The organism is Kribbella sp. NPDC051718, assembly GCF_040681515.1.
GTDB lineage: Bacteria > Actinomycetota > Actinomycetes > Propionibacteriales > Kribbellaceae > Kribbella.
On sequence record NZ_JBFAYZ010000010.1, the window covers coordinates 1 to 115,343 of the forward strand.

The window sequence follows — 115,343 nt, forward strand, 5'->3', positions numbered from 1 at the left end:
TCGGCACGCTGTTGAGTTCTCAAGAATCGGACGCACACCGCGCTTTACTCTTTCAAGTTCAGCTCCGGGGCAACCCGCCAAACATTACTGTTTCGGTCAGCGCCAGTCAAATCGGCGCTTTTCGATCCAGTCACCCGGCAAGACTCAGCGGCTGAAGTCCGCACTAGGCGTGCTTCAGCTCCTGGGATCCTGCTGGGAGTTCGAAGCGACCGGCCGCTTTCGCGTCCCGCACTCGCTCCGACAAAGAGAACAATACACGCCCTGGAGAGTGCTTTTGACCAGGGGTACCGACCCCCGCTGTTCACCAGGACGACTTGGTGATCCCCGGCAGCTCGCCGCGGTGCGCCATCGTGCGGAACCGGACCCGCGAGATGCCCGCCTTGCGCAGGAATCCGCGCGGCCGGCCGTCGGCCACATCGCGGTTGCGAACCCGGATCGGGCTCGCGTCCCGCGGCAGCTTCTGCAGCTTGAGCTGCGCGGCGCCGCGCTCGTCGAAGCCCGACGCCGGGTCCGCGATGATCCGCTTCAGCTCCGCGCGGCGCTCGGCGTACAGGGCGACCGTGCGCTTGCGCTGCTCGTTCTTCGCGATCTTGCTGGTCTTCGCCACCCGCTCCTACCGCTCTTCGCGGAAGTCGACGTGCTGGCGGACCTTCGGGTCGTACTTGCGGATCACGAGCCGGTCGGGGTCGTTCCGCCGGTTCTTCCGGGTGACGTAGGTCGTCCCGGTGCCCGCCGTGCTCCGCAGCTTGATGATCGGGCGGACGTCGTTGTGCTTGGCCATCGAACCCTTCCTTCCGGGCGCCTCCCGGCGCCGTTGACCTCTGTAGCGTTGAACACCCACCACCGGGGCTGACATTCCCGTTGGCAGGAGTGTACGTTGTACTGGTTATCATTTTCAATAACCATCGAGGGGTGCCATGAGCCGTCTGCCGATCACCCTCCTGACGGGCATCGACGAGTCCGTACGCGGTTCCGTCGCCGCCGACCTACTGTCCGTAGCCGGTCAGATCGTCCTGGTCGAGTACGACGTGAGCGGTCTCGCCGGCGGATCCGTCCTACGGATCGCCCGTACCGCGGGAGGCGTGATCGACCGCGAGGTCATCCGGATGGGCCACCCGTGCGTGTCGTGCGCGATGCGCGGCTCTCTGGTCCCTCTCCTGGTGAGCATCGCCGCCACCGAGAAGTACAGCGGCGCGATCGTCTCCGTCCCTGGCGCCGGCGACACCCAGGCTCTGGCCGAGGAGATCGCCCGGGATGCCGGCGACGAGCTCCGCGTGGATGCGGTACTGACGGTCCTCGACACAGGCAGCTTCGCCAAGGACGTGAGTGGTGAGGACCTGATCCACGATCGCGGCATCCCGACGGCGGCTGAGGACGGCCGGGCGATCGCGGAGGTGCTGGTCCGGCAGGTCGAGTACTCGAACGCCGTCATCCTGAGTCAGCCCGACGAGGTGGTCGAAGGCCTGGCCAACGCGCTGAACCCGCAAGCGCAGGTCCGGCCCGCGACCTCGGCGTCGGAGCTGTTCGGAGTACGGCTGCATGATCCGGATGCGGCGGAGGCCTGGGTCGAGCCCGGGTCGATCAGTGCTCCCCTGCAGACAGGCGAGCGGGTGCAGACGCTGGTGTGGCAGTCGGACCGGCCGTTCCATCCGGAGCGGCTGTACGACGTGCTGGAGGATCTGGTCGCCGGCTCGGTCCGCGGCAAGGGGACCGTCTGGCTCGCGTCGCAGCCGCACGCGCGACTCGGGTGGGACAGCTTCGGTACGAACATCGCGCTCGGCGTCCTCGGTCCGTGGCTCGCCGATCTCCCGGTGGAGCGCTGGTCGGAGGTCGGCCAGACCCACCAGGCCCGGTCGGCGCTCGAGTGGCACCCCGAGCACGGCGACCGCGCGTCGTACCTGTCGATCACCGGAATCGATCTGGACCGGCGGGAATTAGCCCGGGTCCTCGATGGTTGTGTCCTTCGTGCGGGTGAGTCAGCAGACCAGCTGACCGATCCGTTCGCCCCTTACCTGGAAGGAAGTAGCGCAGCATGAAGAAGGACATTCACCCCGATTACCGCCGGGTCGTCTTCCGGGACAAGTCCGGCAACTTCAGCTTCCTGACCGGCTCGACCCGCGAGAGCAACGAGACCATCGAGTGGCACGACGGGAACACCTACCCGGTCGTCGACGTCGAGATCTCGTCCGCCAGCCACCCGTTCTACACGGGCCAGCAGCGCGTGATGGACACCCAGGGCCGCGTCGAGAAGTTCAAGAAGCGCTACGGCAAGGCCTGACCAACCCCCTTTCCCCCAGCCCGTCGATCCAGGTGGATCGACGGGCTGTTTCGTTCTCCCGACCGGCCCAGACGTCTCGGATCTCAGACAGATGCTGCTCGGCGGTACTACGTGCGCTGGGTCACAGGACTCACACTGGGCGGGTGGAGCCGGTGGAGATTGTCGGGGCGGGATTGTCGCCGCTTGATGCGGTCGCGCTGGGGCAGCGCCGGACCTTCGTGCGGCTGGGGGACGACGCCCGCAAGCGGATGGCCGCGTCTGCCGAGGCGGTAGCTGAGATTGCGTTGCATCAGCCGGTTTACGGGCGGACGACCGGGGTCGGAGCGAACCGGGATGTACTGACCTCGGATCCGGAGCATGGGGCTCGGCTGCTGGCGTCGCACTCGACGACTGGAACTACGTCGTACCCGAAGGACGTGGTGCGGCTCGGGCTGTTGATCCGGGTCAATCAGCTGGCGTCGGGTGGGTCGGGGCTGCAGCCCGAGGTCGCGGACGCGATCGTCGGGTTGCTGAACGATGACGAGCTGCCCGATCTCCATCGCGGTGGCGCGATCGGTACTGGAGATCTCGGCGCGCTGGCGGAGCTCGGGCTAGCGCTCGGCGATGTCATCGACGGGACGAGTGCGCTCCCGCTGCTGTCCAGCAATGCGGTCACGCTTGCGGAGTGCTGTCTGGCATTCGTCGAGGCGGCGACGCTGATCAACGTCGTACCGCTGGTCGGTGGGCTCTCGCATGTCGCGCTGCGCGGCAATGCCGAGGTGTACGACGAACGCGTCCACGCAGCCCGTCCGCAACCCGGCCAGGTCCGCGTGGCCCGTCGCATGCGCGGACTCCTCGACGAGCTGCCGATCCCGCCGGCCCGGGTGCAGGACCCGTTCGGCCTGCGCGCGTTCGCCCAGGTGCTCGGCCCGGCCGTCGACCATGTCGATGCCTTGGGCAACGCCCTCGCGATCGACATCAACGCCTCCGCGGAGAACCCGCTGGTGGCCGGCGACACCGTGCTCCACAACGGAAACTGGCATGCGATGCCGATCGCGCTGGCCCTCGACTCGCTCCGGCTCAGCCTGCACTCCGTGGCCACTCTGTCCACGTCCCGCGTCGCGAACCTGGTCGACCCCGACTTCACCGGCCTGAGCCGCTTCCTGGCCAGCGGCGCTGAGGCGAGCTCGGGCGTGATGATGATCGAGTACGTCGCCCACGACGCGCTCGCCTCCGTCCGGTCGACGGCCCAGCCGGCCACGCTCGGCACGGCGACCCTCTCCCGGGGCGCCGAGCACCACGCGAGCTTCGCACCGCAGGCCGCAGTACTGACCTGGCAGCTCCTGGATGCACTCCGGGATGTGTTGGCATGCGAGCTGGTGACCGCCGTACGGGCCGCGCGCCTGGCTGGGATACATCCGGAGAAGCTGGCGCCGGCCGCGATCGGGCCTTGGCTGGCCGATGCGCTGGCCGCGCTTCCCGACGTACTGACCGACCGCTCCCTGCGCGACGACCTGGAGATCGCCCGGGGCCTGCTGACCCAGTGGGGCGACCGCCAGGTCGAACACCCTGCCGAGGCGGGTTAGAGCCGCCCGTTGGCCTTCAGGGTGCGGAGGGCCGCGACCGTCACGATGCCGCGGTATTCGAGGGTTGCGGCGACGCCCGGCGGTTCCCAGGTGATCGCCCAGCCGCCGTCTTCCTGCTGGTCGGCGATCAGCCGGTCGAGATGACCCTCGATCTGCTCGTCGGTGAAGAGCTGCCGCCAGAAGCTGTCCGGACTCGGCGCGAAATGGAGAGGCGTCACGCCGTACTCCGGATCGGCGGCGTCGGCCCGGTAGAACCCGAGCTTCGGCAACCAGTCGCGCACTGCCGCGACGTCGGGTGCCGACGTGTGTTCGAGGTACTCCAACGACTCGTGCATCCCGTGCGCGTCCTCCGGGAAACCCTTGGCCAACTCGCTCGCACACCAGGCGGCGGCCTGATCCCGCCATGGGTGCTCGAAGCCCATCGTCTGCAGCCGCCCGACCAGCCCGGCGGTCGGGTTGAGCCCGGGGACATAGGTCCACTCGGACATGTGCTCGGCTCGCGGATATCCCTCGATCGCCGGGGTGGCCAGCGAGACGGCACCATCGTCAGTCGCCACCGACTGCAGCCAGTCGCAGGCTCGGCGTACCAGGTCGTCATCGCGGACGCCCGCGGCGAGCAGTACGTCGAAGGCCGTCTCCACATCGAGCCCGGTGCTGTCCGGACACCGCTTGTCGGGCTCCAGGCCGTGCCCGAACCCGCCATCCGCGTTCTGGTAGCCGCGCAGCGCGTCGACCACCCCGCCCGGATCAGCCCCTTCGAACACCGTCGCGAACAACCGCCGCTCCACCAACCGCGCATCCCGCCGGACAAACTCCCGTGCCGCCTCGAAAATCTCCATGCCCTCACCCTGCCCGATCCTCCACCGCACGTCTTGAACGAATCGGACACATCTATCCAGCACCCGTCACTCCGCATGGCCTGGGATCCTCGGCCGAAGCCGTCGAGTTCCGGTGCGACGACATTCCGGTGGACAAAGGTCACTACGTCACCCAGGAAGACCTCGAAGCCGCTCGCAAGAATTAACCAGCCCCCGCATGGGCATGATCAGCGCCGTGACCGACGATCTGTACGCCGACGTGGCCGATGAAACCCTTGTTCGTCCCGATGGGCGCACAGTCGCCTGGACGAGAACCGGAAGCGGGACGCCGGTGCTGCGCCTCCCCGGTACGCCTGGGTCGCGCTGGAGCATCCGGGCTGATCGAGGGCTCTGGAACGAACGTGGGCTGCAGGTGATCACCACCGAGCGGCCGGGGTTCGGGGACTCGAGTCGGCTCGCCGGGCGGAAGTACCGGGAGCACTCGGACGACTTGGCGGCGATCCTGGATCACCTCGGGCTCGACCGGGTCTACCTGACCGGCGGCAGTGGTGGTGGACCGCACGTTCTGGCGTTCGCGGCGCATCACCCGGACCGAGTGACTGCAGCGACGATCACTGTGGGCTTTCCGCAGTTGGACGACGACGAGTACGACCAGATGATTCCGTTCAACGCCAAAGCCTTCCGGGCCGCCCGGGACGGGGACGAGGCGACGCTGCGAGAGTTGCTCGCCGGTGCCTACGAGGTGGTCAAGACGGCACCGCTGGCCCCGCTGGACGCCGCGATGGCGACCGCGCCGGCGTCCGACCTCGCCGTGATGAGCGACCCGGCCTGGCGGGCCGGACAGGAGCGCGCGACGGTGGCCGCGTTCGCCCAGGGGATGGACGGCTGGTACGACGAGATGCTGGCGATGGGCGGTGAGTGGACCGACATCGACCTGACCGAGATCAAGACCAGCCTGACCTGGTGGCACGGCCCGACCGACCGCAACTGCCCTTACGCGGCGGCCGAACGGCTCGTGAACAAGTTGCCGATGGCAACACTGAAGACGCTCGGCGCCGGCCACTTCGAACCGTACCTGCGTGAAGGCGACATCCTGGACGAGCTGCTCAGCCGTTAGAGCCAGCCGCGGTGCTTGAAGGCGCGGTGCAGGCCGACGCCGACCAGGACCATCAGGAGGATGGCAAACGGGTAGCCCAGCCGCCAGTGCAGTTCGGGCAGGTGGGTGAAGTTCATCCCGTAGACCGAGGCGACCAGCGTCGGGGCGAACAGGATGGCGGCCCACGAGGATCCGTTTGACCTCCTCGTTCTGTCGCAGGCTCAGCTCCGAGAGACGCTGGGTCTCCAGCGTTGTCGACGATCGCCATCAGGGCTCGAAGCGATAGCCCATGCCGGGCTCAGTGAGCAGGTGGACCGGGCGCGCCGGGTCGGCTTCGAGCTTTCGGCGGAGCTGGCCCATGTAGAAGCGCAGGTTGCCGCTGGCCGTCTCGTACCCCGGCCCCCAGACCTCGGTGAGCAGCTGCCGCTGGGACATCAACTTGCCGGGGTGCCGGATCAGCACCTCCAGCAGGTGCCACTCGGTCGGCGTCAGCCGGACGTCCTCACCAGACTCCAGCGTCACTCGCTTCGCCGACAGATCCACCTGGGCACCACCGACGGTGACGACCGGCTGGTCCTGCGCGAGATTGCTGCGCCGCAGTACTGCGCGCATCCGCGCCAGCAACTCGTCGATGCCGAACGGCTTGGTCACGTAGTCGTCCGCACCTGCGTCGAGCGCCTCGACCTTGTCCGTACTGTCCGTGCGCCCGGACAGCACCAGGATCGGCGCCTCGGTCCAGCCGCGCAGCCCGCGGATCACGTCGACGCCGTCGAAGTCGGGCAGCCCCAGGTCGAGAATCACCAGGTCAGGCGGGTACTGCGCGGCCACCTTGAGCGCCGCCGTCCCACTGCCCGCGACGTGCACCTCGTACCGCCGGGCCTTCAGGTTGATCTGCAACGCCCGCACGATCTGCGGCTCGTCGTCGACCACCAGGATCCTGGTCACGCCTGTCCCTCCGATGCGGAACGCTCACGGCTGCCCGGTACCGGTGCGTCCGCCGGCTTCAAGGTTGCCACTGGCAACGACACGACCATCGTGAGCCCGCCGCCGGGCGTGTCCTCCGGTTGCAGCGAGCCGTGCATCGCCTCGGCCAGCCCGCGCGCCAGCGCGAGCCCGAGACCGACGCCGGTGGTGTTGTCAGTGTCACCGAGCCGCTGGAACGGCGCGAACACCCGATCCCGCTCCTCGCGCGGAATGCCCGGACCCCGGTCGATCACGCGGATCTCCACGACGTCACCGAGCGAACTCCCGGTCAGCAACGGCGGCCGGCCCGGCGGCGAGTAGCGGACCGCGTTGGCCAGGAGGTTGGCGATGACGCGCTCCAGCAGCGCCGGATCGGCCTCGACCAACGGCAGGGTGTGCGGGATATCGACGGTGATGTCGGCGGCCCGGTCGCCCAACTCGGCCAGCGAGCCCGGCATGATCTCGTCGAGCGCCATCGGCCGGGTGAAGACCGGTAGTACTCCGGCCTGCAACCGGCTCAGGTCGAGCAAGTTGTCCACCAGCCGGGTCAGCCGGTCGAGTGACTCATCGGCCGTCGCGAGCAACTCGTCCCGCTCCTCGTCGGTCCAGTCGACGTCCGAGCTGCGCAGACTGGTAACGGATGCCTTGGCCGAGGCGAGTGGGGAACGCAGGTCGTGGCCGACAGCGCGGAGTAGCGCAGTACGGAGCTTGTCGGCCTCGGCGAGGGGCTTGGCCTCGGCCGCTGCCTCGCTCAGTCGTGCCTTGTCGACCAAAGCCGCTGCGTGGGCCGCGAAGGCGCCGACCAGACGACGCTCGTCGGCCGCCAAGGAGCGGCCTTGCAGGACGAGTACGAGGTCGTCGCGACCGGGGATCTCCGCGTCTCCGTCCTCCGGGCGCCGGCAGGTCGGAGTACCGGCTGAGGCCAGTGGGCGCCAGGTCTCGGTCAGCTCGTCGGTGTCGATGCGTTCCATCAGGCAGGCGCTCGTCATCCCGAACGCCTCGCGGACCCGCTCGAGCAAGGCGGGCAGGGCGGTTTCGCCGCGTAGTACCGAGCCGGCCAGGGTGGCCAGCGTCTCGGACTCGGCTGCCGACCGCGCGGCCTGGCGCGTACGCCGGGCCGCCCGGTCGACCACCGACGAGACGAGCGCCGCGATGAGCACGAAGATGCCCAGCGCGAGCGCATTGTTCGGCTCGGTGATCGTGAAGGAGCGGGTCGGTGGGGTGAAGAACCAGTTCAGCACCAACGTGCCCGCGATCGCGGTCAGCAGGGCCGGCCACAACCCGCCGACCAGAGCGACCACGACGACGGCGAACAGGAAGGCGAGCACATTGCTGGTCAGGTTGAGCCTGTCGTCGCCGATGCTGAACAGGAAGGCGAACAGCGGCGGTAGCACCACCGCGAGCGTGAACCCGTAGATCAGCCGTCGGCGCGACAAGCTGCCGTGCACCCGCGGCAACCGGCCGCGACCCATCTCCGAGTGCGTGACGATGTGTACGTCGATATCGCCCGACTCCCGAATCGCGCTGGATCCGATGCCCGGGCCGGTGAACAGCGCGGTCAACCGGGACCGGCGGCTGCCACCGAGCACGAGTTGGGTGGCGTTCTCAGCACGCGCGAAGGACAGCAACGCGTCGGGGATGTCCTCGCCGACGACCTGGTGATAGGTCCCGCCGAGGCTCTCGACCAGGGCGCGTTGCTGGGCCAGTGCGGTCGGGTTGGCGCCGGTCAGTCCATCGGACCGGGTGATGTGGACGGCAAGGAGGTCCCCGCCGGAGGAGCGGGCGGCGATGCGGGCGGCACGCCGGATCAGGGTCTCGCCTTCGGGTCCGCCGGTGAGCGCGACGACGACCCGCTCGCGCGCCTCCCAGGTGGAGTCGATGTCATGCTGCGAACGGTACTGCTGCAGGCCCGCGTCGACCCGGTCGGCGAGCCAGAGCAACGCGAGTTCGCGCAGGGCGGACAGGTTGCCGACCCGGAAGTAGTTGCCCAGGGCAGCGTCGATCTTGTCCGCCGCGTAGACGTTGCCGTGCGCCATCCGGCGGCGCAGCGCCTCCGGGGTCATGTCGACCAGCTCGATCTGGTCCGCCGCCCGGACCACCCGGTCGGGCACGGTCTCCTGCTGAGGTACGCCGGTGATCTTCTCGACGACGTCGTTGATCGACTCCAGGTGCTGGATGTTGACCGCCGAGATCACGTCGATCCCGGCGGTCAGCAGCGCGTCGATGTCCTCCCAGCGCTTGGCGTTCCGGCTGCCCGGAACGTTGCTGTGGGCAAGCTCGTCGACGATCGCCACCTCCGGCCGGCGGGCCAGCACGGCGTCCAGGTCCATCTCGGTGAAGCTGGCGCCGCGGTAGTCGATGATCTTGCGCGGTACCACCTCGAGGCCGTCGAGCATGGCGGCGGTGTGCTCGCGGCCGTGGGTCTCGACGTACCCGACCACGATGTCCGTGCCGCGCTCGCGCCGGCGCTGCGCCTCGCCCAGCATCTTGTAGGTCTTGCCGACGCCGGGCGCGGCACCCAAGTAGATCCTCAGGTGCCCGCGACCGCTTCTGCTCATCTGTCCATCGTCTCAGTTATCCCAGTGCGACCAGGTCGGCGTTCAGGGTGACCACGTTCACGCTTGGTTCGCCGAGGAAGCCGAGAGTCCGTCCGTGAGTGTTGTCCTTCACCAACTGTTGCACCTTGGCCACGTCGAGCCCACGCTCCCGGGCGACCCGGTTGACCTGCAGCGCGGCGTACGCGGGGCTGATCGCCGGGTCGAGGCCGCTGCCACTGGCGGTCAGCGCGTCCGGCGGCACCTGGGACGGATCGACGTTCTCGAGCTTGGCGACCGCCGCCCGGCGCTCGTCGATCAGCTTGACCAGGTCCGCGTTGTTCGGCCCGTACTGCGAGGCCGCGCTGCCCGCGCCGTCGTACTTGACCGCCGACGGCCGGGTCTGGAACAGCGTCAGATCCTTCGAGTAGTCCTGCCCGATCAGGTCGGAGGCGACGTCCTTGCCGTCGACCTGGACGATCGAGCCGTTCGCGTTGTCGTGGAACAGCGCCTGCGCGGCCCCGGTCATCGCGAGCGGGTAGATCACCCCCAGGCCGAGCGTGAACACCGCGATTGCCCGCGTGGCGACCCCGAACTGACGGAACGTCGCTGGAAGTCTGCTGGACATTGTCTGGATGCCTTTCAGCCGATGCCTGGGATCAGGGAAATCAGCAGGTCGAGAAGTTTGATACCGATGAACGGGCTGATCAGCCCGCCGACGCCGTAGATCAGCAGGTTGCGGCGCAACATCGCCGATGCCGAGGACGGCTTGTACTGGACCCCGCGCAGCGCCAGCGGCACCAGCGCCACGATCACCAGCGCGTTGAACACGATCGCCGACACGATCGCCGACTGCGGCGAGTGCAGCTGCATGATGTTCAGCTTGTCCAGGCCCGGGTAGGCCGCGGCGAACAGGGCCGGCAGGATCGCGAAGTACTTGGCCACGTCGTTCGCGATCGAGAACGTGGTCAGTGAGCCCCGGGTGATCAGCAACTGCTTGCCGATCTCGACGATCTCGATCAGCTTGGTCGGGTTGGAGTCGAGGTCGACCATGTTGCCGGCCTCCTTCGCGGCCGACGTACCGCTGTTCATCGCGACCCCGACATCGGCCTGCGCCAGCGCCGGAGCGTCGTTGGTGCCGTCACCGGTCATCGCGACCAGTCGGCCGCCCTCCTGCTCCTTCTTGATCAGCGCCATCTTGTCCTCGGGCGTCGCCTCGGCCAGGAAGTCGTCGACCCCGGCCTCCTCGGCGATCGCCTTCGCCGTCAGCCGGTTGTCACCGGTGATCATCACGGTCCGGATGCCCATCGCGCGCATCTGGTCGAAGCGCTCGCGCATCCCTTCCTTGACGACGTCCTTGAGGTGGATGACACCCAGCGGGCGGGCCACCCCTTCCTTGGCGATGGCCACGACCAGCGGCGTACCGCCGGACGCGGAGATGCCGTCGACGATCTCGCCGAGCTCGGCCACCACGGTGCCGCCCTGATCGTGGATCCAGGCGGTGATCGCACCGGCCGCGCCCTTGCGGATCTGCCGGCCGTCCACGTCCACGCCGCTCATCCGCGTCTGCGCGGTGAACTCGACGAAGGTCGCGTGCGGCAGCTCACCGGTGTGCCGCTCCCGCAGCTCGTACTTCGTTTTGGCGAGCACCACGATGGAACGGCCCTCAGGCGTCTCGTCGGCCAGGCTGGACAGCTGGGCAGCGTCGGCCAGCTCGGTCTCGCTGACGCCGGCGAGCGGGATGAACTCGGACGCCTGCCGGTTGCCCAGCGTGATCGTTCCGGTCTTGTCGAGCAGCAGCGTGTTCACGTCACCCGCCGCCTCGACTGCACGACCGGACATCGCCAGCACGTTGCGCTGCACCAAGCGGTCCATCCCGGCGATACCGATCGCCGACAGCAGCGCGCCGATGGTGGTCGGGATCAGACAGACCAGCAGGGCGACCAGGACGACGACGCTCAGGTCGATCCCGGCGTACTTCGCGAAGGTCGGCAGCGTCACGGTCGCGATCAGGAACACGATGGTCAGGCTGGCGAGCAGGATGTTCAGCGCGATCTCGTTCGGCGTCTTCTGCCGCGACGCGCCCTCGACCAGCGCGATCATCCGGTCGATGAAGCTCTCACCGGGTTTGGTGGTGATCTTCACGATGATCCGGTCCGACAGCACCTTCGTACCGCCGGTGACCGCGCTCCGGTCGCCGCCGGACTCCCGGATCACGGGAGCCGACTCGCCGGTGATGGCCGATTCGTCGACGCTGGCGACGCCCTCGATCACGTCCCCGTCGCCGGGGATGATCTGGCCGGCCTCGACGACCACGAGGTCACCGAGCTGCAGCTGGGCAGCCGGTACCTCCTGCTCGCTGAGGCGGTCCGCGGACAGCTTGCGGGCGGTCGTCTCGGTCTTCGCCCGGCGCAGGGTGGCTGCCTGGGCCTTGCCGCGTCCTTCGGCGACGGCCTCGGCCAGGTTGGCGAACACCACGGTCAGCCACAGCCAGACCACGATCCACCAGACGAACACGCTGGAGTCGGTGAAGGCGAGGATCGTGGACGCGACCGCGCCCACCTCGACCACGAACATCACCGGGTTCTTCACCATCACCCGCGGATCGAGCTTGCGCAGCGCGTCCGGCAGCGAGGTGAGCAGCATCTTCGGGTCGAACAGGCCCGAAGCGGCCTTCTTGGGAACCGCGTCCGCCTTGGGGGCGGGCGGGCTTACGAGCGTGGTCACAGTCCCTCCGCGAGGGGTCCTAGAGTCAAAGCAGGGAAGTAAGTCAGGCCGGTGACGATCAGGACGACACCGACGAGCATCGTCACGAACAGGGCCTTGTGGGTGGGCAGCGTGCCCTCGTTGACGGGCACCGGCTGCTGCTTGGCGAACGAGCCGGCCAGCGCCAGCACGATCACGATCGGCACGAACCGGCCGAGCAGCATCACCAGCCCGAGAGCCGTGTTGTAGAACGGGATGTTGGCGCTGATCCCGCCGAACGCGCTGCCGTTGTTGTTACCGGCCGAGGTGAACGCGTAGAGCACCTCCGAGAACCCGTGCGGGCTGTCGGTGTTGAAGATCGACGCCCTCGCGGTCACCAGCCCCATCGCGAGCGAGGCGCCCACGAGCACCACGGTCGGCGTGGCCAGGATGTACAGCGAGACGAGCTTCATCTCGCGCGCGGTGATCTTCTTCTTCAGGTACTCCGGGGTGCGGCCGACCATCAGTCCGGCCACGAAGACGGCCAGTACCGCGAGCACGAGCATGCCGTACAAACCGGTTCCGGTACCGCCCGGGCTGACCTCGCCGAGCATCATGTGGAACAGGGTCGTACCGCCACCCAACGGGGTGAACGAGTCGTGCGCGGAGTTGACCGCGCCGGTCGACGTACCGGTGGTCGAGCTGGCGAAGAGGGCCGATGCCCATTCGCCGAAGCGGGTCTCCTTGCCCTCCATCGCGGCTCCGGCCGCTTGCGTCGCAGTACCGGCGCCCCGGTTCTCGAAGAAGGTCGCGGAGAAGGTGAAGGCGGCCCACAGAGTCCCCATCACGCCGAGGATCGCGTAGCCCTGCCGCTTGTCCTTGATCATCAGGCCGAAGGTGCGGGTCAGGCAGACCGGGATCACCAGCAGCAGGAAGATCTCGAACAGGTTGGACAGGCCGTTCGGGTTCTCGAACGGGTGACCGGAGTTGGCGTTGTAGAAGCCACCGCCGTTGGTGCCGAGCTCCTTGATCACCTCCTGGCTCGCCACCGGGCCACCGGGCAGGTGCTGGGCCTGGCCAACGACCGAAGTGACCTCGTGACCGCCGGAGAAGTTCTGGACGACGCCCATCGCGACCAGCGCGAGGGTGCCGATCACAGCGATCGGTAGCAGGACACGGACGACCGTGCGGGTCAGGTCGACCCAGAAGTTGCCCAGCCGGTCCGTCTTCGAGCGGGCGAAACCGCGGATCAGGGCGATCGCCACGGTGATACCGACAGCGGCCGAGAGGAAGTTCTGCACCGCGAGGCCGGCGAACTGGACCAGGTGACCCATCGTCGCCTCGGGCGAGTAGGACTGCCAGTTCGTGTTCGACACGAAGGACGCGGCGGTGTTGAAGGCCAGTCCCGGCTCGACGTTCGGCAGTCCCAGGGAGAGCGGCAGATGCGACTGCAGCCGCTGGAGGAGATACAGGAGAATCAGCCCGACGGCCGAGAAGGCCAGCAGGGACCGTGCGTACACGGCCCAGGTCTGGTCGGCCTTGGAGTCGACCCCCAGCAACTTGTACGTTCCGCGCTCGATCCGGGTGTCCTTGTCGGACGTGTAGACCCGGGCCAGGTAGCCGCCGAGCGGGCGGTACACGGCGGCCAGGAGCGCGACCAGCAGGCCGACCTGGAGCAGGCCGGCGGCAGTGTCGGACATCAGAACCTCTCGGGGAAGATCAGGGCGGCGATCAGGTAGAGGACCAGGGCCGCGGCCACGACGAGGCCGGCGATGTTCTCGGCGCTCACAGCTTCTCCACCCCTCGCAGCGCGAACCAGACGGCCGCGAAAGTCGCTACACACAGGGCGAGGTACAGCACGTCTTTCACGGCTGCCCCCACCTCTCAGCAAAGGTGCTCATGTCTTCACTGAACTGCTTTGTTTGCGCAGTCAGGAGCGTTCTCGCACGTCTCTCACACCCGGCCACCCAGCTCTCACGCGTCTCTCGCATACTTACGCCTGGTACGAGCAGCCCCCGACCAGAGTTAGGGAAGACCGCAGTGACTGAAGTGGACAACCAGGAGTTCTCCGCCACCGGGGAGCAGTTCTTCTCCGAGGAGAGCCGCAAGGCGCTGGCCGAGGCCAGCCGCCAGCTGGCCGAACGCCTGCAGGCCCACACCGAGGCCCTGCTGGCGATGACCGGTGACGAGGACCAGAACACCCTCTACGAGCAGAACGCCGCGCTGGAGGAGCTCGTCGAGGGCTGGAACGACGCCGTCTTCGAGCACACCGGGACCGCGCCCCTGCTACTGGACGACGAGGCCGCCGAGGACGAGGACGACGAAGAGGCCGAGGAGCCCGACCAGGTGATCAGCGTGGTGTCGCGGTTCGACCTGCGGGTGGTCGACCTGGACGCGCTGCTCGAGGCCGGCAAGTCGGCGCAGGAGCGGCACCCGGCCGAGCTCGACGAGTCCGGCGAGCGGGAGCCGGTCGAGACGGCCGAGCAGGCCATCTACGAGATCAGCCGCGAGGTCGGCGAGGCGTGGTTCGAGCTGCCGGGTGTCGACCTGGTCGCCGGGGCGCGCGCGTACGTAGTACCGGAATGGCCGTTCGAGCCGCTGGAGGCCGACGCCGAGGACGTCCTCACCGAGCTGAGCGCCCCCAACGGCACCATCACCCACGCGGAGACCTGGGCCTAGACCTTCAACTCGCCGTCGACAACCGTGACGGCATGGCCGCTGAGCTGCACCCGATCACCGGCCAGCAGGACTCGTACGACCCCGCCTCGGGCGGAAGCCTGGTACCCCACCAGCTCTTCCCGCCCGAGGCGCTTCGCCCAGTACGGCGCCAGGCCGGTATGCGCGCTCCCTGTCACGGGGTCCTCCGGAATCCCGTGCCCCGGCGCGAAGAAGCGCGAGACGAAGTCGTACTCCGCGGCCGGCCCCGTGATGATCATGCCGCGGAAGCCATCTCGCTGCGTCAGCTCCGCCACCGCGGCCGAATCAGGGGTGGCGGACCGTACCGCTTCCTCGTCCGCCAGCACCGCCAGCAGGTCACCCAGCGGTTCGGTGCGATAGGTCTCGACCGCTGTCGCTCCGAGCGCTTCGGCCAATCCGGCCGGTACTTCGATCGCCGCCGGTGGCGAGGCCGGGAAGTCGAGCGTGATCGTCTCGCCCTCGACCGACGCGACCAGGATCCCGCTCAGGCTGCTGAAGCGGACCGGCCCGTCCACCAACCCGTCGGCGGACATCGCGTGCGTGGTCGCCAGCGTCGCGTGGCCGCACATCTTCGCCTCGACCGTGGGCGTGAACCAGCGCAGATCCCAGTCCGCGTCCGGGTCGTCGGGCAGCGGACGCGCGAAGGCGGTCTCGGACAGGTTCACCTCGGCGGCGATCTGCCGCATCCGGCTCTCCTCGGGCCAGGGACCGGCGTCCAGTAGGCACACTCCGGCCGGGTTCCCGGCGAACGGCTGGTCGGTGAACGCGTCGACGATTCTGATCCGCATGGTCCGACGCTAGGCGCGGGCGGCTCGGCGAATCCATAACCAATCGACGAGGAGTGGCCCGTAGGACGGGATCAGGCAGCGGCGACCGCCTCGATTTCGAGGAGCCATTCCTCGGCGTAGATGTCGCAGATGATGATCGTCAGCGCCGGGGCGTGCCCGCCGAGGATCTCTTCGCGGATCTTCGAGTTGAGCGCCCGGTACTGGCGGTCGGACAGGTACGTCGTCACCTTGACCAGGTTGGTGACGCCGAGACCTGCCTCGGCCAGGACGGCGAGGATGTTGCGCCAGACCATCCGGCACTGGTCCTCGAAGGAGTCCGGGATCTTGCCCTGGTCGTCGCCCCAGGGCACCTGGCCGCTGACGAAGACGAGCCGGCCGGCGCCGTCCACCTGGACGCCGTGCGTGTAGTTGCCCGTCGCGGCCGGCAACAGCGCCGGATTGAGCGGCTGGATCGAGAGGTCTGGCATGTGGTGTCCCCCCACGTTTTCGGTTTCGCCATGTCTATCGTGCGAACCGCTGAACCGGCCAGACCTTTCGCTCGTGTGGGTGGTGTTCGACTTCGCCAACCGACAGGAAAGTGTCATGTCGCTTCGCTTCAAGGGACGCCCACTCGCCGCCGCCGCTCTGGTCGGCGGACTGGCTCTGGTCGTTCCCACCGCCGCCAGCGCGCACGAGTCCTACGGTCATGACTCGCGCAACAACCTCGCCCTGCACCAGGTCAACCTGGTGTCCGACGTACCGGGCCAGGCCGCGCTGCTCGATCCCGACCTGGTCAACCCGTGGGGCCTCGCCCTCGGCGCGACCTCACCGCTGTGGGTGTCCAACCAGGGCACCTCGTCGTCGACGCTGTACTCCTCGGCCCCCGGCGCGACCACCGCGACCAAGGTGCCGACGGTCCGCGTCAACGTGCCGGCCCCGACCGGACAGGTCGCCAACGCCACGACCGGTTTCCAGCTGGCTCCTGGTGTGTCAGCCCGGTTCATCTTCTCCACCCTGACCGGCCAGATCGCCGCTTGGGGCCCGCCCGCGACGCCGCTGATCGGCGCCGCCCAGATCAAGGCCACCACTCCGGGTGCTGTCTACACCGGCTTGGCCATCGCGACCGCGACGAAGGGCGACCAGCTGTACGCCGCCGACCTCGCGCAGGGCAAGATCGACGTCTTCGACAACGCCTTCGCCCCGGTCACGCAGCCCGCGTGGGCCTTCAAGGACGCTTCGCTGCCGACGGGCTACAGCCCTTACAACGTGCAGACGCTGAACGGCCGGATCTTCGTCGCGTACGTGAAGGTCGACCCGGTCACCCACCGCCCCGCCAGCGGTAAGGGCCTCGGCATCGTCGACGAGTACTCGGTGGACGGCAGGTTCGTCGACCGGATCGTCTCGCACGACTCGCTGAACGCGCCGTGGGGTCTGGCGATCGCGCCTGCTTCGTGGGGTAAGCAGGCGGGAGCGCTACTGGTCGGCAACTTCGGCGACGGCCGGATCAACGTCGTCGAGGCCAAGAACCACGGGCGTTTCCAGCACAAGGTCGCGAGTCAGGTGCGCGACGCCGCGACCGGCAAGCCGGTGGTCATCCCGGGTCTGTGGGCCCTGACCTCCGGTACGGCGACCACTGGTGGCACTGACGCGATCTGGTTCTCCGCCGGCATCGCGAACGAGACGCACGGGCTGCTCGGCGTACTCCGCAAGTGACACCTGCTGGGTGATCGGGGAAGGGGCTGAGGATGCCAGGGGGATCCTCAGCCCCTTCCCCGTTTCGTCACCCAGAGTGCATGCTGTCTGTGGGAATTCACTGTGGGGGTGACGCGGATGGCGGACGTGTACTGCCGGTGGGAACGCCGGCGCTACCAGGACTCGGAGTTCGAACAGACCGACAACGGAGTGCTGGTGCATGTGGGCAGCAGCCCGCTGCACACGGTCAACGGCCGGCTCCTCGACCCGGGCGAGCTGGAAGCCAGCGACGCCGAACCGAATGAGGAGTAGTCGCCTGCTCCGGCGGCCACCCGGTCTCCCAAGGCCCGCCACCAAGGAAGAGCGCACCGCCTTCTACGCCGCCCGGATCGCCATCGCAACCCGGAAGTACGAGGCGGACCTGGCCGAAGAAGCTGCCGTCGCGACAGCCGCTCGGGCGGAGCTGGCTGCCGTGGCGACTGCAGATCGGGCCGAGCAGGCTGCGGTTCTGGCGGCCGATCGCGCTGAGCAGGCTGCCGTGCTGGCGGCCGATCGTGCTGAGGGCAAGGCCGATCTCGATGCCGATCGTGCGTCGGCCGCAGCCTTCAGCGACGGGATCATCGCGGTCGCCAAGGGCGGGATCGATCGGGCCCGGGCGAGTGCCGAGTTCGTCCAGAAGGGCGCGACGGCGATCTTCGCGCTCTATACGGGTGCGTTGACGCTTGCCTTCTCCGTCACCGACAACCCGTTGCCGGCCCGCGGCATCCTGCCCAGCCTGTTCCTGGGGTTCGCGATCCTGCTGGCAACGGCGTACCTGGCCTTCCTGACCAGGGGAAACAAGGTGAAGGATCCGGCGGACGCCGCGGGCACCCCGCAGGCACAGCTGAATCGCACCCGTACCTTCGTGGAGTGGACCAACACCAGCGTGCTCCACCGGGCGCCGTTGCTGCGTTGCGCTGTCGTTGCCCTGGGCATCGGTGTCGTCTCGTTGCCCGCGCCATTCCTCACGCCACCTTCGCATCAGACCGTCGCGAGCATCGTCTGCGCGGCCGGACAGGAGAAGGATCCGACCACGGGCGTCTGCCTGGCCGCCTGGCCGGCCGTCCCAACCGGTACCGCGGCAGATGCCGCCTTACGGCAGAAGCTCTATGAGGCTCAGCTCGCGGAGGTGACGGCCAGCCGGGCCGCCGCACGCTCCGGCGCGACGGCCGCGCCCGATGACACCGCTTGGGTCGTCGGCGCAGCTGGGGTAGGTCTGCTGCTGATCTTTCTTCCGCTGTTGCTGGCCGCGGTGGGTCTGAAGCGTCCTGGGCGGATGTCCTTCGGCGGTATTCCGATCTCCTTCATCAACGAGTGAGCTTCTTCTCGAACCAGTGGTGGGCATACGGCTCGTCGTTGAAGGCCGGCACTTCGGCGTAGCCGGCGGCCCGGTAGAGCGCGATGGCCTCGGTGAGGTTGCGGTTCGTCTCCAGGCGCAGAGATGGAGCGCCGTGTGCCGCTGCCTGCTTCTCGAGCTCGGTGAGGAGACGACGGCCGAGTCCGAGGCCGCGGACGTCGGGTGATACCCACATGCGCTTCGCCTCGGCCGGTTCGTCGCCGTGGAACTTGAGTGCGCCGCAGCCGACCGGCTCGGAGTGCAGGGTCGCCACCAGGAGCAGCCCGGCCGGCCGGGTGAGTTCGTCGCTGCTGGCCGAGATGGTGCGGGCGTGGTCGAAGCCGGCGTCGAAGCGAGCGGCCAGCTCATCGAAGTACGACTGGAGGCAGTACTTCGCGTCCGGGTGGCGCGGGTCGACGATGCCGACGGTGACCGTCGAGGCGATCAGCAGGCGCTCGACCTCGGCCATCGCGGTGATCAGCCGGGCGCGCTGCGAATCGCTGAGCGGATCGAGGATCGACGCGGCGAGATCGTCGGAGCGCTGGTCGAGAACCGTTCGCTCCTTCAGCCCCTGGGCGGTGAGCCGGGCGGTGCGGACCCGGCCGTCGTCGCCGTTCTGCTCGACCTCGACCAGCCCGTCGTTCTCGAGGATGCGGAGCAGGCGACTCAGGTACCCAGAGTCGAGATCGAGCCGGGACCGCAGCGAGCGCACGTCGCAGCCGTCCAGCCCGATCTCCCAGAGCACCCTGGCCTGACCCAGCGGCCGGTCGCGCGCCATGTAGGTATCACTGAGCGCGCCGATCCGCTGGGTCACGGTGCGGTTGAATCTCCTGACATCGGAAATACTCACTCTCTGACTATAGTCAGAGAAATATCAAATCGATCGGATCCCGCCGCTGATACGGCCGCCACTCCGTCAAATACGGATGCACCAGCCACCGGATCCGCCCGGTCTCCTCCGTCCAGGTCCCCGGCGCCGGCACCCAATCCCGCACCCCGGACCGCAGCACCCCACCGGCCCCCACCACCTGCTCCCGAGCCACCGACCCCTGCACCACCACAAACATCCACCGCCGAGTGGCAGGCGCCATCGCCGTAGGACACCCCGCCTTCACCCGATGATTCAGCACCGCCCCGTACTCCGCCGGCAACTCCATAACGTCAAACCACTCAGCAACCAACGCAATCTCCCAATTGGGTGTCGGCGGGTTCTCGGGCCAGACCGCTGCTGCGCGGTAGCCGTCACGGACGACCTCGCCGACGAGGTGTGGATCCGGGCAGGTCTTGCCGCACGGACAGCCACCGTTGCGAGGTATTGCGAGGGGTGCGATCGGCCAGCCGTTGGCGGCGTAGCGGACTGCGTTCGCGTGGAGCTTGCGGTGGCGGTACCGGTCAAGCACGCTGACCGACTGCGAAGAGGAGTGAGCTGGAGGGGACGAGTTCGGGGTGGCGGTCCGCTAGGCGGGAGCACTCCAGTGCGGTGTCCATCGGTGGGGGCTGCTGGAGTAGGTCGGGGAGCTCGATCTCACCGAAGTACCGGTCGATCGCGACGGTCAGCCAGCCACCGGGGCCGGTCAGCCCGTGGATCGTGACGGATGCCAGGCCGGCGTTGACCAGCTCCGTCCGTAGCTGGGTGGTGGTGTGGTAGACCGTCTCCGCCATCCGCTCGTTGTCCGGACTGAAGCCCGTGTCGAGAATGTCGGTCACCACCTGCTGCCTGGTGAGCAATGTGTTCGCGATCGTCGAGCCGATCAGGTTCGCCGCCCGGTTGATCGCCACCACAGCGATGAACCCACCCGGCCGTACGACCCGGATCGCCTCCCGCAGCGCCAGCCGCCGATCCGACGCCTCGGTCAGGTGATAGATCGGCCCGGCCAGCAACGCCGCGTCGAACTGCTCGTTCTCCCACGGCAGCCGCCGGGCATCCCCTTTGATCGCACTGATCCCGGCCGCCGTCGCCTGCGCCACATGCCGCTCCACCGGGTCGAGCAACTCGACCGAGTACCCCTTCTCCTTCAACCAGCACGCGTGTGCCCCCGGACCACCGCCGATATCCGCCACCTCAGCCGGTGCCTCCGGCAGGTACTGCATCAACAGATGCTGCGTCCGAGCCATCTCGAACCGCCCCCGCCAAGTACTCCGAAGCCGAACCTCCTCGTTGCACTTCTCCGTGTAATGAACATCCACACCAACCTGAGCCTCTGCCGTCATACCAACCACCCTGCAGAGCCCAACCCCCACACAGCAGGCCATTCCCAGGGCAACCCCGGGGCACCTCGGGGCAGATCCCTAACGCCCTCCCATCGTCCACAGCTTCAACCGCCCTGTGGACAACTTGACCAGATCCGGCCATCCACGAATCCCTTATAAACAAGGCCTTCTCAGCTTTGAAAACTGTCGGCGGCCCGGCCTACTGTTGTGCCCATGGAGATCCCGCAGCTACGGCCCGCCTGCCTCCAAGGCGACGACGAACTACTCGTCACCCTGGACACGGTCGACGCTGCCCGCAACACCCTCGACACCTACCACCTCGAACTCCTGGCCGACCTCGAATCCCGCGGCCTCGCCACCGAACTCGGCGCCAAGAACACCATCGAGCTCATCGAGCTCCGCCACCGCCGCGACGCCCGCGATACCCGCCATGACCTCAAATTCCTCAAGAACCTCCCCAAATACCAGGCCGTCACCGCAGCCCTCACCGACGGCGACCCTGACGGCCTGACCCCGGACCTGGCCAAAGTCATCGTCGACACCTTGGAGAAGGCACCCTCGTCGGTGCCCGTCGAAGACCTGCGCGTCGCCGAAGAACAGATGATCGAAGCCGCCCGCTACGTCACCCCCAGCGGCCTACGCGACTTCGGCGCCAAAGTCCTCGCAACCCTGGACACCGACGGCCCCGAACCCGCCGAGGAAGAGGCCTACCGCAACGAATCCCTCCGGATCCGTCGCGCCGACCACGGCATCAAATTCAGCGGCTACCTAGCCGGCGCCAACGCCGAACACTTCAAAACCGCCATCCACGACCTCGCCAAACCCCACCGCACTATCGACGGCGAACTCGACCCCCGCTCCCACGAAAAGCGCCAGGCCGACGCGCTGACCACCATCCTCGACATCGCCACCGGCGCCGACCCAGCAACCGGCACCCCCGGCGTCCCCCACCTGACCGTCACCATCGACTTCACCGACCTCAAAACCCTCACCGCAGCAGCCGCCGGCGAACTCGTCTTCGGCGACAACCTCTCCGCCGCCGCCGTACGACTCCTGGCCTGCGACGCCGCCGTACTACCGATCGTCCTCGGCTCGGACTCTCAGCCGCTCGACGTCGGCACCGAGTACCGCTTCGTCACCCGCCCCATCCGCCGCGCCCTCAACCGCCGCGACAAAGGCTGCGTCATCTGCAAAGCCCCACCCTCCCACTGCCACGCCCACCACCTCATCCACTGGGCCGACGGCGGCCCCACCTCCATCTCCAACCTGGTGCCTGCTTAGTTGGCGTTACTGTGGTTGGCATGACGAGGACTACGGGTGGTCGAGGCGGCAGGGGCGGGAATCTTCAAGCTGGTCTAGCGAAGCGGGCTGTTGATGGCCTGGTGGCGCGTGAGTATCTCCGGGTTTCGCAGGACCGTTCTGGGGAGGCGCGGTCGCCGGAGGAGCAGCATGGCGAGAACGCGGAGGAGGCGGCTGACTTCGGGTTCACGCTGGGGAGGCCGTACCGAGATGACAAACCGGTCGGCGTCGCGGTTCAAGACCCGTGAGCGCGAGGACTTCGACCGGCTGGTCGAGGACTTGGAGGCCGATGAATTCGGGGCTGACGTGCTCATGCTGTGGGAGTCGTCGCGGGGCAGTCGCGAGGTCGGCGAATGGGTGCACCTGATCGACTTGTGCGAGCAGCGGGGAATCCTGATTCACGTAACGACGCACCATCGAACCTACGATCCGTCGAACGGCCGGGACCGTCGAGCGTTGATCGAAGACGCAACGGATTCCGAGTATGAGTCGTGGAAGATTTCTCAGCGGTCGTTGCGATCGGTGGCTGCTGGCGCGAAGGCTGGCAAGCCGCATGGCCGGGTGCCGTTTGGCTATCGTCGTCGCTATGACGAGATGACGCGAAAGTTTGTGACGCAGGAGCCGCACCCGACTGAGGCCCCGATCGTGCGGGAGCTGTTCAAGCGTCTAGAGGCTCGGCACTCTTTGCGGGAGATCGCGGACTACTTCGGCCGTGAGGGATATCGGACGAGGTCGGGGAAGGTGTGGACCGCTGCTCATTTGCGCTCGGTGGCGTTGAATCGTGCCTATGTCGGTGAACGTGTCTTCGAGCGGGGACGCAAGGGCAGGAGCAACGGCGGGGACGTACAGATCATCCCGGCGAAGTGGAAGAAGCTTGTTGACCGAGATCAGTTCTTTGCCGTGCAAGAGATCTTGGCCGACCCGAAGCGCCGAACGTCTCGGCCGGGCCGCGCGGTGCACTTCGTTTCGATGATTGGCCGGTGCGGCAAGTGTGGCGGGAAAATCGCTGCGAGGGTCCGGCGTTACCCAGGGCGCAATGTTGCGGATCGATCCGAGTACACATGCCATACGCGTAGTTGCATGAGGATTGATGAGGCTGAGGTCGATCTCATCGCGGAGCGCGCTATCACGGCCTATGTGAAGCGCAAAGACGTTCACGCTCAGTTCGCCCGCCGTGCGGGTAACTCGGTCGCGCTGAAGGCGGTTCGTGAAGAGCTCGCCGATATCCGCGAGGAACACCGTGACCTTGCTGCTCAGTTGAGTCAGGGCAGGATCTCGGCGCTGTTGGCTGCCGATGCAGAGCCCGGCATCCTCGCGCGGCTGGAGGCGGCGAGGCAGCGGGAGCAGGAGTTGATGACACCGGCGGAGCTGGCTGGCTTCTTTGAGCCGGGACAAGACGTGGACCGGTGGTGGGAAGGCGCGCCGATGTCTACCCGGAGGACAGTCGCGAAGTACTTGTTGCGGCCGGAGTGGCTCGGCTATCTGGTGATCACTCCGGCACCCTCGCCGGGACACCGAGCCGTGCCGGGTGAACGGGTCGAGTTCCGGAAGGACTGGGATCCTGACAGCGTCCCTGCCCCGCCGAAGCGCCAGGCGCTGACCCAGTCGCAAAAGGCAGCAGCGGCCAAGAAAGCACCACCGAAGCGGACAGGCCGAAAGGCCAACTAGCCAACAGCGCCACCGCATAGCGCGCCCCCAACCCATCTGGGTTGGGGGCGCGTGGCTCGTTACCGGTAGCCGAATAGCCGGGTGAGGAACTCGATCAGTTCTGGCGTCGGTGCTGGCGCTGCGGCCACGATCGGCGCAACCAGTTCGTCGGCCTGCTCGACGGTGAGGGCAGCTCCTTGCTGCTTCGCCTTCTGGGCTGCTGTCGGCCAGTGGCCGGCCTCGTCGGGGCCGGTGTGCCGGTTGGTGCGGATGGTGGTTGCTCGGGGCTCCTTTCTCGCCGGTCGCGCGGCGGGGTTGGCGGGTCGCTTCGGTTGGGTCGTGGTGGCTCACCTCCGTGGGTAGGTTGTGGGCTGTTGCGCGCATTCATGGGCCGGGCCACTCCGGCTCGCGCGGGACGGGCCGGGGTGTCGTAACCCCCATTCGTCACCCCGGCCGACTTCACTGCCTTTCAGTCACTGTGGGTCATCACTGCGGATGCGAGTTCGCTTGTCCCGATGCGGTTGGATGTGTGCCCTAACGTGCGGGCGAGACTGGGATTTCGGGACGATGGGACGATGCCGGGACGACTACGGATGGTCACCTTTCAGGGGTGCGCCGGGGTGTAGGTGCCGGGGTCGCGAGGGTTGTGGGGGCGAGGTGTGGCGCGCCACCGGCCCCGACTGACCTGGTCGGCTCTGCCTTGGGTGCGCAGGGCTTGCAGTCGCCGGTAGAGAGCGGTTTTGCTTTGGCCGGTCGCGGTCATCAGCTCCGCGATTGCTGCCCCAGTCGGCGGGGCTTGCTTCAAGGCCTCCCACAGAGCCACGTCCGGTCCCGAGACCACGGATGCCGTGGCGGGCGTCTGGGAGCCGTTCTGAGCGCCGTTGGTGGCGTCCGCCGTGTTCTGCGCCGGGTCGGGGTCGGTGTCGTCTCCTGTCGTGTCTTGCGGTCGGTTGGGGTCGTGGTGGTCGGGGCGTGCGTTGCGGTTCGCGGTGGCCCGCACGTCGCCGTTGTTGATCCACTGGGCGCGGGCCCGGCGTGGGGTGTCGTGGCCGGGTGCTCGCATCAGGAATTTGCCGGGGGCATCGAACCCGGTCGTGTCCCAACCGGCCGTGAGTGAACCGGCTCCGAGAATCAGGTCGACGTCGCCGCGCTCGACCACCCGCAGGCAGAACCGGATGTTCATCTGCGACCGGATGGCCGACCCGTCTCCCATCGTCTTCTGGGTCGGCCGTTGGGTGGCCACCAGCAAAGTCACGGCCACGGCCCGGCCACGCCGGGCGATCGAGTCGGCCAGTTTCCGCGCGGCCGGTGACAGCTCGGCGTACTCGTCGATCATGATCACCAGCGCGGGCGCGCTGGATGTCGGGGTCCACTCCCGAATCCCTTGCTCTGCAAGGAATGCGGCGCGTCGTTCAAGCTCCGCGACTCCGGCGCGGAGCAGGCCGGCGGCTTGGTCGTTGTTGGTCGCGAGCAGGTTCAAGACCTTCGCCCAGGGGGCGAGTTCCATCCCTTCCTTCAGGTCGATTCCCCACACGATGGCGTCGCTGCACTCGGCCAGTCGTCCGAGGATGACGTTGAGCAGGCCGGACTTGCCCGAGTCCGTCGCGCCACCGATCAGCACGTGCTTGCGTAGCATCGACGCCGAAACATCGGTGCCGTCTTCCCACACGCCGACCGTGAACGGGTCTTTGATCGATGCCGGGCGTTTCCCCGGCCGGGCAACCCACGGGATCGGCTCGGCGTGAGGGTCGGTCTCGACCAGACGCAATACGACCTCGGCCGCGTCCGAACTGACCGCTTCGACCCGCAGTGACCCGACGCGGGCACCGAGTGCGGATTCGAGTGCTGGCAGCGCGGTCACAGCGTCGGCGTAGTGCTGCCCGCGTCGCAGTCTCAGCCGTGCCGTCCAGCCCCACTTCCCGACCACGGCCGACAGCATCCGTGCCCCGGCCAGACCGGCCGACTCGGCCGTGTCGGGGAACCGTTCACGGATCAGCCGGACCTTGGACAGACGTCGCCGGTCCTCGCGCCACCACCACGGCAGCCCGAGCCCTCCCGCCAACAGGAACCCGTACGTCGGCAGTTCCCCTGCAGTAGCGCCGTGGGCGGTCGCGAGCCCGAGAAAGCCCGCGACAGCGATCGTGAACCCCGCAGCCCACAACCTGACCCGCCACCGGCCCAGAAGCGGCCAGCGGGCCAGCACGGCATGGGGAGGCACCGCCAAGACGCCGAGCCCGGCGACCCCGGTAATAACCGGCAGGAACCATGCGCCGGGGTGGGCGGCGTGAGCCCATGCCCCGACCAGCAGGCACCCTGCCCACCAGTAGGCGGGAGCGAGTTCGGACCGGTACCGGAAGAACACCCCGAACAGGCTGCCGAACGCATAGGCCATGTCGTAGATGCCGCCTTCGGGACGGCCGGTGTAGATCACCATTTGCTGACCGTGGCGGCCACGGCCGTAGCCGTGACCACCACGAAAGCCAGCACGAGAGTGCCGACTCATCTAGACATCACCACCCCGCCGCCACAGGGGGTGGCCTGCCGGTGCCGGGGGCAGCTCGTCGGCCACGTAGTCCCACGCGGCCGGGTCGCCTTCCATTTCAGCTATTAGCCCCGCGCGGCACGCTGCCACAAGGTCGGCGTATCGAAGCGCCAACCGGTTGATCTCGGCCACCAGTACCGGAACGTCACGAGAACTCATGATGGCCGCGCCAACAAAACCGTTGTAGGTGATCGCGCGCAATATCGCCTCGTATCGGGCGCGCATCTCAACCAACTCAACTACAGATGGACCAGTATTTACATAGTCATTCAGAGTATTCACCACCAAACATCAGACAAGCACGATTGGTTGACTCATAGGCAGTACTCCTTTCTCTGATTGAACGTTTTTGAACAACGGCCGGCCCCGCGGCCGCGTTTACTTGACGCCGGGAATGCTCGCGACGAAGTTCGCGATCGTTGCCGCGAACTGGCTGTCAGCCAGGTAGTAGCCGAACAGCATTGCGATCATCGCGTGCAGGAATCGCAGACCAAACGCCCGGATCAAAACGACAGTTGCGACGAACGTGAGAAACAGCATCGAAGTCGTGAACGACAAGTGACATCACCTCCCTTCAATGTGAGACAAACGCAGGGACCAGGGAAACCGGCCGCGATGATTCGCTAGCGGAATCCCTCATTGCGCGACTTGCGGCGGTCCCACCGATACCGCGTCGCACACTTGCGGCAACTTTCCCGACCCTTGACTTTGCGCGCTCCACACGCGCATTTCGTCCGGCTCAGGGCACTACCGCCGCCGTATCGCAATTGGCCATCACCTCCACAATCGACTGACATCTAACTTGTTCAACCGCTTGTTCGAACAAGTGAACTGAGCGTAACCGCTGGACACTGCTTGTGCAACCACTTATTCTGATAAGTGGGTGCACAGGCATCCGGCAGTTTCGCTTGCCCTGCTCAACGGATCGGGCCAGGCAACTTTGCAGGTGTGCGACTTCTACGCAAGGGAGCTATCTCGTGAACGCCAGTACCGCCACCGGCAAGGCCGGGGATCGACCCAAGACCGAGAACTTCGCCGACCAGGTCGCCGCGACACTCCGTGATCAGATCTCCAGTGGTCAGCTTGCCCCGGCCGCCGTGCTGCCATCGGAGCGGCACTTGATGGATGAATACGACGTATCCCGCAATACAGTTCGCCGGGCGCTGGAAATCCTGAGGTCAGAAGGGCTTGTTCAGTCTATTCAGGGTAAAGGCGTGTTTGTGCGCCGCTCTGGTGATTGGCCGGCGCGGACATACCCGCGAACCATCACCATTGATGGAGACGGCAACTATGTCGACAGTGAATCCACCGCGAACGAATGGCGTGAAATCGAGCCGCCGACCAAATACGAGACCAACGCCGAAGCCCCGCTAGCGCTCGCCTTCGGCGTCTCGCAAGGCAGCGTCTTCTACGCCTCCGACCGCGTGCTGGAGAACGAGGCAGGCACCCGAATTTTCGTTCGCACCTACCTCCCTGCCTTCGTCACCGACGAACTCCGCAAGCTCGCAGACAGCCCGTACATCTCCGCACGGCAGATCTACAAGACGGCCCGCGACGGTGGCATGAATCTCGAATTCAACGACTACGTTAGCGCCCGCAACCCCACACCCGAAGACATGCACTCACTGCGCATCCCCCACGGGTTCCCGATGCTCGTCACGCGGCGAATCGCCACCCACGATGGAAAGCCGATCGTGATGCAGGAAACACGCCGTAGCGGCGAAGACACCCAGCTGCACTACCGGCCCGGCGGCTAGCGTCAGGTAGCAGAAAAGCCCGTGACCACGCACACGGAACACCTACCCCCCTCGGGAGTGGATAGGTGTTCCGTGAGTTGCGGTCACGGGCTGATCGTCCTTGATAAAACCTATTCGGTTGACATGCCCTTTACGCGGGAACGGCGGCACCTCCTGTTCCGGATGCGACGCTCGGCCGCCTTCCACTGGCGCGTAGTCGGCTTGCCGCTCACAGAGCCAGATGCCGCGTAGGCTATTACGCAATGAGGCTCGACGTAGGAGACCTTCCTGGGATCGTGCCCGTCCGGCCCCATTCCGTTCCGCCGCGCAATGGCCCAATACCTCAGTTCCCAGCGGCGCAGCCGCTTGCGTCGGACATTTCTGGTTCTACTCACAGAGCCACCCTGTTTCGGTATGAACAGCGGGCAGTCCCTCTAGAACCGCCCGGCGAGGGACTGCCCAGCTTGGAAACGGCGGGGCGCGGAGTGTGGTTCACTTTCCCGCCTGAGGAAGACGGAATGGACTCGCCACACCGCGCCCCACCGAACGCCAGGGTGATCGGGCAGGAGAACGACGGCCGCTCACCGACCACCCTGACGGGCCTACTCAATATGGTCAGCAATGAGAACCTGCACCCGATCCACCGCGAAGGCTTTGAGCACAGCTACCGGATGATCGCCCAGTCCGGCCAGATGATGAGTGCCAGGAAGGATCACAATCCTCTGACCTGGCGCACAGAGACGATCCGCGAGCTTCTCAAACGCCTCCGGTGCGGACTCAAGTTTCTCAATGAATATCTCGTTGAGAATCAGTCCGCGCCGCTCAGCGAAATCAATCAATCCCCGCTGAGCCTGAGCCATCTCACTCGCCGTCATGAGGATGTGTTCACGCAAGTAGGCGGCGACAAACAGTCTGTCCGCTCTCTTAACTTCCATGGCTACCCCGTTAGTGATTGTCTACCGCCATAGGCTCTGGCCTCGCAGTTCGGCCTAGGTGATTCGGACCATGTAGCCGCATTGCCGGGCTACGTGTGGCGAACCTACGCAGGGTCGAGGCACACTGGTCGCACAAAATGTGTGACTGAGAGCTAGCTCCCCTCAGAGCGGGGATCGGTCGACAGACGGGACGCGAGGTATGGAAGAGCAGGCGCGAGCGATCGGCGAGCGGGTGCGGTACTGGCGTCAGCGTCGCGGCATCGATCGGAAGCGCTTTGGCGACATGGTGGGGCGATCGACTTCTTGGCTAGACAAGGTTGAGAAGGGCGAACGGAACCTGCTACGCCTGCCGATGCTCGAGAGAGTTGCTGACGCTCTAAGTATTACGCCCGAGGTCCTCACCGATGGTCCGGCGGCGCGCCGAGCATCAGACTGCGTCGACGCCGTAGAGGTTCAGGAGATCCGATCGGCGCTCGGCCGATACCCCTCACTATCCTTGACTTCCGCTACGACTAAGCCGCCGACAGTGGCGAAGGTAACGCAGCAATTGGACTACCTAGGCCAAGCCTGGATCTCGTCGAACTTTACGGCGATTGCTCAGCATCTTCCCAAGCTGATTAACGACGCTCAGGTTCTCACGGCCATTGTCACTTCTGAAGACGAGTCTAGAACGGCGCGCCGGTCCCTGGTCATGACCTACCGACTCGCATCCTCGATGCTGCTGAAGTTCGAAGCGAATCAGATAGCTTGGCTAGCCGCTGATCGCGCAATGCAAGTCGCCCTTCCCTCTAGCGACACGGTAGCTCTTGCGCGAGCGACTCGGAGCGTTGCACGAGCGATGACCAGCGCGGGACAAGAGTCCGATGCCATTGTCGCGTTGACGAACATGGCGGATCGAATGCGACCCAACCTATCTAGACAAGACGATGACCAGATCCCATTATTCGGGATGCTGTTCCTCGCAGCATCGATCGCTGCCGCCGGGATTGAGGACCACTCAACCGCACTTCTGATGCACGAAGAGGCCGAAGGCGTCGTTTCACGTCTCAGCATGGAACACCGATCGCACTACACCGTATTTGGACCCGCAAATGTTGCAGCGCATCGCTTCGCAGTCCTAAATCGGCTCCACGAGAGTGGCCGAGCGTTGGAGTACGTCGCAGGCCTTGACCCAGCGATCATCGCCACACTCCCACCGGAACGCCGCTCGAACTATCTACTAGACCTCACGACTGCCTACACGTATACCGGCACCTACCAAAAGGCCGTGGCCGCTCTGACTGAAGCCGAACGGCTGGCACCTCAGGAGGTGCGGTGCCGCCCACTGGCACACGGCTTGCTCCGCGCACTTCTCACCAACACGACCGGCAGCCTCAGCCGATCAGTGCAGCAGATGGCGACTAGGTCAGGCGTGGAGGCATGAGCGCCAATCGAGTACTGCACCTGTTCATCTGTGGCGCTGGGCCGGCCACACAGATTCGACAACTGGTTGACATCGCGCAACGCGATAATTGGGACGTCTACTGCGTTGCTACCAGTAGCGCTATCGAACACTTTCTCGATACGGGCGAGCTGGCCTCTCTAACAGGCCATGATGTGCGAACGACATACCGAAAGCCTGGTGATAGTTCAACTCCGCCCCCTGACGCTGTAGTGGTTGCGCCCGCGACCTACAACACCTTGAACAAATGGGCGGCAGGAATCGCTGATAACTACGTCCTTTCGCAACTTGCCGAATTGACGGGTGCCCGGGTCAGAATTGTAGCGCTTCCCTTTGTCAATCAAGCACTGGCGGCGAACGCGGTCTTTATCCGCAGCATAGAAAGCCTGCGCGCCTCAGGGGTGCGCGTGCTCTTCGGGCCCGGAGAGTTCGAACCTCATCAGCCGCGCACAGGTGACTCCGCTCTCGCACGTTTCCCATGGGGCCTAGCCCTCAGGGCTGCAGAGTCTTCGGACGGCGCTGAGTAATGATCAGACCGCCTGAGCGGGGATACCAGACGAGAATGTCCTCCTCGCGTTCAACAGATCGGACCTCACGAGTCGAAGAGGTCCGCAAATGCTAATACTTCCATTCCAGGTATTCCCTTAATCTTATCCCGGAACTCGCCGCTGATTTTCTCGGAGTCCGTCGCAAAGATGATCCTATCCGGGCGCTTTCGTAGCCTACTTGCGAGGGCGACATATTTTTCGACATGCGATGGGCGGAGGGTTTCGGTCTTACATTCCCCCAAGATGATCTCTCCATCCATCACGCAAGCTAGGTCTATCTCACTCTTGCTCCCTGGCGGGTAACCTATGAGGTCGATCTCCGGCGTAAAATGCAGCGCCTCCTTGGAGTCTTGCTGCAGCCTGTGCAAGACCTGGATTGTTAAATGCGAATTGTGTACGAAACATTGATGCACTGTCTCAGCGAGCTTGTAGTACCACTGTGGTTCGTGTGGCTTCTTCCAATGCGATCGTGTGAACTGTTGGTTTAAGGCGCACCGGTTGCATCTGAATTCTGCGGTGAGGACGCCGAGGCTGTACCACGACGATAGGCGGCAACGTTCGCATTGAAGTATTACGCCGCGCTCTATGACTTCTTTACCGATCAGTCTATCGATGAGCTCGGATGTTTCACTATCGTCCCCGACGTGTAGGCTTATGGCCTTGAAGGACAAATAGGTTCGCTGATCCGTGTCGAGATGCACAGCGCTACCATCAGCATTCTTTCTCTTCCTTACAAAGTCATATATTATCCCGCGAGTCTTGACTGCCTTGATGAATTCTCCGGCCTGCGTTAGGCCACCAAAGCGCCTGACGGTATCGAGAAAGTAGTTCCCTTTGTCTGAATATTTGATGGTGATGCCGGCATCTTTGAAGTAGCTGGCAAGGATGGTCATTTCGTCGAGCAACGCCAATTTTGGGCGGACTGTAACGACGTCAGCATCGCCGCCAAAATACCCGACACTCGGGCATGGGTAGACAAGGCCATCATTTGCAACCCGGAGATCGGGCGCAAGCCCACCAATTTTTATTATCTGTGCGCCTAGAGATGGGAGCGATGGTGGCTTGAAGTTCTCAACGGTCAATGATGTTAACCAATTGTGCTCCGGGACATTGATTTTTGTGAAATTCTTCGGTTTCGGCGTATCGACAGGGCTGACGCTTACTCCTTCGATGAAGACCGCGCTCTGAAATGTGACGTAGTTGTTTTCTTCGATCACGAATCCGATGCACTCTGTTGGCAGGTCAGCGATTTCTTTGCAGACGACTCGCGAGCCGTACTCATCGCCAGCAAGGTAGCTCAGATCTAACACCTGCCTCTTCCGTGCTCTGATCTGATGAGTACTTAAACTCATGCTGTAGAGCTCAAAGCGCTTCTCTCCATCGCTGTGGAAGGAAAGCTTTCTCAGAAGATGATTGACCAGAAACGTCCCAAAGCGTTGCGCTGGTGTGACCTCGATTGGTGCGCCTTCCGCTTTGAACCTGCGACGGCGTTCGGTCATGCTTTTATATGCTCCGGAGAGCAATTCAAGGGGTAGCCAGTGCACATCATCATGCAAACGCGATAGCGAATAGTATAAACAGAAGTCGGCGACAGTGTCTCCGAGTATGGTGATAATCGGCTCCGCGTATTCCATATGCTTGTCGGTGCGATAGTATCTGCCGAGATGTAAGCCACTTATCCCAAATGGGGTTGGTCGAGGATAATCGGGCGGAAGGTCCCATCCTCCATCATCCGGTAAAGTGGTCCAAGGCTCTCGACCGAGAGCGCGCTCAGCGAACATCCACTCACTAAAATCATCTGGCACGACCGTTGAGCGGATATTTAGGGTTTCCAGAGTGTTTACGTAAGATTCACTTGCAATTCCGGTTTCCGAGTGCACCATTAGTGCAACCGTACGATCCTCCGGAACCTTGGGCAGAACAATATTTACGATAGGCGCGCGTGCGAATGGCAGTATTGCGGACATGCGCGTAAAAGGAAATCGGAAGCCTAGTCGGTAGTTGAGAATATGCTGTACGGCCCGGCCGCCAAATTGGAACGGGCTGAGACGGTTGATTAGCTGATCGGTGAGTTCGGCGCTGATACTTAGTTGGTCTATTGGAGTAGCAATAGAGGCCTGGCGGAACCAGTCTTCAAAGTCGGGGAACGAGAAGTTTTCTCGCTCATAGGCTATTCGATACTCCTCCTTGCGAGCCGCGTACAAGTCAGGTTCAGCATGCTGCATATCCGCAAAAGTGAGTCGGTACTCAGCAATGAAGTCTGGGCTATGCGCTTCGAGCAGCTCCCAAAATGTCTCTTCGATTCGATGACCATCGGTGGGTATAAGGAGGAAATATCTGCCTCCCCAGATCTCGGAGCTGTGCCTGATGGCTGAGTCCGCGGCAGTCTTCCAATATTTGCTGTTTTCGTTGATGAGAATGGCACATCGAGGTGTTCGTACGGTCGCGGTGATGTTCCTATAGTCGGCATCACCTTTCACGCGGCCCACCTGCCTGCAGTTGCTGGCAGCACGGAATCGTCCTCCAGTATCTGCCTCACCGAATTCAGTTGACGCCCGATGTTCGACATCAAGGCCCCCCGCTGGTCATCTAAAGTGATCTTTGCGTGTGTTCTCGGCCTATCCTGCACGGGCTGCCTGTGTGTGACAACGGTCCACAGCAGTTCATGCGAGGCTGCGCGGCGACTGCCCCCATCGCCAGGGGAGTGGTGAGATCAGGCCAGCCGCATGGTTACCTTCTCGTTACCAACTAGCGATGAACAAGCAACCTCGCATTGCTCTGCGCCGCCCACCACCGCGCAGTCCACGCCGGCCACTGGTCCATCACCATCACCAACGGCGCCGTCCGCATCACCCGCCCCCACTGGACCATCCCCACACCAGCCAACCCAAACACCTGGCTACCCCAGCTCCCCCTGACCACAACGAGCCTCAACGCCCCCGGCTCCGCCCCCGGCCCCGGCTCCGGCCCTGGCTCCTCGACTTCCGCGGGGGCCGGAGCCTGGACGGCCACGGCCTCCGCGGCGGAATCGGCACCAGCCTGCTCTGCCGACAGAACCTTCCCCGACTCCGACCACCCACGATCGCCCCACGGCGCGACGCCCTTCTCCCCAGCCGTCTCCGCGGCGATGTCCCCAGCGGCCGCAGGCATGTCCTGGCTCACCCCCGAGTACGCCACCACCCTCAACCCCTGGGGCGAAACCGGCACCCCCTCCACCGGCCCATAGCCCACCGAACCACGGCTCCGGCCGCTCCAATCTCCCAACACCAAGCGCCCAGCCCACCGGCCGGACGCCTTGCCGCATGTCCTCGACTGCCCCCCGTCGCCGAGCACCTCGATGCCCTTCGGCATTTGGCCGGCAACGCGCACTTCCACGGCTCTGGACAGCTTTTGTGAGCGTCGGGATCGCCCACAGTTGGCTCGCAGCCACAACCCGGCTGCCCGTAACCAACGGATGGCTACAGCCGACCTGCGCCACGGAACTATCTTCGCCTTGCTCTTGTACTTGCTCTGCGTCCGGCGTCGATCCGTCAGCACGACAAGGCGCTCCTTGACCTAGTTCTCGGTGAAGGAGCGCCTTGGTTTGAGAGTGGGTCAGTCGAGGGGGCGGAGTTCGTCGGCGTAGGAGACTGAGACTCGGCGGAGGACGCCTTCTTTTACTGAGTATTGGCCCATCCGCCAAAGTGGCGGGCTGTACGCGTGGACTGTGACGCTGCCTTTGGCGGAGCCGACTACTCGGTGGATGTGTTCGGGGCCGAAGCCGTAGACGTCGCCGGCTTCGATGGTGGTTTCGATGGGTTCGGTGCCGATGGCGAGGTTGTGTTCGACCAGTTCGCCGCGGGCTACCGCCACCGCGCCGGAGGAGACGTCGTGGTCGTGCCAGCCGGTGTCGTTGACGGGGGTCCAGCAGATCAGCCAGACGTCGACGTTGGCGTCGCGGTGGAGGGAGGCGAAGACTCGTTCGTCGTCGCTGTAGGCGACCTTGTCCTCCCACAGGTGCGGCTGGGCGGCGAGGCCACCGGCCAGTTCGGCCAGTTCGTCGGGGGTGAGATCACGTCCCGGGAGGTTGTCCAGCGACAGACAGTCGTTGAGCTCCACGAGCCGGCTGGCCTGGCGCGCGGGTACGACGGGTGTGTCGGAAACGGGCTGAGCAGTCACTGCACTCCCCTCTCAGGAGGTGGCACCGGTCCGAACAGGAGCCGGTGCGGGTTGTTGTGTTGGATCACCGCGGTTGCGGCGTCGCCCTGCCGGAGGTCGACGGCACCGGCGTACGGCCGGTCGGTGCCGTGGACGACCTGGTCGATGCCGAGGACCCGGGCGACCGCGTCGATGCCTTGCGGGCCGTAGCTCGAGGTGTCGACGTACAGGTTGGTGTCGATGGTGCCGAGACGGCCGCCGCGGGCAGCGAGCCGTTCGTGGTGCACGGGCGCCAGGCCGGCCGCGGCGACGAAGCAGAGCCGCAGCAGCGGGTACGTCGTACGCCCGCCGAACGCGTGCCAGGCCCACCAAGCGGCCTGGAGCTGGGTCGTGTAGTCGACCACCGGCGACCACCACCCGGGCAGCTCTTCACCTGGCGGCAGAGGCGTTCCGGGATGAACGAGGATCGGCTTGTTCAGCCGCTCGGCAAGCGCCAGCAGCGGACCGACGGCGGCCCAGCCGGCCGGCGTACCGATCACTTGGGCGGGCAACTGAAGACCTAGGAAACCCTTGCCCAGAAGGCTTTCCAGCCCAGCCAGGTCAGGTTCCAACAGGTCGACGGCAGCCCAGGCTTTGAAGGGCGCAGGCAACGAAGCAGCGCCGGTGTGCCAGGCGTCCAGCAGCAGAGAATCACCGAGGTGCTCGATCCCGAGCGGCGACGACAGCGAGACCCCGACCAACGACGTCCCCGCGTCCAGCTCGCCCGCCACCCGCTTGTCGATGGCATGCGCCGCCGGGTCCACCTCGTACGGCGCTTCGCCGGGCGTGTAGAGCGTCCAGCCGTCCAGGTACGGCGCCGAAGTGCGCGCCCGGAGCCGGTCGACGAACTCGGCCGGCCAGAGGTGCTGGTGCACGTCAATCACATCACCCACGAGCCCACACCTCCTCCGACGAACCGATTTTGAAGCGCTTCAAGACGTCTGTAGTGAAGCGCTTCAAAGCCTGATCTGTCAAGCGCCGTTCCAGCAACGGCCATGCTTCGACAGGTTTTTGTCCCCGCCGTGCCCTAGGGTCGATGGCATGTCCGGAACAGGCCGCAGGCCGACCCTCAAGGACATCGCAGCGGACACCGGCCTCTCGATGGCCGCCGTCTCGTACGCGCTGCGAGGTCTGCAAGGAACGCCGGAGACGCAAGCGCGGGTGCAGGAAGCCGCGGAGCGTCTCGGCTACCAGGCCGACCCCGTGGCCCGCGCGCTCGCCTCCGGCCGCAGCGGCTCGGTCGGCGTCCTGTGCGCCTCGCTCGAGGACCTCTGGCAGCAACGGCTGGCCGCCGCGCTCGGCCGCGAATTGCTCGCCCCGGACCGCAACGCCTGGATCATCGACTCGGCCGGTGACGCCGACCGGCAGCTCCAGCTCGCCCAGCACCTGGTCGACCATCGCGCCGACGCGATCGTGGTGATCCCGATCGATCCGGGCGCCAAGGGCTGGGCCAAGATCGCCCAGCAGGCGCCGGTGATCGCGATCGGCGACGCGCTGCCGGCCGCCAAGGCGAAGTCCGAGGTGCTGTTCGACAACGAGACCGGAGTCAGTACCGCGCTGCGCCGGCTGGCCGACGCGGGACACCGCGACGTCGTCGTACTGAGCCCGTCGCGCCGATTCGAGGTGGAGCGGCCGGCCGAGGAGATCGCCCAGCGGATCGCGTTCGGACTGAAGGTGAAGGTGCGGATCGTGCCCTGTCCGCACGACCTGGCCGGCGCCACCGAGGTCGCCCGGGAGGTGCTGACCGGCGACCGCCGGCCGACCGGCATCCTGGCGCTCGCCGACTCGATGGCCTTCGGCGTGTACGCCGCCTGCAAGGAACTTGGCATCTGCGTCCCCGACGACCTGTCCCTGCTCGGGTACGACGACCAGCCGATGTCCCAGCTGCTCAGCCCGCCGCTGTCCACCTTCCACTGGCCGCTCGACGACCTGGTCGCCGACGTCGTGAGCCGCGTCACGTCGGCCGTCGACACCAACCGCCGGGTCCGCCGTACGACCGTCGAACCGACCCTGATCGAGCGTGGCTCGGTCGCCGCCCCGCCAGCTAAGGCGTGACGACGACTCTGAGTCACCCACGACGGTCACATCAGCGAAACTAGACTAGTTCACTGCACTTAAACTCCACTGTCCAGATACTGAACGCGAGCGTCAGCCCGCGAGCCGGTCCAACCGGGCAGCGACCGCGGGCCGCCGATGGTCCCCCGCCGGAAGCTGCCGGTCGAGTACCTCGAAGATCTCGAGATCCTCCGCCCCCGTCGACGTCTGCGCGAACCGCCACAGCAGATCCGCATCAGCCGAATCCAGTACTGCGCGCCGCAGCGTCGCATCCAACTCATCCCGCTCCACCCGCAGAGCCGGCGCATCCGACCGCCCAAGCAGCGGCCCGGAATACAACTCCACAGCCCGCGCAAGGTCACCAAGACGCAGAGCAACCTGTACATCGGTGACGTCACCCGACACCTCCGCGACGATCCGGTACGGCTTGGTGTCGAGCACCCCGCCACCCAGCAGATTGCGCAACCGGTGCATCTCGGCCCGTACCGTCGCCGGATTGCCCTGGTCGCCGTACAGCTGCAGCATCAACTGCTCAGCCGTCAGCCCGGCCGGATGTAGCAGCAGCAAGGCGAGCACCTCGGCCCGCCGCAGCGTCAGCGCGATCTCGCGAGTCCCGACGACAGCGACCGGTTGGTCCGAGCCCAGCAGCCTCAATCGCAGTAGCGGGCGGCGTCGGCGTACCGGGCCTGGGATGCGCAACAGGTAGCCCTCGTCCAACTGCTCGACGACGGCTTCGCGGCCATCACCGAGCTCGATGCGGGAGGCTCCGCTGGAGACATCGAGGCGATCAGGCAGCCAGGCCAGCGGCTGCACGGCAAGCACGCGGCCGGTCGGAGTAAGCAGCGCACCCGGCGCATCACCAAGCGCGATCAGGTGCCGCATGTTGCGCGCCCGCAGCGTCTCGTCGGCCGCAGCCATCCGTACCCGGAGTTGCCCCTCGGCCAGCTGAGCAGCCGCTGTCACCAGGGCCATCATCGCCGGATGGACCGTACGCAGCGGCCCGCTGACGTCGATCGCGCCGATCAGCTTGCCGGTGTCGGGGTCGTGGACGGGCGCCGCGGCACAGGTCCAGGCGTGGATCCGGCGTACCAGGTGTTCGGCCGAGTGGATCTGGACAGGCTGATCGGTGGCCAGCGCGGTCCCCATGCCGTTGGTGCCGATCGCATCCTCCGACCACACCGCACCCTCGGTCAGCGCGATCCGGTCGGCCTGCCGCCGGACGTCCGCCGCGCCTTCGCGCCACAGGATCAGCCCCTGCGCGTCGGTGACGATCATGATGTGCGAAGCCTCGTCCGCGATGGTCGTCAGCGTGGCGCGGAGGATCGGTAGTACGGCCTGCAGTGGATGGTCCTCGCGCAGAGACTCCAGCAGATCGGCCGGCAGGACCAGCGGCGGTCCGTCCAGCTCCGGATCGACAGAGGCCGCCAGCGAACGTTGCCAGGACTCGGCGACCAGCGGCCTCGGCTCCAGCGGGCGCGCGTCAGCGGGCACCGGGCCTCCGCCGAGCACCTCGTCGTACAGCTCACTGAGCCGGCGCGCCTTCTCCGCGGCGTCCACGCTTCAGCCTCGCCCGGAAGCCGCGCGCATTCAAGGGGCAACCCTATGCAACGTCGATGCAACGTCGCCCGGCCTAGCTTGCGATCCACCGCTCTTTTCTGCAGGAGGAGACGTATGACTGTTTACGCAACGCCGGGAAGCGAAGGCTCTCCGATCGAGTTCAAGTCGCGCTACGACCACTTCATCGGCGGTGAATGGGTACCGCCGGCCAAGGGCGGGTACTTCGAGAACCCGACGCCGGTCACCGGTGAGAACTTCACCGAGATCGCACGCGGCACCTCCGACGACGTCGAGGCCGCCCTCGATGCCGCCCACGGCGCGGCACCAGGCTGGGGCCGGACGTCGGCCGCCGAGCGCGCGAACATCCTGAACAAGATCGCCGACACGATCGAGGACAACCTCGAACTGCTCGCCGTCGCCGAGACCTGGGACAACGGCAAGGCGGTCCGCGAGACGCTGGCCGCGGACATGCCGCTGGCCGTCGACCACTTCCGGTACTTCGCCGGCGCGCTGCGCGCGCAGGAGGGCTCGATCTCCCAGGTCGACGACGACACCGTCGCGTACCACTTCCACGAGCCGCTCGGCGTCGTCGCCCAGATCATCCCGTGGAACTTCCCGATCTTGATGGCGACCTGGAAGCTGGCGCCCGCGCTGGCGGCCGGCAACGCCGTCGTGCTGAAGCCGGCCGAGCAGACGCCCGCGTCGATCCACGTCCTGATGGAGCTGATCGCCGACCTGATCCCGCCGGGTGTGCTGAACATCGTCAACGGGTTCGGCGTCGAGGCCGGCAAACCGCTTGCCTCCAGCAACAGAGTCGCCAAGGTCGCGTTCACTGGTGAGACCACGACCGGCCGGCTCATCATGCAGTACGCCTCGGAGAACATCATCCCGGTGACGCTGGAGCTCGGCGGCAAGAGCCCGAACCTGTTCTTCGACGACGTCGCCAGCTCCAAGGACGACTTCTACGACAAGGCGCTCGAGGGCTTCACGATGTTCGCGCTGAACCAGGGCGAGGTCTGCACCTGCCCGTCCCGGGCGCTGATCCAGGCCGGCATCTACGACTCGTTCCTGACCGATGCGAAGGCGCGCACCGAGGCGGTCAAGCAGGGCAACCCGCTGGACACCGACACGATGATGGGCGCGCAGGCCAGCAACGACCAGTACGAGAAGATCCTGTCGTACATCGACATCGGCAAGGCCGAGGGCGCCAAGGTGATCACCGGTGGCGAGAAGGCCGACCTCGGCGGCGACCTGAGCGGCGGGTACTACGTCCAGCCGACCATCTTCGAGGGCGACAACAAGATGCGGATCTTCCAGGAGGAGATCTTCGGGCCGGTCGTCTCGGTGACCAAGTTCGACGACTACGCCGACGCGATCAAGATCGCCAACGACACCCTGTACGGGCTCGGCGCCGGTGTCTGGTCGCGGGACATGAACACGGCGTACCGGGCCGGCCGCGAGATCCAGGCCGGCCGGGTCTGGACGAACTGCTACCACGCCTACCCGGCACACGCTGCCTTCGGCGGGTACAAGAACTCGGGCATCGGACGGGAGAACCACAAGATGATGCTCGACCACTACCAGCAGACCAAGAACCTGCTGGTCAGCTACAGCCCGAACAAGCTCGGCTTCTTCTAGACATCATGGTGGACAGGGTTTCGCACACGGAGGAGGCGGCGGAGTTGCTCCGTCGCCTCACCGAGATCCATGGCCCGCTGATGTTCCATCAGTCCGGCGGGTGCTGCGACGGCAGCTCGCCGATGTGCTACCCGGACGGCGAGTTCAAGACCGGCAACGCGGACATCCATCTGGGTGATCTCGACGTCTCCGGGCTGGAGCGGCCGATCTCGTTCTGGATGTCGAAGAACCAGTACGAGTACTGGAAGCACACCCACCTGACCGTCGACGTCGTCAAAGGCCGCGGCAGCGGCTTCTCGGTGGAGGCCCCCGAAGGCGTCCGCTTCCTGATCCGTTCCCGCCTCTTCACCGACCAGGAGTCCGAGGCTCTGGGCCTGCTCTGAGGCGGGACAATGAGCGAGTGCCGACCGTCCGGTGGCGTTGCCGGACGGCCGGCACTCTTCATCTGCCCAAGTAGGCAGCGAGTTCCTCGGTACTCCGTACGCCGTGCTCGAGCACCGCCGGATAGATCTCCGAGCCGCCAACCACCTCCGGGTACCCCGGATAGGTGCTCTTGAGCCGCAGAATCGCTTCCTTCTCCTCATCGCTCGCCGCCCCCACGCGCAACGCGTGGGCAACGTGCGGGCGGTCGACCGCGTGCAACCAGACGGTCAGCTCGACCTTCCAGCCGGCGTACCCGAGAACGCCCGCTCCAGTTCGAGCTTGCGGAGTACCTCGTGGGCCTCCGCCTGGAGTGTCTCCGCAGCCGCCAGCAGGTCCATGCAAGGGACGCTAGCCGAAAAGTCGGGGGGAATCCTTCGGATTGCCCCCGAAGGGCAGAACTGGGCGTCACGACGGGGAAAACCGCTGTATTACAAGGGGTTCGCAGCCGGTCACCCGTGACATTCGTCAGGGATCGATTCGCTGGATTCCGGTGTCCGAACGGGCGGACGATTCCGAACACCAATCACGCCGGTTCCGCCCCGACCGAGATGATCAGGGTGGGCCTGCCCAGCTCGAGGAGTTCTGTTGAAGCAACGGATTCTCGTGTCCGCCCTGGGCGTCGGCGCACTAGCCGTCGCAGGACTGACCGCGCAAGCACCGGGGGCCATCGCAGCCCCGACCACCACGACCGGAAGGCACGTCGCAAAGGTCTGTTCGGCCACCGCGAAAGCGCACACGGCCGTCTGCCACGCGCTCAAGCTGGTGAGCGACGCCAAGGTGTCCCCGGCCGCCACCGCTCCGCCGTCGACCGGCCTCACCCCGGCCGGCCTGCGGGACGCGTACAAGTTGAACGGGCTGAGCGCCAACGGCCGTACGGTCGCCATCGTCGACGCCTACGGCTACCCGAACCTGGAGCGGGACCTCGGCGTCTACCGCTCCCAGTTCGGGCTGTCCGCCTGCACCGTCGCCAACGGCTGCCTGCGCATCATCAACCAGACCGGCGGGACCACGCTGCCGAACTTCAACGTCGGCTGGGCCGGCGAGCAGGCACTCGACGTCGACGCGGTCTCGGCCGCGGCGCCGGACGCCAAGATCGTTGTGGTGCAGGCGAAGTCGGCCAGCTTCGCCGACCTCGGCACCGCGGTGGTCACGGCCTCCAAGCAGCCCGGCGTGGTGGCGATCTCGAACAGCTACGGCGGCGGCGACGCCTCCGACGCGACGTACGGGTCCTACTACAACCACCCTGGCATTGCGGTCACGGCTTCGACCGGTGACGACGGCTACCAGGGCGGCAGCTATCCGGCCTCGTCCTCCTACACGACTGCTGTCGGCGGTACGTCGCTGGTCTCGGCCAGCAACAGCCGTGGCTGGTCGGAGAGCGTGTGGAGCGGCGCTGGGTCGGGATGCTCGACGTACAACACCGCACTGAGTGCAGCAGCCAGCTTCAGCACCGGTTGCTCGAAGCGCGCGATGGCCGACGTCTCCGCGGCGGCTGACCCCGCCAAGGGCGGCATGGCGATCTACTACCCGACCAGCAGGACCGCCTCGACCTGGGCGCAGTTCGGCGGGACGAGTGAGGCCGCGCCGATCATCGCCTCGGTCTACGCGCTGTCGGGCAACACTGCCGGCTACGCGAACGCTCTGCCGTACGCGCACTCCAGCTCGCTGTTCGACGTGACCAGCGGCAGCAACGGCTCCTGCCCCACAACCCAGTGGTGCAACGCCCGCACCGGCTGGGACGGCCCGACCGGCCTCGGTACCCCGAACGGAGCCGCGGCCTTCTGACCTGAACCTCGATCAGGGTTGACCCGGGGTAAGGCCAGCAGCCACAGGGGTTCGCCGCCCTTGCCCCGGGACAGCCGCAATACCGACGCTCGACGTATGACATCCGTGGGGGAAATCCGAACCGTAGTACCGGCCCTGCCGGGCCGGCCGCGCCGTTTACACCGCCCGTTGATGGTGGTCTCGATCGCGATCTCCGTGCTGGTCGTGATCGGCATCGCGGGCGCGTTGTTCGACGACCGGCAGTTGCTCGGGCATCCGATCTGGATGAAGCCGCTCAAGTTCTCGATCAGCTTCGCGGTGTACTGCGCGACGCTGGCCTGGTTGCTCTCGCTGCAGACCAAGGCGCGCCGGCTCGGCTGGTGGATGGGCACCTTCGTGGCGCTGGGGATCGCCGCGGAGATGGTGATCATCGTCGGCCAGGTCATCGTCCGCGGCCGCCAGCTGCACTTCAACCAGTCCACGCCGACCGACAGCCTGTTCCACAGCATGATGGCGATGACGATCTACGTGGTCTGGTTCGCGGTCTTCGTGATCGCGGTGCAACTGCTCTTCGACAAGCCCGGTGACATGGCGCTGCGCTGGAGCATCCGGCTCGCCCTCGGCACCACGCTGACCGGCATGCTGCTCGGGTCGCTGATGTTCCGCGCCACCCCGGCCCAGGAGAAGGCGATCGCGGCCACCGGCCGGGAGGACTTCTTCGGAGCCCACTCGGTCGGCGTCGAAGACGGCGGGCCCGGTATGCCCGTCACCGGCTGGAGCACCCAGGGCGGCGATCTGCGGATCGGGCACTTCCTCGGCATCCACGCGTTGCAGCTGATCCCGTTGGTTGCCCTCGGCCTCGTTCTCCTCGCCCGGCGGTTCCCGGTACTCCGCCCGGAGGGCACCAGGACAGCCCTGGTCTGGATCATGGCCGCGGCGTACGGCGGACTGATCTGGCTGGTCACCTGGCAGGCGCAGCGTGGCGAATCCCTTGTCCACCCAGGGCGATCGACACTCTTCGCAGCCGGATCGTTGCTCACCGCGACCATTGTGGCATCGCTCGCAGTGTTGCTCCGTGCACGAAGGACAACCCTCGCTTCCGCGTCATTCCGCAGATAACCCTTCCCCGGGCCGACCACCAGGCTTAAGGTCGGCCCGGACGGGTCGTGGAGGGCGATCCGCGCGACTTTCTCTGGAGCACAGTTGTGAGAGTTTCTGGCAAGGGACGGGGGCTCCTGGCGGTCACCGCCGTCGGCGCCTCCACCGTCCTGGCTGTAACGGCCGGCGGTGGCGCAATGGCCGCCACCTCCGCCGCCCCGGACAGCAAGGCCCCGGCCGACGCTGCCAAGTCGTCGATCACCGGCAAGGAGCGCAAGGGCAACTACGACGCCCGGACGCCGAACGCGCGCGCGAACTACGCCCGCGCCGCGAAGGTGGTCGGCAAGGAGACCGCGGCCTCGGAGAAGTTCCGTACCTCCCTGGGCAGCCAGGGTGTCGTCGCGGTCGACGAGAACACCGGTACGCCGGCCCAGGTGACCAAGCTCGACGGCTTCCTCACCGCCAAGAGCACCAAGAAGGCGACCGAGATCGCGCTCGCCTATGTGAAGGCGCATCCCGAGGTCTTCAAGCTGTCGGCCTCCGACCTCGGCACCCTCAAGCTGAGCAAGGACTACGTCGACGACCTCGGCACCCACCACATCTCCTGGACCCAGCAGGTCGACGGCATCGACGTCTTCGGCAACGGTCTCAAGGCCAACGTCACCAAAGCCGGCCAGCTGATCTCGCTGCAGGGCGCGCCGATCTCCGGCCTCGTCCCGCAGGCCCAGGCCCGCGAGAAGGCCGCCTCCTCGACCATCAGCGCCGACGCGGCCCGGACCGCCGCGGCCGAGGATGTCGACGCGAAGCTGCTGAACGCCACTTCGAGCACCGCGGCCGGCACCACCAAGTGGAGCAGCGGCGACACCGCCAAGCAGGTCTGGTTCCACACCGCCGACGGCCTGCGCAAGGGCTGGCTGACCTACGTCAACGGCGGCGGCTCCAAGATCTACAGCCACGTGATCGACGCCCAGACCGGCAGCCTGCTCTACCGCAAGGACCTGGTCAGCGAGGGCAACGGCGACGCGCTCGTCATCGACAACTACCCCGGCGCCGCCAAGGGTGGCACCCAGCGCACCGAGAACCTGATCTACAACAAGTGGCTGCCGAAGAACGCGAAGACGCTGCTCGAGGGAACGTCTGTCGCCGCCTTCGCGGACGTGAACGACGACAACCAGCCGAACGCCGGTGAGACGGTCAAGGTGCCGGGTACGCCGACCACGTCGGAGTACAAGCTCGTCCCGTTCCAGTCGAGCAGCCGGTTCTGCTCGGCCGCGTTCATCTGCACCTGGGATCCGGCCAAGCCGGACTCCTGGAAGACGAACCTGAACCAGGACGTCACCAACGCGTTCTACCTGGCCAGCAACTTCCACGACTGGCTGGCCAAGCCGCCGATCAGCTTCACCCCGGCGGCCGGCTCGTTCGACGCCGCGGGCGGCGACCCGGTACACCTGAACGCGCTGGACGGCGCGGCGACCGGCGCCGACGGCGGCCCGGACGCCAACCACGACGACAACGCGAACATGTCGACCCCGCCGGACGGCACCCCGCCGACCATGCAGATGTACCTGTGGCACTCGCCGGGCAAGTCCGACGACCAGGAGCGCTGGGTTCCGGCCAGCGGTGCGAACGACGCCAGCATCCTGTACCACGAGTACACCCACGGCCTGTCGAACCGGCTCGTCGTCGACGCCACCGGCAACTCGACCCTGAACAGCATCCAGGCCGGCTCGATGGGCGAGGCGTGGAGCGACTTCTACGCGATGGACTACCTGGTCTCGCACGGCCTGGAGAAGGACACCACCGCTCCCGGTGAGGTCCTCGAGGGCAAGTACGTCGCCCACGGCCAGCTGTTCCGGACCGAGGCGATCGACTGCCGCGTCAAGGCGATCAGCCCGAACTGCGTCGCCCGCGACGGCAGCAAGGGCGGCTACACCTACGGCGACTTCCCGCACATCACCAACCGGCCCGAGGTGCACGCCTCCGGTGAGGTCTGGGCCCAGACCCTGTGGGACCTGCGGGAGCGCTTCGGCCGCGCCTACGCGCTGAGCATCATCACCCGCGCGATGGAGCTGTCCACCGCGGACCCGACGATGCTCGACATGCGCAACGCGATCGTCCAGGCCGACCTGGTCGCCAGCGGCGGCAAGAACGCCGGCATCATCTGGCAGGTCTTCGCCAACCGTGGCATGGGCTGGTTCGCCGGCGTACTCGACGGCGGCGACGCGAACCCGATCGAGGACTTCCACGTTCCGCCGAAGACGGCCACCACGAGCATCACCGGCACCGTCACCGACAAGGACACCGGCGCACCGGTGGCCGGCGCGCTCGTCTTCATCGGCGGCCACGCCTCCGGCTACGCGGGTGACTACTCCGCAGTGACCGGCGCCAACGGCAAGTACACGATCACCGGCGTACTGCCCGGCACCTACGGCAAGTTCGTCGTCACCGGCGCCGGCTACGAGGTTCTGGGCGCTCCCGTGACGGTCAAGCCGAGCGGCACGGTCGCGAACCTGGCGCCGCGGCGCAACTGGGCCGCGGCGTCCGGCGGCGGCGCCGTCTCCGACTACAACGGTCCGGACTTCTCGCCGCAGTGTGGTCCGCAGTACGCGAACGACTCCAGCCAGGGCACCGGCTGGGGCAGCACCACCGGCGACGACAACGGCACCCCGACCAACGTGATGGTTCCCAAGCAGATCACCATCACGCTGCCGGACACGGTGAACGTCACCAAGTTCTCGGTCGACCCGTCGAACACCTGTGGTGACGACCCGACCGCCGCCACCGGTCAGTACAAGATCGAGACCTCGGCCGACGGCACCACCTGGGCCACGGCTCAGGAGGGCACCTTCACCAACGCCAACGTGGGCAAGTACACCGAACTGGCGCCGTCCGGCAACACCGCCGGCGTGAAGTACGTGAAGTTCTGGATGCTCAGCCCGCAGGTCGCGGACTTCGCGACCACCTGCCCCGGCTCCACCGTCAGCGGGTGCTCCTTCACCGACATGACGGAGATCCAGGTCTTCGGCACGAAGTAACCGCACCGATCACCATCCGCGAGGGCCGGCCGAGTACCCACTCGGCCGGCCCTCCGGCTTCTACCTCGACAATATTCAGGAGTGATGTTTGTGAGAGTTCCCGGCAAGGGACGCAGGTTGCTCGCGGTGACCGCCGTGAGCGCCAGCACGGTCCTGGCGGTCACGGCAGGCGGCGGCGCGATGGCCGCCACGGCCGCCACCCCCGATGCGAAGACCCCCGCCGAGGCGGGCAGGTCGCTCAAGGCCAAGGAGCGCAAGGGCAACTACGACGCCCGCACCCCGAACGCCCGCGCGAGCTACAACCGCGCCGCGAAGGTCGTCGGCAAGGAAACGGCCGCCTCGGAGAAGTTCCGTACCTCCCTGGGCAGCCAGGGCGTCGTCGCGCTCGACGAGAACACCGGTACGCCGGAGCAGGTGACCAAGCTGAACGGCTTCCTCACCGCCAAGAGCACCAAGAAGGCGACCGAGATCGCGCTGGCCTACGTCAAGGCGCACCCTGAGGTCTTCAAGCTCTCGACCTCGGACCTCGCCGGCCTCAAGCTCCGCAAGGACTACGTCGACGACCTCGGCACCCACCACATCTCCTGGGTCCAGGAAGTCGACGGGATCGAGGTCTTCGGCAACGGCCTGAAGGCCAACGTCACCAAGGCCGGCCAGCTGATCTCGCTCCAGGGCGCACCGATCGCCGGACTGGCCACCCAGGCCGCGGCCCGCAGAGCTGCTCCCTCGGTGACCGCTGCGTCGGCACGCTCCGCAGCGGCCGAGGACATCGGTGGGACCGCGAAGAGCGCCACCGCCAAGTCCGCCGGCACCACCACGACGTGGAGCAACGGTGACTACGCGAAGGAGGTCTGGTTCCACACCGCGGACGGCCTGCGGAAGGCCTGGTCGACGTACACCAACGCCGGCGGCACCCTGATCTACACCCACGTGATCGACGCCCAGACCGGCACGCTGCTCTACCGGCGCGACCTGTCCAGCAACGACAAGGGCGACGCGCTCGTCTTCGACAACTACCCGGGCGCGCCGAAGGGCGGCGTCCAGCGCACCGAGAACCTGATCTACAACAAGTGGCTTCCCAAGGGCGCGAAGACGCTGCTCGAGGGCACTTCGGTGGCGGCGTTCGCAGACATCAACGACGACAACCAGGTGAACCCCGGCGAGACGGTCAAGGCGCCGGGAACGCCCACTGGTGCGGAGTACAAGCTGGTGCCGTTCCAGTCGGTCCCGCTCTGCTCGCCGACGACCATCTGCACCTGGGATCCGGCCAAGCCGCAGTCCTGGAAGACCAACATGAACGAGGACGTCACCAACGGCTTCTTCTTCGCCAGCAACTTCCACGACTGGCTGGCCAAGCCGCCGATCAGCTTCACCAAGGCAGCCGGCTCGTTCGACGCCGACGGCGGCGACGCGGTCCAGCTGAACTCAATCGACGGCGCCGCGACCGCCGCTGACGGCGGACCGGACGCCAACCACATCGACAACGCGAACATGAACACGCCGCCGGACGGCACTCCGCCGACCATGCAGATGTACCTGTTCGGCAGTGTCGGTGACGACGCGACCGTGGCGACCAGCTCGTCGAACTCGGCCGAGATCCTGTACCACGAGTACACCCACGGCCTGTCGAACCGCCTGGTCGTCGACGCGACCGGCAACTCGACGCTGAACAGCATCCAGGCCGGCGGGATGGGTGAGGCGTGGAGCGACTTCTACGCGCTCGACTACCTGGCCTCGCACAACCTGGAGAAGGACACCACCGCCAACGGTGAGATGCGGATCGGCCGGTACGACACCGGCGGCGGCACCATCCGCACCATGCCGACCGACTGCCGGGTCCGGGCCAAGGAGCCGGCCTGTGTCGGCATCGACGGTTCGCAGGGTGGCTACACCTACGGCGACTTCCCGACCATCGGCGGTTCGCCGGAGGTGCACTCGTCCGGCGAGGTGTGGGCCCAGACCCTCTGGGACCTGCGCGAGCGGTTCGGCCACACCTACGCGCTGAGCATCATCACCCGGGCGATGGAGCTGTCCACGGCCGATCCGACGATGCTCGACATGCGCAACGCGATCGTCCAGGCCGACCTGGTGGCCAGCGGTGGCAAGAACGCCAAGATCATCTGGCAGGTCTTCGCGAACCGTGGCATGGGCTGGTTCGCCGGTGCTCTCGACAGCGGCGACTCGCACCCGGTCGAGGACTTCCACATCCCGCCGACCGGTGCCACCACCTCCATCTCCGGCACTGTGACGGACAAGGACACCGGCGCTGCGGTGGCCGGCGCCCTGGTCTTCATCGGCGGCCACGCGTCCGGCTACGCGGGTGACTACTCCGCAGTGACCGGCGCCAACGGCAAGTACACGATCACTGGTGTACTGCCTGGCACCTACGGCAAGTTCGTCGTCACCGGCGCCGGCTACGAGGTCCTGGGCAGCGCCTTGGCGGTCAAGACCGGCGGTACGACCGCCAACTTCGCGCCACGGCGCAACTGGGCCTCGGCCTCTGGCGGCGGTTCGGTGGTGGACTTCAACGGTCCGGACCTGACGTCCCTCGGCTGTGGCCCGGCCAACGTGATCGACTCCAGCCAGGGTCCTGGCTGGGGCAGCACCACCGGTGACGACGACGGCACCCCGACCGGCGTGATGATCCCGAAGAACGTCGACATCGCGCTGCCGGTGGCCGTGAACATCAGCAAGTTCTCGGTCGACCCGTCGAACAACTGCGGCGACCCGGGCAGCTCGGCAACCGGTAAGTACCGGATCGAGACGTCCGTCGACGGCACCACCTGGGCCACCGCCCAGGAGGGCGAGTTCGGCGCCGCCAACCGCGGCAAGTACAACGAGGTCACGCCGACCGGCAACGTCACCGGCGTGAAGTTCGTCCGGTTCGTGATGCTCAGCCCGCAGGTCCCGGACTTCGCCACCAACTGTCCCGACGGCGGCTACGCCGGCTGCCAGTTCACCGACATGACCGAACTCCAGGTCTTCGGTTCGAAGTAACCACCCCACGAGGGCCGGCCGAGTACCACTCGTCCGGCCCTCGTGCTGTTTCCGTATGGAATGGTTGTCACCCCTGGTTTGCAAGGACAAAGCCGCCCCCATTCGAAAACGAAATGCCACCCCTGATCGGGCAGCCAACCGCCCCGAACTACCCGCGTCACCCCGAACCGAAACCCCACGAACGACAAAACCCCAGGCCATCGGCCTGGGGTCTGCTGGAGCGGGTGACGAGAATCGAACTCGCACTGTCAGCTTGGGAAGCTGATGTTCTGCCATTGAACTACACCCGCGTGGCTGCCGGTTTCCCGGCGGACTCAGAGGATCATACCCGACCCCGCGGGCGGTTTGCACGGGGGGTTAACGGGCAGTTTTGAACAAAGGGCACGCCCAGGACTGGGCAGGCCGGTCATCTTCTGGCAGATTAGAACGCGTTGCCGGGGGCAACATTCGACGCAACGTGAGGATGCGGTCCTGACTGGGGCCGGACAAGATGGTTGCGGGGCAACTGAAAAGAAGGGGTGAACGGTGGCAACTGACACTAACGACGCACTCGAGAACCTGGAGAAGGAACTCGTCACGCTGGCACGCCGGCTGCGCAGTCTGCAGCGGACGCTGTCGGACGAGGCGCATCCGGATCTGGAGCCGGCGCAGTACGCGTTGCTGAACCACGTCGAGGAGCTCGCACCGGTGCGGATGGCCGACCTGGTCGCGGCACTCGAGGTGGACAAGGGTCCGGTCAGCCGGGCCTGCGCCCGACTCGAGGAAGAAGGCCTGCTGAAGCGGGCCGCCGACAAGTCGGACGCGCGCGCGACACTGCTGACGCTGACCGCGAACGGCAAGCGCAAGCTGGCCGCTGCCCGCAAGAAGCGCCACAAGGTGATCGAGGACCTGCTCAAGGACTGGTCGCCGGCCCAGGTGAAGACGTTCGCCGGCCAGGTCTCGAAGTTCAACAAGCTCGCCAACTGAGCCGTTGCCGAAGGCCCGTAGCCGCGTCGACGGTCCGGGGAGCTGAGGGCTCCGGAACAGGTACGCGGCCAGGTCCAGGTGACACCGGGCGCCGGTCCGGGCCCTGCAGACAGGCGGAGTTGCAGCACGCTGCGGTAAGTTGCGTTCGTGCTGCTCTCCGACCGTGACATCTTGGCCGAGCTCGACGCGAAACGGGTCCAGCTGGACCCGTTCGATGCTGCGATGGTGCAGCCGTCGAGCGTCGACGTACGGCTGGACCGATTCTTCCGGGTGTTCGAGAACCATCGCTACCCGCACATCGATCCGGCCGAGGAACAGCCCGACCTGACCCGCCAGGTCGAGCCGGAGGGCGACGAGCCCTTCATCCTGCACCCGGGCGAGTTCGTGCTCGGGTCCACCTACGAGTTGGTGACGCTGCCCGACGACGTGGCGGCGCGGCTGGAGGGCAAGTCCTCGCTGGGCCGGCTCGGACTGCTCACCCACTCCACCGCCGGGTTCATCGACCCCGGCTTCTCCGGTCACGTGACGCTGGAGCTGTCCAACGTGGCGACTCTGCCGATCAAGCTCTGGCCGGGGATGAAGATCGGCCAGCTCTGCTTCTTCCGGCTCTCGTCGCCGGCCGAGCACCCCTACGGCTCCGAGAAGTACGGCTCCCGGTACCAGGGTCAGCGCGGCCCGACGCCGTCCCGCTCGTACAAGAACTTCCTCCGCGGCGGGATCTGAGCCTCAACTGGTCGCCTTCTGGACGTACGGGCGGATCGCGTCGTTGATCAGCGGGCTCGGGAGGTCAATAAACCAAGGCGTTGCAGCAAGCTGCAAAGTGCTTGAGAAGTCATCGAAATCACCGGACGACGGACAGGCCGGTACGGCGGTGGCGCGGCGGCTCGAGCCGGTCGGCCAGCCGGCGCAGGACGCCGGCCAGCTCGTGCCGCGGGCCGCCGGCCTCTCCGTTGGCCCGCAGCGCGTCGAGGTGTTCCTTGCTCTGGGCCCGTAGTTCGGCGACCCGGATCTGTTCGGCCACCCGATAGCGGGCTACCTCTTGGTGTTCGCTGATCATGGCTGTCTCCCCTCACTGGTCCCCGTGCTGAGTTTGTTGCGGTGGTTCAGACCCGGACGACGGTGATGTCGCCGGAGACGGTGCGCGCCCGCAGCATCAGCGAGCGTTCGCCCTCGGCCGGCTTCTCACCGGGCTCGAGGTCGCACCGGATCTGGCCGGTGACCGTCTTGAGGTCGAGGTACGTCGGCACACCGTCCGGTACGCCGATCTGCACGTCGCCGCGCGCCGTCTCGGCCCGCACACTGGGCCCCTCGGCCGACTCGACCCGGACGTCGCCCGAGCCGGAGGTCGCGACCGAGTGGTCCCGGATCCGCTCGATGGTGATGTCACCCGAGCCGACCTTGACCGTCGTCGGGCCGGCCGCGTCGCCGACCCGGACGTCGCCGGAGCCGGTGGACAGGCCGGTCGTACCGACCGCCTCGCCGATGTCGATGACGCCGGAGCCGGTCTTGGCCCGGACTCCCTGGCCCGCATACCCGACCCGGACGTCGCCGCTGCCGGTGTTGGCCGCGAGGTCGCCCTCGATCCGGTCGGCGCGGATGTCACCCGATCCGGTCGACAGCCGGGCCTCGCCCAGCGCCGCACGGGAGGTGATGTCACCGGAACCGGTCTGGATCCGGGCGTCGAGGACGTCCGGGGTGGCGATCCGGACCCGGATCTCCGGGCCGCGGCGCAGGTTCTTCGGGGTCTCGACGATCAGCTCGCCGTTGACCACCTCGAACACCACGTCGCCCCCGTCACCGCTGTCGACCTCCAGGTCGACGACGGTCTTGTCGCCGTCGGCGGGGCGGATCTCCACCAGCCCCGAACCGATCTCGATCCGGACCCGCTCGATCTCGCCGGCCTCGCCGATCAACTGGCTGCTGTAGCTCACTGTGCCCACCCCTGCATCCGTTGGCCCGGGCCACGTCCACCCCGGCGCTGTCCATGGTCGCCGCGCTCACCACGACGCTCGTTTCGGTCGTTGCGGCGGTCACCGCGGTCACCACCGCGGCGGCCCTCGCCGAACAGGCCGTCCGGTCCGAAGACACCATCCGGCCCGAAGACGCCACCCTGCCCGAAGATGCCGTCGGGTCCGAGCGGGCCCTCCGGTCCGAGCGGTCCGTCGGGGGCGAAGATGCCGGGCCGGGGCGGGCGCGGCGGCCGGGGCGGGCGGCCGTACCCAGGCCGGCCGCCGGTCAGCGCCGTCATCACGGTCCGCATCAGCCACGCGTTCGAGGAGATGCCCTCGGCGGTCGCGGCCTCGTCCACCTTGTTCTTCACCGACATCGGCAGCCGCAGCGTGATCCGCGCGGTCGGCTCGTCGGCGTCCAGGGCGAGCTCCGCGGCGGCCGGCTCGGCCACTTCGTCGTCCAGGTCGTCGTCATCGTTGCCGGTCAGCTGGCTCGGCGCCGGCGTCACGACGAACTCGGGGCGGCCACCGGCCATCCGGAGCTCGACCGAGCCGGGCGACAGCTCGCGGCTGATCTCGCCGGCGGCGTCCGACAGGGCTGAGATGAGGGCCAGCCGGCCCGCGTCATCCAGCGTGGCTCCGAGGCGCTGGGCCACGGAGCGAGTTTGGTCGTCGGCCAGCGCGGTGGCGTTCTCCACGCTACGGCGGACCGACTCGAGGTAGTGATCAAGTTCCATGACGCAATACTGACGTCATAGTGACGTCACTGTCAACCCTTCTGATGTCACCGATGCCGCCAAGCCGATGTCAGGGCACGATGACAGGGCAGAATGAGGGCAGCCGAGGAGAGGGGATCGCAGTGTCCAGAGGAGTACTCGTCACGGGTGCGTCGCGCGGGGTCGGAGCGGAGGTCGCGCGAGTGTTCGCGGCGGCCGGCGATCGGGTCGTGCTGCACTGTCGTGGCGCCGTCGACAAGGCAAACGCAGTACTGGCCGAGCTGCCCGGCGAGGGCCACGCGGTACTGTCCGGAGACCTCGGCGATGCGGCCGTAATCCCTTCCCTGGTTGAAGAATCGGCGAAGGTGCTCGGGCGGATCGACGTCCTGGTCAACAACGCGGCACTGTTCGTCGAGGAGCCCGTCGCCGGGTCGCGGCGGATCGGGCATCCCGTGCTGGAGACGTCGTACGAGGACTGGGTGCAGACCTGGCGACGGACCCTCTCCGTCAACCTGGAGGCGGCGGCGCACCTGACGTGGTGCGTGGCCCGGCAGATGCTCGAGGTGGAGCCGGCCGATGGCGTCAAACGGGGTGCCGTGGTCAACGTGGGGTCGCGTGGGGCGTACCGGGGTGAGCCGGACGTACCGGCGTACGGGGCGAGCAAGGCGGGGTTGCACTCGTTCGGGCAGTCGATGGCGGTCGCGCTGGCGCCACATGACATCACCGTGACGTCAATCGCGCCCGGTTTCATCGCCACCGACATGACCGCCCAGAACCTGGACGGCCCCGGCGGCGACGCGATCCGCGCCCAGAGCCCGTTCAACCGGGTCGCCACCGCCACCGAGATCGCCAACGCCGTGCACTGGCTGGCGTCGGCCGAAGCCACCTGGTCCAGCGGCGCCGTCCTCGACTTCAACGGCGCCTCGTACCTGCGCTAGTGCCCCGTCTTGATGATCATCCTCGGCGAGGGAGCCCTGATGGTGCCGACGGTGTTGTAGCCGGTGACGGTGACCTGGGTGCCACCGGACACCGACTTGTAGGTCAGCCGGTCGGCACCGATCCACAGCGACTGGACCGAGGTCTTCGGCATCCCGGCCGGCCGCTTCATCCCGAGCGCCTTGAGCATGGCAGCGTTGTTCATCGTCAGGTCGTACCGGTCCACCTTGCGGAAACCGACTGTGTCCCGGCCCACGAACCTCGCCTTGACGATCGCCTTGGCGACCGCCTTGTCGCTCTTGCGGGAATCGGAGCCTTCGAGCAACTGCACGAAGGCGGTGGCCGTCGGGTCCTTGGTGGTCTTCGGATCGAACTTCAGGTACTTCCCCCGCGCCTGCGGAATCGGCAACTGCAGATACAGCACGCCGTCGATCAGGATCGCGTGCGCCACCCCACCGAACTGCGGACCGCTCATATCCATCCGCATCGCGGCCGGCTGGTACGTCTGCGCGATCGTCGCGGTCACCACCTGGCCGTTGAAGCTCATCCGCATCACCCCGGACCACGACTTCACCTTGGCATTGGCGGCCAGCGTCACCGAGGCGAAGTTCGCCGTCGTCAGCCGGGCCGGCGGCTTGGCAACCTTCTGATTCGCAGCCGGCTTCGCCGTATCGGCTTCAGACTTGACCGCCGCGTCGTCCGTGCAGCCCGCGGCCCCAAGGACCACGGCCAGGGTGGCGGCCAGTGCCGCCACCCTGGTGCGGGTTGTCATGACTAGCGCTTGCCGACGATCTTGCTCGCCGGCGGGGCGGCGATGGAGACCGGCTTGTTGTAGTCGGACATCGTCATCAGCATGTCGACGCCGGCCATCGCGAACTTCATCTGGTAGATCAGCTTGTCGCTGCCCATCCAGACCGAGTACACCAGCGACTTCGGTACGCCCTTCGGGACCGGCTGGCCGGCCGCCTTCAGCGACTTGGCGGTGTCGACGGTGACGTCGTACCGGTCCAGCTTCTGGCCGCCGATCGTCTCCGACTTGACGAACTTGACGCTGCTCAGCGCCTTTTCCCAGCCCTGGTAGGACTTCGTCGGGTCGGCGCTCTCGAGCATCGAGCCGAACGACTTGACCGTCGGGTCGCTGCTGTTCTTCAGGTTCAGCTGGATGTACTTGCCGGCCCCGGTCTGCTTCGGGATCGAGATGTACAGGTTCGACTTCACCAGAATCATCTGCATGGCGCCACCCACCATCGGGTTGACCATGTCCATCTTCATCGCGAGCGGGTTGGTGCTCTGCGACGAGGTGGCGGTGATCTGCTGGCCGCCGACCGTCATCGTCATCTTCGACGTGAAGGACTTGGCCTTGCCGGTGGCCGACTTGAGCGTCGGGATGAAGCTGGCGTTGGTCAGCCGGGCCGGCTCCTCGACCGGCGCCGGGGTGCTGGGCTCCGGCGTTGTACTGGTCGCCGGTGCGCTGGTGGTCTGCGTCGGCGTCGGCTGAGTCGCGCCGCCACCGGCCGTGTCCTTGTCGCCACACGCGGTGATGCCGAGAATCATCGGCAGGGCGATGGCCGCGGCCACCGCCCGATTACGGAACTTCACGAATTTCCCTCCCCATTGGAACAACCAACAGAGCCTAAGGGGCAGACCCGCTGACTGGGAAGGGAAATTGCACGAAGTTGCAGTTAACTCCGCTTGACCGAGGCGAGCAGGAGCTGGGCAACGTCCTGGACCTCGACCGACTCGCGGGCCGAGCCGTCCGCCTGCTTGGCGGTCAGGCCGTCGGACAGCATCACCCGGCAGAACGGGCAGCCGGTGGCGATCTTGTCCGCCCCGGTCTCGACCGCCTCGGTGGTCCGGTTCAGGTTGATCCGGCTGCCGGTCTTCTCCTCCATCCACATCCGCGCGCCACCCGCGCCGCAGCAGAACGACTTGGTCTGGTTCCGCGGCATCTCGGCGAACTCGGCGCCCGGGATGATCTCGAGCAGCTCGCGCGGCGCGTCGTACACCTGGTTGTGCCGGCCCAGGTAGCACGGGTCGTGGTACGTGATCTTCTGCCCGTTGAGCGAGCTGTCGGCCGGTGCGACCGGGGTCAGCTTGCCCTCGCGGACGAGCCGGTTGAGCAGCTGCGTGTGGTGGATGACGTCGAGCTCGACGCCGAGCTGGGAGTACTCGTTCTTCAGCGTGTTGAAGCAGTGCGCGCAGGTGGAGACCACCTTCTTCGCGCCGGTCTCCTTGAACACCTCGGCGTTCTGCATCGCCAGCTGCTGGAAGACGAACTCGTTGCCCGCGCGCCGCGCCGGGTCGCCGGTGCAGGTCTCACCATCACCCAGTACTGCGAACGAGACCCCCGCGATGTTCAGCAACTCGGCCACGGCCTGCGTCGTCTTCTTCGCGCGGTCCTCGAAGGCGCCGGCGCAGCCGACCCAGAACAGGTACTCGACCTCGGCCAGCGTCTCGACGTCGGTGCCGACCGTCTTGACCTCGAACGGCAGCCCCTTGGCCCAGTCCATCCGGCCGGACGGGTTCATGTTCCACGGGTTGCCCTTGTTCTCCAGGCCCTTGAACAGCCCGTTGAGCTCGGACGGGAACGACGACTCGATCAGCACCTGGTACCGGCGCATGTCCATGATCGCGTCGACGTGCTCGATGTCGACCGGGCACTGCTGGACGCACGCGCCACACGAAGTACAGGCCCAGAGCGCTTCCTCGTCGATCACGGCGACGTCCGCGGGACCGACCAGCGGCCGCTCCTGCTCGGCCAGTACCAGCTCCGGCAGCGACTTGCGCGCGTCGTCGTCGGCGGCCAGCAGGTACGGCGCCTTGGCGTACGCGTGCTCGCGGAGGTTCATCATGATCAGCTTGGGCGACAGCGGCTTCTCGGTGTTCCAGGCCGGGCACTGCGACTGGCAGCGGCCACACTCGGTACAGGTGGTGAAGTCGAGCAGGCCCTTCCAGGTGAAGTCCTCGATCTTGCCGACACCCAGCGCGGCGTCCTCGTCGAGCTCCTCGATGTTCTCGAAGTCGATCGGCTCGCCCTTGACCATGATCGGCTGCAGCGCGCCCAGCGCCGTACCGCCGTCGGCCTTGCGCTTGAACCAGATGTTCGGCCAGGCGGTGAACCGGTGCCAGGCGACGCCCATCGTGGCGTTCAGCGAGATGGTGATCATCCAGGCGAACGAGATCAGGATCTTGACCATCGCGGTCAGGTAGATCGCGTTCTCCAGCCCGTGCTCGGACAGCCCGCCGAAGATCCCGGAGCCGATGAAGAAGGTGCTCGGGAAGTGGAACTTCGAGGCGCCGGTCAGCTGGTACTCCAGCCCGCGCAGCGCCAGGATGCAGACCAGTACGCCGAGGATCGTGTACTCGACGTAGTACGCCTGCCAGGCCGTCGACCCGAAGAACCGGCTGTACCGGCCCTTCTCGCCGCGCGGCAGGTTACGCAGCCGGATCGCCATCAGGCCGATGATCGAGACCAGACCGGTCCAGCTGAGGAACTCGCTGACCCACTCGAAGACGAACCAGTGGCCGATGATCGGCAGCACCCAGTGCGCGCTGAACAGCTGCCCGAAGGCGGTCACCAGGCTGAGGAACAGCCCGATGAAGCCGAACGCCACGAACCAGTGCAGGACGCCGATGTGGCTCCACTGCAGCATCCGGGTGTGCAGCAGCGACTCCTTGGCCAGCGTCACCGTGCGCTGCCCCGGCTGGTCGGTCCGCGACACCGGCTGACCGAGCTTGATCACGCTGATGATGTGCCCGATCGTCTTGCCGAACAGCGCGACGCCGACAGCGGCGATCGCGAGCGAGACGACGATGGCGAGGATCTGCATACCAGCGATGTTATTGGTTGGTTACCGGTCAGTCATGTCGGTGTCGGCCTCATCACGCCCCGCGTGTTGCGTCTCACTTCGCCCGGGGACCGGAGAAGGACACTTTCCTGACAACTTGCCGACATCGGATCGGGAGTCTGGAGCCGACCTGTTCCCGGCTGTGGAGGATCCGTTCGGATGAATCGCCCTGTTACTCGCAACCTGCTGCTGGTGGGAGCCCTGACCGCCGGAGTGCTCGGCGGAGCGGTCGCGCCCGCCGCGGCCGCCAGTACGCCGTACGCGCGACTGCTGACCGGTCAGCCGACCCTGTTCCTGGCCAACCTCGACGACGACGCGGGCCGGTGTCAGGCGCCGGCGCGGAAGATCGCGGCCGCGGCGGTCGATCGGGAGGCGGCCAACGACCAGGCGTTCTACAAGAAGAAGGAAGAGCTGGCGCAGCGGCCTGACCAGGACGCGGCGCAGAAGGAGTACGAGGTACTGGTCAAGGCTCATCAGAAGGAGCAGAACCTGGCGGACCGCGAGATGGCCGCCTGCAACGACGCCGCAGACACCGTGGTGAACGGACCCCAGGACGCCAAGGACTTGGCCCGGATCCGCGTCGCGCCGTGGGCCCTGGCGCCGAAGGATGCCACCGGGCAGCTCGCGGTGAGCCAGGCTGACCGGGTGCACCTGTTCGTCAAGCGAGCGCAGGGGTGGCAGCTGGTCGGGCCGGACACGAGGCTGACCGCGGACGAGGTGCGGCACGGGGTCGAGCTGGGGCTCGAGGGCAAGGACATCATCCGCGACTCGGCTGTCTGGGACGGACGGGTCGACATGACGCTGACCGTGACGGCCGGCGGCAAGACGGCGACCAACCGGGTCACGCTGAAGGAAGCGCCGGTACTGACCCAGCTCAACACACAGCGGCTGGAGCAGGTGTTCTCCTCTTTGAGCGACGACCCGGAGAAGAAGGGGTGGCAGGACGTCGTACGGTCGCAGGCTCAGGCGTCGGGCGCGCCGTTGAAGGTCCTCGATCAGAGCGGTGACTCGTGGACGCAGGACATCTTCGAGCCCGCGTACATGTCGATGCCTGGTCTCGGTGGTCAGCAGCAGAGCATGAAGGTGCTGCTCGGGTCCGTCAACGACAGCCGTCGGGTCGGGTCGCGGGTGATCTTCACCGAGCTGGCCGGGCACGACGTCGCGGCGGTGCATACCGAGCATGTGCCGGTACTGGATCCCTTCGAGAACGACAGCTACGACTCGATGGGCAACCTCGAGACGATCCCCGCGACGCCCGGACACCCGAACGGCCAGATCGTGATCGGCGGCGACGGCCACAAAACCGGTCCGGCAACCGAGATGCTGACCCTGCTGAAGTCGCAGGGCGTCCAGAACCCGATCGACGTGGACACATCCTGGCTGTCGATCGGCCACGTCGACGAGTTCATCCAGTTCGTACCTGTGCCAGGCGGCTGGAAAGCCGTAGTAGCCGACCCGACCGCCGGCCTCAACCTGCTACGCGATGTCGTCAAAGCCGGCCATGGCAACGACATCATGCACGGCGGCCTGCCCAAACTGGAATGGCCCTACGACGAACGCATCGACCAGCGCACAACGAACGAATTCCTTGCCGACGAGCAATTCGTAGACACCAACACCCGCGCGTCCTCGAAGATCGCCGCCAACCTGTCCGTCCTGCGGCAGCACGGCCTGACCGACGCCGACATCGTCCGGATCCCCGCTCTCTACACGGCGCGCGGCCTCGACTACGGCATGCTCGAAACCCAGATCCGATCAACTCCCGACGGCCCCGAAAAGGACAAACTGACCGCCCAACTCCACGCCCTGCGAGACGCCGTCGCCGAAATCCCCGGCACCGTCAACGGCCTGGTCCTCAACGCCGGCCGCTACGTGGCCCCCAGAACCTACGGCCCGATCCTCAACGGCAAAGACATCTTCACCACCGCCATCAACAAGGCCTTCGCCTCCATCGGCTACCAGGTCACCTACGCCAACGACCTGACCTCGGTCCACGTCTCCGAAGGCGAAATCCACTGCGCCACCAACACCCTCCGCACGACCCCAACCCAACCCTGGTGGAAGCGAAGCTAAGGGGTTGTCACCTGGCCGGTGACGGTTGAGGTCGTCAGGCTGAGGTTGGTGCCCTGGGCCGCGGTGACGGTGACGTCGCCGGACACGGTGCCGGCCTGGACGACGCCGTCGGCGGTGGCGTGGATCGCGATGTCGCCGCTGCTCGACTTTGCGGTAATCCCACCGCTGACGGCGTTCAGGACGATGTCGCCACTCGTAGTGCGGACGACGACGTCTCCTGCCTGCTGGACGGTCACCTTGCCGGATGCGGTCTCGGCGAAGACCCGACCAGCGACCGGGACGAAGACGTCACCGGACGCGGTGGTCAGCTGTACATCGATCAGCCCGGCCGCTCCGATGTGGGCGTTGTCGGTTCGGGCGATGAGGGTGCTGCCGGGTGGGGCTACGACGGTGATTTCTACCGGCGCCTCGCCTTTCGCGCCGTGGACCGTGCAGATCAGTTGGCCCTCGGGGCCTGACTCGACGACGGCGTCACGGACGGCGGTGGCTGATGGGCCGTCGTCTTCCGGGGTGGAGAGACCGATCATGGCGGTGGTGCAGTCCGCTTGAGCCTGGACTTTTATCCAGCCGTCCTGGGTGAAGAGACCCAGGTCGATGGTGATCGGCCCCTCGGCGGATGCCGCGTAGCCGCGTCGCATGAGGAGCCTCCTTGACGTCCGGGTCCTCAAGATAGGTCAGGCGACGCGGATGCCGCCGTCGAGGTGGAGGTCGATGGCGTTGGCGGCGCCGTTGCGGAGGAGGAAGTCGACCGCGTCGACCACCTCGGCCGTCGTGGTGGCCCGGCCGGTCGGCGTACGGGCGGAGACGTACGACTGGTCGCGCTCGGCCCACGCAGGGCTGTCGCCGACGACGCCGGGGTGCAGGGCGTTGACGCGGACCGGGGCGAGCTCGACGGCGAGGGTGCGCATCACACCGGAGACCGCGCCGTTGGTCGCGGTGATCATCGTCGAACCCGGGTACGGCCGCACTTTGCCCAGCCCACCGAACAGCACGATCGACGCACCCGGACGCAAGCGATCATGCAGCACTCGCGCGACCTCGGTGTAGCCGACCAGCTTCACCGTCGAAGCCCGGACCGCGTCGGCGATGCTGAAGTCCTTGACCGTGTTGCCGTACTGCTCGATCGCCGTGATCACCACGTGGTCGACCTCGCCGACCTCAGTCAGCGCCTTCTCGATCGTCTCCGGCGCGGCCAGGTCGACGGCCAGCCCGCGGGTGTCCCCGCCGATCTCGTCAGCGGCCTGCTCGGCCCGCTCGGCCGAGCGGCTGGTGACCACGACGGAGTCACCGCGCGACGCGTAGTACCGGGCGATCTCCCGGCCGAGGCCACCGCTTCCTCCGACGATCAGCACTGACGACACTGAGCCCACCTTTCACAAAGTTTAATTTTCATCTAAAGCATACACAGGTAAGCGGTTGCCGTAACTAACTTTCTGCTGATTGACTCGCGGCGTGAGGTTTTTCCCCTTCGCCCGGGAGTACCAGTGGACATCACCCGTCGCCGCCTGCTGTCTTTCGTCCCCGCCGCCGCGCTGCTGACCGCGGTCCGGCCCGCCCCGGCCACCGCCGGCACCACGTCGGAAGCAGCCCAACTGCTCGCCAACACGCTCGCCATCTTCACCGGTACGCCGGAATCGAACGCGCGCCCCGAGGTCAAGGCCAAGCTCAACGCCATCGACCAGACCGCCCGTACTTGGCTGGCCAACCTCGACCGCGCCCAACCCGGCGAACTCTTCGCCGGCCTCCCCCTCGGCACGAGCGACCCCAACCTCAGCGCGTCGTTCCAGCACCTCTACGAGATCGCGCTCGCCACCCGCCGACCAGGCCCGGCGTCGGAGTTGCAGGGCAACACCGCAGTACAGGCGAGGGTGCTCGACAAGCTGCGCTGGCTGCACGCCAACTACTACGGCGACCAGTCGAAGGGGTACTACGGCAACTGGTTCACCTGGGAGATCGGCATCTCGCAGTACGCCGGAAAGACCCTCGCCCTGCTCGACGCGCCGGCCGAGCTGATCACCACGTACGTCGCCTCGATGGACGCCTACCTGCGCAACGGCAAGAACGGTGACGTCGACCTCGACTCGCGCTTCCACACCGGCGCCAACCTGGCCGACATCACCGCCAACCGGATCCTGCAAGGCGCGCTGCTCGACGACGACGCCCGGATCCGGAAGGCGTTGCAGGACCAGTTCACCGTCTTCGCGACGGTCGATCCGTACCACCTGCAGCACGGCGTCACCGACGGGTACTACTCCGACGGCTCCTTCATCCAGCACGACTCGGTCGCGTACACGGGCTCGTACGGCAAAGCCCTGCTGACCCGCGTCGTCCAGACGGTGAAGACACTCGACGGCACCGACTACGCGTCGACCGGCGAACTCGTGAAGGTCGTCCAGGGCTGGGTCGAGCACGGGTTCGCGCCGCTGATCTTCGAGGGCTGGATGATGGAGATCGTCAAGGGCCGGGCGATCTCGCGGCCCGCGACCGGGTACGACGACGTCGCGGTCGTCGTCGAGGCCGTCGTCGATCTGGCCGGCTATGCACCAGCCGCCGACGCCGCCAGGCTGCGCAGCTACGTGAAGTTCACCGCCCGCCCGACGCTCAACCCGAACAGCTTCGTCTCCCCGGTCAGCATCGCCCGCCTGGCCGATATCGTTGCTGACAGCAACATCAAGCCGAGCGATCTCAACCCGGCCGAGAGTTCCGTCGCCTTCAACTCGATGGACCGGACCGTGCATCGCCGGCCCGGGTACGCGTTCGCGCTGGCCCGGAGCTCCAACCGGATCAGCAAGTACGAGTACATGAGCGGCGAGAACCTGATGCCGTGGTTCCAGGGTGACGGCGCCTACTACCTGTACCTGAGTGGCCAGGACCAGACGCAGGCGTACGGCGTCGACTACCTGACCACCGTGTCGCCTTACGGGCTCGCCGGCGTCACTGCCCCGGTGGAGCAGCGCAAGTCGATCCCCGAGCTCTACGGGACGGCGTACTACGACAGCCCACCCGACTTCACCCCGTCGTCGGAGCTGCAGAACAAGTACGTCTACTTCCCCGTCGGCACCAACCAGTACTCCGGTGGCGCCACCCTGGGCGCCTATGGAGCCGCCGGCTGGGTCCAGTCGAGCGACCAGGCCTATGCCGATCGCCTGCAGCTCCCGGCCGACTTCGTGACCTACCGCAATGCCGAGTCGACCAAGTCCTGGTTCCTGCTGGACACCGAGATCGTCGTACTCGCAGCCGGCGTCGGTGACGCAGCCGGCCGCACTGTCACCACCTCGCTCGACGCCCGGATCGCCGCGCCGACTGACGCAGTACAAGTGACCGGCGTACTACGCAACGGCCGCCCCTGGTCCGGCCCCGGCCAAGGCGACCTCACCTGGCTCCGCTACGCCAACGGGGCCAGCTCTCTCGGCTACTACTTCCTCCAGCCAACCCCTGTAACCGTTGGCCTGGAGCAAGTGACCCGCAGCCGTCGCGTGGTCCGCACTGCGAACCCGGACACCCAGGTAACCAAGCAGGTCTTCACCCTCACCCATGAGACCCGCCACCGCGCATCCCTCGCCTACGCCCTCATCCCGCACGCCACCGAAGCGACCCTGCGCTCCTACCGCGGCCGCGTCCACCTACTTTCCAACACCCCACGCCTGCAGGCGATCCACCACCCAGCCCTGGACCTCACGGCCGCCAACACCTTCACCGCCGGCCGCCACCACGTCCTCAACTACACGATCGACGGCCCAGCGTCCTTCCTGACCCAACGCCGAGCCGGCACCACCACCATCGCCGTCTCAGACCCCACGACGAGGCGCCCCACCGTCACCGTCACAGTCATCGGCCGCTGGCTGACCAAAACCGCCGGCCCCGGCGTCGAGCTCCAGCACACCCTCACCGGCACCCGCCTGACCTTCGACACCCACCAGACCTACGGCCGCACGATCAGCGCCACATTCCTTCGCTGACCAGGCTCGGCGGATCGGCCTCGACCGGCCACCGGAACCCATCCAGACCGGCATCCGCCGGACGGCCGGCACCGAGGTATTCGGCGTACTCCGCGTCGACCAGACCCACATTCACCCAGCGACCCGTGGCCGCGCCCACCAGCCGCTTCGCCGTCTCCAGCAAGACCTCGGGATCGTCGGTGCGGGCGATCAGCCGCCCGAACTCGTCCTCCTCCCGCAGCTCCAGCGACGGGAGTTCGCCGACGTCGAAGAACTGGTCATGACCGATGTCCTCAGCGCAGTACAGGTACAGCTCGTACTTCCCGGCCGGCCGGATCTCGACGTACCGGATGCCGGGCAACTCGAAGCCCGTTGCGGGCCCCAGGAACTGCTGGATCGACTGGCCACGTCGCAGCGCGCCGACGGCCAACTGCCTTGCCAGATAGCGCATCTCAGCTCCCCCCGCCGCCGACGACCTGCGTGTGGATGGCGAGAACCCGGGTTTTGCCGGTGGGTGGGATGACCAAGGCGACCTCATGGAGATAGTCCTGACGGAGAGTTTGGTAGTACTTGACGTTCTTGCTGTACGCCGACACCGCGCCGCTGGTCCAGTTGGCGTAGTTGCCCGGCTCGACCTGCTGCAGGAACTGCTCGGTGAGGTTGAGGAACACCAGCGCCTCACCGTTCGACGCGATGAAGACGGTCGGCTGGCCCTCCAGCCGGAACGTGTCGGTGACCGACGAGATGTAGTCCTTCGCGATCTGGCTCTGCTTGTCCTTCGCGCGGTTGGCGAGCACCTGGGTCAGGTCCGTCGTGGCGGCGAAGTGTGCCGCCTGTTTGGAGGCCGGCCCCTCCGACAGGTACCGCGCGAGGTTGGCGCCGGCCGCCTGCGGGAGCAACGGCAGCTTCGCCATGTCCGTCTTGTCGGGCGTCCGCAGATCGTCCATCGGCGGTACGTCCTCCGCGGTGAGCGGGAAGACCGCGTGGGTCAGCAGCCACGGCGTGCCGGCGTTCCCCCGCTCCCACACGCCGAGTTGCCGGCGCGTCGGGTCGGTGGACAGCGTCGACGTACTGACGAACCGCATCGGGTACGCCGCGAACTCGGGCGCGCCGATCTCGATGTTCTCGAAGCTGTCCGACGCCGCCGTGTCCTTGCCGGCCGGGTCGAGCTTGCGGCCGATGAAGACGGCCGCGCGGGACTGCCGGAGCCGCGGACCGGCCTCGATCGTCTCGTCCAGCGTGGCGTCGCGGGTCTGGTTCACCCGCGACCGGACCTCGGCGTACCGGTCGAGGACGGCCTGGCCGTCGGCCAGCGTGACGGCGGGCTTGGTGGTCACTTCCTGGCTGACGTTCTTCGGCGGTATCCCCGTGCAACCGGTTGCCGTGAGCATCACCACCGCCGCGACCCCGACCGCCCGGCGCACCGAGCTGGGCTGGGACGACACCTTCGGTGGGGTGTAGGGCATCACGGGTTGCAGGTTCAGCGGTTTGACCACCGGGACCGGCGGCAGCGGTTGCCGGCGGCGCCGGACGAACGTCAGCAGCAGACCGATGAACGTCAACAGCAACCCACCGCCGAACACCATCAGGCAGGAGCCGAACAGCCCGTCGATCTCGACGCCGAAGGTCACCTTCGCGTCGACCGCGGGTGATCCGTCGGCGTTCATCACGACCACGTCGTACCGGCCGTCGACGATCGGCCAGGCGAGCGACTGCTTGCCGTCCCCGGCCGCCTTGACCGTCCACCAATCCAGTCCGGCCGGCGCGGTCAGCGCCGCGACCTTGCCGGTCATCTCCTGGCTGTCGAACGACGACGGCAGCTCGAACCGGATCAAGCGCGTGTACTGCGAACGGCCGAGGTAGCTGGCCACGTCGATGTCCTGACCGATCCCGACGAAGACCGGCTCGGCCGCCGCCGCGGTGAGGTGCAGCGTCGCGCCGTGCCGGTCGATCAGGTCGGGCGCGGTCATCACCGCGAGCCCGTCGCTCGCCAGCGACTGCGCGCCGGTGTCGACGGTGTTGTCAGGACCGACCAGCCAGAACGCCGCGACGCCTCCCGCGACGGTCACCACCAGTCCCACCAGAGCCACCAACAGCCCGAAGGCGATGCGGGCGAAACGCATGAGAGAACTCCCCGTTGGAACGACAATTCGGCCCTGGACGGAGGGCCGGCCGTAATCCGATAACTGCTCCGACATCGATCTGTTACTGTTCCGGGAGTTAGTGAATGCCCATTCGCTAACTCCTCGGAGGGAGATCCCGTGGCCAGACCCCGGCTGATCAGCGACGACGCGATCCTGGACGCGACCCGTCAGGTGCTGGCCGAACTGGGCCCGACCAGGCTGACGCTGGCAGCGGTCGGCGCCCGGATCGGGCTCGCTCCGCCCACCCTGATGCAGCGGTTCGGGTCGAAGCGCGGGCTGCTGCTCGCCTCGGCGGCCCGGTCGCCGCTGATGGTGCTCCGGGCGGTCGAGGAGGCCGAGGCCAGGAACACCTCCCCGCTCGCCACCCTGCGCGACTTCGCGCTGTCGAGCGTGGCGCACATCAAGCACCGCGAGGAGCTGGGCAACGGGCTCGGGTTCGTCCAGCTCGATGTCGCCGACCCCGAGTTCCGGGCCCATGCGCTGGCGTACACGGCCGCCATCGTCGACAGCTCCGCCCGGCTGCTGACAGCGGCGCAGGAGGCCGGCGAAATCAAGCCGGACGTCGAGATCCCGGCTCTGGCCCGACTCACCCTGGTCTGTTTCACAGGCGCCCTGCAGGTGTGGGCCGTGACCGGCTGGGGCTCCCTCACCGACTTCCTGCGGGACCAGCTCGATCTGCTGCTCTCGCCCTACACGACGGAGTAGACGGATGTTCCTGCGAGTACTGGTCTTCTCCGTGACCACCCTGGTCTTCTCGGGCGGCCTCAACGCGCTGCAGTCGGCAGTCGGCCCTGATCCCGACTTGCTCCAGCTGGTGCAGTTCGCGCCGGCTCTGGCGGTCGGAGTGATGTTCCTGCTCTTCAGGCGCAGTACCAAGGTGCTGGTGCGCTTCACCCCGGCCGCTGAGGTCGCTGGGCGGTCCGCGGTCATGGTCGGCATCGTGCTGGCGGCGATGGCCGGCTCGATCGCCATCCACGCGGCAACCGGGCGCAGCTGGTGGAGCGGTGGCTTGCCCTTCCCGGTCTGGGCAATGGTGCTGACGATGGTCGTCGGCGCCGCAGGCGAGGAACTGGGCTGGCGCGCCTACCTGCAGCCCTATCTGCAGACCCGCTTCCCGGTACTACGTTCGTCGCTGATCGTCGGCCTGTTGTGGGGCTTCTGGCACATCGGCGGCTTCGAGCACGGCCTCGTCTACATGGGCCTGTTCGTCGTCATGACGGTCGGCCTGTCGGTCGTGATGGGCGCTGTCCTGCAGTCGGCCCGCGGTGCCAACCTGGCCATCGCCACCGCCGGGCATGCGACGGTGAACCTCTGCCTGTTCGCGCTCTTCGACGAAGAGAACGGCGACAAGTTCTCGATGGCTGCCCTGGCCGCGGTCTGGGTGATCGCGGCAGTCGTCAGCCACTACGTCTGCCGTCGTCCGCGGACGACGGCAGGCGCCAAGGCAGCCGCCTTGGTTTAGTACCGGCTAGTTGCGGCCGCGGGGAGCGTAGAGGGCTCGGCGGAGGCGGAGTTCGTCGCGGATCGGCGGGGGGATCGGCAGATTGCGCTCGGCCAGGGCGGCCGCGCAGGCCTCGAGGCTCTGCAGGAGACGATCGGCACGGGGACCGCCGACGGCACCGATCCTGGGGGCGCCACGCTCGAGCTGGTTCGCCGACCGGGCGGCGTTCAGCTCGGCGAAGATGACGCCGAGCGTGATGTCGGACGGCCGGAGCCGCAATGGCTCAGCAGGGCCGTGGGCGGATGGCGTGAGCTGCGCGGACGGCAGGAACAGGGGTAACGACATGTACATCGCCTCGTCACACCGGAGGTTCAAAGGCGCGCTCGACCTTGAGGCGCCGCTGGCTCCGATGTCTCAAGGTACTCCTACTACTGCCCGGCGGACGCTTCGTGCGCTCAGCAGGGTGCCGCCGGCGACGGCAGTACCGGCCGCACAAGTCAGTACTGCGATCCGCGGGCCGGCCGTCGCGAGGCCGCCCAGCAAGTTCATGGAGGCGATCAGTGGGAGCGTCTGGGCCAGGGACAACAGGGACTGCAACCGGGTCAGGTGGGAGCGTGGCGTACTGGCGACGAACAGCGGCGCAAGGTGAGATGTGAAGAGGCCGACCCCGATCCCTTGGACGAACCCGGACAGCACCGCCGCGTAGCCGACTGACGACAGGGCAAGACCGGTGATGCCTCCCGCAGCCACCAGGCACCCGAGTGCCGCTGCAGCACCGGGGAGAGCGAACCCACCGAGCCGGGCGACGACCAGCGTGACGAGCAGGCTGCCGACGACTGTCGCCCCGACGATCAGCCCGGCCTGCGATGCAGGCCAGCCCTGTGAGCGTGCGAGGAGTGGGACGCAGAGCGACGTCACCGGCAGCACGAAGGCGGCAGTCAGGCCGACGGTCAACAGCAGCGCACGGATTACCGGCTCGGACCAGGCGATTCGGATCCCGTCGAGGGCCTCCTTCACCACCGACCCACCCGCAACTGCGGCCGTTGCTAGTGGTGGCCTGATGACCAGTAGGCAGGCGAAGGCGACCAAGAAGGTCATGCCGTCGATCACCAGAGCGCCGACCAGCCCTGCCGTAGCGACCAGTAGGCCGCCTAGAGGGCCGGCCGCCAGAGTCACCACCTGTTGGGATGAGGTGCGCAGAGCCATCGCCTTCGGTAGCTCGGCATCGCTGGCGAACAGGCGCGGGAAGGCGCCCGCGGCGGGTAGGGCGAAGGCGTCGACAGTGCCGATGACGGCGGCGGTCAGTAGGAGCAGGGCGGCCGTAATGCCGGTCAGTTGGAAGGCCGCGGCCAGTAGGAGGGTCAGGACGGCTAGCAGGGAGTAGCAGGTGAGTAGTACGCGGCGTGGACCCCAGCGGTCGCCTAGGACGCCGCCTGCTAGGAGTAGTACGGCTCTGGGCAGGGTGAAGCCGGTGAGGACCAGCCCGGTGACATGCGGGCCGAGGTCGGACGCTGCCCAGCCGAGGGCGAAGAACAGCGTCGCGTCTCCGAAGGTCGAGAGTGTTGCGCCTGCCAGCCAGCCGTAGAAGGCCCGGGTCACCCGTCGAGGCGGGTCGGCATCACCAGCGTGGTGAACGTCCCCTGGTCGGCTGAGCGCACTACTACCGGCCGATCCACGGCAGTGAGCTCCAGCAGGACGTCCGGCCCGACGCTGACGCTCAGTGCTGCCGCCAGCAGCGAGGCGGAGAAGCCGAGCTGCGCAGCCCCCGACCCGATCCCCTCCAGTACTCCGAGCAGCTCGCCGCGCGCATAGCCGACCGGCTCCACCGCCGTCACCGTGACCTTGCCCGACTCGATGTCGAGGGCAACCGTCTCACCGGTCAGCAGAGCCAGGAACTGCTGCCGGTCCACAACCACCCGGCACGCAGGCGGGGTGAGCCCGTCGAGGATCGACTGGTACGCCGGGAACTCCTCGTCCACCACCGATACCACCCGGGACTCGCCGTCGACGAGCAGCGCAGTACCGCCTGGACCCGTCTCCAGCCGCACCTCGACAGCAGCACCGACCCACCGGGCCAGCGCGGTCAGCTCAGACGCCCGGACCAGCAGGTTGCGCGGGTACCCGGCGAATCCGAGCGGCTGGAGCTTCCGTACCGACAACCGGTAGCGGTCGGTCGCCACCACCGCCACCTCGTCCTCACCAAGCTCCAGGAAGACACACGCGAGCGCAGGGATCTCATCCGACTCGGCCGCCGCAGCAGCCACCTGCCGGATCGCTGAAGCCAACTCGGCCCCACCCAACGTCACCGCACACTCGTACGGCACAGCCGGCAGCGACGCCAGGATCCGCGCAGTAGCCCGCCGAGCCGCCTCGGCCTTCCCCTCCACCGTCTTCAGATGCGCCTGTACGACGGCCACCCCCGCCGCCGCTCCCTCATCCAGTACCACCCGTACCTCCGCCAGCGGCAGGTCGATCTCGCGCAGGTCGCGGAGCAGCGCGGCCCGTGCCTCCTGCGACGGGGCGTAGTACCGGTAGCCGTTCTGCTCGTCCACCGAGGCCGGCCGGAGCAGCCCGCAGTCGTCGTAGAAGCGCAGCGCGCTCGGGGTCAGCCCGACCTGGCGGGCGAAGGCGCTGATCGTCAGCAGCTCGTCTGTCATGCCGCCGATCCTGGGTCTTCGACCAACCTGAAGGTCAACCTGCGGAGGCTTGACGAGGGAGGTGAAAATGGTGGCGTGACGAGGTTGTTCGTGGTGACCGGCGCACCGGGCGCGGGCAAGTCGACCGTGGTCCCCGAGCTGCTCCGGCTGCGCTCGCGGCCGCTGGTCGTGATGGACATGGACGAGCTGCTCGACCATGAGGGCCGGGTGCTCGGCATCGCGATCGCCGACAAGTCCGCAGCGCCGAACTGGCCCGCGTACAACGCGTTGTGGCTGCGCATCACCGAGCTCGTCCGCCGCTCGGGTACGCCGATGCTGCTGCTCTCCCCAGGCGTACCGACCGAGCTGCCCGAGGGGCGGTGGCTGCACCTCGACTGCCCCGACGCCATCCGCCGCAAGCGGCTGGCCGAGCGCGGCTGGCCGGAGGAGCAGATCGCCGACGCGCTCGAGGACGCCGTCGAGCTGCGCAAGCTGGTCCCCCGGTCCGTGCCGGGAGACGGCACGCCCGAGGAGTCCGCCCGGCTGATCCTTGCCTGGGTCAACGAGTGAACCAGTCGCGCAGGATCGCGCTGTAGTCCTCGCTGATCCCCTCCACCGAGCGATCCGGCGTACCCGGCCAGTGACCGACCCCTGGGATCCGCACGCTCTCTACAGCCGTGTTGCCCGAGGTGGCCGCAGCCCGTCGCCAGACTTCCAGCGTCTCCGGTACCGGCAGATTGGCCTCGTCCTCGCCGTGCATCAGCAGCACCGGGCACTTCACGGTCGCGTAGAGCGGCTCGGACGCGAAGTCGATCTCATGCCACACCGGCAGCTCATCGCCCAGGTCAACCGGGATCCCGGCCAGGTCGAACCACGGCTCACCCGACTGTCGCTGCAGCAGCTCATCCACCGCCACCCGCTCCGCCGAGTCCCGCGCGACCTCACCCCGCCCCTTGCCACGCAGTAGCTCAGCAACCTCATCCCGGATCTCCAGCGCCCCGGCGACGGCCTCATCGCCGTACCCAGCCCGCCGCACCGACAGCTCCGTCGCATGCCGCATCTGCTCGGCAGGACTCACCCCCGCGCACCCGAGCAGCAGCAAGAACGCCGTGTCGGGCAACTGCTGCGCAGCGAGCGCCGCCACCCACGTACCCTGGCTAACGCCCCAGAACCCCACCGGTACGTCGAAGTGCAGCTTCAACTCCTGATACGCGGCAACAGCACCCGCAGCCTGTACGCCGAACGGGATGTCCACGTCATCGTACGGCCAAGGCGCCCGCTCGAAAGCCAGTACCGCGACCCCCAACGGCGCCAGCGTGGCGGCGAGGTGCTCGAAGATCGGCTGCTCGAATGACGAGCTACTGGACCCGTGCAGCGCAACAACCCCGGCCCGAACCGGTACCTCGGCAGGCACGGTCAACAACGCCGGCCGCCCGTCGACGACGATCTCCTGAGCCTTGATCACCGCTGGATCGTCACACGATGCCCGGGTCAAGGCACAACCCCACCGGCGCCCACTTGGGCCGCGGCGACACCGGCAGCGGTCCTGCCCCAGGCGTGATCGAGCCGAGCACGCTGGTGTGCCGTGCCCCGGTACAGCTCGGCACAGTCCCACCGAGCCCATTCACCGTCAGGAAGCCCAGTACTGCGAACGCATACGCCTCCTTGGCCGCCGACGGCATCCCCAGTTCATCAGTAGCCAGCAACGGCGCCCCACGAAGCTCCTCGGCCAGCAGATGCATCAGCACCGGGTTGCGGATCCCACCCCCGGCCGCGATGATCTCCGTCCCGCCATGCGCGCGTACTGCGTCCGCCACCGTCCGAGCCGTCAATGCGGTCACCGTGGCGACCAGGTCGTCCGGTTCGATCGGGGGAAGCCCGGTCATCGCCTCAGCCAGGTAGCCGAGGTGGAACAACTCCTTGCCAGTGCTCTTCGGCGCGGGACGCGCGTAGTACGGCTCGGCCAGCAGGCGGTCGAACAACACCGGGTGGATGTGTCCCCGCCCGGCCATCACCCCGTCCGCATCGAAGGTGGACTCCCCAGCGGTGACCTCCCGCACGACCGCATCGATCAGCGCGTTGGCCGGCCCGGTGTCGAAGGCGATCGGATCGTCCACGGCCGGGACGACGGTGATGTTGGCGATCCCGCCGAGGTTGAGGGCGACCGGCGTACCGGGGCGGCCGCGTAGCCACAGGACATCCACGATGCTGACCAATGGAGCGCCCTGCCCGCCAGCGGCGACGTCGCGGGTCCGCAGGTCGGATACGACGGCAGTACCGGTCGCCTCGGCGATCCAGGCGGGCTGCCCGAGCTGCAACGTGCCACGCACCTCGCCCTCGTCGACCCAGTGGAAGGCGGTCTGCCCGTGCGACACGATCAGGTCGGCATGCCCACCACACAACTGCTCGACAGCCTGCGCTGCAACGCCGGCGAACGCCTGCCCGATCCCGGTGTCCAGCCGGCAGACCTGCTCGAGTGTTGTGGATGCCGGTGGCAACGATGAAGCCAACTCTTCCTGCAGAGCAAGGGGATAGGGCTGGCTCAACAGGCCCAACGGGGTCAGCACGACCTGCCCGTCCTCGATCCGCAGATCGGCCGCCGCGGCGTCGATCGCGTCGTACGAGGTGCCTGACATCAGGCCGATGACCCGCATCAGTCGCGCAACTCGCGTCGGTGGTCGTCGCCGCGCAGCGTCAGCAACGCGATCACGGAGACCGCGCAGGTGGCGATCACGTAGTACGCCGGGATGTCGACGTTCTTCGTCCGCTTGATGAGTTCGGTGATGATCAGGCCGGCCGAGCCCGAGAAGACCGCGTTCGACAGCGAATAGGCGAGTCCGAGTCCGGTGTACCGCGCTCTGGTGGGGAACATCTCTGCCAGCATGGCCGGTCCCGGCCCAGCCATCAACCCGACGACGAGTCCCGCGGCGAAGACCGCCGCCCCCTTCGCCGCGTTCGAGCTCCCGACGTCCTGGAGCAGGTTCATCAAAGGCAACGCCAGTACGACCACCAGCGCAGCCCCCGTCACCATCACCGGCCGCCGCCCGATCCGGTCGCTCAGCCAGCCCGCCGGCATGATCGAGACCGCGAACCCGAGGTTGGCCAGCACGGTCGCCACGAGCGCCTGCTGGAAGGTCGCATGCAGCGTCGCCTGCAGGTAGGACGGCATCACGACGAGGAACGTGTACCCCGCCGCAGACCAGCCCATCAGCCGCCCGATGCCGAGCGCGATCGCCTTGGCTACCTCTGCCTTGTCCGCCGGCGGCTGATCCTGGGCCTTCGCGAAGCTAGGCGTCTCGTCCAGCCTGAGACGCAGCCACAAAGCGACCAACCCGAGCGGCAGCGCGAGCAGGAACGGCACCCGCCAGCCCCAGTCGTTCAGCGCGTCCTTGCTCAGTACCGTCGCCAGGACCGCCGCGAGCCCCGCCCCGACGAGCAGCCCGAGCGCGACGGTGAACGACTGCCACGCGCCGTACAGACCGCGCTTCGTCCGCGGCGCGAACTCGGTCATGATCGACACCGCTCCGCCGAACTCACCACCCGCCGACAGCCCCTGCAACGCCCGCACCAGGGTCAGCAGCCACGGCGCCGCCGCCCCGACGGTCGCGTACGTCGGCAGGACGCCGATCAGCGTGGTCGATCCGGTCATCAGCAGCAGCACCAGGATCAGCGTGGGACGCCGCCCGATCCGGTCACCGACCCGGCCGAAGACCGCGGCGCCGATCGGCCGGAAGAAGAACGCCAGCGCGAACGAGGCGTAGGTCTTGATCAGGCTCTCGGCATCGCTGGTCGAGGTGCTGCTGAAGAAGTTCGCCGCGATCACCGTCGCGAAGAAGCCGTACGCCCCGAACTCGTACCACTCGACGAAGTTGCCGACCGTGCCCGCCACCAGCGACCGCCTGGTCCGCTGGGCCTCGATACTCGCAATACTCATCGTGCTCCTTCCCTAGCCGTCTCCAAGCAACCTTCCCCATCGGGCCGGTGTCATTACCGGTAACGAGACAGAAGGGGGTCGAATGGTCACCCGGGGCGACGACTTCGACGACTTCGTGCGGGGAACCTCGACGAGGTTGCTGCGCACGGCAGTACTGCTCACCGGCGACCGTCCGGCGGCGGAGGACCTCGTCCAGGAGGTCTACGAGCGCGTCTACGTGCGCTGGCGCCGGATCCACACCGCCCCCGAGGCGTACGCCCGCAAGACGCTCACCAACCTGGTCGCGAACCGCTGGCGGCGCAGGGGCCGCAGGCCCGAATCACTGGTCGCCGAACACGCCGACCAGCCCAGCCCGGACCGCGCCGACGACATCGTCGCCCGCGACCAGCTGGTGACCGCGCTCCAGGAGCTGCCGCCCCGGATGCGGGCCGTGATCGTGCTCCGGTACTACGAAGACCTCACCGAGGCCCAGACCGCCGCGGCACTCGGCTGCTCGGTCGGCACGATCAAGAGCCAGACGTCCCGCGCGCTCGACAAACTCCGGCTGATCACCGAACCAGCGATTCTGGAGGGACTGCGATGACCGACACCGAACTCAAGCACCGGCTGACCGCCGCGGTCGACCACGTCGATGCCCCTTCCGACCTCGTCCACCGGGTCCGCAAGGGCGGTACCTCGCGCCTGCGCCGCCGCCGGCTGACCGCGCTGGTCGCGGCCGGGCTGACCCTGGCTGCCATCGCCGGTGCGAGCACCGTGATCCAGTACCTGCCGACGCCAGCCCCCGCCCACCCGAACATCAACGACTCCGGCGGCATCGGCAGCGGCGATCCGTACGGCTTCATGATGAAGGGCCCGACCCGGGGCGACCTGGCCGGTGACAAGGCCTTCCTCGCGGCCGCGGTCGCCGCCTGGGAGCAGGGCCGGATGAAGGGGTACGACAAGGAACGCGGCATCTACGACGACCTCCGCGGGGAGTCGAAGGTCTACTGGGCCGGCAACACGCCGGCGGGCAAGGCCGCGATCGTCGTCCAGAACTCGTTCCTGCACGAGCACGGCAATATGCAGATCGACCGGGAAGGCATCCACACGCTGGTCGGCTACGTCGGTACGGACGCGGCCGGCAAGGTCGTCTACGTCACCGGCAGCTACCCGACCCCCGGCCCTTCGCTCGACGCGGCGTTCGTGACCGGCCCCGCCAAGAAGCAGCAGGCGATGGTCGTGATCGACCTGGGCAAGTACATGGGCTGGGCGTACAAGCGCGAGTACACCAAGGCCGGCGGCAGCGTCCGGAAGTACACGCCGCTGAAGTTCGAGGACGGCGTCAGCGTGGTGAAGGTCCCGCTCGGCACCGATCCGTACGCGCTTCAGGTCAGTCTGGTGCCACCGGACGAGCACGAGAACTACCAGGTCGTCAACGGACTGCCGCCGTCGACGAGCACCGAGGACTTCGACCAGCGCCTCTGGACCGGGGACAAACAGCCCGACGGTTCGATTGTGAAGGTCACCTGGCCGATGACGGACGGAGCCGACGCCCTGGCCGCAGGTGCGAACGAGGACTTCCTGCTGGCCGTCGTGGGCCAGAGCGACCCGAGCACCCAAGGCACCTACCTTCCGGCCTGGGTGGGCTACGGGCTCACCCCGAACGGCTCGACGGTGCTGCTGAGCGAACTCCAACTCGACCCGGATCCAACCCACGTCTACGCGGTGGTCATCCCGAAGAGCGGCCAGGCGAAGATCGTGCAGGGCGGCGTACCGGACCCGACGGCGCCGCTGCCGGTCAAGATCAAGCTGCCGGGCGGCCAGGGCTGGGCCGTCGCTGCCAAGGACGCCAACCTGTCCTACCGCTACGGCACGGGCCATTGGAGCGCCCCGCGCAAGAACGCACTCCTCGTCCCGGCCGGCTCCAAGGCCTCGGTCAAGGTCACGCTCGGGACCAGCACTCACATCGTCTGGCTGCCCTGAGACTCATCACTGTCCGCAGCAACGCCTTGACACAACGTCCGCTCCGGTTGAGGATCGATCCGCTATACCGGTTTAGCGATCACCCGCCCGCCCTCCACCAGGAGCTGATCGATGAGTCCAGCGAACATCAGTAGACGAACCCTGCTGTCCGGTCTCGCGGCGACGTCCGCCGTCGCCGCGACCGGCGCGGCGATCCCCGCCGAGGCCGCCGCGAGCCGCGAGTGCCGCGCGGCCGCCAAGACCGGCCCGGTCACGGTCGCCTACATCGAAGTGAACGACCACAGCATGCTGAGCGCCGGCAAGTACAAGCTGGCGAACGGTGGCGCGCAGGTGATCGACGTCGCGGTGATCTTCGCGGCGAACATCAACTACGACACGACCACCAAGAAGGCGTACCTGTTCTTCAACCCGCAGGTGACGAACGTGCTGAACAACGTCGCCACCCAGGTCCGGCCGCTGCAGCAGAAGGGCATCAAGGTCCTGCTCTCGATCCTCGGCAACCACCAGGGCGCCGGGTTCGCGAACTTCCCGACCAAGGTGGCCGCCGAGGCGTTCGCGCAGGAGCTGGCCGACGCGGTCAACCGCTACGGCCTGGACGGGATCGACTTCGACGACGAGTACGTCGAGTACGGCAACAACGGCACCGGCCAGCCGAACGCCGACTCGTTCATCTGGCTGGTCCAGGCACTGCGCGCGAAGCTCCCGAACAAGCTCATCACCCTGTACGACATCGGCCCGGCCTCCGACCGGCTGGTCAGCGGCAGCCAGAGCATCCGGGAGACCTTCAACTACGCCTGGAACCCGTACTACGGCACCTGGGGCGTCCCGAGCGGCCCGAGCTCCAAGTCCAAGCTCTCCCCGGCCGCCATCTCGTACACCGCCACCAGCCAGAGCACCGCCGTCAGCCTGGCCCAGCGGACGATCTCCGAGGGCTACGGCGTCTTCCTCACCTACAACCTCACCGAGTCCAACACCGCCACCTACCTGTCCGCCATCACCCAGAAGCTCTACGGCAGCAACACCGCCTACACCCCGTAGATCCACCCCGGCTGCCAGTCGAACGGCGCAGCCACCACGTCCTCCAGCGACTCCTCGGCCAACAGGTGCTGCAACGCCCACCTGTTGGCCGAGTGCGCGACGACCAGCACCGTGCTTCCGTCATACAGCCTTCTGATGTCCCCGAGGAACGACCTGGTCGACTCGACCACCTCGCGGTAGCTCTGCCCGCCCGGAAACGGCACATCCACCCGCGCAAGCCGAGGCTCCAACTCCGGCCGCGGCCGCCCGTTGAGCTCCCCGTAGTTGCACTCCCGCAACCGCCAGTCGACGAAATGCGGCACCTCGAGCCCGGCCAGCTCGACCGTCTGCACCGCCCGGCGCAGATCCGAGCTGAAGACCACATCTACGTTCTGCCGCCTGGCGCCCAGCTCGACCGCCTCTTGGCGGCCGGCCGCGGACAGTTCGCCCGGCAACCACCCAGTGGCGATGCCCTGCTCGTTGTCCAGCGTGGTGGCGTGCGTCTCGTAGATCAGCGTCGTCGGCATGGCTCACAGTCAATCTGCTTTGCGTTCGTTACTGGCCGGTATATACTTAAGTTACTCGTGAGTATTAGCTAGAGGTAGGGGAACCCTGTGAGCCACTACAAGTCGAATCTGCGGGACATCGAGTTCAATCTGCTCGAGGTGCTCGGCCGCGGTGAGGTGCTCGGTCAGGGCCCGTACGCCGAGATGGACGTCGACACCGCCCGTGAGGTGCTGTCGGAGATCGACCGGCTGGCGAAGAACGAGCTGGCCGGGTCGTTCGAGGACGCCGACCGCTTCCCGCCGGTGTTCGACCCGGCGACCCACGAGGTGCGGATGCCGGAGTCGTTCAAGAAGAGCTACCACGCCTACATGGACGCCGAGTGGTGGAAGCTAGAGCTGCCGCCGGAGCTCGGTGGCCAGCCGACCCCGCCCTCGCTGCGCTGGGCCGCCGCCGAGATGGTGCTGGGTGCCAACCCGGCCGTGCACATCTACGCGGCCGGCCCGAACTTCGCCCACGTGCTGTGGCGCAACGGCACCGAGCGGGACAAGAAGATCGCCCAGATCATGATCGACCGCGGCTGGGGCGCGACGATGGTGCTGACCGAGCCGGACGCCGGCTCCGACGTCGGCGCCGGGCGCACCAAGGCGACGCTGCAGGACGACGGCACGTGGCACATCGCGGGCGTCAAGCGGTTCATCACCTCGGGCGAGCACGACATGACCGAGAACATCGTGCACCTGGTGCTCGCTCGCCCGCAGGGCGTCGAGGGAGTCGGCGGCCCGGGCACCAAGGGGCTGAGCCTCTTCATCGTGCCGAAGTACGACTTCGATCCGGAGACCGGCGAGCTGACCGGTGAGCGCAACGGCGCCTTCGTCACGAACGTCGAGAAGAAGATGGGCATCAAGGTCTCCACCACGTGTGAGATCACCTTCGGCGAGAACACCCCGGCGAAGGGCTACCTGCTCGGCGAGGTGCACGACGGCATCGCGCAGATGTTCCAGGTGATCGAGTACGCCCGGATGATGGTCGGCACCAAGGCGATCGCCACCCTCTCGACCGGCTACCTGAACGCACTCGAGTACGCCAAGGCCCGGGTGCAGGGCGCAGACCTGACCAACCCGGCCAAGGACGCGCCCCGGGTGACGATCACGCACCACCCCGACGTACGGCGCTCGTTGCTCACCCAGAAGGCGTACTCCGAGGCGCTGCGCGCGCTGGTGCTCTTCACGGCGACGTACCAGGACCGCGCGGAGAAGGCCCGGTACGCCGGTGAGCACGACCTCGAGGCCGAGCGGGTCAACGACCTGCTGCTGCCACTGGTCAAGGGCTACGGCTCGGAGAAGTCCTGGACGCTGCTCGGCACCGAGTCGCTGCAGACCTTCGGTGGCTCCGGCTTCCTGCAGGACTACCCGATCGAGCAGTACGTCCGCGACGCCAAGATCGACACCCTGTACGAAGGCACCACCGCGATCCAGGGCCAGGACCTGTTCTTCCGCAAGATCATCAAGGACCAAGGCCAGGCCCTCGGCCACCTGTCCGAGCAGATCCAGGCGTTCGTCGCCTCCGAGGCGGGCAACGGCCGGCTGAAGGAAGAGCGCGGGCTGCTCGCCAAGGGCCTCGAGGACACCCAGAAGATCCTCGGCGTGATGGGCCAGGCGCTGATGTCGAGCAACCCGCAGGCCGAGAACGGCGACCCGCGCAACATCTACAAGGTCGGCCTGAACACCTCCCGGCTGCTCTACGTGCTCGGCGACGTCGTCTGCTCCTGGCTGATGCTGCGGCAGGCCGAGGTCGCGCTGGAGAAGCTGGGTGGCGAGCTGTCGCCGGCCGACCAGGACTTCTACACCGGCAAGCTGGCCGCCGCGCAGTGGTTCGTCCGCTCGACGATGCCGACCGTCCGCGCCGAGCGGATCAAGGCCGAACTGACCGACCTCGACGTGATGGACCTGCCCGAGTCGGCCTTCTGATCTGAGGGGCGACTCGCCGGACGGTTACCCCCCTCCCGTCCGGCGGGTCGCCTCTCTGCCCCTTGCTTGCCCCCTGCTGCCCGTGGATCTGCCCTGCCCAGGGCGTTCGTTCCACGGAAGAGTTTCGCCCTGCGGTACCGCAACCCTGGCCCGGTCTCCCCTGTCCGAGCCAGGGCTGCGGCTATTCAGGGGCTGTTCGGAACCGGCACGACCACAGGAGCGTCAGTGCAGAGGTGGACCACCCGACCCGTCGTAGGCTGAGCGCGATGTCCGCCCGAATCCCCCGCCTCGGCGTGCTCCTTGCCGTCCTCGCGTTCCTCGCCCCGTCCCCGGCAGCCGCAGCTCCACCCGAGCTCCCCGACCAGATCGCCGCCAACTGGAAAACCGACCGCCTCTTCGTCTACGACGCGTTGCGGCCCGGATTCCCGAAGGCCGAGCTGGACCGGATCCGCGCCGCCACCCGCACAGTCCCCTTCCCCGTGTACATCGCCCTGCTACCCCGTACGCCGTACACGCGAGAGCAGTCGTTCGACCTCCCCACGCTGTTGCAGGCACGTGTTGGCCAGCCCGGGCTCTACCTGGTGTGGACCGTCTCGGACGACTATTGGGCCGGCAGCGAGACACTGATCCGGCCGGGTGGGCTCAAGGGGCGCGACCTCACCGGCGTACAGCTCGACGACAAGCAGGACAACAAGATCGTCACCGACCGGCCCGCTCCGCGCATCGTCCGGACGATCCAGCAGGCCGCGACGGCGTACGACGGCCGCGCGCTGCCCCCGGTCCCGGCCGATGACCTGACGCCGGAGCGCCGGTACGACGACGGGCTCTCCGCGACGGACAAGGGCGATCGTGCCGCGTTCATCGGGATGGGCGTCGGCGGCGTGCTCGGCTTCGTCCTCGTCATCGTGCTGACGCTGCGGAGCCGCGACCGGCGATCGGCGCCGCGGAAGCGCGGCACCCAGAGCGGTTTCACCGGTCCGGTCGACGTCTGGTCCGTCCGAGGCAAGGCCGACCGCTGGATCGTCAAGGCGGGCAAGACCCTCAAGCGCCTCGAAACGCAGATCTCCCGGACCGATGTCTCCTCCGAGGTACTCGACCAGCGCGACGACGCCAAGGCACGGCTGGCCGCAGCCCGTACGTTGCGCGCCGACGAGTCCGATGACCTCACCGCTCCCGCCGGAGCGTTCGTACTCGCCCGGCAGGCGCACGAGGCAGCCAGCGGCACCGGAGTCCGGCCACCGTGCTTCTTCAACCCACTGCATGAGCCGGGAACTGTCCAGGCGGCCTGGTCCGACGAGACCGAAGTACCGGCCTGTGCGAGCTGCGCGAAGGTGCTGGAGCATGGCGAGACACCGAAGGGGTTCATGGTGTGGATGAGGTCCGGCCTGCTGCGACTGGACCACAAGGCTGTGCCGTACTGGACCCTGAACCCGAAGGAGCAGCCGCTGGTGGCCACCGGCTTCGGCGCCCTCGAGGACGACCTCGCCGAGCGCGTCGAAAGGGGCGACCGGTGAAACGCTTCGGGTTGTTGGTCCTGGCGAGTCTGTTCCTGTTTGCACTACCTGCGGCAGCTGCTGAGGTTCCTACGGATCCACGAGTCACGGCCGCGGTCGCTGCGTGGAAGAGCACTCCCTTGTACGTCGATCCGCTCTACAGCTCGGTGGACACCACAGGGGTCGTCGAACGGGTCGCCTCCGCGCAGGTGCCGGTGTATGTCGCCCTACTGCCGACCGGGGCCTGGTTCCAGGAGAAGGGCGACACCGTACGGCTGGCGGGCTGGCTCGCGGTGAGCAACGGGAAGCCAGGGCTCTACCTGGTCGTGGACGGCTACACGGTGATCGGTGCGGCTCACCTGGTCGCGGCGAGCACCTACGGGACGACGTACGCGACCAAGGACGAGAGTGTGGCCGGGCAGGTCGGCGACTACCTGGATTCGGTCCGGTTCAACGACCGCTACGACAAGGACCCGGCCAGGACCGCGGCACTGCCGGTCGAGCCGGAGTCGAGCTACGACGATGACGACGACCGGTTCACGGTGAAGTCGGCGATCGGCAACAGTCTGGGCGGCCTGACGCTCGGGCTCCTGGGCGGGGCGCTCCTCGCCCTGCCCGTACTGGGACTGGCGGCGCTGGTCGCCCATCGACGTGGAGGTCGGCCGTGAGGCGCCTTGTGGTTCTGCTCGCTCTGCTCTTCGTCGCCGCTCCGTTGACCGCCACAGCCGCGGGGAACCAGACGCCGGCCGAGCGGGCGAAGGAGATCGCCACAGCGCTGGCGAAGGACCCGCTCTACATCGACCCGATCTACGCCCCGGCGCTACCGGAGACGCAGCGGACCGGCGTCCGGGCGAAGGCCAAGGCACTCGGCTATCCGGTCTACACGATCGTCCTCCCGCTGACACCGAGCGACGCGTTCCAGGGCAAGGAGTCGAACGTCATCACACTCGTCTCCGACGCGCTCCGCAAACCGGGTCTGTATGTCGTGGTCGATGGTGGTGAGCGCTTTCCCTGGTACGAGGCGAAGGACCTCCCGCAACTCGACGAGGACAAGCTCAGCCCGGCTCGGCAGCGTGCGCTCGACGACACGGGCTATGACGCCGGGCCTACGGAAGTACTGACCCGCTTCTACGAGTTGCTGGCCGGTCCTGCGCTGCCTCAGCCGGCGCGTACGAAGTCCGGAGACAGCACGGCACCTGCTGATGACGAGGACGACGGCAATGGCGGGACGATTGCCCTGGGCATCATCGCGGGCGTCGTCGTGCTGATGATCGCCCTCGGACTCTTCATCGGTCTGCGGCGGCGCGGCGGTCCGGCTAAGGTCTCGACCCCTCGCAGGGAGAAGGCTTTCAGTATTCCGCCACACGTCGCCGCGACGGTGGCCGCCGAGCGCCGCCGGCGGTTGACCGCCGAGACGACTGCGGAGCTCACCCAGCTCGGGTCAGACCTCGCCGCCTTGCCGACAGCGGCTGGTGCGGGGCTACGACACCAGCAGCTCGCCTTGGATTGCCACGACGCGGCCGGGCGGGTGCTCGACGCCTCCCGCGATCTGGTCGACGTGGTCGGCGCGATGGTGCTGCTGGATCAGGGGCGACGCGAGTACGACGTGGCGAAGGCTCTGGCGGCCGGGCGCAAGCCTGGCGTAGTACAGCCGCTGTGTGCTTTCAATCCCTTGCATGGAAGGGCATCCGGGCGACCGACCCAGGTGGACTCCGATGGCGCCACGCTGGCTCTGCCGTTGTGTGCTGACTGCCGGCGGGCGTTGCGGAGCGGCAAGGCGCCGGCCTCGTTGCCTGGAGACGACGGACCCTACTGGCACGGCGACGACCTGTGGGCCCGGACCTTCTTCGGCGCGCTGACAGACGACCTTCCCGCTGCCGTGAGCCGGGGTGAGTACCGGTCCTGAGGCCCTTCTCCCTGAGCCTGGCGTCAGGGCTGGTCTGGGGGTTCTGCCTGATCCGGCGGTACGGCGTACCGGCCTACTGTCGAGCGACAAGGGCGGGGACCGAGCAGAGGTGGATGGCGATGGCTACGACCGGGCAAGTAGGGGCGCTGCTGTTGGTGGCGGGGGCCGGGATGGCGTTGTGGACGTTCGGGGACAAGGACTCGAACACCACGCACGAGGTGACCGACAAGATCTCCGTCGTCCGGCTGGACTCGCCGAACGCCGACGTCACCATCAAGGTGGCCGACGTGGACAAGACGACGGTCCAGGAGAAGCGGTCGTACTGGCTGGTCAAGCACGGCGACGCGTTCGAGGTCGACGGGGAGACGCTGAAGCTCGACGGCGACTGCGGCTGGCAGTGCCGGGCCGACTTCGTCGTCACCGTGCCGCGGGGGACGAAGGTGACGGGCTCCAATGGCAGCGGCGATCTGTCCGTCACCGGGGCCAGTGGGGTCGAGACGAGTTCGCGGTCGGGAAAGGTCGCGCTGGCCGACATCACGGGTGACGTGAAGCTCGACCTGACGTCGGGGGACGTCGAGATCGAAGGGCTGGCCGGCAAGCTGGAGGTCAAGGCGAACTCCGGCGACATCGAGGCCAAGCACCTCAGGGGCGGGCCGGTGAACGTCGAGACCACCTCGGGCGACATGCGGCTCGAGCTCGACGAGGCCACCGACGTACGGGCCGAGGGCACCAGCAGCGACGTCGAGGTGACCGCACCGGCCGGCGGCTACAAGGTGCAGACCAAGACGCACAGCGGCGAGGTCGAGAACACCCTCGGCAACGACCCGGACGGCGGCCACACCATCGACGCCAGCACCACCAGCGGTGACGTCACACTCGCAGCGCGCTGACTCTCCGTAGGTTTACGGTCGGGTACCTCGTACGCTGGAGTTACATAACCTTAGGAGGGCTCGACATGAGCATCGGTGTGGGGATCTTCCTGATGGTGGTCGGCGCGATCCTCTCGTTCGCCGTCCGCGATTCGTGGAACGCCGTGAACCTGACTGCGGTCGGCTACATTCTGATGCTCGCCGGGCTGGCGGGCATCGTGCTCTCCTTCTACATCACGAACCGGCGCCGTCGCGTCCCGACCGACGCGCTCGACCCAGCGATCGAAGAGGAGTACCGGGTAGTCGAGGAGCACCACCGCGACATCAAGGAGTAGTCGCTCCCGAGAGGATCAGCTCCAGCCGGGCACTGCCATCGGCGGTGACTCTTACCGGCACGCCCCAGTCCTGCCGATGCATGTGACAGGCCGGGAACTCGACCGCTTCTGAGTCATCGCAAGAGGCAGCCTGTACTGCGACGTGCAGCACACCGTCGCCGACTCGCTCGTCGATGACCAGCCTGCGCGTCAGGTCGGTGGAGTCGCCCGCGCCTTCCTTGAGCAACGCCTCGGGCGTCGACGAGACGAGCAGCCGGGTCGACGGGCCGTAGCGGTCGTCGAGCTTCTGGCCCGGCGGCGGGGTGAACACCACGTCGAGGGTGACCTCTCCGGCCGCGATCTCCATCGGCGGGCGCTGGGTGCGGGTGCTGAACTCGTCCGCCTTCGCCGAGGCGCCGAGGGGGATTCGGGTCAGCCGGTGGGCCGCGGACTCGACGACGAGGAGATCGTTGCCCGCGACAACGGCACCGCTGGGCTCGGCGAGTCCGGTGGCCATGGTTTCCACCAGGCCGGTGGTGGGGGCGTACCGGCGTACGGCGCCGTTGTAGGTGTCGGAGATGGCGATGGAGCCGTCGGGCAGCACCGTCACGCCGAGCGGGTGCTGCAGCAGCGCCTCCTCGGCCTTGCCGTCCCGCAACCCGAAGTCGAACAGCCCGGTCCCGACAGCCGTGTGCACCTCGGTATCGATCCACCGCAGTGCCGAGATCTCCGAGTCAGCCAACCAGAGCTTGTCGCCATCGGCTGCGAGCCCCGAAGTCTGCGCAAACCACGCCTGCTCCAGCGCCCCGTCCCGCAGCCCTTCGTTGGTGGTACCCGCCGCCACCTCGGTGGTCTTGCTGAACGGGTCGTACGTCCACAGCTGGTGAACGCCGGCCATCGCGATCCACACCTTGCCCTGCCACCACGCGACATCCCACGGCGAACTCAGCACCCCGGTCCCGTCGCCGTCCATCCACTGCTTGCCGGTACCAACCAAGGTGCTCACTTCGCCGGTGTCGAGGTTGATCCCCCGCAGCGCATGGTTGACGGTGTCGGCCACCACCACGTCGTACCCGACCTTCGCGGCAACATCATCCGGCAGAACCGCTACCCCGTTGGGCTCGGAGAACGCAGCCTGAGTGCCATCCGCGAACCCACGCTTCCCCGTGCCGAACCTCCTGACCACGGTAGTCGCGTCAGCCGCCAACTCGACAACACTGTGGTTCCCCGCGTCCGCCACCAAGAACCCGTCGCCCAAGGCAACGACCTTCGCCGGAAACCGCAGATCCCCAGCCTCGGCCACCGGCGCCACATACGGCGACTTCCCCCGAGTCAGCGTCCCCGCCTTCTCATGCTCAGCAATCAACTCCGCCAGCTGAGCATCCAACGCGTGCTCATGCCCCTCACCGGAGTACTGCGCCACGATGTACCCGTTGGGATCCACCAACACCAGCGTCGGCCAGGCCCGCGCCGTGTAGTTCTCCCAGGTCACCAACTCCGGATCGTCCAGCACCGGATGCCCGACCTCATACCGCTCCACCGCAGCCTTGACCGCCGCTTCTTCCCCCTCATGCGCGAACTTCGGCGAATGCACCCCCACAATCACCAACGCATCCCCGTACTTCTCCTCCAACGGCCGCAACTCATCCAGCACATGAAGACAGTTGATGCAGCAAAAGGTCCAGAAGTCGAGGAGCAAGAACCGCCCCCGGAAGTCCGCGAGCTTCAGCTCCCGTCCCCCGGTGTTCAACCATCCCCGACCCTTGAGTTCCGGCGCGCGCACATGCATACGCCCATTGTCCGCCCGGACCCAACCGGCCTCGCCCCAGGGCCCACGGACCGGTCACCCCGCTACGCGGTAGTTTGCGGCCGTGGGCATGTATCTCTTCAGCGTCGGCGCCGAGGACTGGTTCGATGACAGCGAGGACGGGTTGGCCGAGACTGCCACGGCCCTGAACGCCGAGCTCGAGCGGCTGGGCTTGCCGGCGTACCGGCCCGGGCCGGCGGCAACCACCTTCGAGGAGAAGCTGGTTCCTCCCATGGACAGCTTCAGCCGCCTCGGTGGACAGCACCTCTCGACCCAGGAATTCGCGATGCTGTGTGACTGGACGCTTCTGATCCCGGTGTCCCTGGAGAAACAGATCCACCTACCGATCGAGACCCAGTACTCCGAGTCGACCACGATCGCGGGAGCCCCGCAGGTACAGGCAATCGCCGAGAAGCTGGCCGGCGCCATCGCTCTCCCCTCCGAGGTCCCCTCCGAGCCGCACAACCTGGAGCTCACCGGCTGGTTCCTGGACGGCCCCGCGAAAGCCCTCGCCGCCACCCACCCGGGCCAGTGGGCCAACGACCTGGACGCATCCTTCTACGTCGCCCTCTACCTCCGCGCAGCCCAACACTCCCGCCGCCACCACACCCCCATCACCTACTCCTGACACTCCCGGCCGAACCAACGGGCGAGGTGGGCGTCCAGATCCTGCTGATCGTCACCGATCCAAGCCACGTGGCCATCGGGCCGGAGCAGGACACCTGGAGTGTCCAGTGGCGCGGTGGGGTCCGCGAGGTAGTCGATCCGGTCCGACCAGGCACCGACTGTGAGCTGCCCGGTACGGTCCAGTAGCAACCCACGGCCTTGATGCAGCAAGTCGTACAGACGGCCTTGTTTCAGCTCGAGATCCCGCAGCCGCCGGCCGACCAGGTCGGCGCCTTCACCGAAGTCGTAGCGGATGTCGATCGCGGTGATCTTCTCGATCAGGTAGCGATTCACTTCATCGAAGTCCATCAGCTCGGTGAGCAACCTGCGCACAGCTTGCGGACCAGGCTCAGGCGACAGCAATTCCATCTGAGCGCGAGTGTTGTCGAGCACGTCGGCCGCAACCGGATGACGCTCTGCCTCATACGTATCCAGCAAGCCCTCCGGCGCCCACCCCTGAACCTCCGCGGCCAACTTCCACCCGAGGTTGAACGCATCCTGAACCCCCAGATTGAGCCCCTGCCCACCCGTAGGCGGATGAATATGCGCCGCATCACCCGCCAGCAACACCCGCCCCACCCGATACCGCTCAGCCAACCGAGTCGCATCCCCGAACCGCGACAACCACCGCGGCGAATGCACCCCGAAATCCGTCCCCGCGATGGCCTTCAACTGCTCCTTGAAATCGTCAAGGCTCGGCGCCTCCTTGCTGACTCCCCTAGCCGGCACCACCACCCGATAAATCCCACCGCCGTAAGGCCCGGCAATATTGAAAGTCTTGTAGGTCTCGCGAACCTCAGCCATCCTGCCGGCGATCTCCTCCGCCGACGCCCCCACTTCCAGCTCCCCCATCAACGTCTCGTTCCGCGAGGCCACCCCCGGAAACCCCACCCCGAGCACCTTCCGCACCGTACTCCGCGCCCCATCACACCCCACCAGATACCGAGCCCGCAGCCGCTCCCCACCGGCCAGCTCCACACTCACCCCATCGTCATCCTGCTCGAACCCAACCACCGCACACCCGCGCCGTACTTCCGCCCCCACCCCAACCGCATGCTCCTCAAGCACCTGAACAACAACCGGCTGCGGAATCCCCAGCAAATACCCATGCGCCGTATCCAGCCCCACCGGCGCAGGCTTGTCGATAGCAGCAAAAAACCCACCCGCCGCCCGCCGCCTCCCTCGCTCGAGCAAGCGCTCCAGCAACCCCCGCATCGCCATCAACTCAAGCGAGCGAACATGCAATCCAACCACCCGAACAAACGAAACCGGCTCGATTTCCTTCTCCACCACAACCACCCGCACCCCATGCAGCCGCAACTCACCAGCCAACACAGCCCCCGCAGGCCCACACCCAACAACAACCACGTCGAACTCACCCGACGCCGACCCAGCAGCAAACTGCTCAGAGGTAGCCATTTGCCCGGCAACCTACAAGCCCGCCCATCCCCCGTCCAACGCTTTCCCGCCATCCCCTGCACCCATCGATCGTCCGGGCCGGCTCGGGTCAGCGGGGGAGGATGAGGGTGTCGGTGAGGAGTTTGGCGGTTTTGCGGAGGGTGGGGGGTGAGGAGGAGAGTTCGGTGGCTAGGGCTAGCGGGGTTAGGGGTTCGCCGGGGCCTACCAGGCGGTGGCGGTGGGCTTGGAGCCAGACGATGGCTCGGGGCCAGGTGGAGAGGCGGGCCTTGGTTAGGAGGTCGGGGGCTTCTCGGACCAGGCGGTCGGCGATGTCGAAGGCTTCGGCGGCGTAGCTGGTGCCTAGGGTTTCGCCGGCTAGGAGCCAGGCGTGGGGGGCTAGGACTGAGAGGGTGGCCGCCTGGGATTTGTCCAGGCCGCGGAGGTCGGGGCGGGGAGGGGCGCCTAGGCCGGCGAGGGTTCGGTAGGCCTCTTCCAGGTCGGCGCTGGTGTCGTCCAGGAAGACTCGTTCGCCGGACAGGGGGCGGATCGGGTCGGTGAGGGCCGCCGCTTCCAGGGCTGGACGCCAGACGTCTACTGCGTCTACGGCTTCTTCGATGGCGTCCACCTCGAGCGAAGTGCGCTCACCTGCGAAAGCCAGCCAGGCCTTGACCACCAGAGGGACGGCAGCGAAGTAGGTGCTGTCGGCAAGCACCTTGCGCGGCAGCCAGTGGGACAGGAAGAGCTCCACCAGTACTGCGCTCACCCGCAGCGGCCCACCCACCGTGCGATCCACGGCGTGGTCGATCCACAGTCGCGCGATATCGGCCGCATCATCCGGCAGCCCTACAGCAAAAGGCGATTCGAGGAACTCGTCCACCAGCTGGTCCCGTTGCCGCCCGGACAGCTGCGCCCGCACCGGCGGTCGCACCGGTCGCTCCGGCAACTGGGTCAGCCGATTTACCAGCAACCCGGAGAAGAACTCGAAGTCCTCCGTCACCGGCGGATCGTCGGAGTCGTGCGTCTCCCCCAACGCCTGCAGAATGATCCCCGCAGCCGTCGCCGGCCGCACCGTCCGCACGGTCACCCGCCCACCGCGCTGGTACGCCTCGACCACCCGATCCACCGGCGGACCGACGAACACATCCTTCGCGATCGCGCCCAGGTTGTTGTCCACGAACACAACCACCGTGTGCGGATGCTGCTCGTCGTCATAGTCCAGTACGACGCTCAGCCCGTCGCCCGTCACATCCTCCGACACGATCGCACTCGTCAACCGGAAGCCCGCGATCCGCGCCACCCAGTCCGGCACGTCGTACTGCGTACGCCCCCGCGACAAGTGAGCCCGCTGCAACGGAAGCCGCCCGGCCGGCCCAACGGTTCGAGCCAGACTCGTCAACAACACAAAGGAATCCGCGTCGCGGCGTTCCCCCAGCACGCGGGCAGCGTCCGCCCAGAAGAACCGCTCGACCTCACCGATCTCATCAGGCTGCCCGGCAGGCCACAGCTGGTCGGCCAGCAGCGCCGCAGACCGCGCGACCGACGCCTCCGCGATGACCGGATGGAGAGCAGGCGGAGCAGCCGCCAGGTCGAGCAGCAACGTCTCCTGGAGGGTGTCCAGCACGGCGACGCTCGGCGTGGTGTCGAGGTCTGTCCCCACGACACCCGCCGGCGGCTGCCCTGGGGTCGGGCCTGAACTGGAGTCGACCAGCCGCAAATGGCTGCCGCGTCCGTCCCGGCCTCGTGACTTTGTCACTCTGGCGAGATTACCGCCGACCGACCATCCGCCGCAGGCCGGTGCGCGCGTCCTGTGGACAACGTTATCGACACGCCGTCATGAGACACCTACGGCCCGTGTCTCCGGTACGAAGTACCGAAGACACGGGCCGCGGACGAATCAGCCCTTCAGCGCACCCGCCATCAGGCCGCCGATGAACCAGCGGCCGAGCAGGATGTAGACCAGCAGCGTCGGGAACGACGTGATCAGCGCACCCGCCATGCTGGCCGCGTAGTCGACCTTCTGCCCACCGGCGAGCGCCGCCAGGCCGAGAGTGACCGGGCCGTTGTTCTGCTGGGTCAGGAAGAGCGCGAACAGGAAGTCGTTCCACACCGAGGTGAACTGCCAGATCAGCGTGACCACGAAGCCGGAGATCGAGACCGGCAGGATGATCCGGATGTAGGTCTGGATCAGGCCCGCGCCGTCGACCCGCGCCGACTCGATGATCTCGGTCGGGATCACCGTCGCGTAGTAGTTGCGGAAGATCAGCGTGCAGATCGGGATGCCGTAGATGACGTGCGTGATCAGCAGCGTCGGGATACCCCGGGTGACGTCCAGGTCCTGGTAGGTCTGCCGCAACGGCAGCATCACGGCCTGGTACGGGATGAACATGCCGAACAGGATGAACGCGAACACCAGGTTCGCGCCGGGGAACCGCCAGCGGGCCAGCACGAACCCGTTCGCCGAGCCGATCAGCGACGCGATGATCGCGGCCGGGACAGCCAGCGAGAGCGAGCGGACCATGTACGGCTGCAGGACGTCCCAGGCCTTGCGCCACGGCTCGATCGTCCAGGTCTCCGGCAGCGACCACTGCGCGGCGGCGGTGGTGTCGCTGGAGGTCTTGAAGCTGGTGATGATCACGACGTACACCGGCGTCAGGACGAAGAGCAGGAACAGGAGCAGCAGGATGTAGCGAACGGTCCTGCTTTTGCGGGTCGAGCCGTCGGCGATCGTACTGCGCTGCGGCTTCTTGCTGATCGCCGCGGCCGCCTTGCCGGTGGCGGCGGACGCATCCACGACGGTCATTCTTCGTTCTCCTGCCGAACGGTGTAGGCGACATACGGGATAACCAGGACTGCGACGACGGCGAGCAGCACAATCGCTATCGCGGCCGCCTTCGCCATGTCGCTGCGGAGCAAGGTGTTCCACATGTAGACCGAGGGCACCTCGGTGCGGAACTGGTTCGGCCCGGTGATCGCGTAGATCAGGTCGAACAGCTTCAGCGACATGTGGCCCAGGATGATCAGCGCGGACAGCGCGATCGGGGACAGCTGCGGGAACAGTACGTACCGGTAGAGCTTGAACTCACTGGCGCCGTCCACCCGGGCCGCCTCGCGCAGCTCGGCCGGGATGCCCCGGAAGCCGGCCAGGAACAGCGCCATGATGTAGCCGGACAGCTGCCAGACGGCGGGTAACGCGATGGACGCCATCGTGGTCCACCGGTTCCCCGCGGTCCACCAGGGATTCTCCAGGAAGTTCAGGTGCAGGATGTCGAACAGCCGGTTCAGGCCGCGCGCGTCATCACCGGTCGAGGGGTTCAGCAACCAGCCCCAGACGACGCCGGAGGCGATCATCGAGATCGCCATCGGGAACAGGAAGACCGACCGGAAGATGCCCTCTCCGGTGACGCCCTTCTCCAGCAGCAGCGCCCAGAGCAGGCCGAAGATCAGCGTGCCCACGATGAACGCCACCGTGAGCACGCCGAGGTTCTTCAGCGAGTTGAGGAACCGGTCCTCACCGAACAGGTTGACGTAGTTCTCGAACCCGACGTGTTTGGTCGGGACCGGCCGGGCGTTGTGCTTGTCCGTCAACGAGGTGTTGAAGGTCCAGGCGATCAGCCCGTAGACGAAGTACCCGAGCAACAGCACCGTGGGCAGCAGCACCAGCGCTCCTGGCCCCCAGGTGCGGATTCTTCCGTGCATGACTCAGGACTCCCGGTCGAAAACGGTCAGGTCGAGATCAGTCAGGTTCGGCGAGGACTGCACCGCTCGGTCAGCTCGTCTTGGCTGCGGCGACCAGCGCCTTCTGCAGCACACCGACGTCCAGACCGCTGCTGAACTGACCCATCGCCGACAGGATGCTGTCGTTCTGGCCCAGCGTGCAGGCGGCACCGTGCGCGCAGGACGGCACGATGGTCTTCGACTTCCAGTCAGCCATCGCGGACTGCTGGTACTTCGGGTAGTCGGCCGGCGACGCGTCCGAGCGGGCCGGGATCGAGCCCTTCTTGGTGTTGAAGGCCTTCTGGCCCTCGGCGCTACCGACGGTCTTCAGCCAGCACTTCGCGCCTTCGGGGTCCTGACCACCGGTCGGCAGGGTGAAGGAGTCGGCGAGGAACTGGAAGTCGGCCGAGGTTCCGGGCGACGGCCAGTAGGTGTACGTCGTGTCCGGCACCTTGTCGGACAGCTGCTGCGCGGCGACCCAGTCGCCCATCAGCGTGTAGGCCGACTGGCCCTTGTTCACGTACTGCAGCGCGTCCGGCCAGTCGATCGCCTCGCGGTCCGCGTTCGAGAACGACAGCACCTTCTTGAACTTCTCCAGCGCGGCGGTGACGTCGGCGCCGGCCATGTCGGTCTTGCCGTTCCACAGCCCGGTGAACTTCTCCGGACCGAGCTCGGCCAGCAGCACGGCCTCCATCACCATCTCTTCGGCGAAGCCCTTGGAGGTGGCCAGCGGAGCCTTGACCCCGGCCGCCTTCAGCTTCTCCATGTCGGCGATCCAGGCGTCGACCGAGGCCGGCGCCTTGGTGGCGTCGATGTTCGCCTTCTTCAGTACCGCCGGGCTGGCCCAGACGACGTTGGCGCGGTGCACGTTGGCCGGCACCGAGTAGATCTTGCCGTCGACGGTCAGGTTGTCCAGCAGGGTCTGCGGGAACGCCTTGTCGAGACCGAACTCCTTGTAGAGGTCGCTGACGTCGTCGACCTGGGCGTTCTTGATGTAGTCGCCCAGCTCGGCGCCGGCGTGCGCCTGGAAGGTCGACGGCGGCTTCTTGGCCTGCAGGTCGTTCGCCAGCACCTGCTTGGCGTTCGAGCCCGCGCCACCGGCGACGGCGGAGTTGACGAACTTGTAGTCCTTGCACTCGGTGTTGAACACCGAGACCAATCCGTCGAGCCCGGCCTTCTCGCCACCGTCTGCCCACCAGGTGAAGACGGTCACGTCCTTGTTGGCCGCCGCGTCCCCACCGCTACTACCCGAGTCGTCGCTGTTCCCGCAGGCACTGACCGCGAGAAGACCCACGGCACCCACCACCGCGAGGGTCTTGCTCCAACCACCACGCATCTTTTCACTCTCCGATCAGCTCAGGGAGCTGTTTGACAACGAATGCCCCCTCGACGGCCCCAACTCTGGGCCGGGGCCGGTCGGGTGTCAACGCTCCGCGCAAGCGCGTTGCGCAGACGTGATCCCTCGTGCACACCTGGTGTGAGAGCGCGTACAAAGCGCTCTTGTAAGGCCAGTATGAGCAGTGGTACTGCGCGCTACGGCCTGAGCAACACCTTGATCGCCCGTCGCTCATGCATCAACTTGTAGCCCTCGGCCACATCTTCCAGCGGCAACTCCCGATCGAAGACCAGCCCTGGATTTATCGCTCCTGACAGTACGTCCGCCATCAGCTCCGGCAGGTACTGACGCGCCGGAGCCATCCCGCCGGCCAGCCCGACATTGGTCCGGAACATCCGCCGCAGCGGCAGTTCGACACCGTGCGGTACGCCAACGAACCCGACCGTCGCACCCGGCCTGGCCACGTCGAACGCGGTACTGAACGACTGGTCCGTACCGACGCATTCGAGCACCGCGTCCGCTCCCACGCCTGCGGTCAGCTCCAGCACCGCGGCCTTCGCCTCTTCCCCACGCTCGGCGATGATGTGCGTCGCACCGAACTGCCGCGCGATCTCCTGCCGCGACTCATGCCGGGAAAGCGCTACCACCCGCTCAGCGCCCATCCGGGAAGCAGCCAGTACGCCGCACAGCCCGACCGCTCCGTCACCCACCACGACCACGGTGTCGCCGGCCTTCACCCGGGCCGACCGAGCCGCGTGCCAGCCGGTCCCCATCACGTCCGACAACGTAAGCAACGATGGGACCAGTGCATCATCTGGTACGCCGGGAGTCGCCACCAGCGTGCCATCCGCCCACGGCACCTTAGCGAACTCACCCTGACCCCCATCGGCCTGGTCACTGCCGATCCCGACCAGGTTCTGACAGGCCGACTGCATCCCGGCCAAACAGTTCGGACAGGTCCCGTCGCTGGCCACGAATGGGGTGACAACGAAGTCACCAGGCCGCACTGCCCGCACGTCAGCGCCGACCTCCTGCACGATCCCGACATACTCGTGCCCGATCCGGCTGCCGGGGGTGATCTTGTTCTCGCCCCGATAAGGCCACAGATCCGACCCACAGATACAGCCGGCGACGATCTTGACCACAGCGTCCGTCGGCTTCTCGATCACGGGGTCCGGCACGTCGCTCAGTCGGATGTCGAACGGCGCGTGGATCGTCGTAGCTCGCATGTCCTCACTTTAAGCACCACCCGCCGGCTGGCCAGAACCGGTCGTCTTCGTTGCCCCGGCTCCGGGCGGCGACCCAGGATCTTCAGATGGACTCCGGCGAGCACCCCGTCCCAGCACTCCCCGGCATTCTGACCACGTCCGGGAGCCTCCCACTGACCCGGCGAGCCGTGCTCGCCATCGCGGCAGCCGCCGCCGCGGCCGCGTCCCTGCCGACCCTGGATGCGCAGGCGGCCCCGGCGGGCCGCCCCTCCCGCACGATCGACGCGGCGCGGTTCACGAACCCACCGGCCGACAGCCGCCCGATGGTGCTCTGGTTCTGGAACGGCCCGGTGACGACGGCGCTGGTCGACTCCCAGCTGGCCGAACTCCGGGCGCAGGGGGTCGAGGAGGTGCTGGTCTTCCCCTTCGAGACCGATGCCCTGCGGCCACTGTTCTTCAGCGAGGACTGGTTCACGCTGATCGAGTACACCTTGCGCGAAGCCGAGCGGCGCGGCATGCACGTCTGGCTGTTCAACGACGACTTCTTTCCAAGCGGCCGGGCCGGCGGGTTCGTGGTCAAGGGCGGCCAGGTCGGCGACCGGGTCTACCCCCCACGCCCCGAACTGCGGTTGCACGGCGTTCAGCGCGGCCGGGCGACGGTCGACGGCGGTGGTCCGGTCCAGCTCGACCAGCTGAGCCGTGGCCTGGAGGTGCGGGACGGCCGGCTCATCGTCGACGCGAGCATGCGCGACGGCATCACCCTGCTCCGCGCGGGGGCCGATTGGCAGGACTACGAGATCACGGCGAAGGTCCGGGTCGAGCGGGCGACGGCGGGCTTGATGTTCCGTTGCCTGGACGAATCCACTGGCTATCTCGCGGATCTCGGCTCCGACGGCCGGCTCGACATCTGGCGTCAGTCGGGCGGAGCGTTCAGCTTGCTCAGCGGCGGGAATCCCTTGCCTGGCTTCGATCCGGCGGTCGACCACACACTGGCGGTTCAGGTGCGTGGCGATCGGATCACCGCGTCGGTCGACGGGGTTGCGCGCCCTGAGGTCGTCGACAACACGTGGAGCCGGGGGCGGATCGGCGTACGGGCGACGGCTACGCAGCTCTCGAGTTGGGATCGCTTGACCGTCGCGGGCCGGTACGACGAGGAGTTCGCTTCGGTGGCGGCCCTTGATGCCTTCGATCTGCCCGCTGGATTCCCTGGTCCGCTGATCGCGGTTGCCGCCCGGCCGGAGGGATCGCAGGACGTCTCGGCCGTCCGCGATCTCACCTCGATCGCGCAGTCGGGCGAGAGTTGGGACGCGCCCGCGGGCCGCTGGCAGGTGGAGGTGTTCACCAGCCGAGCGCTCGTCGACGACGGTGGCTTTCGGCAGTACTACCTCGATCTGCTCGACGACGAGGCGGTCGGGCTGTTCCTCGACATCGTGCCGGGCGAGTATCTACGGCGTTTCCCCTGGGCTGCAGGCCGCGTACTACGCGGCTTCGCCGACGACGAGCCGTTCCTCGCCTCGGCGTCCGCACACTTCAACGCCGTACCGTGGTCAGCCTCCCTCACTGGCGAGCTGGCCCGGCTCGGCACCACGCCGGCAGTCGCGTTGACCGCGATGCACAACGATCTCGGCGCTGCGGGTCAGCGACTGAGCGGGGTGTACTGGCGAGCTGTCTCCAACCGCTACGCGGCTACGTACTACAAGCAGCAGGGGCAGTGGATGGACAAGCGTGGGGTCGCGTTCATCTCCAACCCACTGTGGGACGAGTGGGGACCCGCCGAGCAGCTGAAGAGCAGCGGGAACCTGAACACCACCAACCAATGGGCGCAGATTCCGGGGACCGATCTGATCGCCGACCACTATCAGCAGGGGTTCTACCGGACCTTGCCGCGATGGCCGGCGAGCACAGCGCATCAGCTCGGCAAGGAGCGCGTCTACCTGGAGGCGATGGGCGCGGCGGGGTGGACGATCACGCCGGGGCAGGTCCGTGAGGCGATCGGCTCGTTCGCGGTGCGCGGGGTGAACAAGACCTTGCTGCACGCGATGTTCAGTGATGAGCAGACGATTTTCTATCCGCCGCCGTTCCAGCGGGTGAACCCCTGGTATCCGTTGTCGGCGCCGCTGAACCTGTGGATCGGGCGGGTGATGGAGGCGGGCCGGGCCAAGGCGGTCGCGCAGACCGCGTTGCTGCAGCCTCAGCGCGCGGTCGAGAACGTGCAGGGGACGGCTGAGGCCCGGCCGCTGGATGACGCGTTCGTCGCGGCGGTGCATGCACTGGAGGATCGTCAGGTCGACTTCGACCTCGTCGATGAAGGGGCGCTGAGCAACGATCCCGCCCTGGTGGCGCACGGCCGGGCGCGGAACGGTGCGCTGGTGGTCGGGAAGCAGCGGTACCGGACAGTGGTGGTGCCGGCGGCGCCGGTCATTGCCCTGGGCACCGTTCGTACACTCACGGCGCTGGTGCGGCAGGGCGGGTCGGTTGTCGTCGTCGGCGAATGGGCGAAGCGGGAGGCAGGCGGGGCGGACAGTGCGCTCGCCACGGCTTGGTCGGAGCTCGCCGCCGCGGGGCGGGCTGTGCGCGTTGGTACGGCAGTAGAAGCTGCCGCAGTGGCTGTGGCGGAAGGACGGGCCGCGGTAGCGCTCGTTCCGGCGGTGGCCGAGGTTCGGGTGCTCCGGTTGGAGGACGAGGACTCGGAGGCCTTCCTGCTGGTCAACGAGCGGGCCGAGCGGGTCAGCGTGACCGGCACTTTCCCGGCCGACGGAGTGCCCGGCGTGTGGGATGCCGACACCGGGCAGGCAGGGCGGGCGATGGTCTGGCAGCGGCGAGGCAAGCAGACGGAGATCCCGTTGACGCTGGAGCCCAAGGCCGCGGTTCTCGTGGTCTTCGGCAAGGGCAAGGAGCAGCCGCATGCGATCTCGGCGTCGGCTCCGGTGGAGGCTGTCGAGTTCAGCGGGCACGTCAAGCGAGCGACCGTCCGGGTTACCGCTCCGGGGCTGGTCAGCGTCGCCGCGACCGACGGGCGCAGTGTCGTCCGGGGGTCGACGACTGTGCAGGCCCCACTCACCGCCATCCCGCTAGACGGTGACTGGGAGTTCCACTTCGATCGAGCAGGGGCGGGGACCGTACGCCGTCCGCTCGGCTCGTGGACCGCACTCGAGCCCGGGTTCTCCGGTACGGGGGTCTATCAGAAGACCTTCACGCTCGACGGCGTCGCAGGGCGAGGGTGGACGCTCGACCTCGGCGTGGTCCACGAGGTGGCGGAGGTCTCGGTCAACGGAAAGGCGCTGCCCGCCGGCCTGTGGGCGCCCTACCGGTTCGATGTGACCTCCGCACTCCGCTCCGGTGCCAACACCATCGTCGTGAAAGTGACCAACACGGGGGCCAACAGCCACGGACAGTCGATCCTGTCCGGGCTGCTCGGCCCCGTGCAGCTGCAACCCGACCTGGAGGTGCAGGTGGAGCTGAGCTAGAAGGTCGTGTACCGACCGCGGCGGTGGACGAGAGCGGGAAGCTCGTCCTCCGTCAGCTCGACCTGCACGATCTCCAGCTGGACCTGCAAGGCCCACCCGACCTCGGGCGGGTCCGGCGTGACGAGTCGGCAACCCGCCCAGGTGCTCACCCCGACAGGCGCCGGCCCCCATTCTGTCTCGGTCCATTCGATCATCCGGAACGGCCCGCCCGGCGCCGGCGCGACGTATCCGAAGGCGTCCGCCAGCCGCTGATGTCCGCCGCCGAGCAGGCTGACGACGGCTGTTCTTGCCTTGTGCAACGTTTCCCAGAGGTCTGAGTCCGGGTCGATCAGGCCGATCACGTAGCCGGGCTCGCCGTCCGCGACGAGCATCGACGAGACGGTCAGGCCGGCCCGCTTTCCCTCATGGGCGGTCGTCCACAACCCGACCGGCGACGGCAGCCGGCCGCGCAAGCGGCGTACCGGGCTCCGTTCCGACTCCGGTGGCAGGAACGGATGATCCCCGTGAATGGTCATGCCTGAACGCTACTCACCACCACACGATCAGGCAGCGTGAAGCCCTCGATCGGGTGGGCGAGGAGGCCGCTGGAATCGCGCACCGACTCGACCGAGCCAGTCGCGGTGAAGGTGTACCGGTAGGTCTCGCCGACCGCCTGGTAGCCGGAGCCGCCGACCACCCGGAGAGCGTCGTCGCCGGCCGGTTCGAGCGTCGTCGGTTCGGCGGTCGGGTCGAGCGTGGCCGGATCGAGCACATAGAGCCGGCCGCCGAGCAGCGCGATGTCGAAAACACCCCACAGATTGGCGAACCGCCCGGTGAAACGGTCCAACCCCGCCTCTTCCGCGCGCGGCTTCGACTCGGCCAGGTCGACGAGCTTGAGCAGCCCCTCGGCCAACTGCGTCGCCGGACCGTCGATCGCATTCGTCAGCACCGAAACGACCAGCCGGCGCTCGGCGTCGACGAACGACCGGGTGATGTGTCCCGGGTAGCCGCCGCTGTGCCCGAAGATCTGCCGCTCGCCCACCTTGGAGATCTGCAGCCCGAGCCCGTACTGCGGCCAGTCCTTGTCCGAGGTCTTCCAGGCCGCGTGCTGCATCTTCCGCTTCGAGTCGTCGGTGAGCAGCCGGACATCTCCGTCGAGGTGGGCCGACCAGAAGGACACCAGGTCGCGCGCGTTGCCGAAGAAGCCGGTCGCCGAGGCGAGCGCCCGGGTGTCGACGTGATCGATCGGCACCCGGCTGTCGGCATAGGCCAGCCCGCTGTACCCCGTGGCGTACTCGTTGCTGCGGGCCGGGTCGAGCTCCGGCCCGAGTCCGGCCAGGCCGAGCTTGTCGACGATCTCGGTCTGCACGTAGGTGTTGTACGGCGTACCGGACGCTGCTTCGACCACCAGACCGAGCAGGCCGTAGCCGATGTTGGAGTACTTGAAGCGCTCGCTGTCGGCCAGTACGGCGGCGCTGGGGTCCTGGAGCACCTGCAGCAGGTGCTCGCGGTCCGGGAACGGTGCGCCGAGTTGCCAGAAGTCCGCGCTGTCGCTGTCCCTGGTCACGCCGGCCGCGTGGCTGAGCAACTCCCGGATCGCGCGCTCGCCCAACGGGGTGTCGACGATCTCGGTGACGTACATCGCGACCTTGTCGTCCAGCCGGACCTTGCCCTGCTCGGCCAGCTGGAGCAAGGCGGTCGCGGTGAACGACTTGGAGTGCGACGCGATCCGGAACAGGTGCTGCTCGGTCAGCGCGACGCCCTGCTCGACGTCGGCCGATCCGTACGCCGCCGAGAACGTGATCGCGTCATCGGCGAAGACAGCTGCCTGGACCCCGGGTATGCGCTGAAAACGCTGACTGAACGCCAGCCAGCTGTCGAAGTACGAAAGGGCTTCTTTCAGATTCTGCGCATCAGGCATGACGCCTAGACTGAATGACGCGGAAGCGACTCGCAACGTAGGCGCCGTCCGTGTACGTGGCGTTAGCGGCCGGGTTCGCACCGGTGCCGTGGAAATCGCTGAAAGCAGCCGATTGATTGACGAAGACCTGGCCGGTCAGGTTCTCCGACAACGCGACACCGACGTCGAGGGCGGTCTCGCGGACCTCGTCGAGCACGGACGCGTCGGTGGAGTAGACGCCGGCCGTCATCGCGCCGCCGTCGCCGACCGTCTGGCGGAACAACGCGATCGATTCGGCGGTACCGCTGGTGCGGACCAGGAAGGACACCGGCCCGAAGCACTCGCGGCCGAAGACGTCCTCGTTCTTGGCGTCCAGCGCGACCAGCAACGGCGTGCGGACGACCGCGTCGGCGTACGCCGGGTGCGTGATCGCGCGGGACTCCAGCACGACGTCGCCGTACTCCGGGGCGAGCTCGAGCCGGTTGACGACGGCCTGGTTCACGATGCCGCCGAGCAGCTCGACCGCGCGGGCGTCGTCGCCGAGCAGCTTGCTGATCGAGTTCGCGATGCCGGCGCCGACCTCGTCGAAGGTCTTGTGGCCCTCGTCGGTCTCGATGCCGTCGGCGGGGACGAACAGATTCTGGGTGGTGGTGCACATCTGGCCGGAGTACAGCGACAGCGTGAAGGCGAGGTTGTTGCACAGCGCCTTGAACGAGTCGGTCGAGTCGATGATGACCGCGTTGACACCGGCCTTCTCGGTGAAGACCTCGGCCTGGGTCGCGTTCTGCTCCAGCCAGTCGCCGAACTCGGTACCACCGGTGAAGTCGATCAGCTTGACCTCGGGGCGCAGCGCGAGCGGCTTGGCCAGGCCGTCGCCGGGGCGCTCGGCGGCCAGGGTGACCAGGTTCGGGTCGTAGCCGGCCTCGGCGAGCACCTCGCGGGCCACCTCGACGGTGATCGCAAGCGGCAGGACGGCCAGCGGGTGCGGCTTGACGATGACGGCGTTGCCGGTGACGAGCGAGGCGAACAGGCCTGGCCAGGAGTTCCAGGTCGGGAAGGTGTTGCACCCGATCACCAGCGCGACGCCGCGGCCGGTGACGGTGAAGTTCTTCTCCAGCCGGATCGGGTCGCCCTTGGCCGGCTTCTCCCAGATCGCGGTCGCCGGATACCGGCTCATCTCCTCGTACGCGTAGGCGATCGCCTCCAGCGCCCGGTCCAGCGCGTGCGCGCCACCGGCCTGGAAGGCCATCACGAACGCCTGACCACTGGTGTGCTGGACCGCATTGGCCAGCTCGAAGACCCGCTTGTGCAGCCGGTCGAGGATCTCCAGGGTGACGCCGACGCGGCCGTCGATCCCGCCCTTTCGCCAGTCGGTCAGGCCCTTTTGGGCAGCCGCGAGCAGCTCGTCCAGGCCGTTCTCGACGGTTCGCGGGTACTGGACATCCACGGCGACGCCGTACGGCGACTCCTCACTACTGACCGTCCCCGACGCGCCTGGGGTCTCGAGCGCATACGTAGTACCGCGGTGCGCCTCGAACGCCGCCTTGCCGTCCTCGGCCGCCGTCTCGCCGTAAACCCGCGGACTCGGCGACTCCGGGAAGGCGGAGTAGTAGCCACGACTGCGGATCGCGGTGAGCGCGCCGTCGAGCCGTTCACGGTGGGAAGCCAGCCAGTCAGTAGTCATGACAGTGATGTTACAGTCCATGACCAGATCGGGGCTAGAGTGTCACAACCACTCCCTACCGCTGGGTGGACCGAATGGGCAATGAGCTAGCAAGCCGGGTCGCGGCCGCCATGTGGGCCGACGACTCCGCCAGTGCGGGCCTCGGCATCCGACTGATCGCCGTCGCCGACGGTACGGCCGAACTCGCGATGACGGTTCGCGACGACATGGTGAACGGCCACGGCATCGCCCACGGCGGCTTCATCTTCACGCTGGCCGACTCGGCCTTCGCTTTCGCCTGCAACTCCCGCAACCTGGTGACAGTGGCCCAGGCGTGCGACATCGTCTTCATCGCCCCCGCCCAGCGCGGTGACGTGCTGGTCGCCGAGGCGCGGGAGCGGACGCAGTACGGCAAGAACGGGATCTACGACGTGACGGTCCGGCGCGGTGACGATGTGATCGCCGAGTTCCGCGGCCGGAGTCGTCAACTGAGCGGCACCATCGTCAAGGAGGATTCATGACCCGCGTGGCCTACCTGGTGGACGGCGTCCGAACCCCGATCGGCCGGTACGCCGGTGCACTGGCGACCGTCCGCCCCGACGACCTCGCCGCGCACGCGATCAAGAGCCTGCTGGCCCGCCACACCGCCCTCGACCCCACGACGATCGACGACGTCTTCCTCGGCTGCGCGAACCAGGCCGGCGAGGACAACCGCAACGTCGCGCGGATGGCGTTGCTGCTGGCCGGACTGCCGGACAGCGTGCCGGGCTCGACGATCAACCGGCTCTGCGGTTCCGGGCTGGACGCGGTCGCCGCGGCCGCCCGGTCGATCGTTGCCGGTGACAACGAGATCGTGCTGGCCGGTGGCGTCGAGTCGATGTCGCGAGCGCCGTTCGTGATGCCCAAGGCGACGACGGCCTTCTCCCGGCAGGCCGAGATCTTCGACACCACGATCGGCTGGCGGTTCGTCAATCCGGTGCTGAAGAAGCAGTACGGGATCGACTCGATGCCGGAGACGGCAGAGAACGTCGCCGCCGACTTCTCCATCTCCCGTGAGGACCAAGACCTCTTCGCCTACCGCAGTCAGCAGCGGGCGGCCAAGGCGATCGCCAACGGCCGCCTCGCTGAGGAGATCGTCGCCGTCGAGGTGCCCGGCAAGCGCGGCGCGGTGACGGTCGTCGATGTCGACGAGCACCCGCGCGAGACGTCGCTGGAAGCCCTGGCCGGCTTGAAGACTCCGTTCCGTGACCCCGGTACGGTCACCGCCGGCAACGCCTCCGGCGTCAACGACGGCGCCGCCGCGCTGCTGGTGATGAGTGGCGAGGCGGTCGAGCGGCTCGGCGTCACCCCGCTGGCCCGCATCGTCGGTACCGCCGCGGCCGGCGTACCGCCGCGGATCATGGGCATCGGCCCGGTCCCGGCAACTCGCAAGGTACTCGCGAAGGCCGGCATCGGACTGTCCGACCTGGGTGTGATCGAACTCAACGAGGCGTTCGCGGCCCAGTCCCTCGCAGTACTGCGTGAGCTCGGGCTGCCCGACGACGCAGAGCACGTGAATCCGAACGGCGGCGCCATCGCCCTGGGTCACCCCCTGGGCATGTCCGGCGCGCGCCTCGCCCTCACCGCAGCCCTCGAGCTTCGCCACCGCGACGCCGGGTACGCGCTCTCCACCATGTGCATCGGAGTCGGCCAGGGCATCGCGACCCTGCTGGCCCGCCCTTGAGAGGCCTGTTGAATGACTGAACGATTCCTCGGTGAAGCGCCCTCGGCCGACCTGCTCGACGACGGCGAGAAGCTCGGCGTCGACGAGCTGAGGTCGCGGCAGCTGGCCGGCCTGCAGACCACCGTGCGGGCGGCGTACGAGAACGTCCCGCACTACCGGGCGGCGCTGGACGGCGTCGGCTTCAAACCCGACGACCTGCAGGACTTCTCCGATCTGTCCCGGCTGCCCTTCACCGGCAAGCAGGACCTGCGCGACAACTACCCGTTCGGCATGTTCGCGGTGCCGCGCGAAGAGGTCGTCCGCGTGCACGCTTCCTCCGGTACGACCGGCCGCCCGACCGTCGTCGGCTACACCCGCGACGACATCGACAACTGGGCGAACCTGATCGCCCGCTCGATCCGTGCGGCCGGTGGACGGGCCGGCGACGTCTGCCATGTCGCCTATGGGTACGGCCTCTTCACCGGCGGCCTCGGCGCCCACTACGGCGCCGAGCGGCTGGGCTGCACGGTCGTACCGATCTCGGGCGGGATGACCGAGCGGCAGGTCGACCTGATCCGCGACTTCGGCGCCCGGATCATCATGGTGACCCCGTCGTACTTCCTCTCCATCATCGACGAGATGGTTGCCCGGGGCATGGATCCGCGGGAGACCTCGCTCAAGGTCGGCATCTTCGGCGCGGAGCCGTGGACCGAGCAGATGCGCACCGAGGTGGAGAACAAGACCGGGATGCACGCGGTCGACATCTACGGCCTGTCGGAGGTGATGGGGCCGGGCGTCGCGCAGGAGTGCGTCGAGACCAAGGACGGCCTGCACATCTGGGAGGACCACTTCTACCCCGAGATCATCGACCCGATCACCGGCGAGACCCTGCCCGACGGCGAGGTCGGCGAGCTGGTCTTCACCACCCTCACCAAACAAGCCTTCCCGGTACTCCGGTATCGCACCCGCGACCTGACCCGCCTGCTCCCCGGCACCGCACGCCCCGGCATGCGCCGGATGGAGAAGATCGCCGGCCGTACCGACGACATGATGATCGTCCGCGGCGTCAACGTCTTCCCCACCCAGATCGAGGAACAACTCCTGCTGGTCGAGGGCCTGACCCCGCACTACCTCTGCATCCTGACCCGCCCCAACCGCCTCGACGAACTAACCGTCCAGGTAGAAGCCGCACCAGACCTACCGACCTCCGCGTACGCCATAGCCGCCGCAACCCTCTCCCGCCGAGTAAAAGACCGAGTCGGCGTCACCGCAGCCGTCGAGGTGCTCCCACCCCACGCCCTGGAACGCTCCCTCGGCAAAGCCAAGCGCATCCGCGACGACCGCCCGCGCTAAATCAACCCTGAGCGGGCGATCCAGCCTCTGACCGATTGGTCAGCCACGCAAATTCGAACGCTCCGCAAATCTGAAACCGAGTCATGCCTTCGCAAGTTCACGCAAAATGGCCGACGAGCCTCGAGAGTTGACTAGGACAGTGGGCCGGCCTCCCCTGTGCGCGGTGATGAAGTCGGTAGCTGCATGTTTGGCTGAGGCAGTGACGACGACGAATGTGTCGGCGTTCGCACTCAGTGCCGCCAATTGAGCACTACCATCGTGCTCCGAGTTCGTTCGGACATCGATGCCGGGCAGCAACTTGCGGAGGACCTGGGCCGCTCGGGTGATCGCAGACTCGGTCAGGGAGTAGAGGGCAACCACGTGACCTTGCAAATACCTGTAAGGCGCGCCAGGGTCAACCTCGTCGCTCCGCTCGGCGAGCAGCTCCACAGGAACGGCGACCCCAAGTTCCTCGGCAACAATATTCAACGCGGCAAGGTCGGGGAGATCCAGCGCCGTTCGATAAGGTCGAAGGGCATCTACAACCCTGTAGAAGAAGCCTTGCATTGCGCTTGCCGAGTCTGGCGCCGGTGCCACCGTTGCCGCCTGGAGGACATCTACGCCCCACGATGCAGCCGTGGGCGACGCGCAATCGTCAACGATCTCTGCGGTCCAATCCAGGATTGATGCGAAGGTCGCCGCGGTCGGTGATGCCGGGCTAAGCGTCTCCAACATCGCGAGCGTCAGTACCCGGACACCCGCAGACGTGTTGTGACTCAGCGCGAACCCGGCAAGTATCCGCTCTGTGAGGGTGCTGGACTCAGGAGTTCTGAGCAGATGGTGATGTGCGGCCATAAACTGGCCGCCGCAGTCCCCAAGTTGACCGAGTACTGCCTCGTCGGCGTCGAACAGCAGCGCCCTGAACTCGGCGAGATCCAGCGGTGTCCAACCGATGGCAACCTCATACGGTGGCGCATTCGTTGCACCGTCGTGTTTGGCCTGGCCGAGGCCGTCGAACCAAGCTCGCCAACCGCCAGCGGAAGCGGGTGCACAAAACGATTCGAGCCAAGCAAGGTCGTCGCGGAACGCTGCGCCGGCTGTCGATATCGTGGATTTCAAGTCGTGCCGAGTCACAAAGTCCTCGACCATTACGGCCGACTCGGCACTCTGCAGGTAACGCGCTGATGCAAGCAGCGTACGCGCGACCTGCATGCTCGGTTCGAGCCTGCATCCGAGGTCGATGGCGGCCATATACTCGCCGGCGACCCAGAGCGCAGCCAACTGCTGTTCTGAGGACTTCGTCGGGCCCCCACCAGATTCCTGCTCGCGTTCTCGGCTGATGTCGCCCTTCAGAGCAACACTTGAGCCACGATCAAGGAGTTGTTTCAGATCGGCGTGCGGACCGGACTCGGGATCGACATCGAGGAGAATCCGGGCCAGCGTGGGATCGGATGGATCGGTGCTGTGCTGTAAAGCGATCAGAAACTCAACTACCGCTTCGGCGCGCGATGTCGTCGGCGCACCTGAGGCGAGTCCACGGAATTGTTGTGGGAGTTCGTCCACGGCGCCGCGCAGGTTGTACTCCCCTCCCTCGCGATCGAGGGTGGCGAAGCGGGTGTGGTAGACCGCCTGCTGGATGATCCGGGTAACCCCGAGCGGCCGTCGCATTGCCAGGACGTCTTCCAGGGCCCGATCAGAAAGCAACTCTGCCCAATCACGCAATCCGGCGAGTACGCGCAAACGGAGAAAGGCGAGGTTGGATTCGTCTAGATCGGCGGTGGTTTCGAGTTCGCGCAGGCAGGCCATTGCCAGATCGCGGTCATACGCAGCAATCGCGTGACCAAGATCGTCGAGGACCTCGACTGTCGTCCGCGGTGCGTCGAACTCCGATGGAGGCCGCCGCCTCAGCAACGAAGAAAGAATGATCAATGCATCGCGGACCCGCTCCTTGGCTAACTTGGAGCCTGGCATCATCCGGGGCAGCACCTCGAAGCGGATCGGCTCGCACGCCAGCCCAGACAGGGGTATGTCGAATGGATCGTCGAGATAGAGGGCGCCATGGCGCTGACCGAGGTCGCTGTAGGTCGGCCCAATCCAAGCGTCGAGCAGGTCGAGCATCTCCCTCCGCCGTCGCGCGTTGGGCGTGAAGCCGTACCAGTAGAGACGCCCGTTGATGGTCCGAGGGAGGAAGCCGGTTTGGTCCCCGGCAGCAATATCGTGCTGCCAGTTCTCGACAACTGCCCGCAGCGCGGCATCGAGCGATGGTAGGTGCAATTCGTTGCCAGGTCCAAAGAACTCGTCGAGAACACTCATGGCAAACCGTACTTCGCCTCGTATTCGACCCGCGCTCGGGCGATCTGATCCGGATCCGAGGTCACCGTCACGCTCTCCTCATTCACCGCTTGGCCGAAGAACGTGAAGTTCATTGACCCCTGAACGAGGAACACATCGCCAACTAGTCCCTTGTCGTGCAGGTTCTCGCGGATCAGCACAGACGGGCGAGGGCCGAGTCCGGTCGCGTCCGTCAGGCGCTGCCGAACAACGAAGTTGCGATCGTCTTGCCGCATAACCACACGCACCGATGACCCTCGGCGGGCTAGCTCGATCAGAACCTCGGTGAAGCGGATCGGACGTGCTGGCATCCCCGGGAGCATGCTCCTGAACTGACCTGCGGCATTGTCGATCACCACGATGTCCGAGATCCACGGGGAGAGCACCCACAATTGCGTCGATGGGACCAACAGTTCGGTGATCAAGAGGTTCTGTAGGACATCGTTGAGCAGCCGTGCCTCACCGCCTCCATGTGTGGTGACTCTCCGCGTCGTCATATGGACACCTCCGCCAGTTGCAGGGCGACGAGCACCGTGCCGTCCGCGGCATGGTCGACCTCGACAACCCGCGGGAACACCTGAAGGAAGTCGGTGCTGATTGCTCGGGTGGTCAGGTCAACCAGTTGTGCGGCCAGGACAGCCGCCGAATCTGGGCGTGCAGAAAGGTGGGCGGAGCCCCGCTCGGCCAACTGTGCACGAATCAGAGTGTCGGCATCGTCCAAGGTCACATCGATCGGCGGCGTCTCATTGGCCAACAACCGGCGGAGCAGATCTGGAGCAGCGGGAAGGTTCTCAGCGTACGGATTGTAGGACTGCAGTTCATCGGCGCGCAGTTTCCAGCCCCGCGGCCAGAGCAAGCTCTCGATCGCATCGATACGTTGACGATCGGCCGCGCCATGAGTCAAACGCAGGCCACTATCAAGCTCGCTGCGCTGCCGCATCAGGTACGCCCAGGTTCGCGGCGGGATCTCGACTCCTAGACGCTGCTCCTCGGAGCGCCACCTGTCCACCAGGTCGAGTAACGCCGCGTCGGTCGCCGCCATAGATCCAGGCCGGAGCAATCGGTTGGCCAAGCAAGAGACCACGGCTTGCTCAGCGCCGTAGATGCCGGCGTCACGCAATTTTTCCCGGATCCGATCGAGGTTGAGCACTCGCGCCTCCTGGGTCGGCGAACCGCGGAAGCCAGCGACCAGTTGGATCCAGTCTTCATCGTTGTTGATCAGGTGCACTAGGCGGCGCATATGCACATCGACGAGTTCACTACTGGAAGGCAGGGTGGCGCGCATGATCAGGCGAAGGAACCGACGTGGATCTGGACGAACCCGGCTGGCCAATGCTTCGACAAAACCGCCACCCCCGATCGAGACCTCCGTGAGCCAGACCTGCCCAGTCCGAGGTATGCCGTCACCGTCTAGACCAGGCTCAATATCAACCACGATGCTGTCGGGGTCGTGTTCGGGGCAAATCTCGCGCGCCGCCCACAGCGCCGCCTGGCCGAAGGTTGTCAGCGCGCGCTGCCGCAGCCACTGCTGCAATTGATTCGCGTCTGGACTCCAGAACTGCACAGCGAGCTCGTCCAGACGACCGACCACGCTGTGGTCAGTGAGTAAGCTTTCCAAGCGTTTCTGCAATCGCCCGACGGTGGTCGCCTCGCCTTCGTCGACACCGACACCGACACCACGGAACATCGCCGCGACAGTTTCCCCAAGCCGATCAGCAAACCACAGCCGCACGGCGGCGTAGGCGCCAGCCAGATCTGTCTTCTCCACGACCGCTGTTGTCAACAACATGCATTCGACCGCTTGGTGAAGCCAGTCCAGTTGGAAACTATTGACAGACTCCAAGAGCACGGGGTCGGTGGTCACCAGGTGCCGGAACCATGCACTGCGGATCCCTGGCGCGATGTCCGCAGACAGGTCGAACTGCGCCGGGAGATTCACTATGAGCCGCAGCCCGTCGACGTCATAGGCAGCGCCGAGACCGACAGGTTCACCGTCAAGGTGGAACCTGGAGCGCACGCGATGCTCGACGCCGCCGTCAAGCAGGAGGCCAGCGTTCGACTCGATGGCGACGCGGCGTGCTTCGACGTGCGAGTTCTGAGCATGGAGGAAGAACCGCGTCTCGACGATGTGCTGCCCCACCGGATCCGCACTCGGGATTCGGGTAGTCAAGCCCGGGCCGCTTTCCACAAACTGCGATCGCCAAGTCAAGTAGGCGTTCGAGGAGTCCTTGATTTCCGATGGCGGGAGATCAACCCGCAGTCGATCGGGTCGCACTACCGGCAATCGGGTCGCGGCCCCGTCGATGTCGAGCGTGCACGTCTCTTGGCGAAGGTAGGCGGGCACAAAAGTGGCGACATCGAGTACACCGTCTTGGGTATCCAGCGGCACCGGGATCCAGTGCCGGTGGTCAAGGTTCCGGGTGGCAAACCGGCGGGAGACCCGTCCAGGTGCGTACTCCCGCAGCATCTGCGCCATCGCCATAGGCTGCAGTTCAGGCTCGGTTTCACGCTCCAGTTGGGGCGGGACGACGACCTCCCCCTCGGGCAGTGCGAGTTCACTAAACAGATTAACCGGGAAGTAGTCAGGGAGAGGATTGCCGCCTGTCAAGTCCCGTCCCGGGGCGAAACCCTGAGGATCCGCGACCGCCCACTCACTGGTGAGCCGACGTGCCAAGGTCGGCACGGCGGCCAGAACCAACGCCCGCGGCGGGTGCCATAGGATCTCGTTGGCTACTGCTTCGGGAACCTGAAGGGCACCTTCGATCCATTGCCGCAGGCTCCGTTGCCGGGCCGGGTCACGAAGAACTTGTTCGAGGATCGCAGTTGCGGCGTTCTGCGTCTCCCGCCCCTTCGGGTACTTCGGGTCGGACCGACCTTTCAAGTCGCGCCATAAATCGGCCCATGGCTGTGTGTTCCTGACCTGCTCGGCCAGCCAATCGAGCATCGAGAGAGCAGCCTGCATCCGCAAGACGGCGCGATTGCGGATCGGTAGAACGAGTTCGGGAATCACTGGGTCGAAAAGCGAATCCCATGCCGCGTAAGCGGTGCGATCACGACCGTAGTCCGACAACACAACGGCGGTGTACGGACGCATGCCGCGCTGGCGACCGGCGCGCCCTCTGCGTTGTAGGAACGCGGCCACCCCACGAGGGGCCTTGTGTTGTAGTACAGCGCCAACGTCGGGATCGTCAAAACCGACCTCGAGGGAGGCGGTCGCGACCACGAGTTGTGAGGTCACGTCAACGCCGGCATCCTGGGATGTCGTCCGTCCAACAGCGAGACCCTTGCCGTCGAGTTTGTGCCCCAGATGGAACGGAAGGTCCCAGACTTGCCCAGCCCGTCTTTGTTCGACGAGATCGCCGGCCGTTGGGCGCCGCATGGAAGCAAGCGCCGGTTTGACCTGCGTCGCTCTGCCCTGATGGAACTGCTGTCCCTCAGCGTCCAGAAAGTACGAATAGAACCGGTTGGTTACATCGAGGTCGTCGGTGAACACGAAGGTCTTCGTCCCGAGCACGCCCTCGGAGATGCGCGCAGCGGGACTGTCCAATACCCGCGGCAGCAACATCGCGGTCTGGATGGTGGTCGAGAGCACGCTGGCTCCACTGGTGGGGTCACTGCGCAGCGCAATTAGGTACTCAGCGCCCTCGTACGACATCTCCTCGTGACCGGGCTCGATGCTGGTCACCAACTCTCCGTCAACACCGGTGAGGTCTGCGAAGTGCCGGATCGCGTTGGACAGAGTTGCCGAAAGTCCGACATAGGTCACCGGGCTACGCAGGCTGTGGTGCCACCGGCGCAGCACCATCGCGGCTTGCGCTCCCGGGGCGCCGTCGTAGGTGTGAATCTCATCGAGCAGCATTAGGCGCGGCTTCTTCGTCGCGCCTACTCCGAACACCTTCCGCAGCGAAAGATTCGAAAGGCCACGGTTGAGACCCTCGGTGGTGGTGAACAGTAGATCTGGCGGCTTCTGATTCATCGCCTTGCGGGTCAGAACCACCATCGAGGAATCGAACACCCGCGCACAAACAACGCAGACGAGGCGCTCCCGTTCCGCGCGAGCATCCGCTTCAGGCCAGTGCAGGTCCCCACCGCAGACGACGGCTCCATCACCTGGGCAGGAAAAGTGAGGACACCGGTAGCCCTTGGACTGCTTCGTCCACTTCGAGTACGAGGCCCGCAGTGCCGTAGCGGTGTGAGGTGTGTCCTTGTTGAGCACGCCGAGAGTCATCGGGCGACCACTGCTCTGGATCCACAGGGGGTCGAGCCGACGCGCAGTGGCGAAGGCGTTGGCCAACTGGTCTTTGAGCAGCTCGTTGCGCGGGTAAACCGCCAAAGCGCGAGTCCAGAGCGAACTGTCGCGCAGGCCGGCTAGGTAGGAGAAGGCAGGGAGGTAGAACGCCAGCGACTTGCCACTGCCGGTGCCGGCTCCAACCACAGTTGCCGTGGTGGCGTTGGACTGCAACGCGCCGAGGATCTGACGTGCGGCCCGGACCTGGAAACCAGCGAGTGGGAAATGAGCTTCGCCCGCCGAGGTCATCGCGCTGAGGACCTCAAGATGAACATCGTTACTATTGCCAACGCCTTCGAGGATCTCCTTCCACGATCGATCCCGCCGTGGGTAGGCCCTTGGGCGGCGAGCGTAGCGGAAGTCCGCGACCAAGGCAGGCGCCTGACGCCAGGCAGCCGCTGGGTTGTCGTGCAAGAAGATCTGCCGCAGCCGCGCTAGCAGGCGCAGTGTCTCGCCATTGCGAGTTCGCCAGCGTGGTGGGTCTACCGAGGCATCCCGCACGATCAGACCCTTGGCCTCGAGTGACTCGATGACGTCTTCGACAACATCGAGAGCATTCGTCTCGGTAAGAGCTCGCTCGATGAGGTCTTCGAGTTCACTGTCGCTGAAGCCCCCGTCCACAATGCCCCAGCAGAGCAGGGGGTCTTCGCGGGCCTCCAGCATGTCTAGCAACCGGGTCTCGTCCACGGAGCTCATCGAAGTGTTACCCGGAATCGCTCACGAATGCCGAGTCTGTCGAGCTCCGTGAGAACCTCTGGCGTCACCAAATTCAGCGGCAGGCCGTGCTCGCTTCGCGCCCTGAGGATCAGCTTGGCAACCGCAGGCGGAACCAGGTCGCGTATCCGTTCCTCACAGGCCCGTCGTGTCGCGAACGATGCGGTCAACTTCGCCATGTCACCAGCCTGCGGGAGCGGTCGGCTGTTGAGGATCAGCAACGCAGATGTGGCATTCTCGAGGGCTTGTCTGAGGTCCTCAACGTCTGCACCACCCCGATGCAGAGCTTCGACCAGTTCGTCGTTGACCAGGGCGGTGTCCCTCTCAAGTTCGGCAGCCCAAGCATCCTCAACCGTTTCCCGCAGCCGTTTCACGAAGGATTCGACGACGCGAAGTTGAGTTTTCGCATTGTCTAGTGGGGAATCGAAACGCAGCGCCTCCAGTGTGCGGTGTAGATCCGCGGCTGCGTCAGTCGCGCTGGTTGCCTCCAGGCCAGCTCCGTCGCGAAGCGTCACTCCGCCGGCCCTCAACTCGCAGATGGCTGTGACCAGTCGGGGCAGACCAGTTGCGGTCGTTTCGAGGCGGGCGTGCAACTCCCGAAGGTCACCGGTCCGGACGTTGAGTTGGTACTCGTTGTCGGCCGCGACCGCGGCCGTGCGCAACTGGTCGATCCGATCAAGAAGCGTCATACAACTTCCTCCGGTTCATCGATGCTGGCGAAGCGCTCAGCCAAACCAGCGACAGCAGCCAGGAGATCTGCGCGAGTCTTCTCATAGTCCTGCTGCGCTTCCGACACCGGACCGGTTTCGAACCGGCGCTCAAGGATGGCCAAGGCCTGTTCGGCTGGCACCAGCCAAGCGCGGACATTGGCCGCGGCTCCGTCCCAATCGGAGGTCAGCACCTGCAGTCTTTCGTCTGAAGACAGAACGTCCCAGCGCAGAAGGTCGGTCCGGACCTTCTCAAGAGTTCTCTGATCTGTGGCTTTCACAGCCTTGCCTGCTGCGATGATGCTGCCTTGGTCGATCGAGAGCGGGAGAAGACCCGCCGTCGACAGTTCGCGAAACAGCGAACTGAGCGCGGCAATTGCGTCCGAGATATCGTCGGGGATCTCGCTGGTATCCGGGAGCAGCGCGAGCGCTTCAATGCGCACTTCGTCCAGTGCCTGGGAGTGGCTCAGGATGGTGTCACAGGCTTCCCTTACCAGGCTCGGGGTTTCCGCCGGCCATTGACCGTCTGCGGCCTTGTCCCGCAGTGCCCTGCTCAGCCGACCGACGTCCAAACCAAGGGGCTTTCCGAAGCCCTGGGAATAGGAGGCCAGCCGGAGCAAGCGTTGCTGGAGGTTCTCTCGACCGATCCGCTGCCCACCCTCAGTGCTGATGACTTCTTGCCACCGGCGCAGCACTGGACGAGCTTGAGCATCTTGCGGCACCGGCGCCTGAGCAAAGAGGGCCTTCACACGATTGTAGGGATCGGCCTTAAAGGCCTCAGGAATGCCTAGCGCTTTGCTGATCGTCAATAGCGCATGCGCGAGTTGTGCCAACTCTGGGTCATCACGCCGATCGCGCGCTGGTATCAAGTTCTGGCCGACTATCGTCGCCCAACTTCGTACCTTCTGGTCACAAAGGCGCTGCAGTTCGTCTCCCTTAGGTATATCAGTCCAATCCTCGACTGTGTCCAACCATGCAAGCGCGCGAAGCACTCGCACGTTGGAGTTGTCTTTCCTGCTGATCGGTAGCAGGGCATCCGCCAATTTGTTGTCGTCCAGCGCCACACCGTTGGTGGCGTCGAATGACGGTGCCAGGTGCTTGTCGCCACTCGTCCACCAGCTAGCACCGCTGAAGCCGTCATCTAGGTCGAGGTATGCCGTCACAGCACCGTGCACAATCCTCCGCAGGCGAGTTCGATCGCCCTGGATCAGTTCACCGGTCTCGTGCCAATGGTCCACCGCACGCACCAACCCAGGAAGCGGCGGAAGTTGTGGCTGAGATGAATCCGGATTTGTAAGGCGGTCAGCGACGGGTCCGACACCAGCACCTGATCCCGCACCGGCCCCACCCTCCCGACGCGGCCTGGGCTTGACCACAGTTCCAAGGCTGGGGATAGAAGGGACCGCAAACGCCTCGTGCACGATCGGAGAAAGATTCTGCGGCCCGCTGCCGTCGCCCCAGAACCGAACCAACCGGACCCGGCGTTCGGTCTCCTCAGGGTCTCCACTCGTGAGTTGAATCTTATCTTCGACGTTGCTAAGGATGCCGCGCGCTCCGGCCGCAAAGTCGTCTGCGAACGCCGAACTTGGGAACCGGCCTTCATCGATCTCAGTCTGGTCGCGGTACAGCACCGGACGGAGGACCCGGGTCAAAACGTCGCGGGCCACAAACTTGCCTTCGACTGTCTGGCTCTGGATCGCTCGGTCGAGAGCCGTCCGGTTGAACGGAAAGAGGCCATGACCATCGACGGCACCGAACGCAGCATGACAGGAGTCGTTGACTGGGCACTGTTCGCAGGCATTCGGGATTGTCGAACCGGCTCGCTGTGCCTTGGACAGACCCTCGGACCCAACCCGGACCGCGTTCAGGTAGGGCGTCGCGAAGCCGGCCGGATCAAAGCTCGTCTTCTGCGCGTCAACTACATCGAGTTCGAAGGCTTTATAGGTCCGCGTGAAGACAGTATCCGGCATCTGGTTCGTAAAATATCCCGTGGTGACCGCCATCACGACCCGCATGGGGCAGATCTGGTGGTCCTCTGTGGGGATCATGGTGATGGCATCAACCAAGCCACCCTGAATCCCCTGGAAAATTGAGAAATCCTCTATCAGCAGCAGGAGTTCCAGACCTTGGCGGTGCAACTCGAGGCGCAGTTCGTCGAGCAGATTCTTGAGGTCGTCACCCCCAATTCCAAACACCTCACTGACGGCCGACCCGAGTTGTTCATTGAGCATCGTTGCTGCGAGTGTTCGCAGCCCCAGGTCAGAGGTCAGTGCGCCAGCCACGCTGCACGCATCGTCGCCGGCCTTCTTGACGTCGTCGACCGAGAGATCGAGGTCTGATGCGGAAAACCCGAACGCGTCCTCCTTATCCTCCGCTCCCTTGCCGGACAGTTTCTCCCGGACTAGTCGGGCGATCGGCCCATCCCTGTGCAGCAGGCGACCCCGGAATACTGGATCGCCAAGTAACGCCGGCAATCCTGTCGGCCCAGCGAGGTAGGCACGGAGTTCGACCTCTTCAGGAGTTCGATCCTTCTTCTCTCCGCGGGTCTCTATCAGGACGGATAGGGTGGCTCTCAGGCGGAGCATCGCCTCGGTTTCGTCGACGAAGGCATCGACCGCAGTCGCGACCTTGGCGCGGAGCTCCTTAGCGCGGTCGCCTGTCGCGTGCTCCAGGATCAACTCCAGGATGCTACGTAGCGACATCCTGTGCTTCGGTACGAAGATCAGTCGGGTTGACTCTTTGGTGCTCAGGTTAATGCGCAGCCAACGCACCAGATGCGACTTGCCAGTGCCGGACTTGCCGAGGATCGGAATGATTGGCTGATCGGCTGGCTGCTCCTGCACGGCGCGTAGTAGTGCGTGCTCGTCGACCACGGTGCCGATCGGGCCGCCCTCACCCGTCATGGCAACCTGATCGCGCAGCGTGATAGGTATCGAACTATGA

99 protein-coding genes and 1 tRNA gene (1 of these 100 running past the window's edge) are annotated in these 115,343 nt (G+C 66.7%); 43 read left to right on the forward strand and 57 right to left on the reverse strand.

Annotated features, from left to right (window positions below; translation table 11 throughout):
- Positions 1-301: 301 nt before the first annotated feature.
- Both rpsN and rpmG read right to left on the reverse strand, forming a co-directional pair.
- Positions 302-607, reverse strand: coding sequence for a 30S ribosomal protein S14 (gene rpsN, locus AB0M15_RS31455; RefSeq protein WP_363826054.1), 306 nt, complete (start codon positions 605-607; stop codon positions 302-304).
- 6 nt (positions 608-613) lie between these two features.
- Positions 614-781, reverse strand: coding sequence for a 50S ribosomal protein L33 (rpmG, locus tag AB0M15_RS31460; protein WP_363826057.1), 168 nt, complete (start codon positions 779-781; stop codon positions 614-616).
- 136 nt (positions 782-917) lie between these two features.
- Between rpmG and AB0M15_RS31465 the strand changes: the two genes are divergently transcribed.
- From AB0M15_RS31465 to AB0M15_RS31475, 3 genes are all read left to right on the forward strand, one after another.
- Positions 918-2,036 carry a GTP-binding protein gene (locus AB0M15_RS31465; protein WP_363826061.1) on the forward strand — a complete coding sequence of 373 codons (1,119 nt, stop codon included), beginning with the start codon at positions 918-920 and terminating at the stop codon, positions 2,034-2,036.
- Positions 2,033-2,278 (forward strand): type B 50S ribosomal protein L31, encoded by a 246-nt coding sequence (locus tag AB0M15_RS31470; protein WP_328330752.1) that lies wholly within the window; start codon positions 2,033-2,035, stop codon positions 2,276-2,278. The genes AB0M15_RS31465 and AB0M15_RS31470 overlap by 4 nt, the downstream gene beginning before the upstream one ends.
- A 152-nt stretch (positions 2,279-2,430) precedes the next feature.
- A complete protein-coding gene (locus AB0M15_RS31475) occupies positions 2,431-3,843 on the forward strand; it encodes an aromatic amino acid ammonia-lyase (protein ID WP_363826066.1) in 1,413 nt (470 codons plus the stop codon).
- On the opposite strand, the gene AB0M15_RS31480 is transcribed toward AB0M15_RS31475, so the two are convergent.
- Positions 3,840-4,682 carry a hypothetical protein gene (locus tag AB0M15_RS31480; protein ID WP_363826069.1) on the reverse strand — a complete coding sequence of 281 codons (843 nt, stop codon included), beginning with the start codon at positions 4,680-4,682 and terminating at the stop codon, positions 3,840-3,842. The two genes, AB0M15_RS31475 and AB0M15_RS31480, sit on opposite strands and share 4 nt — an antisense overlap.
- A 214-nt stretch (positions 4,683-4,896) precedes the next feature.
- Between AB0M15_RS31480 and AB0M15_RS31485 the strand changes: the two genes are divergently transcribed.
- Positions 4,897-5,778 carry an alpha/beta hydrolase gene (locus AB0M15_RS31485; RefSeq protein WP_363826073.1) on the forward strand — a complete coding sequence of 294 codons (882 nt, stop codon included), beginning with the start codon at positions 4,897-4,899 and terminating at the stop codon, positions 5,776-5,778.
- Here the strand turns inward: AB0M15_RS31485 and AB0M15_RS31490 are convergent.
- From AB0M15_RS31490 to kdpF, 7 genes are all read right to left on the reverse strand, one after another.
- Complete coding sequence (locus tag AB0M15_RS31490) at positions 5,775-5,894, reverse strand: CorA family divalent cation transporter (RefSeq protein WP_363826076.1); 120 nt, start codon at positions 5,892-5,894, stop codon at positions 5,775-5,777. The genes AB0M15_RS31485 and AB0M15_RS31490 overlap by 4 nt on opposite strands.
- A 130-nt stretch (positions 5,895-6,024) precedes the next feature.
- Positions 6,025-6,702 (reverse strand): response regulator, encoded by a 678-nt coding sequence (locus AB0M15_RS31495; protein ID WP_328330762.1) that lies wholly within the window; start codon positions 6,700-6,702, stop codon positions 6,025-6,027.
- Positions 6,699-9,278: a DUF4118 domain-containing protein gene (locus AB0M15_RS31500; RefSeq protein ID WP_363826080.1), complete on the reverse strand. Its 2,580-nt coding sequence runs from the start codon at positions 9,276-9,278 to the stop codon at positions 6,699-6,701. Before AB0M15_RS31500 ends, AB0M15_RS31495 begins: the two co-directional genes overlap by 4 nt.
- A gap of 16 nt (positions 9,279-9,294) precedes the next feature.
- The gene (gene kdpC / locus AB0M15_RS31505; protein ID WP_363826083.1) at positions 9,295-9,882 is read right to left on the reverse strand and encodes a potassium-transporting ATPase subunit KdpC; all 588 of its coding nucleotides are present in this window, start codon (positions 9,880-9,882) and stop codon (positions 9,295-9,297) included.
- Positions 9,883-9,896: 14 nt separating this feature from the next.
- Positions 9,897-11,915, reverse strand: coding sequence for a potassium-transporting ATPase subunit KdpB (kdpB, locus tag AB0M15_RS31510; RefSeq protein WP_363827166.1), 2,019 nt, complete (start codon positions 11,913-11,915; stop codon positions 9,897-9,899).
- Positions 11,916-11,977: 62 nt separating this feature from the next.
- Positions 11,978-13,639, reverse strand: coding sequence for a potassium-transporting ATPase subunit KdpA (kdpA, locus tag AB0M15_RS31515; RefSeq protein WP_363826086.1), 1,662 nt, complete (start codon positions 13,637-13,639; stop codon positions 11,978-11,980).
- On the reverse strand, positions 13,639-13,728 hold the full coding sequence (gene kdpF, locus AB0M15_RS31520) for a K(+)-transporting ATPase subunit F (protein ID WP_137256202.1): 90 nt from the start codon (positions 13,726-13,728) through the stop codon (positions 13,639-13,641). Before kdpF ends, kdpA begins: the two co-directional genes overlap by 1 nt.
- A 251-nt stretch (positions 13,729-13,979) precedes the next feature.
- Between kdpF and AB0M15_RS31525 the strand changes: the two genes are divergently transcribed.
- Entirely contained in the window at positions 13,980-14,618 is a 639-nt protein-coding gene (locus AB0M15_RS31525; protein WP_363826090.1) for a hypothetical protein, read from the forward strand.
- Here the strand turns inward: AB0M15_RS31525 and AB0M15_RS31530 are convergent.
- Positions 14,615-15,424, reverse strand: a complete 810-nt coding sequence (locus tag AB0M15_RS31530) for a PhzF family phenazine biosynthesis protein (RefSeq protein WP_363826093.1) — start codon at positions 15,422-15,424, stop codon at positions 14,615-14,617. The two genes, AB0M15_RS31525 and AB0M15_RS31530, sit on opposite strands and share 4 nt — an antisense overlap.
- A gap of 71 nt (positions 15,425-15,495) precedes the next feature.
- On the reverse strand, positions 15,496-15,891 hold the full coding sequence (locus AB0M15_RS31535) for a RidA family protein (RefSeq protein ID WP_363826096.1): 396 nt from the start codon (positions 15,889-15,891) through the stop codon (positions 15,496-15,498).
- A 115-nt stretch (positions 15,892-16,006) separates the two neighbouring features.
- Between AB0M15_RS31535 and AB0M15_RS31540 the strand changes: the two genes are divergently transcribed.
- The 3 genes from AB0M15_RS31540 (at position 16,007) to AB0M15_RS31550 (ending at position 18,452) form a co-directional block, all read left to right on the forward strand.
- Positions 16,007-17,116 carry a TIGR03118 family protein gene (locus AB0M15_RS31540; RefSeq protein ID WP_363826099.1) on the forward strand — a complete coding sequence of 370 codons (1,110 nt, stop codon included), beginning with the start codon at positions 16,007-16,009 and terminating at the stop codon, positions 17,114-17,116.
- A 108-nt stretch (positions 17,117-17,224) separates the two neighbouring features.
- Positions 17,225-17,407 carry a hypothetical protein gene (locus AB0M15_RS31545; protein ID WP_363826102.1) on the forward strand — a complete coding sequence of 61 codons (183 nt, stop codon included), beginning with the start codon at positions 17,225-17,227 and terminating at the stop codon, positions 17,405-17,407.
- Positions 17,397-18,452, forward strand: coding sequence for a hypothetical protein (locus AB0M15_RS31550; RefSeq protein WP_363826105.1), 1,056 nt, complete (start codon positions 17,397-17,399; stop codon positions 18,450-18,452). Before AB0M15_RS31545 ends, AB0M15_RS31550 begins: the two co-directional genes overlap by 11 nt.
- Here the strand turns inward: AB0M15_RS31550 and AB0M15_RS31555 are convergent.
- The 3 genes from AB0M15_RS31555 to AB0M15_RS31565 are packed head-to-tail and all read right to left on the reverse strand — an operon-like array spanning position 18,442 to position 20,681.
- Complete coding sequence (locus AB0M15_RS31555; RefSeq protein WP_363826108.1) at positions 18,442-19,320, reverse strand: bifunctional helix-turn-helix transcriptional regulator/GNAT family N-acetyltransferase; 879 nt, start codon at positions 19,318-19,320, stop codon at positions 18,442-18,444. The two genes, AB0M15_RS31550 and AB0M15_RS31555, sit on opposite strands and share 11 nt — an antisense overlap.
- Positions 19,321-19,333: 13 nt before the next feature.
- Positions 19,334-19,870 (reverse strand): hypothetical protein, encoded by a 537-nt coding sequence (locus AB0M15_RS31560; protein ID WP_363826114.1) that lies wholly within the window; start codon positions 19,868-19,870, stop codon positions 19,334-19,336.
- Positions 19,863-20,681 (reverse strand): class I SAM-dependent methyltransferase, encoded by an 819-nt coding sequence (locus AB0M15_RS31565; RefSeq protein WP_363826117.1) that lies wholly within the window; start codon positions 20,679-20,681, stop codon positions 19,863-19,865. The genes AB0M15_RS31560 and AB0M15_RS31565 overlap by 8 nt, the downstream gene beginning before the upstream one ends.
- A gap of 213 nt (positions 20,682-20,894) precedes the next feature.
- On the opposite strand from AB0M15_RS31565, the gene AB0M15_RS31570 reads away from it, so the two are divergent.
- Both AB0M15_RS31570 and AB0M15_RS31575 read left to right on the forward strand, forming a co-directional pair.
- Positions 20,895-21,962, forward strand: coding sequence for a DUF222 domain-containing protein (locus AB0M15_RS31570; RefSeq protein WP_363826124.1), 1,068 nt, complete (start codon positions 20,895-20,897; stop codon positions 21,960-21,962).
- A gap of 228 nt (positions 21,963-22,190) precedes the next feature.
- The gene (locus AB0M15_RS31575; RefSeq protein ID WP_363826128.1) at positions 22,191-23,648 is read left to right on the forward strand and encodes a recombinase family protein; all 1,458 of its coding nucleotides are present in this window, start codon (positions 22,191-22,193) and stop codon (positions 23,646-23,648) included.
- A 583-nt stretch (positions 23,649-24,231) separates the two neighbouring features.
- Here the strand turns inward: AB0M15_RS31575 and AB0M15_RS31580 are convergent.
- From AB0M15_RS31580 to AB0M15_RS31590, 3 genes are all read right to left on the reverse strand, one after another.
- Positions 24,232-26,061, reverse strand: a complete 1,830-nt coding sequence (locus tag AB0M15_RS31580; RefSeq protein ID WP_363826136.1) for an FtsK/SpoIIIE domain-containing protein — start codon at positions 26,059-26,061, stop codon at positions 24,232-24,234.
- Between the two features lie 69 nt (positions 26,062-26,130).
- Positions 26,131-26,394 (reverse strand): hypothetical protein, encoded by a 264-nt coding sequence (locus AB0M15_RS31585; RefSeq protein ID WP_363826139.1) that lies wholly within the window; start codon positions 26,392-26,394, stop codon positions 26,131-26,133.
- 153 nt (positions 26,395-26,547) lie between these two features.
- Complete coding sequence (locus AB0M15_RS31590; protein ID WP_363826143.1) at positions 26,548-26,727, reverse strand: hypothetical protein; 180 nt, start codon at positions 26,725-26,727, stop codon at positions 26,548-26,550.
- A 419-nt stretch (positions 26,728-27,146) separates the two neighbouring features.
- Here AB0M15_RS31590 and AB0M15_RS31595 point away from each other — a divergent pair, with 419 nt between their 5' ends.
- The 4 genes from AB0M15_RS31595 to AB0M15_RS31610 all read left to right on the forward strand — a co-directional run bounded on the left by AB0M15_RS31595 (position 27,147) and on the right by AB0M15_RS31610 (position 30,808).
- Positions 27,147-27,926 carry a GntR family transcriptional regulator gene (locus AB0M15_RS31595; RefSeq protein WP_363826145.1) on the forward strand — a complete coding sequence of 260 codons (780 nt, stop codon included), beginning with the start codon at positions 27,147-27,149 and terminating at the stop codon, positions 27,924-27,926.
- Positions 27,927-28,423: 497 nt separating this feature from the next.
- Positions 28,424-28,873 (forward strand): hypothetical protein, encoded by a 450-nt coding sequence (locus AB0M15_RS31600; RefSeq protein WP_363826148.1) that lies wholly within the window; start codon positions 28,424-28,426, stop codon positions 28,871-28,873.
- Positions 28,874-29,039: 166 nt separating this feature from the next.
- Positions 29,040-30,263 (forward strand): helix-turn-helix transcriptional regulator, encoded by a 1,224-nt coding sequence (locus AB0M15_RS31605; protein WP_363826150.1) that lies wholly within the window; start codon positions 29,040-29,042, stop codon positions 30,261-30,263.
- Positions 30,260-30,808 carry a flavoprotein gene (locus AB0M15_RS31610; RefSeq protein ID WP_363826153.1) on the forward strand — a complete coding sequence of 183 codons (549 nt, stop codon included), beginning with the start codon at positions 30,260-30,262 and terminating at the stop codon, positions 30,806-30,808. The genes AB0M15_RS31605 and AB0M15_RS31610 overlap by 4 nt, the downstream gene beginning before the upstream one ends.
- A gap of 65 nt (positions 30,809-30,873) precedes the next feature.
- Here AB0M15_RS31610 and AB0M15_RS31615 read toward each other — a convergent pair whose 3' ends face one another.
- The 4 genes from AB0M15_RS31615 to AB0M15_RS31630 form a co-directional block, all read right to left on the reverse strand.
- Positions 30,874-33,309, reverse strand: a complete 2,436-nt coding sequence (locus AB0M15_RS31615; RefSeq protein ID WP_363826156.1) for a hypothetical protein — start codon at positions 33,307-33,309, stop codon at positions 30,874-30,876.
- A 268-nt stretch (positions 33,310-33,577) separates the two neighbouring features.
- A complete protein-coding gene (locus AB0M15_RS31620) occupies positions 33,578-34,036 on the reverse strand; it encodes a hypothetical protein (protein ID WP_363826159.1) in 459 nt (152 codons plus the stop codon).
- A gap of 387 nt (positions 34,037-34,423) precedes the next feature.
- Positions 34,424-34,987: a cysteine dioxygenase family protein gene (locus AB0M15_RS31625; RefSeq protein ID WP_363826162.1), complete on the reverse strand. Its 564-nt coding sequence runs from the start codon at positions 34,985-34,987 to the stop codon at positions 34,424-34,426.
- Positions 34,984-35,898 carry an amidohydrolase family protein gene (locus AB0M15_RS31630; RefSeq protein ID WP_363826165.1) on the reverse strand — a complete coding sequence of 305 codons (915 nt, stop codon included), beginning with the start codon at positions 35,896-35,898 and terminating at the stop codon, positions 34,984-34,986. Before AB0M15_RS31630 ends, AB0M15_RS31625 begins: the two co-directional genes overlap by 4 nt.
- A gap of 148 nt (positions 35,899-36,046) precedes the next feature.
- On the opposite strand from AB0M15_RS31630, the gene AB0M15_RS31635 reads away from it, so the two are divergent.
- Positions 36,047-37,060: a LacI family DNA-binding transcriptional regulator gene (locus AB0M15_RS31635; protein WP_363826168.1), complete on the forward strand. Its 1,014-nt coding sequence runs from the start codon at positions 36,047-36,049 to the stop codon at positions 37,058-37,060.
- A gap of 93 nt (positions 37,061-37,153) precedes the next feature.
- Here AB0M15_RS31635 and AB0M15_RS31640 read toward each other — a convergent pair whose 3' ends face one another.
- Entirely contained in the window at positions 37,154-38,617 is a 1,464-nt protein-coding gene (locus AB0M15_RS31640; RefSeq protein ID WP_363826171.1) for a GAF domain-containing protein, read from the reverse strand.
- A gap of 114 nt (positions 38,618-38,731) precedes the next feature.
- Here AB0M15_RS31640 and adh point away from each other — a divergent pair, with 114 nt between their 5' ends.
- Both adh and AB0M15_RS31650 read left to right on the forward strand, forming a co-directional pair.
- Positions 38,732-40,255: an aldehyde dehydrogenase gene (adh, locus tag AB0M15_RS31645; protein ID WP_363826174.1), complete on the forward strand. Its 1,524-nt coding sequence runs from the start codon at positions 38,732-38,734 to the stop codon at positions 40,253-40,255.
- Positions 40,256-40,260: 5 nt separating this feature from the next.
- Positions 40,261-40,638: a DUF779 domain-containing protein gene (locus AB0M15_RS31650; RefSeq protein ID WP_363826177.1), complete on the forward strand. Its 378-nt coding sequence runs from the start codon at positions 40,261-40,263 to the stop codon at positions 40,636-40,638.
- A 58-nt stretch (positions 40,639-40,696) separates the two neighbouring features.
- Here the strand turns inward: AB0M15_RS31650 and AB0M15_RS31655 are convergent, their stop codons facing one another.
- Complete coding sequence (locus AB0M15_RS31655) at positions 40,697-40,897, reverse strand: hypothetical protein (protein WP_363826180.1); 201 nt, start codon at positions 40,895-40,897, stop codon at positions 40,697-40,699.
- A 366-nt stretch (positions 40,898-41,263) separates the two neighbouring features.
- Between AB0M15_RS31655 and AB0M15_RS31660 the strand changes: the two genes are divergently transcribed.
- From AB0M15_RS31660 to AB0M15_RS31675, 4 genes are all read left to right on the forward strand, one after another.
- Positions 41,264-42,463: a hypothetical protein gene (locus tag AB0M15_RS31660; RefSeq protein WP_363826183.1), complete on the forward strand. Its 1,200-nt coding sequence runs from the start codon at positions 41,264-41,266 to the stop codon at positions 42,461-42,463.
- 96 nt (positions 42,464-42,559) lie between these two features.
- A complete protein-coding gene (locus AB0M15_RS31665; protein ID WP_363826186.1) occupies positions 42,560-43,561 on the forward strand; it encodes a hypothetical protein in 1,002 nt (333 codons plus the stop codon).
- A gap of 86 nt (positions 43,562-43,647) precedes the next feature.
- A complete protein-coding gene (locus AB0M15_RS31670; protein ID WP_363826189.1) occupies positions 43,648-46,575 on the forward strand; it encodes a M36 family metallopeptidase in 2,928 nt (975 codons plus the stop codon).
- Between the two features lie 126 nt (positions 46,576-46,701).
- Positions 46,702-49,572 (forward strand): M36 family metallopeptidase, encoded by a 2,871-nt coding sequence (locus AB0M15_RS31675; protein ID WP_363826192.1) that lies wholly within the window; start codon positions 46,702-46,704, stop codon positions 49,570-49,572.
- Positions 49,573-49,788: 216 nt separating this feature from the next.
- Here the strand turns inward: AB0M15_RS31675 and AB0M15_RS31680 are convergent.
- Positions 49,789-49,862 (reverse strand) — tRNA-Gly (locus AB0M15_RS31680).
- 235 nt (positions 49,863-50,097) lie between these two features.
- Between AB0M15_RS31680 and AB0M15_RS31685 the strand changes: the two genes are divergently transcribed.
- Together AB0M15_RS31685 and dcd are read left to right on the forward strand one after the other, a co-directional pair.
- Positions 50,098-50,538: a MarR family transcriptional regulator gene (locus AB0M15_RS31685; RefSeq protein WP_164601271.1), complete on the forward strand. Its 441-nt coding sequence runs from the start codon at positions 50,098-50,100 to the stop codon at positions 50,536-50,538.
- A gap of 147 nt (positions 50,539-50,685) precedes the next feature.
- Positions 50,686-51,261 (forward strand): dCTP deaminase, encoded by a 576-nt coding sequence (dcd, locus tag AB0M15_RS31690; RefSeq protein ID WP_343981648.1) that lies wholly within the window; start codon positions 50,686-50,688, stop codon positions 51,259-51,261.
- Between the two features lie 118 nt (positions 51,262-51,379).
- Here the strand turns inward: dcd and AB0M15_RS31695 are convergent, their stop codons facing one another.
- The 3 genes from AB0M15_RS31695 to AB0M15_RS31705 are packed head-to-tail and all read right to left on the reverse strand — an operon-like array spanning position 51,380 to position 53,224.
- Positions 51,380-51,595: a hypothetical protein gene (locus AB0M15_RS31695; RefSeq protein ID WP_363826197.1), complete on the reverse strand. Its 216-nt coding sequence runs from the start codon at positions 51,593-51,595 to the stop codon at positions 51,380-51,382.
- A gap of 46 nt (positions 51,596-51,641) precedes the next feature.
- Complete coding sequence (locus AB0M15_RS31700) at positions 51,642-52,469, reverse strand: DUF4097 family beta strand repeat-containing protein (protein WP_363826200.1); 828 nt, start codon at positions 52,467-52,469, stop codon at positions 51,642-51,644.
- A complete protein-coding gene (locus tag AB0M15_RS31705; protein ID WP_363826203.1) occupies positions 52,466-53,224 on the reverse strand; it encodes a hypothetical protein in 759 nt (252 codons plus the stop codon). The genes AB0M15_RS31700 and AB0M15_RS31705 overlap by 4 nt, the downstream gene beginning before the upstream one ends.
- A gap of 122 nt (positions 53,225-53,346) precedes the next feature.
- On the opposite strand from AB0M15_RS31705, the gene AB0M15_RS31710 reads away from it, so the two are divergent.
- Positions 53,347-54,141 (forward strand): SDR family oxidoreductase, encoded by a 795-nt coding sequence (locus AB0M15_RS31710; protein WP_363826206.1) that lies wholly within the window; start codon positions 53,347-53,349, stop codon positions 54,139-54,141.
- Here AB0M15_RS31710 and AB0M15_RS31715 read toward each other — a convergent pair.
- The 3 genes from AB0M15_RS31715 to AB0M15_RS31725 form a co-directional block, all read right to left on the reverse strand.
- Complete coding sequence (locus tag AB0M15_RS31715; RefSeq protein WP_363826209.1) at positions 54,138-54,911, reverse strand: hypothetical protein; 774 nt, start codon at positions 54,909-54,911, stop codon at positions 54,138-54,140. The two genes, AB0M15_RS31710 and AB0M15_RS31715, sit on opposite strands and share 4 nt — an antisense overlap.
- A gap of 2 nt (positions 54,912-54,913) precedes the next feature.
- Positions 54,914-55,738, reverse strand: coding sequence for a hypothetical protein (locus tag AB0M15_RS31720; protein ID WP_363826212.1), 825 nt, complete (start codon positions 55,736-55,738; stop codon positions 54,914-54,916).
- Between the two features lie 83 nt (positions 55,739-55,821).
- Positions 55,822-57,969 (reverse strand): (Fe-S)-binding protein, encoded by a 2,148-nt coding sequence (locus AB0M15_RS31725; protein WP_363826214.1) that lies wholly within the window; start codon positions 57,967-57,969, stop codon positions 55,822-55,824.
- Positions 57,970-58,146: 177 nt separating this feature from the next.
- Between AB0M15_RS31725 and AB0M15_RS31730 the strand changes: the two genes are divergently transcribed.
- Entirely contained in the window at positions 58,147-60,060 is a 1,914-nt protein-coding gene (locus AB0M15_RS31730) for a protein-arginine deiminase family protein (protein ID WP_363826217.1), read from the forward strand.
- Here AB0M15_RS31730 and AB0M15_RS31735 read toward each other — a convergent pair.
- Together AB0M15_RS31735 and AB0M15_RS31740 are read right to left on the reverse strand one after the other, a co-directional pair.
- Complete coding sequence (locus tag AB0M15_RS31735) at positions 60,057-60,698, reverse strand: DUF4097 family beta strand repeat-containing protein (RefSeq protein WP_363826224.1); 642 nt, start codon at positions 60,696-60,698, stop codon at positions 60,057-60,059. The two genes, AB0M15_RS31730 and AB0M15_RS31735, sit on opposite strands and share 4 nt — an antisense overlap.
- 36 nt (positions 60,699-60,734) lie before the next feature.
- The gene (locus AB0M15_RS31740) at positions 60,735-61,421 is read right to left on the reverse strand and encodes an SDR family oxidoreductase (protein ID WP_363826228.1); all 687 of its coding nucleotides are present in this window, start codon (positions 61,419-61,421) and stop codon (positions 60,735-60,737) included.
- Positions 61,422-61,544: 123 nt separating this feature from the next.
- Here AB0M15_RS31740 and AB0M15_RS31745 point away from each other — a divergent pair, with 123 nt between their 5' ends.
- Positions 61,545-64,019 carry a polysaccharide lyase family 8 super-sandwich domain-containing protein gene (locus tag AB0M15_RS31745; RefSeq protein ID WP_363826237.1) on the forward strand — a complete coding sequence of 825 codons (2,475 nt, stop codon included), beginning with the start codon at positions 61,545-61,547 and terminating at the stop codon, positions 64,017-64,019.
- Here the strand turns inward: AB0M15_RS31745 and AB0M15_RS31750 are convergent.
- The gene (locus AB0M15_RS31750) at positions 63,997-64,449 is read right to left on the reverse strand and encodes a hypothetical protein (RefSeq protein WP_363826244.1); all 453 of its coding nucleotides are present in this window, start codon (positions 64,447-64,449) and stop codon (positions 63,997-63,999) included. The two genes, AB0M15_RS31745 and AB0M15_RS31750, sit on opposite strands and share 23 nt — an antisense overlap.
- 1 nt (position 64,450) lies before the next feature.
- Entirely contained in the window at positions 64,451-66,121 is a 1,671-nt protein-coding gene (locus tag AB0M15_RS31755; protein WP_363826246.1) for a hypothetical protein, read from the reverse strand.
- A gap of 138 nt (positions 66,122-66,259) precedes the next feature.
- Here AB0M15_RS31755 and AB0M15_RS31760 point away from each other — a divergent pair, with 138 nt between their 5' ends.
- On the forward strand, positions 66,260-66,847 hold the full coding sequence (locus AB0M15_RS31760; protein ID WP_363826248.1) for a TetR family transcriptional regulator: 588 nt from the start codon (positions 66,260-66,262) through the stop codon (positions 66,845-66,847).
- A 4-nt stretch (positions 66,848-66,851) separates the two neighbouring features.
- Positions 66,852-67,604 (forward strand): type II CAAX endopeptidase family protein, encoded by a 753-nt coding sequence (locus AB0M15_RS31765; protein ID WP_363826251.1) that lies wholly within the window; start codon positions 66,852-66,854, stop codon positions 67,602-67,604.
- Between the two features lie 6 nt (positions 67,605-67,610).
- Here the strand turns inward: AB0M15_RS31765 and AB0M15_RS31770 are convergent, their stop codons facing one another.
- The 3 genes from AB0M15_RS31770 to AB0M15_RS31780 all read right to left on the reverse strand — a co-directional run bounded on the left by AB0M15_RS31770 (position 67,611) and on the right by AB0M15_RS31780 (position 70,240).
- Positions 67,611-67,928 (reverse strand): hypothetical protein, encoded by a 318-nt coding sequence (locus tag AB0M15_RS31770; RefSeq protein ID WP_363826254.1) that lies wholly within the window; start codon positions 67,926-67,928, stop codon positions 67,611-67,613.
- A 69-nt stretch (positions 67,929-67,997) separates the two neighbouring features.
- On the reverse strand, positions 67,998-69,182 hold the full coding sequence (locus AB0M15_RS31775) for an MFS transporter (protein ID WP_363826257.1): 1,185 nt from the start codon (positions 69,180-69,182) through the stop codon (positions 67,998-68,000).
- Positions 69,179-70,240: a MerR family transcriptional regulator gene (locus tag AB0M15_RS31780; RefSeq protein WP_363826260.1), complete on the reverse strand. Its 1,062-nt coding sequence runs from the start codon at positions 70,238-70,240 to the stop codon at positions 69,179-69,181. Before AB0M15_RS31780 ends, AB0M15_RS31775 begins: the two co-directional genes overlap by 4 nt.
- A gap of 75 nt (positions 70,241-70,315) precedes the next feature.
- Between AB0M15_RS31780 and AB0M15_RS31785 the strand changes: the two genes are divergently transcribed.
- Entirely contained in the window at positions 70,316-70,789 is a 474-nt protein-coding gene (locus tag AB0M15_RS31785) for an AAA family ATPase (protein ID WP_363826263.1), read from the forward strand.
- On the opposite strand, the gene AB0M15_RS31790 is transcribed toward AB0M15_RS31785, so the two are convergent.
- Genes AB0M15_RS31790 through AB0M15_RS31800 form a run of 3 tightly spaced genes read right to left on the reverse strand, consistent with a single transcriptional unit; the run spans position 70,779 to position 74,153 of the window.
- On the reverse strand, positions 70,779-71,684 hold the full coding sequence (locus AB0M15_RS31790; protein ID WP_363826268.1) for an alpha/beta hydrolase: 906 nt from the start codon (positions 71,682-71,684) through the stop codon (positions 70,779-70,781). The two genes, AB0M15_RS31785 and AB0M15_RS31790, sit on opposite strands and share 11 nt — an antisense overlap.
- A gap of 10 nt (positions 71,685-71,694) precedes the next feature.
- Positions 71,695-72,873, reverse strand: a complete 1,179-nt coding sequence (locus tag AB0M15_RS31795) for an anhydro-N-acetylmuramic acid kinase (protein ID WP_363826273.1) — start codon at positions 72,871-72,873, stop codon at positions 71,695-71,697.
- Positions 72,873-74,153 carry an MFS transporter gene (locus AB0M15_RS31800; RefSeq protein ID WP_363826276.1) on the reverse strand — a complete coding sequence of 427 codons (1,281 nt, stop codon included), beginning with the start codon at positions 74,151-74,153 and terminating at the stop codon, positions 72,873-72,875. Before AB0M15_RS31800 ends, AB0M15_RS31795 begins: the two co-directional genes overlap by 1 nt.
- Before the next feature lie 82 nt (positions 74,154-74,235).
- Between AB0M15_RS31800 and AB0M15_RS31805 the strand changes: the two genes are divergently transcribed.
- The 3 genes from AB0M15_RS31805 (at position 74,236) to AB0M15_RS31815 (ending at position 77,153) form a co-directional block, all read left to right on the forward strand.
- On the forward strand, positions 74,236-74,736 hold the full coding sequence (locus AB0M15_RS31805) for a SigE family RNA polymerase sigma factor (protein WP_363826279.1): 501 nt from the start codon (positions 74,236-74,238) through the stop codon (positions 74,734-74,736).
- Positions 74,733-76,115 carry a hypothetical protein gene (locus AB0M15_RS31810; RefSeq protein WP_363826282.1) on the forward strand — a complete coding sequence of 461 codons (1,383 nt, stop codon included), beginning with the start codon at positions 74,733-74,735 and terminating at the stop codon, positions 76,113-76,115. Before AB0M15_RS31805 ends, AB0M15_RS31810 begins: the two co-directional genes overlap by 4 nt.
- A 111-nt stretch (positions 76,116-76,226) precedes the next feature.
- Positions 76,227-77,153 carry an endo-beta-N-acetylglucosaminidase H gene (locus tag AB0M15_RS31815; protein ID WP_363826285.1) on the forward strand — a complete coding sequence of 309 codons (927 nt, stop codon included), beginning with the start codon at positions 76,227-76,229 and terminating at the stop codon, positions 77,151-77,153.
- Here the strand turns inward: AB0M15_RS31815 and AB0M15_RS31820 are convergent.
- A complete protein-coding gene (locus AB0M15_RS31820; protein ID WP_363826294.1) occupies positions 77,141-77,659 on the reverse strand; it encodes a histidine phosphatase family protein in 519 nt (172 codons plus the stop codon). The genes AB0M15_RS31815 and AB0M15_RS31820 overlap by 13 nt on opposite strands.
- A gap of 87 nt (positions 77,660-77,746) precedes the next feature.
- On the opposite strand from AB0M15_RS31820, the gene AB0M15_RS31825 reads away from it, so the two are divergent.
- From AB0M15_RS31825 to AB0M15_RS31850, 6 genes are all read left to right on the forward strand, one after another.
- Entirely contained in the window at positions 77,747-79,606 is a 1,860-nt protein-coding gene (locus AB0M15_RS31825) for an acyl-CoA dehydrogenase (protein WP_363826299.1), read from the forward strand.
- A gap of 266 nt (positions 79,607-79,872) precedes the next feature.
- Complete coding sequence (locus tag AB0M15_RS31830) at positions 79,873-81,120, forward strand: hypothetical protein (protein ID WP_363826302.1); 1,248 nt, start codon at positions 79,873-79,875, stop codon at positions 81,118-81,120.
- Complete coding sequence (locus AB0M15_RS31835; protein WP_363826305.1) at positions 81,117-81,767, forward strand: hypothetical protein; 651 nt, start codon at positions 81,117-81,119, stop codon at positions 81,765-81,767. The genes AB0M15_RS31830 and AB0M15_RS31835 overlap by 4 nt, the downstream gene beginning before the upstream one ends.
- Positions 81,764-83,005: a hypothetical protein gene (locus AB0M15_RS31840; RefSeq protein ID WP_363826308.1), complete on the forward strand. Its 1,242-nt coding sequence runs from the start codon at positions 81,764-81,766 to the stop codon at positions 83,003-83,005. Before AB0M15_RS31835 ends, AB0M15_RS31840 begins: the two co-directional genes overlap by 4 nt.
- A 119-nt stretch (positions 83,006-83,124) precedes the next feature.
- Positions 83,125-83,895 (forward strand): DUF4097 family beta strand repeat-containing protein, encoded by a 771-nt coding sequence (locus AB0M15_RS31845; protein WP_363826311.1) that lies wholly within the window; start codon positions 83,125-83,127, stop codon positions 83,893-83,895.
- 65 nt (positions 83,896-83,960) lie between these two features.
- Positions 83,961-84,209, forward strand: a complete 249-nt coding sequence (locus AB0M15_RS31850) for a DUF6458 family protein (protein ID WP_363826314.1) — start codon at positions 83,961-83,963, stop codon at positions 84,207-84,209.
- Here AB0M15_RS31850 and AB0M15_RS31855 read toward each other — a convergent pair.
- The gene (locus AB0M15_RS31855; protein ID WP_363826317.1) at positions 84,199-85,977 is read right to left on the reverse strand and encodes an NHL domain-containing thioredoxin family protein; all 1,779 of its coding nucleotides are present in this window, start codon (positions 85,975-85,977) and stop codon (positions 84,199-84,201) included. The two genes, AB0M15_RS31850 and AB0M15_RS31855, sit on opposite strands and share 11 nt — an antisense overlap.
- 82 nt (positions 85,978-86,059) lie before the next feature.
- Here AB0M15_RS31855 and AB0M15_RS31860 point away from each other — a divergent pair, with 82 nt between their 5' ends.
- Complete coding sequence (locus AB0M15_RS31860; protein ID WP_363826320.1) at positions 86,060-86,623, forward strand: hypothetical protein; 564 nt, start codon at positions 86,060-86,062, stop codon at positions 86,621-86,623.
- On the opposite strand, the gene rox is transcribed toward AB0M15_RS31860, so the two are convergent.
- The 6 genes from rox to AB0M15_RS31890 form a co-directional block, all read right to left on the reverse strand.
- Entirely contained in the window at positions 86,614-88,080 is a 1,467-nt protein-coding gene (gene rox / locus AB0M15_RS31865; protein ID WP_363826323.1) for a rifampin monooxygenase, read from the reverse strand. The genes AB0M15_RS31860 and rox overlap by 10 nt on opposite strands.
- Before the next feature lie 88 nt (positions 88,081-88,168).
- The gene (locus AB0M15_RS31870; RefSeq protein ID WP_363826326.1) at positions 88,169-89,812 is read right to left on the reverse strand and encodes a hypothetical protein; all 1,644 of its coding nucleotides are present in this window, start codon (positions 89,810-89,812) and stop codon (positions 88,169-88,171) included.
- 141 nt (positions 89,813-89,953) lie between these two features.
- Positions 89,954-90,859, reverse strand: coding sequence for a carbohydrate ABC transporter permease (locus tag AB0M15_RS31875; protein WP_328330888.1), 906 nt, complete (start codon positions 90,857-90,859; stop codon positions 89,954-89,956).
- Positions 90,856-91,755: a sugar ABC transporter permease gene (locus AB0M15_RS31880; RefSeq protein ID WP_363826330.1), complete on the reverse strand. Its 900-nt coding sequence runs from the start codon at positions 91,753-91,755 to the stop codon at positions 90,856-90,858. Before AB0M15_RS31880 ends, AB0M15_RS31875 begins: the two co-directional genes overlap by 4 nt.
- Positions 91,756-91,825: 70 nt before the next feature.
- On the reverse strand, positions 91,826-93,109 hold the full coding sequence (locus AB0M15_RS31885; RefSeq protein WP_363826333.1) for an ABC transporter substrate-binding protein: 1,284 nt from the start codon (positions 93,107-93,109) through the stop codon (positions 91,826-91,828).
- A gap of 197 nt (positions 93,110-93,306) precedes the next feature.
- Positions 93,307-94,338: a zinc-dependent alcohol dehydrogenase family protein gene (locus tag AB0M15_RS31890; RefSeq protein WP_363826336.1), complete on the reverse strand. Its 1,032-nt coding sequence runs from the start codon at positions 94,336-94,338 to the stop codon at positions 93,307-93,309.
- Positions 94,339-94,424: 86 nt separating this feature from the next.
- Here AB0M15_RS31890 and AB0M15_RS31895 point away from each other — a divergent pair, with 86 nt between their 5' ends.
- Positions 94,425-97,784, forward strand: coding sequence for a glycosyl hydrolase (locus tag AB0M15_RS31895; RefSeq protein WP_363826340.1), 3,360 nt, complete (start codon positions 94,425-94,427; stop codon positions 97,782-97,784).
- Here AB0M15_RS31895 and AB0M15_RS31900 read toward each other — a convergent pair.
- Genes AB0M15_RS31900 through paaN form a run of 3 tightly spaced genes read right to left on the reverse strand, consistent with a single transcriptional unit; the run spans position 97,781 to position 101,347 of the window.
- Entirely contained in the window at positions 97,781-98,299 is a 519-nt protein-coding gene (locus AB0M15_RS31900) for a flavin reductase family protein (protein ID WP_363826343.1), read from the reverse strand. The genes AB0M15_RS31895 and AB0M15_RS31900 overlap by 4 nt on opposite strands.
- Positions 98,296-99,684, reverse strand: a complete 1,389-nt coding sequence (locus AB0M15_RS31905; RefSeq protein WP_363826346.1) for a serine hydrolase domain-containing protein — start codon at positions 99,682-99,684, stop codon at positions 98,296-98,298. The genes AB0M15_RS31900 and AB0M15_RS31905 overlap by 4 nt, the downstream gene beginning before the upstream one ends.
- Positions 99,677-101,347 carry a phenylacetic acid degradation protein PaaN gene (paaN, locus tag AB0M15_RS31910; RefSeq protein WP_363826349.1) on the reverse strand — a complete coding sequence of 557 codons (1,671 nt, stop codon included), beginning with the start codon at positions 101,345-101,347 and terminating at the stop codon, positions 99,677-99,679. Before paaN ends, AB0M15_RS31905 begins: the two co-directional genes overlap by 8 nt.
- A 74-nt stretch (positions 101,348-101,421) precedes the next feature.
- On the opposite strand from paaN, the gene paaI reads away from it, so the two are divergent.
- From paaI to paaK, 3 genes are read left to right on the forward strand one after another with little or no spacing between them, the layout of a single operon-like run.
- Positions 101,422-101,847 (forward strand): hydroxyphenylacetyl-CoA thioesterase PaaI, encoded by a 426-nt coding sequence (gene paaI, locus AB0M15_RS31915; protein ID WP_363826352.1) that lies wholly within the window; start codon positions 101,422-101,424, stop codon positions 101,845-101,847.
- Positions 101,844-103,049 (forward strand): 3-oxoadipyl-CoA thiolase, encoded by a 1,206-nt coding sequence (gene pcaF / locus AB0M15_RS31920; RefSeq protein ID WP_363826355.1) that lies wholly within the window; start codon positions 101,844-101,846, stop codon positions 103,047-103,049. Before paaI ends, pcaF begins: the two co-directional genes overlap by 4 nt.
- 12 nt (positions 103,050-103,061) lie before the next feature.
- Positions 103,062-104,381, forward strand: coding sequence for a phenylacetate--CoA ligase PaaK (gene paaK, locus AB0M15_RS31925; RefSeq protein ID WP_363826358.1), 1,320 nt, complete (start codon positions 103,062-103,064; stop codon positions 104,379-104,381).
- A gap of 81 nt (positions 104,382-104,462) precedes the next feature.
- On the opposite strand, the gene dpdD is transcribed toward paaK, so the two are convergent.
- The 5 genes in view from dpdD to dpdH are tightly spaced (at most 5 nt apart) and all read right to left on the reverse strand, a layout consistent with a single transcriptional unit that may run on beyond the window.
- Positions 104,463-106,673, reverse strand: coding sequence for a protein DpdD (gene dpdD, locus AB0M15_RS31930; protein WP_363826361.1), 2,211 nt, complete (start codon positions 106,671-106,673; stop codon positions 104,463-104,465).
- Positions 106,670-107,188: a phospholipase D-like domain-containing protein DpdK gene (gene dpdK, locus AB0M15_RS31935; protein ID WP_363826364.1), complete on the reverse strand. Its 519-nt coding sequence runs from the start codon at positions 107,186-107,188 to the stop codon at positions 106,670-106,672. Before dpdK ends, dpdD begins: the two co-directional genes overlap by 4 nt.
- The gene (gene dpdJ / locus AB0M15_RS31940; RefSeq protein WP_363826368.1) at positions 107,185-111,666 is read right to left on the reverse strand and encodes a protein DpdJ; all 4,482 of its coding nucleotides are present in this window, start codon (positions 111,664-111,666) and stop codon (positions 107,185-107,187) included. Before dpdJ ends, dpdK begins: the two co-directional genes overlap by 4 nt.
- A gap of 5 nt (positions 111,667-111,671) precedes the next feature.
- Positions 111,672-112,382 carry a hypothetical protein gene (locus AB0M15_RS31945; protein ID WP_363826370.1) on the reverse strand — a complete coding sequence of 237 codons (711 nt, stop codon included), beginning with the start codon at positions 112,380-112,382 and terminating at the stop codon, positions 111,672-111,674.
- On the reverse strand, positions 112,379-115,343 hold the 3' portion of the coding sequence (gene dpdH, locus AB0M15_RS31950) for a protein DpdH (RefSeq protein ID WP_363826375.1). 107 nt of this gene lie beyond the right edge of the window; 2,965 of the gene's 3,072 nt are visible here — the last part of the coding sequence; its start codon lies beyond the right edge, outside the window; it ends in the stop codon at positions 112,379-112,381. Before dpdH ends, AB0M15_RS31945 begins: the two co-directional genes overlap by 4 nt.

Excerpts from the sequence above, each read along its gene's own strand:
- rpmG (WP_363826057.1), bottom strand. The coding sequence starts at position 781 with ATGGCCAAGCACAACGACGTCCGCCCGATCATCAAGCTGCGGAGCACG.
- AB0M15_RS31465 (WP_363826061.1), top strand. The coding sequence starts at position 918 with ATGAGCCGTCTGCCGATCACCCTCCTGACGGGCATCGACGAGTCCGTA.
- AB0M15_RS31470 (WP_328330752.1), top strand. The coding sequence starts at position 2,033 with ATGAAGAAGGACATTCACCCCGATTACCGCCGGGTCGTCTTCCGGGAC.
- AB0M15_RS31480 (WP_363826069.1), bottom strand. The coding sequence starts at position 4,682 with ATGGAGATTTTCGAGGCGGCACGGGAGTTTGTCCGGCGGGATGCGCGG.
- AB0M15_RS31490 (WP_363826076.1), bottom strand. The coding sequence starts at position 5,894 with ATGAACTTCACCCACCTGCCCGAACTGCACTGGCGGCTGGGCTACCCG.
- AB0M15_RS31500 (WP_363826080.1), bottom strand. The coding sequence starts at position 9,278 with ATGAGCAGAAGCGGTCGCGGGCACCTGAGGATCTACTTGGGTGCCGCG.
- kdpC (WP_363826083.1), bottom strand. The coding sequence starts at position 9,882 with ATGTCCAGCAGACTTCCAGCGACGTTCCGTCAGTTCGGGGTCGCCACG.
- kdpA (WP_363826086.1), bottom strand. The coding sequence starts at position 13,639 with ATGTCCGACACTGCCGCCGGCCTGCTCCAGGTCGGCCTGCTGGTCGCG.
- AB0M15_RS31530 (WP_363826093.1), bottom strand. The coding sequence starts at position 15,424 with ATGCGGATCAGAATCGTCGACGCGTTCACCGACCAGCCGTTCGCCGGG.
- AB0M15_RS31535 (WP_363826096.1), bottom strand. The coding sequence starts at position 15,891 with ATGCCAGACCTCTCGATCCAGCCGCTCAATCCGGCGCTGTTGCCGGCC.
- AB0M15_RS31540 (WP_363826099.1), top strand. The coding sequence starts at position 16,007 with ATGTCGCTTCGCTTCAAGGGACGCCCACTCGCCGCCGCCGCTCTGGTC.
- AB0M15_RS31550 (WP_363826105.1), top strand. The coding sequence starts at position 17,397 with ATGAGGAGTAGTCGCCTGCTCCGGCGGCCACCCGGTCTCCCAAGGCCC.
- AB0M15_RS31565 (WP_363826117.1), bottom strand. The coding sequence starts at position 20,681 with ATGACGGCAGAGGCTCAGGTTGGTGTGGATGTTCATTACACGGAGAAG.
- AB0M15_RS31570 (WP_363826124.1), top strand. The coding sequence starts at position 20,895 with ATGGAGATCCCGCAGCTACGGCCCGCCTGCCTCCAAGGCGACGACGAA.
- AB0M15_RS31575 (WP_363826128.1), top strand. The coding sequence starts at position 22,191 with ATGACAAACCGGTCGGCGTCGCGGTTCAAGACCCGTGAGCGCGAGGAC.
- AB0M15_RS31580 (WP_363826136.1), bottom strand. The coding sequence starts at position 26,061 with ATGGTGATCTACACCGGCCGTCCCGAAGGCGGCATCTACGACATGGCC.
- AB0M15_RS31585 (WP_363826139.1), bottom strand. The coding sequence starts at position 26,394 with ATGCGCGCCCGATACGAGGCGATATTGCGCGCGATCACCTACAACGGT.
- AB0M15_RS31600 (WP_363826148.1), top strand. The coding sequence starts at position 28,424 with ATGGACTCGCCACACCGCGCCCCACCGAACGCCAGGGTGATCGGGCAG.
- AB0M15_RS31605 (WP_363826150.1), top strand. The coding sequence starts at position 29,040 with ATGGAAGAGCAGGCGCGAGCGATCGGCGAGCGGGTGCGGTACTGGCGT.
- AB0M15_RS31610 (WP_363826153.1), top strand. The coding sequence starts at position 30,260 with ATGAGCGCCAATCGAGTACTGCACCTGTTCATCTGTGGCGCTGGGCCG.
- AB0M15_RS31635 (WP_363826168.1), top strand. The coding sequence starts at position 36,047 with ATGTCCGGAACAGGCCGCAGGCCGACCCTCAAGGACATCGCAGCGGAC.
- adh (WP_363826174.1), top strand. The coding sequence starts at position 38,732 with ATGACTGTTTACGCAACGCCGGGAAGCGAAGGCTCTCCGATCGAGTTC.
- AB0M15_RS31650 (WP_363826177.1), top strand. The coding sequence starts at position 40,261 with ATGGTGGACAGGGTTTCGCACACGGAGGAGGCGGCGGAGTTGCTCCGT.
- AB0M15_RS31665 (WP_363826186.1), top strand. The coding sequence starts at position 42,560 with ATGACATCCGTGGGGGAAATCCGAACCGTAGTACCGGCCCTGCCGGGC.
- AB0M15_RS31695 (WP_363826197.1), bottom strand. The coding sequence starts at position 51,595 with ATGATCAGCGAACACCAAGAGGTAGCCCGCTATCGGGTGGCCGAACAG.
- AB0M15_RS31705 (WP_363826203.1), bottom strand. The coding sequence starts at position 53,224 with ATGGAACTTGATCACTACCTCGAGTCGGTCCGCCGTAGCGTGGAGAAC.
- AB0M15_RS31715 (WP_363826209.1), bottom strand. The coding sequence starts at position 54,911 with ATGACAACCCGCACCAGGGTGGCGGCACTGGCCGCCACCCTGGCCGTG.
- AB0M15_RS31725 (WP_363826214.1), bottom strand. The coding sequence starts at position 57,969 with ATGCAGATCCTCGCCATCGTCGTCTCGCTCGCGATCGCCGCTGTCGGC.
- AB0M15_RS31730 (WP_363826217.1), top strand. The coding sequence starts at position 58,147 with ATGAATCGCCCTGTTACTCGCAACCTGCTGCTGGTGGGAGCCCTGACC.
- AB0M15_RS31735 (WP_363826224.1), bottom strand. The coding sequence starts at position 60,698 with ATGCGACGCGGCTACGCGGCATCCGCCGAGGGGCCGATCACCATCGAC.
- AB0M15_RS31750 (WP_363826244.1), bottom strand. The coding sequence starts at position 64,449 with ATGCGCTATCTGGCAAGGCAGTTGGCCGTCGGCGCGCTGCGACGTGGC.
- AB0M15_RS31755 (WP_363826246.1), bottom strand. The coding sequence starts at position 66,121 with ATGCGTTTCGCCCGCATCGCCTTCGGGCTGTTGGTGGCTCTGGTGGGA.
- AB0M15_RS31765 (WP_363826251.1), top strand. The coding sequence starts at position 66,852 with ATGTTCCTGCGAGTACTGGTCTTCTCCGTGACCACCCTGGTCTTCTCG.
- AB0M15_RS31770 (WP_363826254.1), bottom strand. The coding sequence starts at position 67,928 with ATGTCGTTACCCCTGTTCCTGCCGTCCGCGCAGCTCACGCCATCCGCC.
- AB0M15_RS31780 (WP_363826260.1), bottom strand. The coding sequence starts at position 70,240 with ATGACAGACGAGCTGCTGACGATCAGCGCCTTCGCCCGCCAGGTCGGG.
- AB0M15_RS31795 (WP_363826273.1), bottom strand. The coding sequence starts at position 72,873 with ATGCGGGTCATCGGCCTGATGTCAGGCACCTCGTACGACGCGATCGAC.
- AB0M15_RS31800 (WP_363826276.1), bottom strand. The coding sequence starts at position 74,153 with ATGAGTATTGCGAGTATCGAGGCCCAGCGGACCAGGCGGTCGCTGGTG.
- AB0M15_RS31805 (WP_363826279.1), top strand. The coding sequence starts at position 74,236 with ATGGTCACCCGGGGCGACGACTTCGACGACTTCGTGCGGGGAACCTCG.
- AB0M15_RS31810 (WP_363826282.1), top strand. The coding sequence starts at position 74,733 with ATGACCGACACCGAACTCAAGCACCGGCTGACCGCCGCGGTCGACCAC.
- AB0M15_RS31815 (WP_363826285.1), top strand. The coding sequence starts at position 76,227 with ATGAGTCCAGCGAACATCAGTAGACGAACCCTGCTGTCCGGTCTCGCG.
- AB0M15_RS31820 (WP_363826294.1), bottom strand. The coding sequence starts at position 77,659 with ATGCCGACGACGCTGATCTACGAGACGCACGCCACCACGCTGGACAAC.
- AB0M15_RS31830 (WP_363826302.1), top strand. The coding sequence starts at position 79,873 with ATGTCCGCCCGAATCCCCCGCCTCGGCGTGCTCCTTGCCGTCCTCGCG.
- AB0M15_RS31845 (WP_363826311.1), top strand. The coding sequence starts at position 83,125 with ATGGCTACGACCGGGCAAGTAGGGGCGCTGCTGTTGGTGGCGGGGGCC.
- AB0M15_RS31850 (WP_363826314.1), top strand. The coding sequence starts at position 83,961 with ATGAGCATCGGTGTGGGGATCTTCCTGATGGTGGTCGGCGCGATCCTC.
- AB0M15_RS31855 (WP_363826317.1), bottom strand. The coding sequence starts at position 85,977 with ATGCATGTGCGCGCGCCGGAACTCAAGGGTCGGGGATGGTTGAACACC.
- rox (WP_363826323.1), bottom strand. The coding sequence starts at position 88,080 with ATGGCTACCTCTGAGCAGTTTGCTGCTGGGTCGGCGTCGGGTGAGTTC.
- AB0M15_RS31875 (WP_328330888.1), bottom strand. The coding sequence starts at position 90,859 with ATGACCGTCGTGGATGCGTCCGCCGCCACCGGCAAGGCGGCCGCGGCG.
- AB0M15_RS31880 (WP_363826330.1), bottom strand. The coding sequence starts at position 91,755 with ATGCACGGAAGAATCCGCACCTGGGGGCCAGGAGCGCTGGTGCTGCTG.
- AB0M15_RS31885 (WP_363826333.1), bottom strand. The coding sequence starts at position 93,109 with ATGCGTGGTGGTTGGAGCAAGACCCTCGCGGTGGTGGGTGCCGTGGGT.
- AB0M15_RS31890 (WP_363826336.1), bottom strand. The coding sequence starts at position 94,338 with ATGCGAGCTACGACGATCCACGCGCCGTTCGACATCCGACTGAGCGAC.
- AB0M15_RS31895 (WP_363826340.1), top strand. The coding sequence starts at position 94,425 with ATGGACTCCGGCGAGCACCCCGTCCCAGCACTCCCCGGCATTCTGACC.
- AB0M15_RS31900 (WP_363826343.1), bottom strand. The coding sequence starts at position 98,299 with ATGACCATTCACGGGGATCATCCGTTCCTGCCACCGGAGTCGGAACGG.
- AB0M15_RS31905 (WP_363826346.1), bottom strand. The coding sequence starts at position 99,684 with ATGCCTGATGCGCAGAATCTGAAAGAAGCCCTTTCGTACTTCGACAGC.
- paaN (WP_363826349.1), bottom strand. The coding sequence starts at position 101,347 with ATGACTACTGACTGGCTGGCTTCCCACCGTGAACGGCTCGACGGCGCG.
- paaI (WP_363826352.1), top strand. The coding sequence starts at position 101,422 with ATGGGCAATGAGCTAGCAAGCCGGGTCGCGGCCGCCATGTGGGCCGAC.
- pcaF (WP_363826355.1), top strand. The coding sequence starts at position 101,844 with ATGACCCGCGTGGCCTACCTGGTGGACGGCGTCCGAACCCCGATCGGC.
- paaK (WP_363826358.1), top strand. The coding sequence starts at position 103,062 with ATGACTGAACGATTCCTCGGTGAAGCGCCCTCGGCCGACCTGCTCGAC.
- dpdD (WP_363826361.1), bottom strand. The coding sequence starts at position 106,673 with ATGAGTGTTCTCGACGAGTTCTTTGGACCTGGCAACGAATTGCACCTA.
- dpdK (WP_363826364.1), bottom strand. The coding sequence starts at position 107,188 with ATGACGACGCGGAGAGTCACCACACATGGAGGCGGTGAGGCACGGCTG.
- AB0M15_RS31945 (WP_363826370.1), bottom strand. The coding sequence starts at position 112,382 with ATGACGCTTCTTGATCGGATCGACCAGTTGCGCACGGCCGCGGTCGCG.